The 115,343-nt window shown below is 41.5% G+C and carries 81 protein-coding genes (1 of these 81 running past the window's edge); 35 read left to right on the top strand and 46 right to left on the bottom strand.

Annotated features, from left to right (window positions below):
• On the bottom strand, nucleotides 1-552 hold the start of the coding sequence (locus H6G86_RS13920; RefSeq protein ID WP_190934823.1) for a S8 family serine peptidase. The gene continues 1,437 nt to the left of window position 1, outside the view; only the first 552 of its 1,989 coding nucleotides appear in the window; its start codon is at nucleotides 550-552; its stop codon lies off the left edge, out of view.
• Between the two features lie 467 nt (nucleotides 553-1,019).
• Between H6G86_RS13920 and H6G86_RS13915 the strand changes: the two genes are divergently transcribed.
• The 13 genes from H6G86_RS13915 (at nucleotide 1,020) to H6G86_RS13855 (ending at nucleotide 33,416) form a co-directional block, all read left to right on the top strand.
• Nucleotides 1,020-1,631: a hypothetical protein gene (locus H6G86_RS13915; RefSeq protein ID WP_190934822.1), complete on the top strand. Its 612-nt coding sequence runs from the start codon at nucleotides 1,020-1,022 to the stop codon at nucleotides 1,629-1,631.
• Nucleotides 1,632-2,197: 566 nt separating this feature from the next.
• Nucleotides 2,198-2,974, top strand: a complete 777-nt coding sequence (locus H6G86_RS13910; protein WP_190934821.1) for a thioesterase II family protein — start codon at nucleotides 2,198-2,200, stop codon at nucleotides 2,972-2,974.
• Between the two features lie 185 nt (nucleotides 2,975-3,159).
• Complete coding sequence (locus tag H6G86_RS13905; protein WP_242064812.1) at nucleotides 3,160-4,329, top strand: MFS transporter; 1,170 nt, start codon at nucleotides 3,160-3,162, stop codon at nucleotides 4,327-4,329.
• A gap of 736 nt (nucleotides 4,330-5,065) precedes the next feature.
• Nucleotides 5,066-6,757, top strand: coding sequence for an HAL/PAL/TAL family ammonia-lyase (locus H6G86_RS13900; RefSeq protein ID WP_190934819.1), 1,692 nt, complete (start codon nucleotides 5,066-5,068; stop codon nucleotides 6,755-6,757).
• Between the two features lie 143 nt (nucleotides 6,758-6,900).
• Nucleotides 6,901-8,892 (top strand): long-chain-fatty-acid--CoA ligase, encoded by a 1,992-nt coding sequence (locus tag H6G86_RS13895; protein ID WP_190934818.1) that lies wholly within the window; start codon nucleotides 6,901-6,903, stop codon nucleotides 8,890-8,892.
• Nucleotides 8,889-14,522, top strand: coding sequence for a type I polyketide synthase (locus H6G86_RS13890; RefSeq protein WP_190934817.1), 5,634 nt, complete (start codon nucleotides 8,889-8,891; stop codon nucleotides 14,520-14,522). Before H6G86_RS13895 ends, H6G86_RS13890 begins: the two co-directional genes overlap by 4 nt.
• 141 nt (nucleotides 14,523-14,663) lie before the next feature.
• Nucleotides 14,664-22,292, top strand: coding sequence for a type I polyketide synthase (locus H6G86_RS13885; protein ID WP_190934816.1), 7,629 nt, complete (start codon nucleotides 14,664-14,666; stop codon nucleotides 22,290-22,292).
• Between the two features lie 582 nt (nucleotides 22,293-22,874).
• Entirely contained in the window at nucleotides 22,875-27,818 is a 4,944-nt protein-coding gene (locus H6G86_RS13880) for a non-ribosomal peptide synthetase (RefSeq protein ID WP_190934815.1), read from the top strand.
• Between the two features lie 176 nt (nucleotides 27,819-27,994).
• Complete coding sequence (locus tag H6G86_RS13875; protein ID WP_190934814.1) at nucleotides 27,995-28,975, top strand: hypothetical protein; 981 nt, start codon at nucleotides 27,995-27,997, stop codon at nucleotides 28,973-28,975.
• A gap of 133 nt (nucleotides 28,976-29,108) precedes the next feature.
• Complete coding sequence (locus H6G86_RS13870; protein WP_190934813.1) at nucleotides 29,109-29,813, top strand: DUF4386 family protein; 705 nt, start codon at nucleotides 29,109-29,111, stop codon at nucleotides 29,811-29,813.
• A 56-nt stretch (nucleotides 29,814-29,869) separates the two neighbouring features.
• A complete protein-coding gene (locus tag H6G86_RS13865; RefSeq protein ID WP_190934812.1) occupies nucleotides 29,870-30,823 on the top strand; it encodes an SDR family oxidoreductase in 954 nt (317 codons plus the stop codon).
• Nucleotides 30,824-31,221: 398 nt separating this feature from the next.
• A complete protein-coding gene (gene aroF, locus H6G86_RS13860; RefSeq protein WP_190934811.1) occupies nucleotides 31,222-32,310 on the top strand; it encodes a 3-deoxy-7-phosphoheptulonate synthase in 1,089 nt (362 codons plus the stop codon).
• 725 nt (nucleotides 32,311-33,035) lie between these two features.
• The gene (locus tag H6G86_RS13855; RefSeq protein WP_190934810.1) at nucleotides 33,036-33,416 is read left to right on the top strand and encodes a hypothetical protein; all 381 of its coding nucleotides are present in this window, start codon (nucleotides 33,036-33,038) and stop codon (nucleotides 33,414-33,416) included.
• A 307-nt stretch (nucleotides 33,417-33,723) separates the two neighbouring features.
• Here the strand turns inward: H6G86_RS13855 and H6G86_RS13850 are convergent, their stop codons facing one another.
• The 5 genes from H6G86_RS13850 to H6G86_RS13830 form a co-directional block, all read right to left on the bottom strand.
• A complete protein-coding gene (locus tag H6G86_RS13850) occupies nucleotides 33,724-33,954 on the bottom strand; it encodes a hypothetical protein (protein ID WP_190934809.1) in 231 nt (76 codons plus the stop codon).
• A gap of 561 nt (nucleotides 33,955-34,515) precedes the next feature.
• Nucleotides 34,516-35,301, bottom strand: coding sequence for a WecB/TagA/CpsF family glycosyltransferase (locus tag H6G86_RS13845; RefSeq protein ID WP_190934808.1), 786 nt, complete (start codon nucleotides 35,299-35,301; stop codon nucleotides 34,516-34,518).
• A gap of 12 nt (nucleotides 35,302-35,313) precedes the next feature.
• Nucleotides 35,314-36,387, bottom strand: a complete 1,074-nt coding sequence (locus tag H6G86_RS13840; RefSeq protein ID WP_190934807.1) for a glycosyltransferase family 4 protein — start codon at nucleotides 36,385-36,387, stop codon at nucleotides 35,314-35,316.
• Nucleotides 36,388-37,150: 763 nt separating this feature from the next.
• Nucleotides 37,151-37,849 carry a class I SAM-dependent methyltransferase gene (locus H6G86_RS13835; protein ID WP_190934806.1) on the bottom strand — a complete coding sequence of 233 codons (699 nt, stop codon included), beginning with the start codon at nucleotides 37,847-37,849 and terminating at the stop codon, nucleotides 37,151-37,153.
• A gap of 556 nt (nucleotides 37,850-38,405) precedes the next feature.
• Nucleotides 38,406-39,020, bottom strand: coding sequence for a PEP-CTERM sorting domain-containing protein (locus H6G86_RS13830; RefSeq protein WP_190934805.1), 615 nt, complete (start codon nucleotides 39,018-39,020; stop codon nucleotides 38,406-38,408).
• Between the two features lie 811 nt (nucleotides 39,021-39,831).
• On the opposite strand from H6G86_RS13830, the gene H6G86_RS13825 reads away from it, so the two are divergent.
• The 3 genes from H6G86_RS13825 to H6G86_RS13815 are packed head-to-tail and all read left to right on the top strand — an operon-like array spanning nucleotide 39,832 to nucleotide 42,305.
• The gene (locus H6G86_RS13825; RefSeq protein ID WP_190934804.1) at nucleotides 39,832-41,250 is read left to right on the top strand and encodes an eCIS core domain-containing protein; all 1,419 of its coding nucleotides are present in this window, start codon (nucleotides 39,832-39,834) and stop codon (nucleotides 41,248-41,250) included.
• Nucleotides 41,251-41,274: 24 nt separating this feature from the next.
• Nucleotides 41,275-41,607: a DUF8820 family protein gene (locus H6G86_RS13820; protein ID WP_190934803.1), complete on the top strand. Its 333-nt coding sequence runs from the start codon at nucleotides 41,275-41,277 to the stop codon at nucleotides 41,605-41,607.
• On the top strand, nucleotides 41,607-42,305 hold the full coding sequence (locus H6G86_RS13815) for a DUF6745 domain-containing protein (protein ID WP_190934802.1): 699 nt from the start codon (nucleotides 41,607-41,609) through the stop codon (nucleotides 42,303-42,305). Before H6G86_RS13820 ends, H6G86_RS13815 begins: the two co-directional genes overlap by 1 nt.
• 76 nt (nucleotides 42,306-42,381) lie before the next feature.
• On the opposite strand, the gene H6G86_RS13810 is transcribed toward H6G86_RS13815, so the two are convergent.
• Nucleotides 42,382-44,229, bottom strand: coding sequence for a vWA domain-containing protein (locus tag H6G86_RS13810; RefSeq protein ID WP_190934801.1), 1,848 nt, complete (start codon nucleotides 44,227-44,229; stop codon nucleotides 42,382-42,384).
• A gap of 288 nt (nucleotides 44,230-44,517) precedes the next feature.
• On the opposite strand from H6G86_RS13810, the gene H6G86_RS13805 reads away from it, so the two are divergent.
• The 3 genes from H6G86_RS13805 to H6G86_RS13795 all read left to right on the top strand — a co-directional run bounded on the left by H6G86_RS13805 (nucleotide 44,518) and on the right by H6G86_RS13795 (nucleotide 52,628).
• Nucleotides 44,518-44,874 (top strand): Rieske (2Fe-2S) protein, encoded by a 357-nt coding sequence (locus tag H6G86_RS13805; protein WP_163928064.1) that lies wholly within the window; start codon nucleotides 44,518-44,520, stop codon nucleotides 44,872-44,874.
• Nucleotides 44,875-45,290: 416 nt separating this feature from the next.
• Nucleotides 45,291-46,154 carry a glycosyltransferase family 2 protein gene (locus tag H6G86_RS13800; protein ID WP_190934800.1) on the top strand — a complete coding sequence of 288 codons (864 nt, stop codon included), beginning with the start codon at nucleotides 45,291-45,293 and terminating at the stop codon, nucleotides 46,152-46,154.
• Nucleotides 46,155-46,964: 810 nt separating this feature from the next.
• Entirely contained in the window at nucleotides 46,965-52,628 is a 5,664-nt protein-coding gene (locus tag H6G86_RS13795) for a PAS domain S-box protein (protein WP_190934799.1), read from the top strand.
• A gap of 528 nt (nucleotides 52,629-53,156) precedes the next feature.
• Here the strand turns inward: H6G86_RS13795 and cupA are convergent.
• From cupA to H6G86_RS13765, 6 genes are all read right to left on the bottom strand, one after another.
• Nucleotides 53,157-54,464, bottom strand: coding sequence for a CO2 hydration protein CupA (gene cupA, locus H6G86_RS13790; protein WP_190934798.1), 1,308 nt, complete (start codon nucleotides 54,462-54,464; stop codon nucleotides 53,157-53,159).
• A 1-nt stretch (nucleotide 54,465) separates the two neighbouring features.
• Nucleotides 54,466-55,056 (bottom strand): CDP-alcohol phosphatidyltransferase family protein, encoded by a 591-nt coding sequence (locus tag H6G86_RS13785; protein ID WP_190934797.1) that lies wholly within the window; start codon nucleotides 55,054-55,056, stop codon nucleotides 54,466-54,468.
• 36 nt (nucleotides 55,057-55,092) lie between these two features.
• Nucleotides 55,093-56,589: an NADH-quinone oxidoreductase subunit M gene (locus H6G86_RS13780; RefSeq protein ID WP_190934853.1), complete on the bottom strand. Its 1,497-nt coding sequence runs from the start codon at nucleotides 56,587-56,589 to the stop codon at nucleotides 55,093-55,095.
• Nucleotides 56,590-56,704: 115 nt separating this feature from the next.
• The gene (locus H6G86_RS13775) at nucleotides 56,705-57,430 is read right to left on the bottom strand and encodes a carbonic anhydrase (protein WP_190934796.1); all 726 of its coding nucleotides are present in this window, start codon (nucleotides 57,428-57,430) and stop codon (nucleotides 56,705-56,707) included.
• Nucleotides 57,431-57,491: 61 nt separating this feature from the next.
• On the bottom strand, nucleotides 57,492-59,369 hold the full coding sequence (locus H6G86_RS13770; protein ID WP_190934795.1) for an NAD(P)H-quinone oxidoreductase subunit F: 1,878 nt from the start codon (nucleotides 59,367-59,369) through the stop codon (nucleotides 57,492-57,494).
• A 373-nt stretch (nucleotides 59,370-59,742) separates the two neighbouring features.
• Nucleotides 59,743-59,904: a hypothetical protein gene (locus H6G86_RS13765; RefSeq protein ID WP_190934794.1), complete on the bottom strand. Its 162-nt coding sequence runs from the start codon at nucleotides 59,902-59,904 to the stop codon at nucleotides 59,743-59,745.
• A 744-nt stretch (nucleotides 59,905-60,648) separates the two neighbouring features.
• Here H6G86_RS13765 and H6G86_RS13760 point away from each other — a divergent pair.
• Together H6G86_RS13760 and H6G86_RS13755 are read left to right on the top strand one after the other, a co-directional pair.
• Nucleotides 60,649-62,181, top strand: a complete 1,533-nt coding sequence (locus H6G86_RS13760; protein WP_190934793.1) for a hypothetical protein — start codon at nucleotides 60,649-60,651, stop codon at nucleotides 62,179-62,181.
• Between the two features lie 125 nt (nucleotides 62,182-62,306).
• Nucleotides 62,307-62,972 (top strand): class I SAM-dependent methyltransferase, encoded by a 666-nt coding sequence (locus H6G86_RS13755; protein WP_190934792.1) that lies wholly within the window; start codon nucleotides 62,307-62,309, stop codon nucleotides 62,970-62,972.
• On the opposite strand, the gene H6G86_RS13750 is transcribed toward H6G86_RS13755, so the two are convergent.
• The 3 genes from H6G86_RS13750 to H6G86_RS13740 form a co-directional block, all read right to left on the bottom strand.
• A complete protein-coding gene (locus H6G86_RS13750; protein WP_190934852.1) occupies nucleotides 62,952-63,905 on the bottom strand; it encodes an alpha/beta fold hydrolase in 954 nt (317 codons plus the stop codon). The genes H6G86_RS13755 and H6G86_RS13750 overlap by 21 nt on opposite strands.
• A 19-nt stretch (nucleotides 63,906-63,924) precedes the next feature.
• Nucleotides 63,925-64,431, bottom strand: coding sequence for a DUF4112 domain-containing protein (locus tag H6G86_RS13745; RefSeq protein ID WP_190934791.1), 507 nt, complete (start codon nucleotides 64,429-64,431; stop codon nucleotides 63,925-63,927).
• 87 nt (nucleotides 64,432-64,518) lie between these two features.
• Nucleotides 64,519-65,418 (bottom strand): YihY/virulence factor BrkB family protein, encoded by a 900-nt coding sequence (locus H6G86_RS13740; protein WP_190934790.1) that lies wholly within the window; start codon nucleotides 65,416-65,418, stop codon nucleotides 64,519-64,521.
• A gap of 176 nt (nucleotides 65,419-65,594) precedes the next feature.
• On the opposite strand from H6G86_RS13740, the gene H6G86_RS13735 reads away from it, so the two are divergent.
• Nucleotides 65,595-66,059, top strand: a complete 465-nt coding sequence (locus tag H6G86_RS13735) for a hypothetical protein (RefSeq protein WP_190934789.1) — start codon at nucleotides 65,595-65,597, stop codon at nucleotides 66,057-66,059.
• A 208-nt stretch (nucleotides 66,060-66,267) separates the two neighbouring features.
• Here the strand turns inward: H6G86_RS13735 and H6G86_RS13730 are convergent, their stop codons facing one another.
• The 4 genes from H6G86_RS13730 to H6G86_RS13715 form a co-directional block, all read right to left on the bottom strand.
• Nucleotides 66,268-68,736: a two-component system response regulator gene (locus tag H6G86_RS13730; RefSeq protein ID WP_190934788.1), complete on the bottom strand. Its 2,469-nt coding sequence runs from the start codon at nucleotides 68,734-68,736 to the stop codon at nucleotides 66,268-66,270.
• A 21-nt stretch (nucleotides 68,737-68,757) separates the two neighbouring features.
• Nucleotides 68,758-69,840 (bottom strand): sensor histidine kinase, encoded by a 1,083-nt coding sequence (locus H6G86_RS13725; RefSeq protein ID WP_199338267.1) that lies wholly within the window; start codon nucleotides 69,838-69,840, stop codon nucleotides 68,758-68,760.
• Between the two features lie 209 nt (nucleotides 69,841-70,049).
• Nucleotides 70,050-70,478, bottom strand: coding sequence for a response regulator (locus tag H6G86_RS13720; protein ID WP_012410037.1), 429 nt, complete (start codon nucleotides 70,476-70,478; stop codon nucleotides 70,050-70,052).
• A 20-nt stretch (nucleotides 70,479-70,498) separates the two neighbouring features.
• On the bottom strand, nucleotides 70,499-71,992 hold the full coding sequence (locus H6G86_RS13715; RefSeq protein WP_242064811.1) for a sensor histidine kinase: 1,494 nt from the start codon (nucleotides 71,990-71,992) through the stop codon (nucleotides 70,499-70,501).
• Between the two features lie 769 nt (nucleotides 71,993-72,761).
• Here H6G86_RS13715 and H6G86_RS13710 point away from each other — a divergent pair.
• Complete coding sequence (locus tag H6G86_RS13710; protein ID WP_190934787.1) at nucleotides 72,762-73,988, top strand: tetratricopeptide repeat protein; 1,227 nt, start codon at nucleotides 72,762-72,764, stop codon at nucleotides 73,986-73,988.
• 34 nt (nucleotides 73,989-74,022) lie between these two features.
• Here H6G86_RS13710 and H6G86_RS13705 read toward each other — a convergent pair whose 3' ends face one another.
• The 6 genes from H6G86_RS13705 to H6G86_RS13680 form a co-directional block, all read right to left on the bottom strand.
• The gene (locus H6G86_RS13705) at nucleotides 74,023-74,586 is read right to left on the bottom strand and encodes a Uma2 family endonuclease (protein ID WP_190934786.1); all 564 of its coding nucleotides are present in this window, start codon (nucleotides 74,584-74,586) and stop codon (nucleotides 74,023-74,025) included.
• Between the two features lie 48 nt (nucleotides 74,587-74,634).
• Nucleotides 74,635-76,215, bottom strand: a complete 1,581-nt coding sequence (locus tag H6G86_RS13700; RefSeq protein WP_190934785.1) for a DHA2 family efflux MFS transporter permease subunit — start codon at nucleotides 76,213-76,215, stop codon at nucleotides 74,635-74,637.
• A 260-nt stretch (nucleotides 76,216-76,475) separates the two neighbouring features.
• A complete protein-coding gene (locus H6G86_RS13695) occupies nucleotides 76,476-77,735 on the bottom strand; it encodes an MFS transporter (protein WP_190934784.1) in 1,260 nt (419 codons plus the stop codon).
• A 119-nt stretch (nucleotides 77,736-77,854) separates the two neighbouring features.
• Nucleotides 77,855-79,303, bottom strand: a complete 1,449-nt coding sequence (locus tag H6G86_RS13690; RefSeq protein ID WP_190934783.1) for an HlyD family secretion protein — start codon at nucleotides 79,301-79,303, stop codon at nucleotides 77,855-77,857.
• Nucleotides 79,304-79,460: 157 nt separating this feature from the next.
• The gene (locus tag H6G86_RS13685) at nucleotides 79,461-79,928 is read right to left on the bottom strand and encodes a MarR family winged helix-turn-helix transcriptional regulator (RefSeq protein WP_012410030.1); all 468 of its coding nucleotides are present in this window, start codon (nucleotides 79,926-79,928) and stop codon (nucleotides 79,461-79,463) included.
• Nucleotides 79,929-80,009: 81 nt separating this feature from the next.
• A complete protein-coding gene (locus H6G86_RS13680; RefSeq protein WP_190934782.1) occupies nucleotides 80,010-81,668 on the bottom strand; it encodes an ArnT family glycosyltransferase in 1,659 nt (552 codons plus the stop codon).
• A gap of 136 nt (nucleotides 81,669-81,804) precedes the next feature.
• On the opposite strand from H6G86_RS13680, the gene H6G86_RS13675 reads away from it, so the two are divergent.
• Nucleotides 81,805-82,449, top strand: a complete 645-nt coding sequence (locus H6G86_RS13675; RefSeq protein ID WP_190934781.1) for a class I SAM-dependent methyltransferase — start codon at nucleotides 81,805-81,807, stop codon at nucleotides 82,447-82,449.
• 151 nt (nucleotides 82,450-82,600) lie between these two features.
• Complete coding sequence (locus tag H6G86_RS13670; protein ID WP_190934780.1) at nucleotides 82,601-83,056, top strand: EVE domain-containing protein; 456 nt, start codon at nucleotides 82,601-82,603, stop codon at nucleotides 83,054-83,056.
• A gap of 163 nt (nucleotides 83,057-83,219) precedes the next feature.
• On the opposite strand, the gene H6G86_RS13665 is transcribed toward H6G86_RS13670, so the two are convergent.
• The 3 genes from H6G86_RS13665 to H6G86_RS13655 all read right to left on the bottom strand — a co-directional run bounded on the left by H6G86_RS13665 (nucleotide 83,220) and on the right by H6G86_RS13655 (nucleotide 87,119).
• The gene (locus tag H6G86_RS13665) at nucleotides 83,220-84,044 is read right to left on the bottom strand and encodes a M90 family metallopeptidase (protein WP_190934779.1); all 825 of its coding nucleotides are present in this window, start codon (nucleotides 84,042-84,044) and stop codon (nucleotides 83,220-83,222) included.
• Nucleotides 84,045-84,276: 232 nt separating this feature from the next.
• Entirely contained in the window at nucleotides 84,277-86,199 is a 1,923-nt protein-coding gene (locus H6G86_RS13660) for an Hsp70 family protein (protein WP_190934778.1), read from the bottom strand.
• Between the two features lie 14 nt (nucleotides 86,200-86,213).
• On the bottom strand, nucleotides 86,214-87,119 hold the full coding sequence (locus H6G86_RS13655) for a hypothetical protein (protein WP_190934777.1): 906 nt from the start codon (nucleotides 87,117-87,119) through the stop codon (nucleotides 86,214-86,216).
• A 155-nt stretch (nucleotides 87,120-87,274) separates the two neighbouring features.
• Here H6G86_RS13655 and H6G86_RS13650 point away from each other — a divergent pair, with 155 nt between their 5' ends.
• The 3 genes from H6G86_RS13650 to H6G86_RS13640 all read left to right on the top strand — a co-directional run bounded on the left by H6G86_RS13650 (nucleotide 87,275) and on the right by H6G86_RS13640 (nucleotide 90,096).
• Entirely contained in the window at nucleotides 87,275-88,066 is a 792-nt protein-coding gene (locus tag H6G86_RS13650; protein WP_190934776.1) for an SAM hydrolase/SAM-dependent halogenase family protein, read from the top strand.
• A gap of 263 nt (nucleotides 88,067-88,329) precedes the next feature.
• The gene (locus H6G86_RS13645) at nucleotides 88,330-89,829 is read left to right on the top strand and encodes a cryptochrome/photolyase family protein (RefSeq protein ID WP_190934775.1); all 1,500 of its coding nucleotides are present in this window, start codon (nucleotides 88,330-88,332) and stop codon (nucleotides 89,827-89,829) included.
• 54 nt (nucleotides 89,830-89,883) lie between these two features.
• Nucleotides 89,884-90,096, top strand: a complete 213-nt coding sequence (locus H6G86_RS13640) for a hypothetical protein (RefSeq protein WP_114081729.1) — start codon at nucleotides 89,884-89,886, stop codon at nucleotides 90,094-90,096.
• A 437-nt stretch (nucleotides 90,097-90,533) separates the two neighbouring features.
• Here the strand turns inward: H6G86_RS13640 and rpaA are convergent, their stop codons facing one another.
• Nucleotides 90,534-91,277: a two component system response regulator RpaA gene (gene rpaA / locus H6G86_RS13635; protein WP_094331110.1), complete on the bottom strand. Its 744-nt coding sequence runs from the start codon at nucleotides 91,275-91,277 to the stop codon at nucleotides 90,534-90,536.
• Between the two features lie 156 nt (nucleotides 91,278-91,433).
• On the opposite strand from rpaA, the gene H6G86_RS13630 reads away from it, so the two are divergent.
• Together H6G86_RS13630 and H6G86_RS13625 are read left to right on the top strand one after the other, a co-directional pair.
• Nucleotides 91,434-92,498 carry a YheT family hydrolase gene (locus H6G86_RS13630; RefSeq protein ID WP_190934774.1) on the top strand — a complete coding sequence of 355 codons (1,065 nt, stop codon included), beginning with the start codon at nucleotides 91,434-91,436 and terminating at the stop codon, nucleotides 92,496-92,498.
• Between the two features lie 541 nt (nucleotides 92,499-93,039).
• Nucleotides 93,040-93,411, top strand: a complete 372-nt coding sequence (locus tag H6G86_RS13625) for a four-helix bundle copper-binding protein (RefSeq protein WP_163928093.1) — start codon at nucleotides 93,040-93,042, stop codon at nucleotides 93,409-93,411.
• A 121-nt stretch (nucleotides 93,412-93,532) separates the two neighbouring features.
• Here the strand turns inward: H6G86_RS13625 and modB are convergent, their stop codons facing one another.
• Nucleotides 93,533-95,341, bottom strand: a complete 1,809-nt coding sequence (gene modB / locus H6G86_RS13620) for a molybdate ABC transporter permease subunit (protein ID WP_190934773.1) — start codon at nucleotides 95,339-95,341, stop codon at nucleotides 93,533-93,535.
• 275 nt (nucleotides 95,342-95,616) lie between these two features.
• On the opposite strand from modB, the gene H6G86_RS13615 reads away from it, so the two are divergent.
• The gene (locus H6G86_RS13615; protein WP_190934772.1) at nucleotides 95,617-96,720 is read left to right on the top strand and encodes a calcium-binding protein; all 1,104 of its coding nucleotides are present in this window, start codon (nucleotides 95,617-95,619) and stop codon (nucleotides 96,718-96,720) included.
• A 259-nt stretch (nucleotides 96,721-96,979) separates the two neighbouring features.
• Here the strand turns inward: H6G86_RS13615 and H6G86_RS13610 are convergent, their stop codons facing one another.
• Nucleotides 96,980-97,882 (bottom strand): class I SAM-dependent methyltransferase, encoded by a 903-nt coding sequence (locus H6G86_RS13610; RefSeq protein WP_163934810.1) that lies wholly within the window; start codon nucleotides 97,880-97,882, stop codon nucleotides 96,980-96,982.
• Nucleotides 97,883-98,063: 181 nt separating this feature from the next.
• Here H6G86_RS13610 and H6G86_RS13605 point away from each other — a divergent pair, with 181 nt between their 5' ends.
• Both H6G86_RS13605 and H6G86_RS13600 read left to right on the top strand, forming a co-directional pair.
• Nucleotides 98,064-99,572 carry a hydroxysqualene dehydroxylase gene (locus H6G86_RS13605; RefSeq protein WP_190934771.1) on the top strand — a complete coding sequence of 503 codons (1,509 nt, stop codon included), beginning with the start codon at nucleotides 98,064-98,066 and terminating at the stop codon, nucleotides 99,570-99,572.
• Between the two features lie 107 nt (nucleotides 99,573-99,679).
• Nucleotides 99,680-100,045 carry a DUF6464 family protein gene (locus H6G86_RS13600; RefSeq protein ID WP_114081723.1) on the top strand — a complete coding sequence of 122 codons (366 nt, stop codon included), beginning with the start codon at nucleotides 99,680-99,682 and terminating at the stop codon, nucleotides 100,043-100,045.
• Between the two features lie 49 nt (nucleotides 100,046-100,094).
• On the opposite strand, the gene fmt is transcribed toward H6G86_RS13600, so the two are convergent.
• Nucleotides 100,095-101,096, bottom strand: a complete 1,002-nt coding sequence (gene fmt, locus H6G86_RS13595) for a methionyl-tRNA formyltransferase (RefSeq protein WP_190934770.1) — start codon at nucleotides 101,094-101,096, stop codon at nucleotides 100,095-100,097.
• Between the two features lie 861 nt (nucleotides 101,097-101,957).
• Between fmt and H6G86_RS13590 the strand changes: the two genes are divergently transcribed.
• Nucleotides 101,958-103,280 carry a hypothetical protein gene (locus H6G86_RS13590; RefSeq protein ID WP_190934769.1) on the top strand — a complete coding sequence of 441 codons (1,323 nt, stop codon included), beginning with the start codon at nucleotides 101,958-101,960 and terminating at the stop codon, nucleotides 103,278-103,280.
• Nucleotides 103,281-103,474: 194 nt separating this feature from the next.
• On the opposite strand, the gene minE is transcribed toward H6G86_RS13590, so the two are convergent.
• The 9 genes from minE to H6G86_RS13545 form a co-directional block, all read right to left on the bottom strand.
• The gene (gene minE / locus H6G86_RS13585; protein ID WP_012410010.1) at nucleotides 103,475-103,765 is read right to left on the bottom strand and encodes a cell division topological specificity factor MinE; all 291 of its coding nucleotides are present in this window, start codon (nucleotides 103,763-103,765) and stop codon (nucleotides 103,475-103,477) included.
• A gap of 36 nt (nucleotides 103,766-103,801) precedes the next feature.
• Nucleotides 103,802-104,608 carry a septum site-determining protein MinD gene (minD, locus tag H6G86_RS13580; protein ID WP_012410009.1) on the bottom strand — a complete coding sequence of 269 codons (807 nt, stop codon included), beginning with the start codon at nucleotides 104,606-104,608 and terminating at the stop codon, nucleotides 103,802-103,804.
• A 285-nt stretch (nucleotides 104,609-104,893) separates the two neighbouring features.
• Nucleotides 104,894-105,982 carry a septum site-determining protein MinC gene (gene minC, locus H6G86_RS13575; RefSeq protein WP_190934768.1) on the bottom strand — a complete coding sequence of 363 codons (1,089 nt, stop codon included), beginning with the start codon at nucleotides 105,980-105,982 and terminating at the stop codon, nucleotides 104,894-104,896.
• A 245-nt stretch (nucleotides 105,983-106,227) separates the two neighbouring features.
• Entirely contained in the window at nucleotides 106,228-107,550 is a 1,323-nt protein-coding gene (locus H6G86_RS13570) for a four-carbon acid sugar kinase family protein (RefSeq protein ID WP_190934767.1), read from the bottom strand.
• A gap of 177 nt (nucleotides 107,551-107,727) precedes the next feature.
• Complete coding sequence (locus H6G86_RS13565) at nucleotides 107,728-108,390, bottom strand: hypothetical protein (RefSeq protein ID WP_190934766.1); 663 nt, start codon at nucleotides 108,388-108,390, stop codon at nucleotides 107,728-107,730.
• Nucleotides 108,391-108,430: 40 nt separating this feature from the next.
• Nucleotides 108,431-108,928, bottom strand: a complete 498-nt coding sequence (locus H6G86_RS13560; RefSeq protein ID WP_190934765.1) for a DUF29 domain-containing protein — start codon at nucleotides 108,926-108,928, stop codon at nucleotides 108,431-108,433.
• 45 nt (nucleotides 108,929-108,973) lie between these two features.
• Nucleotides 108,974-109,165: a hypothetical protein gene (locus H6G86_RS13555; RefSeq protein ID WP_190934764.1), complete on the bottom strand. Its 192-nt coding sequence runs from the start codon at nucleotides 109,163-109,165 to the stop codon at nucleotides 108,974-108,976.
• 27 nt (nucleotides 109,166-109,192) lie between these two features.
• Entirely contained in the window at nucleotides 109,193-109,546 is a 354-nt protein-coding gene (locus tag H6G86_RS13550; RefSeq protein ID WP_190934763.1) for a DUF5615 family PIN-like protein, read from the bottom strand.
• Entirely contained in the window at nucleotides 109,543-109,779 is a 237-nt protein-coding gene (locus tag H6G86_RS13545; protein WP_190934762.1) for a DUF433 domain-containing protein, read from the bottom strand. The genes H6G86_RS13550 and H6G86_RS13545 overlap by 4 nt, the downstream gene beginning before the upstream one ends.
• A gap of 150 nt (nucleotides 109,780-109,929) precedes the next feature.
• On the opposite strand from H6G86_RS13545, the gene H6G86_RS13540 reads away from it, so the two are divergent.
• Nucleotides 109,930-110,238 (top strand): hypothetical protein, encoded by a 309-nt coding sequence (locus H6G86_RS13540; RefSeq protein WP_190934761.1) that lies wholly within the window; start codon nucleotides 109,930-109,932, stop codon nucleotides 110,236-110,238.
• Between the two features lie 159 nt (nucleotides 110,239-110,397).
• Here H6G86_RS13540 and H6G86_RS13535 read toward each other — a convergent pair whose 3' ends face one another.
• The 4 genes from H6G86_RS13535 to H6G86_RS13520 form a co-directional block, all read right to left on the bottom strand.
• Nucleotides 110,398-111,687: a Glu/Leu/Phe/Val family dehydrogenase gene (locus H6G86_RS13535; protein ID WP_190934760.1), complete on the bottom strand. Its 1,290-nt coding sequence runs from the start codon at nucleotides 111,685-111,687 to the stop codon at nucleotides 110,398-110,400.
• A gap of 138 nt (nucleotides 111,688-111,825) precedes the next feature.
• Nucleotides 111,826-112,974, bottom strand: coding sequence for a beta-ketoacyl-ACP synthase (locus H6G86_RS13530; protein WP_190934759.1), 1,149 nt, complete (start codon nucleotides 112,972-112,974; stop codon nucleotides 111,826-111,828).
• Between the two features lie 82 nt (nucleotides 112,975-113,056).
• Complete coding sequence (locus H6G86_RS13525) at nucleotides 113,057-113,842, bottom strand: peptidylprolyl isomerase (RefSeq protein WP_190934758.1); 786 nt, start codon at nucleotides 113,840-113,842, stop codon at nucleotides 113,057-113,059.
• A gap of 149 nt (nucleotides 113,843-113,991) precedes the next feature.
• Nucleotides 113,992-114,561 carry a photosystem I assembly protein Ycf4 gene (locus H6G86_RS13520; protein ID WP_114081711.1) on the bottom strand — a complete coding sequence of 190 codons (570 nt, stop codon included), beginning with the start codon at nucleotides 114,559-114,561 and terminating at the stop codon, nucleotides 113,992-113,994.
• Nucleotides 114,562-115,343 lie beyond the last annotated feature (782 nt).

Here is a 115,343-nt window from a genome sequence, read left to right as displayed (position 1 = left end):
CACTAGTTCAGGATGGCACAGTTCGACTGATTCCTCATTCAGAAGTCTCTCGGCGATGTCAAAGATCGCTATACCAGTATTTGTAGGTGCATTGACAAAATAAGCATTTCGTGCATATTCAAGTTGGCGTTTAATTGTTAAGCCGTAACGTCCCAATATTTCTTGGCAGACCCTTGATTCTTCTTCATTATCGAATTTAACAAAGAGGTTTTCGGTGTAAATTATCGGTTGGCTGGAGGCTGGATCGATCAAGACACGTCCGGCAAATTGGACTTCAGACTCTTGGTTGAGAATTTCACGGGCGCGATCGCGCAAAGCGACACCCTGAGTTGGAACTTTCGCACGCAAAATTTCTACACCCGCTTGCCGAAACCGCATTGTTAACTCGAATTGATTGAGGATGCTACGAGCTGTGGGTGACACAGGTGCGACTTCAAACGGTCTTGCACCAATTAGAGTACTGCGGCTTTCGGTACGCACTACAACGTGTTCTTCACTGATAGCAAGTTCATACTGTTGACCGTTCTGTCCACCATAGCGAACCTGAACCATAGCTTAATCTCCTGGGATATTTGTCTTGAAAATTGGGCGTTGGGAAATCGTATTATGCACTACTTTTAAAGCTTGCTATACGCAGCGTGCGTTTATGTTTAGTTTATGGATGGTTTTTATTTCATGTGTTATATGTGTATTACGACATTAAAAAGATCCAGCTGCAAACAGAATTTAATCTCTCTAAAGTTCATACAAGCCTTCAATTCGTCTTTCCAGAAAAGAGGAATTCAAAGTCAGGCTGTTTTACGAATCTTCACTATCACTAGTAGTTCGCTTTCGTGACGAAAGCGGGGTAAGGGGGAAAGGGGAAAGGTTTTAAATCCCTTACCCTTTCCCCTTTCCCCAGACCTCACAAGCTCATTTTTGGGTTGGCAGACTACTAGGGATATATAGCTTTTATCCCGATAAAAGATTTGTATTCCATACCACTGAAAACGCTATAACATCATTAGAACTTGAGAAAGATGTTTTATTTTCCGGCTGAGTATTTTCTACAGGTGTACTCTTTACCCCTGATTCCTGAAGTGAAATTTCAAAACGACTATTTTTCTGAGTATCCTGAACAAATTCGGGTTGGCAGCGATCGCACTGCTATATCTTATACTCGTAAGCCTGGGTACTATGCAATACATTATAATAATCAACCCAAGACGGTAGTACCAGGAGCAATTTTACAACTTAACGATGGTGCGATGTCTACGACGGTCACTGAGCGCAGCCGAAGTGCGGGCTACGCCTACGCAGTTTTTCCAGGCGAACCCAATCAATCAGAGCAGGGTAAACTGAGTCCAGTTTACACAATAGAACCCAATGGTTCTTTAGCAGTACCAACTGGACTGGTTTTCATCCGCTTTGCTGAAGGCGTTGATGTAAAGTCTCAGCACGAGGCAATTAATCGAGCGGGTTACGAAGTAGTACAAATCCTTGACTATGCGCCTAATACCGCTTGGTTGCGTGCCCAATCAGGTAATATTGCAGATGCGATCGCAAAGATTCCTCAGCTAGAAGCGATACCAAAAGTTGAGAATATCGAACCTCAGATGCTTATGGAAAGAAGTTTGAGACTAGGGCGTTAATAATTCGAAATGGCTAACACTAAGGAATAGCGATGGCGTACCCGCACTTCTTTGCGGGGCGTAGCCCATTGCTTCTAATGCTATAGTTCATGTCATTTTTTCACCAATCAAATTTTATTTGCTGGGGATTTTGGTGTTTTGCATAAATAACCCAGAGAAGAGCGATAACTACTATGAGAGCAAACAAAAAATTAACTCTTAAGTTTTAATAACTTATCAAAGTGATGGGAGGAATCAAATATAATTGGCAATTTCTCAGGTATTAAAATTTTATGCTTTTACTATTTAGTTATCTCTATTTAATAGCAGTTACTAGTAGATAAAATTAACGTTTTTTATCAATGAATTTGATAGTATTGTTTGCTGCAAATATGTACCAAAATTTAAGTCTTGGCTGTAATTATTCTTGCTCATAGTCAGATTTAATTACTCATGTTAATTAACCGTGTATATGTACAGAAATAATATTTACCTTTAATCGCTGCTATGAACAGAGTTACCACAGTCTGATAAAGAAACATGGTTAGATTTTATAACAAAAATTTTCAGATTACAGACATAATTTTATGACAGCAAGACTAATAGTTGATCCTTGGATTAGCTGCCCTCAGCTTAATCCAAAGGCCCAACTTCGCTTATTCTGTTTTCCATGTGCGGGGGGTACAACTTCAACATATAGTACATGGACAAACAAATTACCAAAGGATGTAGAGGTTTACTTAGTTCAACTTCCTGGAAGAGGCAGTCGATTGCAAGAACCCTCATATACCAATTTTTTACCTCTTATTCAAACTTTGGCATCAAAAATTAGACCGTATCTGAATATGCCATTTGCTTTTTTTGGCCATAGTATGGGTGCAACACTTGCCTTTGAGATAACGCGTCTACTCCGTCAAGAATATAATCTTAGCCCTGTTCATTTTTTTGCTGCTTGTTGCCCTGCTCCCCAAAAACCAATTCTCAAACCGTTTATTCACAAAATGCCTGAGGCTAAATTCCTGGCGGAACTTTGCGATCGTTACAATGCAATTCCCAATGCGATTTTGCAGAATGAACAAATGTTGCAACTTTTCTTGCCTTGTCTACGAGCGGACTTTACGATACTAGAGACATACATTTACAAAAGTGAAATGCCACTCGAATGCCCAATCTCTGTATTTGGAGGTTTGCAGGATAAAGCAATTAAGGTTGATGCTTTAGAAGCTTGGCGTGAGCAGACTAGTAGCTACTTCAATCTGCAAATGTTTCCGGGAGATCATTTCTTTTTGCATAATTCTCAATCACTCTTTTTGCAGTCATTATCCCAACACTTAAATTACCTAGTAGCTATCAACAATAATTAATAATTTCATATACAAATCTATACTTTATTAAGTAGCTAAATCTATTTAAATAAACTGCTAAAAATAATTTTATTGCAAAAAAGCTATTTCTATTTTGCGTAGCTATTTTGCGATAACAAGATTGCTTGCATCGTATTTATACCATGCACTCAAACCACGTAATTTATCAATTATCCTCAAGTTTTATGACAGAATTGATCTCGACAAAATCAAATTCTCCGTTTTCTACTGGATTACCAGCTTTGTATAGCATAGCTTTTCTGTCTGGTATTTCTATAGGGCTATTTAATCCCTTTATCTCAACATTAATGGCGCAACATCAAGTTGATGATTTATGGATAGGAGCAAATTCTACGGTGTATTTTCTAGTCATAGCTTTGGGAACACCGTTCGTAGTAAAAGTATTACCCAAGTTGGGGCTTCGTAAAACTATGATGCTTGGCTTGACAATGATGGGTATTAGCGCTCCTTTGTTCACTATGACTACATCAATGCCTTTGTGGTTTATTATACGTGCTGTTATGGGCATTGCTTGTTGTTTATATCTAGTCAGTGGAAACACTGCATTGAATCACTTTTGTGATGAAGGTAATCGAGCGATCGTCAATGGTTTGAATGCTCTAGCTTTTACTTTTGGATTTGGTATTGGCCCAGTAATTGGTTCTGCTTTGTATAATGTTTCACCAAAACTGTCATTTTTGTTGGGTAGTGCTTTAATTTTTAGCGGCGTAATTGTGGTCTGGATAGCTTTACCAGATAAAAAAGTTGTTTTTCAACAATCTTCACGTTCCGGAATTTTCAACAAGCTGAAACTTCCCCTTCAGGGCGCATTTGCCTATGGTTTTGCCGAATCAACGCTAGTTTCTTTATATCCTGTTTATCTGCTACGACAAAATTACAATATAGAGCAGATCGGCTATACCTTTGCTGTATTTGTAGTTGGCGGCTTGCTCTCTACTGTTCCAGTTACTCACATAGCAGACAAATTCGGCAGACTCAAAGTTCTTTTTATGAGCGTGTCTATCGTAATATTGTCATTTTTATCTCTTTCATTGATTCAAGACTCCACTGCTACCCAGATATTTGCATTTATTGCTGGAGCTAGTATCAGTCCGATTTTTCCCTTAGCAATGGCATTAATTGGAGCAAAACTTTCTAGAAATGAACTATCTTCTGGAAGTGCTTTGTTCACAGCTATATATAGTTTCGGATGTACTGCTGGGCCTATTGCTTCATCCTTAGCCATCAAAGTTTTTGGTGATGGTTACATATTTAGCTTAGTTATAATCATCTTTGCTATATTTTTGTTTTATGTGGGCAGACAGAATAAAAAATTTCCGTTCCGAATTGCTTAACTCGTCAATATCACTGGTGAAGAGGAAAGATTCACTGGTGCTAATGGCATATTATCCCCTGCTGGAAGCGTCATAATTGATCTATAACCAAATGTTCCTGAGCCAACTCAGATTATAGTGAATGGCACTTTCGCTTTCGGATACGGCTTGATTTGATTGAGTTATGTTGTGAGGCATTTTCGATTAAGAAAATATCTAAATATTTAAAATCTGTGAAAAGCTCATATAGCAGTATTTTCACGGATTTTAAATTTTTGTGCTGTTTACACCGTGCTGTATTAGTGTTGTAGAGACCGAAATAGGCGAAACATATTCCACATAAGGCTTTTAATATATGCGATCGCAGGTAAGTAAAATAAATAAAGTCAAATTTGTGGAATAGTTGCATAAATCTTTTACTTACTCCAGTTAAATATATAACAGTTCAATTAAAGAATAAACGATTACAAGTTTTATTCTGTCATGTTGTAAAAAACACAACGAACTGAACTTCTCTCATCAATATATGAGCAAACCAATTTAAAGAAATGGCTAATTTTTTGGTTAATTCTTACGTGAACTTCGCCAAAAAATTATTCTCAAAAGTTTCAATCATGGAGAATAGCTGCTTCATTAGGATACTGATGCCAGCTAAATATCAATTTGTATTTGCTGAAATATTATGTCAAATACTATCAGCAAAAAACAAAAGTTAAGTTAATTGCAATACCTACTACAAGTTAAAAATAATCCCTGTATGAAGACACTATCTCAAGCACAAAGCAAAACCTTATCTCAACAATCTTCTTTCACTGAAAATTCATCTGCCAATGTAATTATTGGTAATCAGAAACTCACAATCAATGATGTTGCAAGGGTAGCGCGTAATGGCACCTTAGTGTCTTTAACCGATAACACTGATGTTTTGCAGGGTATTCAGGCATCTTGTGACTACATCAATAATGCTGTTGAATCTGGGGAACCAATTTATGGAGTGACATCTGGCTTTGGTGGTATGGCCAATGTTGCCATATCCCGTGAACAAGCATCTGAACTCCAAACTAACTTAGTTTGGTTCCTGAAAACAGGTGCAGGTAACAAATTGCCTTTGGCTGATGTGCGCGCAGCTATGCTCTTGCGTGCAAACTCTCACATGCACGGTGCATCTGGCATCAGATTAGAACTTATCAAGCGCATGGAGATTTTCCTCAACGCTGGTGTTACACCGTATGTGTATGAGTTTGGCTCAATTGGTGCCAGTGGTGATTTAGTGCCACTATCCTACATTACTGGTTCACTCATAGGCTTAGATCCCAGCTTTAAGGTTGACTTCAACGGTAAAGAAATGGATGCGCCAACAGCCTTACGCCAACTGAATTTGTCACCTTTGACATTGTTGCCGAAGGAAGGCTTGGCGATGATGAACGGCACTTCAGTAATGACAGGTATTGCGGCAAACTGCGTCTACGATACTCAAATTTTAACTGCGATCGCTATGGGCGTTCACGCTCTAGATATCCAAGCTTTAAACGGAACCAATCAATCATTCCATCCATTTATCCATAATTCCAAACCACATCCTGGTCAATTATGGGCAGCAGATCAGATGATTTCTTTGCTAGCAAATTCCCAGTTAGTCCGTGATGAGTTAGATGGTAAACACGATTATCGTGATCACGAATTAATTCAGGATCGTTACTCACTCCGATGCCTTCCCCAGTATTTGGGGCCAATCGTTGATGGAATTTCCCAGATTGCCAAACAAATCGAAATTGAAATCAACTCAGTGACTGATAACCCACTGATTGATGTGAATAACCAAGCTAGCTATCATGGAGGCAATTTCCTCGGACAGTACGTGGGTGTGGGAATGGATCACCTGCGTTACTATATTGGGTTATTGGCTAAACACCTGGATGTGCAGATTGCCCTCCTCGCCTCACCGGAGTTTAGTAATGGACTTCCACCGTCTTTACTTGGCAACCGAGAACGTAAAGTCAATATGGGACTCAAAGGTCTGCAAATATGCGGTAACTCAATTATGCCACTGTTGACCTTCTATGGAAATTCCATCGCCGATCGCTTTCCTACTCATGCGGAACAATTTAATCAGAACATCAACAGTCAAGGATACACTTCAGCGACTCTAGCCCGCCGTTCTGTCGATATATTCCAGAATTATATGGCGATCGCTCTCATGTTTGGAGTCCAAGCTGTTGATCTCCGCACATATAAAAAGACTGGTCATTACGATGCACGCGTCTGTCTATCACCTGCAACTGAGCGGTTGTATTCAGCAGTCCGCCACGTAGTTGGACAAAAACCAACTTCAGATCGCCCATATATTTGGAATGATAATGAGCAAGGTCTGGATGAGCATATTGCCCGGATTTCTGCTGATATCGCGGCTGGTGGTTTGATTGTGAAAGCAGTTCAAGATATCTGTTAACAGTTATTAGCCAATAATGAATAGTAAACAGTCAACAATTATCAGTTGACTGTTTACTCATTTCATCCACTTATTGCATAAATTCTCTACATCAAGGCGATAAGTACAACAAGAGCTACAACTTAAATCTTGCAACAACTTTTATGAATATTTCCCAAAATGTGGAGCGTGGTTGCTGCCTTTTTCCTAACAAACCAGCGCTCATTTTTGAAGGCTTATATTTTACTTATAAACAACTGAATGAAATGGCAAATCGCTTTGCCAATGCTTTACTGGGGTTAGGAATTGAGCGTGGCGATCGCATAGCATTATTATTACCAAACATTCCTGAATTTGTTATTTCCTATCTGGGGATTCTCAAGATTGGGGCGATCGCAGTTTCCATTAACCCAAGTCTGCAAAGCGATGAACTCAAGTTTATTCTCAATGACTGTGGAGCAGTTGTACTCGTAACCACAGAAACGCTGCGAGAAAAATTGCCCAAGCAGGATTTACCGCACCTCAAGCACATCTTAATTGCTGAGGGGAAAGCAACTGACGCGATCGCATTGAGTGAATTCATCGCAAATGCTTCGTCTAGCGCCCGTGCTGTGGAGATGGAACGTGATGATCCGGCGGCGATTCTTTATACTTCTGGTACAACAGGTTTCCCTAAAGGCGCTACTTTATCTCATGGCAATGTGATTTCCAATATGCACTCAATGAATCACTGTTGCGAAATGCGCCCTCATGATCAAATTTTACTATTTTTACCGATGTTCCACTGTTTCGGGCAGAATGCAGTTCTCAATAGTGGACTTAATACCTGTGCAACTATCGTTTTACAGCGATCGTTCGACCCAGAAACGGTACTGGCAACTATAAGCGAATATAATATTACAATCTTTTTTGGTGTTCCCACTACTTTTATTCTTTTATGCGATAAAGCATCTATCCGCGATTTGGATTCAGTGCGTTACTACTTCTCTGCGGCCGCAGGTTTGCCTGTAGAAATTGCCAAACGTTGGCAAGACAAGTTTGGTAAAGTCATCAACCAAGGGTATGGTCTGACAGAAACATCACCATTAGCTAGTTATAACCACGAATTGAGGTACAAACTGGGTTCTATTGGTTCACCAATTGAAAATGTCGAGATGAAGATTGTCAGCCTTGATGATGGTTGCGAAGTTGCCCCTGGTGAACTCGGCGAAATCGTTATTCGCGGTGTCAATGTCATGCTAGGTTACTGGAATCGCCCGGCTGAAACTGCCAAATCCATTAAGAACGGATGGTTTCATACCGGTGACATTGGTCAAATAGATGAATTGGGCTACTTTTACATCGTTGACCGCCTCAAAGATATGATCAACAACGGTGGATTAAAAGTATACCCCGCTGAAGTTGAAAATGTTATTTACCAGCATCCAGGTATTGCAGAGGTAGCTGTCTACGGTGTACCAGATTCAATACTAGGTGAACAGGTGAAAGCTAGTGTTGTTCTCAAAGCAGACCAAGCGGTTACAGAAGAAGAAATAATTGCCTTCTGTTACCAGAAACTGGCTAAATATAAAGTTCCTAGCGCCGTCGAATTTGTCTCCTCCATCCCCAAGAACCCGACTGGCAAAATACTCAAGCGGCTACTAAGGCAAGAAAATTCTGCTGCACCTTCCCATAGTACTGTAGTTAGCAAAACTCAGACATCTGCGTCGGTAAATGTCTCTTATCAAACTGCCGAATTGATCGAAAACTGGATTATGGATTGGGTCGTGAGAAAATTGGCAGTAGCAGCCCAGTCAATCGACCAAAGTAAGTCATTTGCTGATTATGGATTAGATTCCGTTAGGGCTGTCAAGTTAGCCCAAGAATTGAGTGAATGGTTGGGATATCCCTTAGAAGCAACTATAGTCTGGAACTTCTCCACCATCGAATCTTTAGCACGCCACCTAGCCAGTCAAAAAATTCCCCAACCGACAGAATTAGCCAAGACAAAGCCAGAGTCTAATTTGCACACAGAAAGTCTATTGGTGTCTGTAGAATTGCCTACAAACAAAGCAGAACTGGCCGAATCGGCAGACTTAAAAGCACTCTCAGACGCGGAAATAGCGGAATTACTAACCAGAGAAATTGCCACAGTTAAACAAAGGAGATTAGTATGATTCCTAATTCAGAGAACACAAATTACCGCTTGTTACTAGAAAATGCCATTTTAGAATTGCGGCGGATGCGGTCTGAAGTTGATACTGTTGAGCAATTACAGAAAGAACCCATCGCTATTATTGGGATGTCTTGCCGTTTACCTGGGGGTGTTAATAACCCAGAGAATTACTGGAATCTATTACATAATGGGGTAGATGCCATTAGCAAAATTCCTGCACAAAGATGGCCAGTAGATGAGTTTTATCATCCAGACCCCGATATGTTGGGGAAAATGTACACCCAGCACGGCGGTTTTTTAAATGAGGTAGACAAGTTCGATGCTCAGTTCTTTGGCATCTCTCCCCGCGAAGCCGTCAGCCTCGACCCTCAACAGAGGCTACTTTTGGAAGTAAGCTGGGAAGCGCTAGAAAATGCTGGACAAGCACCAGAAAAGTTAAATGGTAGTCCTACAGGGGTATTTGTCGGGCTATCTATGGATGACTACTCACAACTGAGCTTTTATGGCGATCGCACTCAAATTGATGCCTACAATACTTTAAGTATTCTCAGAAGTATGGCGGCTGGGCGTTTGGCTTACGTCTTGGGTCTGCAAGGAGCTACCATGCAGTTAGATACAGCTTGCTCATCTTCCCTGTTAGGTGTGCATCTAGCTTGCCAAAGCCTCCGTTCTCAAGAATGCAATATGGCTTTAGCTGGCGGTGTCAACCTGATTCTCTCACCAGATCCTTCCATTGGTCTGTGTAAATTAAAAGCCTTATCTACTGATGGTCGTTGTAAAACTTTTGATGCCAGCGCCGATGGTTACGGACGCGGAGAAGGATGTGGCATAGTAGTACTCAAACGTTTATCCGATGCTTTAGCTGATGGCGATCCTATCCTGGCATTGATTCGGGGTTCAGCATACAACCATGATGGCTCTAGTAATGGTCTGACAGCCCCCAATGGTTCGGCTCAAGAAAAATTACTTCGCAAAGCCTTAGAAAATGCCAACGTCCAAGCCCATCAGATTCAATATGTGGAAACTCACGGGACTGGTACACCTTTGGGAGATCCCATTGAGGTGTTAGCCTTGGGAGCAGTATTAGGTCAAGGTCGCTCCCAAGACAATCCCCTAACTATCGGTTCAGTAAAAACTCAGGTTGGTCATTTGGAATCAGCCGCCGGAGTTGCCGGGTTAATGAAAGTTGTATTAGCTCTCCAGCACGCAGAGATACCACCACATTTACATTTTCAACAACCTAATCCCTATATTCCTTGGGAAAAACTGTCGGTTGTGGTTCCGACTCAGCCCACACAATGGCCATTAGGGGCAGATGGACGACGACTAGCTGGGGTCAGTTCCTTTGGCATGAGTGGTACAAATGTCCATTTGATTTTGGAAGCAGCACCAGATAACAATTCAAAATTGAAAATTGAAAATTCAAAATTAATTGAGCGTCCGCTTCATCTTTTGAGTTTATCGGCGAAAACTGAATCAGCACTACAGTCACTTGTCAGCCGCTACGAATCCTTTTTGGCAGGTGATAGTAAAGCAAATCTAGCAGATATTTGTTTCACAGCAAACACAGGGCGATCGCATTTTGACCATCGGTTGGCTGTTGTCGCTGAATCTACTCAGGACTTACGCCAACAATTGGCAGCTTTTGCAGCAGGTAAAAATCCAGGCGTGAGTGGACAATTACACAACAAAAAGCGCCCGAAAATTGCCTTTCTATTTACCGGACAGGGTTCTCAGTATATAGGTATGGGGCGAGAACTCTACGAAACCCAACCGATATTCCGGCAAACTTTAGATCGTTGTAATGAAATTCTCCGTCCTTATTTAGAACAGCCTTTACTATCAATTCTCTATCCTGAATCTGGCACTAGCCCTCTGAATGAGACCGCCTACACCCAACCAGCTTTATTTGCCCTAGAGTATGCAGTCTCCCAGTTATGGAAGTCTTGGGGAATAGAACCTACAGTAGTTATGGGTCATAGCTTGGGTGAATATGTTGCCGCTTGTATAGCTGGAGTTTTTAGTCTGGAAGATGGACTCAAATTGGTTGCTGCCCGCGCTCGCCTCATGCAGTCGCTACCTCAAGATGGGGCAATGGTCAATATATTCGCCTCCCAAGCGCGAGTATTGTCAGCTATTCAACCTTATGCCAATCAAGTATCGATTGCTGCCATCAACGGTCCGGAAAGTGTCGTTATTTCAGGACAACATCAAGCAGTCGCAGCAGCGGTGTCTACTTTCCAAGGCGAAGGCGTTAATAGTGTCAAGTTAAACGTCTCCCATGCCTTCCACTCTCCTTTAATGGAACCAGTGTTGGCGGAATTTGCGCGCATTGCCTCAGAAGTCAGCTTTTCATCACCTAATATCAAACTGATTTCTAATGTTACTGGCACAGTAGTGACCACAGAAATCACCAATGCGGAATATTGGGTCAGACATTTGCGCCAGTCTGTGAGATTTGCTTCTGGGATGGAAACCCTTGAGCAGCAAGGTTGCGAAATTTTTCTAGAGGTCGGGCCAAAACCAATTTTACTGGGAATGGGCCGTAAGTGTCTCCCCGAAGGAGTAGGAGTGTGGCTTCCTAGTTTGCGCTCAGGACAGTCGGATTGGCAACAGCTACTTCAAAGCTTGCAGGAATTATACTTGCGTGGGGCATCAATCAACTGGTCTGGCTTTGATCAAGATTATCCCCGTCGTCGCCTAGTGCTGCCAAATTATCCCTTCCAGCGCCAGCGTTACTGGGTTGAGACATCTCATCGCCAACAGACTTTACCCGCCAAGGCTAGCAAAACCCTCCACCCTGTACTTGGTCAACGGCTAAAATTACCATTTTCTCCAGAAATTCGCTTTGAAACCCAATTTAGCCCCAATTCGCCTGCTCATCTAGAGGATCATCAATTAAACGAAGTCAGAATAGTTCCTGGTGCATCTTATATCTCGATGCTTCTATCCGCAGTTAAGGAGGCTTTCCCCAATGAATCTTGCATCATCGAAGATTTGTTGTTTCAAAATACGCTGGTTTGCCCAGATGAGGGCAGTACAACAGTTCAGTTAGTTTTGACACCCCAAACAACAGAAGAGACTTCCTTTCAAATTATTAGTTTTTTAGGTGGAGAAGCAGAAAACGAGGTCAACTCTTGGAAAACACATGGCACAGGAAAAGTCCGGCTGTTCTCGCCAGTACCCAATTTCGTAGATGTAGCAGAAGTCAAGGCTAGATGTTCTCAAGTTTTATCGGGAACGCAATTTTACGCTAGTTTTCAAGCAGTTGGTTACAGTTGGGGAACTTCATTTCAATGGCTAGAAAATATTTGGCATCAGGATGGAGAAGCTGTATGTCAAATGAAACTGCCCCAATTACCAGACGAACTCGATAACTATCAACTTTATCCGGGATTAATTGATTCATGCTTGCAACTACTCAACGTTTGCTGGGATGTTAATCCTGCCGAGCAAGTCGAGAATGACTATATGTACATTCCTTTTAGCATCGGTAGCTTTAGATTCTATGGTCGTTCCCATCCTGGTCATCAACTATGGTGTCATGGTCAGAAAACACCAACATCTAATCAGCAAAGCTTAATTGGTGACGTACATCTGTTCGACCAAAATGGGCAGTTAATCGCCGAAATCATCGGTTTTGAAGTGAGGAAAGTTCGTCGGGCAACTTTGCTGCAAAGTCTGCAAAAAGATTTAGGTGATTGGCTGTATGAAGTAGCTTGGCAACCAAAGGCTCGTGAGCAAAATCATCAGTTAGCACAGTCACAAGAGTTAGGGAGTTGGCTGATATTTGCTGATAAGCAAGGAACGGCGGTTAAGTTAGCAAAACTACTCCAAGAACGTGGCGATCGCACTATCTTAGTTTCTCCCGGTGCCGAATATCAAGCCGATGCAGAACATTACTACATCAACCCTTCAGAACCACAAGATTTTCAGAGGTTAATTCAAGCAAGCTTAGGTAATAACCAACCTCCTTGTCGTGGGGTAGTATACCTGTGGGGGCTAGAGCATGAAAGCATTGTTGATTTCCAAGATACCCAGGTTACTAGCTGTGGTAATGTGCTGCATTTGGTTCAAGCTTTGGCAAAATCAACTTGGTCTAAGTCTCCCCGTCTGTGGTTAGTCACCAGAGGAACTCAGCCAGTAGAGCCAATGTCCGATGCTTTAGCCATAACTCAAGCTGCTTTGTGGGGCTTGGGACGTGTTATTCCCTTGGAACATCCAGAATTATCATGTGTGCGGTTGGATTTAAACCCAGTTGGTAATGGGAACGAAGTTGAAGAGTTGTTGGCAGAGTTGTTGTTCCCGGACCAAGAAGACGAAGTGGCATTCCGTCAAGGAGTGCGGAAAGTCTCCCGGTTAGTACGTCGCCAAGCTCAAACCCCGGTGAATCAACTGCCAATTGGTGAAGATGGGACTTATTTGATTACGGGTGGCTTAGGGGCGCTAGGGCTGCAAGTTGCCCAGTGGATGGTAGCACAAGGAGCGAAAAACTTAGTTTTAACTGGCAGGCGTGGAGTGGTTGGTGATACTCAAGTAGCTATCAATCAACTACAACAAGCGGGCGCAAAAGTTCTAGTTGTTACAGCAGATGTGTCCAACACGGAAGATGTGGCTCAGGTGTTAGAGGGAATCAAAACTAACTATCCACCTCTACGGGGTATTTTTCACGCGGCTGGTGTTTTAGATGACGGGGTATTACTGCAACAAAATTGGAGCCGCTTTGCGAAAGTGCTTGCTCCCAAGGTGCAAGGGGCATGGAACTTGCACACATTGACCAAAGACCTACCTTTAGATTTCTTTGTCTGCTTCTCCTCGGTCGCCTCATTACTTGGTTCACCCAGCCAAGGAAACTATGCAGCCGCTAATGCCTTCATGGATGCCTTAGTTCATTATCGTCGAGGTTTGGGTTTGCCAGGTTTGAGCATTAACTGGGGGCCTTGGGCAGAAGTTGGGATGGCAGCAGATTTAGATAGTCGTAGCCAAAAGCGCATAGCTGAGAGTGGTTTTGCTACCATGTCCTCAGAATTGGGATTGCAACTACTGGGAGATTTATTGAGACAAGATGCCACCCAAGTTGGTGTGATGTCAGTTAATTGGGCGAAATTCCTCCAGCAATTCCCACCAGGAGGCGCAGCACCGTTAATTTCCGATTTAGCTCCCCAAACCCAGCCACAAGGCAATTCTGCACAATCAGCTAAACAACTTGAACTTCTGCGTCAATTAGAGGAAACTATTACTAGCGATCGCCAGAATGTTTTAATTGCTTATATTCAAACTGAGGTTGCCCAAGTTCTCAGGTTTGAAGCAGCTTATCAACCAAATCCGCAACAGGGCTTTTTCGATATGGGGATGGACTCTCTCATGTCCATCGAGTTGAAGAACCGACTAGAAACCAGCGTAGGAAGTTCTCTACCTTCGACTTTGACCTTTGAATATCCCACAATTGAATCCTTGGCTGAATATTTGCTCAACAATGTAATTTCCTTGAATGTAGCAGACCCAGTTGTGGTGGAGCCGCAAATAGAGACTGAAGTGCAAACTAATTTGTTAATAGATATTCAGCAATATTCTGAAGACGAATTAGCAGCATTAGTTGACCAAGAATTAGAAGCTTTGCTTGGTGTCTGAAGTAATTACTTGTGAACTTGCGTAAATCACCTGCTTAACTCCGATAAGTCTACAAAAGACATTTATTTATTTACTTACACAGCTAAATGAGTCTGGCTTCAGACTCAATTTCTTTGTCTATTAATTACGCAATTTCTTAAAATGAGTAACACTTCAGACATCCACCAATTATCTCCATTACAACGTTCAGTTTTAGCCTTAAAAGAAATGCGTGCCAAGTTGGACGCAGTGGAGAACGCCAAGACAGAACCAATCGCTATTATTGGCATGAACTGTCGTTTTCCTGGAGGAGCAGACTACCCTGAAAAATTCTGGGAATTACTCCACAATGGGGTAGATGCTATCACTGAAGTTCCGGCTGACAGATGGGACGTGGATGAGTATTACAATGCAAATCCCAACACTCTGGGGAAAATTTACACCCGCTATGGTGGGTTTATTAAACAGGTAGATCAATTTGATCCTCATTTCTTTGGACTTTCCCCTCTAGAAGCAGCCAGCATGGACCCCCAACATCGGCTACTTTTGGAGGTAGGTTGGGAAGCCATTGAAAACGCCGGACAATCCCCAGAGGAATTAAACGGCAGCCAGACGGGAGTCTTTATGGGACTCTTTATGGAAGATTATTCCCGATTTAACCTATATTCTGGCGATCATCACCGCATTGATGCTTACAGCAGTTTAGGAAATGCTCGGAGTATTGCCATCGGTCGCCTAGCTTATGTCCTCGGCTTGCAAGGGCCTGTGATGCAGTTAGATACGGCTTGTTCTTCTTCGTTGCTAGCGGTTCACCTGGCGTGTCAGAGCTTGCGTTCAGGTGAGTGCAATATGGCTTTAGCTGGTGGAGTCAATTTGATATTAGCACCGGAAGCCTCCATTGGTCTGAGTAGAATGAGGGCGCTGGCTCCAGATGGTCGTTGTAAGACCTTTGATGCCAAAGCCGATGGTTATGTACGTGGAGAAGGCTGTGGAATAGTTGTACTCAAGCGTTTATCAGATGCGATCGCTAACAATGATAATATTTTGGCTGTGGTGCGAGGCTCGGCAGTTAATCATGACGGTGCTAGCAGTGGTCTGACAGTACCCAATGGGCTAGCTCAGGAGAAATTGATTAATCAGGCACTCACCAACGCTAAGGTAGCACCAGAACAAATTAGTTATGTAGAAACCCACGGTACAGGCACATCTTTGGGAGATCCCATTGAAGTAAGAGCTTTAGGCTCAGTGTTGTGTCAAGGACGTTCTCCAGAACAACCTTTGCTGATTGGTTCCGTAAAAACTCAGTTGGGTCATTTAGAATCAGCTGCGGGAGTTGCCAGTTTAATGAAAGTGGTGCTGGCTCTACAAAACGCAGAGATACCGCCACATCTGCATTTACAACAGCCCAGTCCTCATATTCCTTGGGACAAACTTGCGGTTGCTGTGCCAACGAAGCCAACTCCATGGCCAGCAGTCAACGGCAAACGCTTGGCTGGGGTTAGTTCCTTTGGCATGAGTGGCACTAATGCCCATCTGATTATCGAAGAAGCACCGGAATTGAAATTAGAGCCGCCGAAAACTGAGCGTCCACTCCACCTGCTGAGTTTATCGGCCAAAACTGAGGCCGCACTACTAGCAATGGCTAGCCGCTATGAATCTTTTTTAACATCCCATCCAGAAACATCTTTAGCAGATATTTGTTTTACAGCTAACACCGGGCGATCGCATTTCGAACACCGCCTTGCTGTTGTCGCTGCATCTAACGCAGACTTGCGCGAACAACTAACAGCTTTTGCTAGCCAAAAGCTGACCAGTACATTAGTCAGTGGTCAAGCAGAGAAGAAGCGTTCCAAAGTTGTATTCCTGTTTACAGGGCAAGGCTCTCAATACGTAGAAATGGGACGACAACTTTACGAAACCCAGCCGACGTTCCGTAAAACTTTAGACCGATGCGACAAAATTCTGCGTCCCTATCTTCAGCAACCTTTGTTGTCAGTACTTTACCCCACATCTGATGTTACTTCCCCATTGAATGAAACAGCATATACTCAACCAGCACTGTTTGCTTTAGAGTACTCCCTCGCTGAAATGTGGAAATCTTGGGGAATTGTACCAGATGCAGTCATGGGTCACAGCGTGGGTGAATATGTAGCCGCTTGCGTTGCTGGAGTGTTCAGCTTGGAAGATGGGCTGAAATTAATCGCCGAGCGGGGGCGTTTAATTCAATCTCTACCCCAAAATGGCATGATGGCGGCAGTGTTCACCAATGAAGCACGGATGAACGGCATTTTAGCTGCTTATACAGGGCAAGTGGCAATTGCCGGGATTAATGGCCCAGAAAATATCGTTATTTCTGGAGCCAGAGAAGCTGTCCAAGCCGTGCTGAAAGAATTGGCAACTCAAGGAATTAACGCCCAACCATTGCAGGTTTCTCACGCTTTCCACTCCCCTTTAATGGCTAGTATCCTCGATCCCTTTGAGCAGATAGCTAGCTCGGTGCAGTTTCAAGCGCCGCGTATTCCCCTAATCTCGAATTTGACTGGACAAATATTTAAATACCAAGAAATTCCCAATGCAACTTACTGGCGACAGCATCTCAGAGAAGGAGTAAGATTTTATGCCGGCATCAAGACGCTACATGAACAAGGGTATGAAATCTTTGTAGAAATGGGGCCGAGTACCACATTAGTAGGCATGGGTAAAAGATGCTTGCCAGAAGGTACAGGCACTTGGCTAACTTCTCTGAAAAAAGGACAACCAGACTGGTCACAATTGCTTGCTAGTTTAAGTGAGTTGTACATCAGGGGTATAAAAATCAACTGGACTGCATTTGACCAAGGTTATCAGCGTCGCCGCCTGGCACTACCAACCTACCCATTTCAACGCCAACGCTACTGGGTGGAAAACCTAACCCCCCAACCCCCTTCCCTACAAGGGGAGAATTCAAAGCCTCTCTCCTTGCAGGAGAAAAGTCTGCCAGCTATTCCCCAAGTCAAAGCTTTGCCAAGAATTCCCTTGGCTGTACCATCGAATTGGTTTCATAGTTGGCAATGGACTCCAGAGGTGTCAAGCCAATCTCAAGATATTCCTTCAGGGGCAATTTTGATCTTTAGCGATCGCCACCAAGTAGGGGAAAATTTAGAAAAGCTGTTTGACCCTAAAAAGTACACGACATATTTTGTCACCCCAGGGGAGAGCTTCAACCAAACAGCACAACACTTCACTATTAATCCGGCATCCGTTGAAGACTACGAACAGCTAATTAAAAATATCAAAACAGACGGTGTTACAGTCACCGCAGCCGTGCATCTGTGGAACTACAGTTTGTGGGCAACATCCCCAGAACAATTACTAGAAAATGACCGCCTGCTCAATGAACGCGTTTACAGTCTTTTGTTTTTGACACAGGCGCTAGTCAAACATTACCCAGCCTCTCCCCTCAATTTCTTAGTGGTAACTCAAGGTGCTTATCCAATATCTCCAAATGATTCCCTACACGGTGTACATCAATCTATGGCAGGTGTACTGGCACAGGTGGTGGCACAAGAAAATCCTCAGATTAAAGCAAAAGTCGTAGATTTTAACCAAGATGTTTATCTGCCTGAAAAATTAGCCGATATTTTGTTCCAGGAAATGAAGGCAGCCCCTACTGGTGAAGGTATTGTTGCTATCCGTAATGGTCAACGGTTGAGCCGTACCCTGGAAAGAATTAATGTACCTACAGATAACAATTCTCTACCTTTGTCGGCAGGAGAAACCTGGTTGATTACTGGTGGTACCAGTGCTGTCGGGACAGAAATAGCCTTAGCTATGGTTCGACAAGTACCCATCAATTTGGTGCTAACAGGTCGTCATCCCCTCCCCCCCAAACAAGAATGGCAATCTGCTAGTCATGATGCGTCTACCCAGCAACGTATCCAGGTAATTCAGCAACTAGAGCAACTCGGAGCCACAGTCATGTATCAGGCTGTGGATGTAACGGATGCCTTGGGGATGAAGCAATTAATTGAGAGCATCAAGTCCCGCTTTGGTAATCTGGATGGAGTCATCCATGCGGCGGGTGCAGTTGACCACAGCACATTTAAACTACTACAAAAACAACCTGCCTCAATCACCAAAGTTTTAGCCCCGAAAGTCCAGGGAACCATCATCCTCGATGCTGTTACCCGTAACGAACCTCTAAAATACTTTGTGTTGTTGTCCTCTGTTTCCGCTTCTAAAGCCGAATGGGGAACCGGCATGGGCGATTATGCCGCAGCCAATACTTTTCTCGATAGTTATGCCATCTACCGGACACAGCATGGCGGTCAAGGACGCTCCTTAGCTTTAAATTATTCCCTGTGGAGCGATCGCGGTATGGGCGCTCTTTTAGGAGCATCAACTTTATTAATGGTAAAATCCAAAGGTTTAAATCCTCTGGAACCAGAGCCAGCTGCTAATGCCTTTATTCAGGCTCTATCTTTGGATGCTTCTAGTGTAATTCACATCATTGACTTAATTGCTCAAGCCACCCCAGAAATAGCACCAAAATCCTCCGCCAGCCAACTACAAACTAAATCTCGCAATCTGCGGCAGCTTGTCCGAGAAGTTTTGCTGCAACATTTACGTATTCCGGAAGCACAGGTGGAAGGACACAAAACTTTCCAAGAAATGGGGTTAGATTCTGTTGGGACTGTAGAAGTTGTGCAACATTTAGGGACAACTCTGGGTGAGGAATTATTTCCGACTTTACTGTTTGAATATCAAACACCAGATGACCTGGTAGATTATTTACAAAGCAAGTACGGTTATTCTGTGAAGACTAGCACAAGCGCGATCGCCCCAGAAGAAACATCTAGCCCGGAAGCCGAAAAATCAGCGCCCCCAAATGTCGCTACCCAGGAAAAATACCAAGATGTTCCTGAACAAGACATTGCTATCATCGGCATGGCTTGTAAAATACCAGGAGCTGATAACTTAGAGCAGTACTGGGATTTACTCAATGCAGGCCGCTCTGTCATTCAAGATGTGCCTCCAGACCGTTGGTTCAACCAACACTACTTTGAAGCCAAAGGAAACTCTCCACAAGCAAAAATATCCAAACGTGGATGCTTTGTAGACAGTCCCTTCAACTTTGACCCGATGTTCTTTGGCATCTCTCCCAAGGAAGCTACGGCAATGGACCCACAACAAAGGTTGTTCCTAGAGCTTTCTATGCAGGCCTTACAACAGGCAGGCTACGGCGGCAAATATCGCCCAGATAATATCGGTGTGTTTGTTGGTTGTGGACAAAATACTTACATCGAACACTTCACCAATTATCAGTATTACGAGGAATTACGTCAGCGTTTGCAAGAGAGTTCTTGGTTTGATCACCTTCCTGCTGAAGATCGTCAGCATTTGCTCAAGACCCTCTCACAAGTACTGCAACCAAGTGAAATTCTCCCTGAGTCAGCAGCAGGTAACGAGGTCAACGAATTAGCGGCACGAGTTAGCCATTGCCTGAACCTCAAGGGGCCAAGTATGGCAGTTAGTACTGCTTGTTCTTCTTCTCTGGTGGCATTACATATTGCTTGCGAAAGTCTACGTTCCGGTCAAACTGGCATGGCAATCGTCGGCGGGGTTAATTTAAATCTCAGTCCTAGTCCCTTCACTTTTTTACGTAAGGCACAGGCTCTTTCTCTGAGTGGAACCTGCTATCCCTTTGACCGCCGTGCTAATGGCATCGTTTTAGGAGAAGGTGCAGGCGTATTAATTATCAAACCACTCAAGCAGGCTTTGGCAGATGGTGACTTGATTCATGCTGTGATTAAAGGTTCCGCCGTAAATAATGACGGTCACTCCCAGGGAATAACCGCTCCCAATCCCAAAGGTCAAGCAGAAGCCATCCGCCAAGCTTACAACAGTTGTGGCGTAGACCCTCGGACTATTTCCTACATTGAAACCCACGGTACAGGCACTCTCTTGGGCGATCCAGTCGAAGTAGAAGGGATGACACAAGCTTTCCGCAGCTTTACTGATGAAAAGGGATTCTGTACTATTGGTTCGGTTAAATCCTCCATTGGTCATTTGCTGTCTGCTTCCGGTATTGTCAGCCTGATCAAAGTGGTACTGGCCATGCAGAACGGCAAAATTCCCCAAACTGTAGGTTTTGAGGAGCCTAATCCCCATATTAATTTTGCGGACACACCTTTTGCTGTGGCTGGTAAGAGTATACCCTGGTCGCCTAATGGCAACCCATTACGTGCAGGTGTGAATGGATTTGGATTTGGTGGCACGAATTGTCACGTTATTCTTGAGGAATCCCCAATAGTAGCTAATTTACAGTCCCAGGTCACAAGTTCATCTCCTGATTTGTTATGTCTGACTGCACGGAATCAACAAGCACTTCAAGAAGTAGCTAGACAACTACGCGAACACATCATTCATCATCCTGAACAAGAATCTTCCCAAATCTGCTTTACTCAAAATAATGCCCAGAAGGAATTACCTTACAAGGCGGCTTTAGTAGTCAATGACCGTCAACATCTGCTCAATTACTTAGACACTATCTGTTCGGCACAAACACCAGCAGATATATATACAGGTCGAGCTAACCCCCAGCGCACAACACCGTTTCACTTAATATTAGATGGAACTAGTGCGATCGCTCCCGCAGAAGTAGAAACTTTAGGCAAACGTTTCCCCCAATTCCAAGTAGCTTACAATAGCGTGCGTGCCGGATTAAATGAGATGAGCGAACAGGCACATATATTTGCGGTGCAGTACGCTTGGGGACGCTTGTTGATGTCTTTGGAATTACAACCCACTAGTTTATTAGTAGAAAAAACCGGTATTCTAGTAGGAGCTACACTGCGGGGAATGTTGACATTAGAGCAGGCGATCGCTTTGCTCCTACAAATAGAAGGACAAAAAGGTCTGATTGCTCATGATGTGTCCGCAAAAGAACGGTTAGCATCAACCTGGACTTGTCCATTAGTAACTTCACAAGGAATTTTCAGCCATTCTGACACAATTTCCCCGGCTCAACTGGTAGCCCTGGTGCAAGTATCTGAACAGTTAAATGTAGACGTGTGTCAAGATGTCATCTCCAAAGAAAGTGTTTATTTACACTTAGGAGATTCATTAGCTCTCAAAGAACAATTAGCAAGTTTGGATGAACTGGGAGTCTGGATATATCTAGACAAAGGACAACCAGTGGTGGAACGTGTGTTGACCAGTCTGGCCAGGTCTTATGTAGCTGGGGTAAGGTTTAATAGCATACCCTTATTTTCTCAGGGTCTACGCCGGGTGCTGCTGCCTACTTATCCTTTCGAGCGTAAAACCTACAGAGTATCATTAGTTGATAGCTCTCAGGAAAATCAAGCAGCCTCCATACCTGCGGATGAATTATTACCACCACGCCCAGACAGCCAAGGTCAGTCAAATGCCAAAGTTTTGGAAATCCATCCAGTAACAGTAGCCCAAACTCGACTGTTGCCTATAGAACAATTATCTCCACTCACAGACAGTCAACGCCAGTCAAGTTACGCTAAGTTGACTGAGGACTTGAAGATTGTGGACAATAGCCAACAGCCACGACTAGTGCCCATAGAACAACCATCCCCACTCACAGACAGTCAACGCCAGTCAAGTTACGCTAAGTTGACTGAGGACTTGAAGATTGTGGACAATAGCCAACAGCCAAAGCATCCGGTAGCAGTAGCCCAAACTCGACTGTTGCTAATGGAACAATTATCTCCACTCACAGACAGGCAACGCCAGTCGAGTTACATCAAGCTGGCTCAAGATTTGCAGAGATTTGGTAAATAACCTGAGTTCGGGTTAAGGTAGAAGCTAAAAAGCTTATTCTGTCAGGATTGAATAAAACTGGAATTGATCAAAGCAGGGATAAAAGTGGAATCATTTTGTCAATAAGGTTCACAAATGAAACTAATCTCAGCAATATGTCTTATTGACAATAGATGAAAACAAAGCTTTAGACCGAACAACGATAATTCAAGGCTTTTGAGGATTTATTATCCCGAACTCAGGTTAAATAGGCTGAAACTCTACCCCCTTGTGGGTAAAGTTTCGTCACAGGTCTGTAGTCAGTGGCAGAACAGCTAATAACTGACCACTAACACCGACAGCGCAATAAAACTTCCAAAATTAGTTAGGAAACAATAAACAAAGAAAGCTAACCCTTTATTTTATTGCTCCTAACTTTTTGCATAAATAGCCCAGATCAAGGCGATAAGTAACATAACAAGAGCAAAGATTAATTTTTCTCATAATTCTTATCCATTCAAATTTAGTTTTGTATGAATAACTAGACTTCAAAACAATACTTACTTAATTAGGTAAGACGTTGAACATTTTTATTGCGAATATTAATTTTTTTTAGAGGATGCAATGAGTACTAAAAGCTTAGAATTGCCTATTTTCTCCCTAGTTGCTAAAATTACTGGACATGATGCAGAAGAATTAGAACGAGATATGTTTTTGGAGGGTAACTTAGGATTAGATTCCATCAAAATGATGGAACTATTAAATGGATTAGTAGCACTAATTCCCCAAGAAATGCAACCCAAATTTATGGAAACATTGCCTTTGCAAAACTTGATGCAATTGCAAACTTTGGGCGATGTCGTGCAAATAGCTGATAAGTGCTTAGTTTCCCAAATAGATAATTCTGATTCTTCGCCATCTGCAAGTATTATCAATCAAAAGGAGCAGAAAACAGAGCAGGTTGAGATTCTTTCTGGGCAATATTTTCATTTACTCGGTCATTGGGTAGTAAATTCAATTAGTTTATTTTCTACTCTACGTTTACGAGGTGATTTTAATTCAAACGTTGCTTGGCAGTCGTGGAAAGATTTACTGGCTCGTCATCCTATGCTGCGATCGCGCTTTATCATTCCTCCCGATACTACCAGATTCAAGGATTACGAAATGGTAGTTATGGAAAACCCCACTCCTCCTGATATACCCGTTACTGATATCAGGCATCTTCACAGTGAGGCTCAAGAACAACTAATTAATGATGAATTGCATCGCTGCCTCAATTATGAATGGCAAATGACAGAGTGGCCACTACATCGATTTTTTGTTTTTCGGCTGGAAGATTCAGTCTATCAACTGGTGTTAGCCAACGAGCATCTCATTTCTGATGCCCTGGGATGTCATGTCATCTTACGCGAATTTATGGAAATCTACCGCGCTCATGTCTGCGGTGAACAACCTAATTTGCAGCCACCTACAACCGTCCAAGATTACAGCGAATTGGTGCAATCAATTAATGCTTGGCAAGACCCAGAAGAAGACAAAGCACTGGTCGAGTATGTAAATCGGCGGGGCAAAGATTCTTACTTGTGGAATCCCACAGGAAATGCCATCACATCCCTGTGTCCAAAATTCCATAACCGCAGATTTTCTTTAGGAAAGGCCATTACTAATCAACTCATTGCCCAAACTCGTGAATGGCGATTACCACTGAACTCTTTACTAGTGGGTGCGTTTGTGCGGGCTGTTGCCAAGTTTGAGAAGTCTAAAAACGAACCGATTATGGTTCAAGTTCCCACCAGTGGGCGGGTTTATCCAGGCATAGATGCTTCTGATGTGGTGGGTAGTTTTGCTCAGAATTTGTCCATTAGCCTAGACTTACCAGCACCGAATGAAGATTGGCAACGCTTGTTAAACCGCGTTCATCAGGAAATCCAACAAGGGTTAGTTAACGGTTATGACCGCGCCCAAACTCGTCAAATGGCGATCGCTTTCCGAGATAATATTGTTTTAGAAGATGGCAAAATCCCTGAGCGGATGTTACCTATGTATCGTCGTATACTGAAATCAAATTTATACTGTCCATTTACAGGACAGACTAATATTAAAAACAAATATGGCCCCATAGATGTAATCGATTATCGCGCAGGTGGTATTAATGCTGCGGGAACAATTGATATATTGCAAGAAATATTTGACGACAGTTTACATTTGTTTGCTAGCTACGACAGTAACTTTTTCCCTGAGTCTGTTATCGATGAATTGATGCAGGAATACATTACCCAAATCAAAGAATTAGCCTCACTAAAAATCCCATCTCAGCAACTAACGCAGCCACTCTCCAAGACACAAACAGATGTAAATATAGTGCAGCTTCTGCAAGAAATTGCCACAGAAATCTGCCATTCCCAGATTACTGACAATGATATGGCTAAGGATTTGGAAGCAGAATTAGGAATGGATTCTTTGGAACTCATCCGCATTGTTACGAGGTTAGAAAAACGGTTAGGCAAAGTAAATCGTCAAGCCTTGCTTTCTTGTCGCAGTCTCCAAGAAATGGCTGTGCTACTTGGGAAGAAACAATCATCTTCTTTACAAAACCAATCAGTTCTCAACAATCAACAACCCCAAGAAATTCCTTACTGGGAAATTATCGAGCAAGCCAAGCGTACTCCCAATGCCATAGCGGTGACGGATGGGGAAACTCAAATTACCTACGCAGAGTTGAACCGTCTTTCCAATCAGGTGGCTAATTATTTGCAGGCTCAGGGAGTTCAACCAGGTGTGTTTGTGGGGATCATGACACGACGCGGGCCTTTGATGTTTGTGGGGATTCTCGGTATTCTCAAAGCAGGCGGAACTTACGTTCCTTTAGATCCTATATATCCTCATGAACGGATTAAGTACATACTAGAACACGCTGAAATCGGAATTTTGCTAACAGAAAATCGCTTGACAAACAAGTTAGCAGAATGCCTGACTGAGCAGTTACCTTTAAATACTTTGATGTTCTTAGATGAGGGTATTTTTGAGCAGGGTAAAGCTTGGACACAGTTAAATAAAAAGACTTGGGCGCGTTGTTCAGACATAGCTCCTGCCAATGTTAATACTCCTGATGACTTGATGACAGTACTGTACACTTCTGGTTCTACAGGTAAACCTAAAGGAGTGATGCTCAACCATCGGGGTTATATGAATCGCCTGGTTTGGATGCAGAATGCTTTTCAATTGCGTTATGGCGATCGCGTTGCTCAAAAAACATCTTGCTGTTTTGATATATCAGTATGGGAAATATTCTGGCCTTTGATGGTAGGAGCTACTGTTTATTCTGTGGAAACAGAAACAGTCAAAAATCCTTGGCTCTTAGCACAGTGGATTAAAGATAACCAAATCAATGTCATGCACTTTGTTCCTTCCTTGTTTGGAGAATTTTGTAATGCTTTAGAATCAGAATCATGGACTTTTCCCAATTTGCGTTGGTTAGTCTTTAGTGGCGAAGCTTTACCTGTACCTTTTGTACAACGTTGGATTGATAAGTATGGCATGAGTGTTGGTTTAGCCAATCTTTATGGCCCCACTGAAGCTTCCATCGATGTCACAGCACACATTATTCGTCAACGTCCAGGCGAACAAGAAATCTGCATTCCTATAGGTAAAGCTATAGATAATGTGTATATCTTAATCTTGGATGAACAGATGCAGCCATTAGCCCCAGGAAAAATGGGAGAACTCTGGATTGGCGGTGTGCAATTGGCTAAAGGTTATCTCAAAGATCCACAACGCACAGCAGACGCATTCCGGCTTAATCCCTTTTCTCACGTTCCAGGGGAATATTTATACAAAACTGGCGATTTAGCTATGGAATTGCCCGATGGCAGTTTCGAGTATCATGGACGCATTGACCACCAAATTAAAATACGTGGTTTCCGTGTAGAACTGGGTGAAATCGAAAGTGTTCTTAATAGCCATCCCGCGATTAATGAAGCTGCCGTTTTAGCTGTAGATTACGAAAATGGTCAAAAACGGTTAATAGCTTGCTTGGCCGGTTCTCAAGTAGACAATCAACAAATTAAGGAATTCCTGGCTCAACGCTTGCCTGATTATATGATTCCTCACCGATGGGAATGGCTAGCCAGTCTACCTAAAACCCACAATGGTAAGCTAGACCGCAAGGCTATTTTGGCAGCTATCACCCAAGAAAAGCCAACAGTATCTCAACAATACTTACCTCTAGGCCCTGCTCAACGTTGGTTAGTGAAATACTTTGAGGCTCCATATCAATGGAATGGCTACACGCGTTTTCTTTTCCATCAACCATTAGACGCAGAGATATTTAACCAAGCTCTCAATGTTGTACTGGAAACTCATCCTGCTCTACGGACTGTGTTTGTGCAAAGAGATCAACAATGGTGGCAACAGTTAATTTCCCCAGAGCAAAAGTTGAGTGCTGAATTCTACGATGGTAGTCATCTTACATCTGCACAGCGAGACAGTGAAATCCACAACCGGATACAAGAAATAGCTCAACAGTTTCAAATCAACCAATGGCCGCTGATGAAAGTAATCGCGATCAAGGTGAATGAATCCTGCTACGATATCTCGCTGATTGGACATCATATCATCGGTGATTTGCTGAGTACTGGGGTGATTTTTAATCTCTTATGGTTGACTTACAGCGAGTTGCTGGGGAACAGAACTCAGAGTTCTCAGCCTCTCCCTGCGACACCTTCTTATATAGACTATGTGCGTGTGCTGATGCAGGCGGAACAACAAGGAGCTTTGACAAGTCATGTAGATTATTGGAAATCTCAATTTCCTTCTCAGGAATATACCTTCCAAGTTCCCTTTGACCATCAAAAAGGTGCTAATTTAGAGGCTTCCGCCGCCAGCGAAAAATTTACCCTGTCCAAAAACAGTAGTAACATTCTCCTACGTGAAGCCAAGCAGTATTACAAATGTAATGTCTACACGTTGCTACTTTCTACCTTGTATCGGTTGATGGCTGAGTGGAGTGGACAACCTTGGGTAGTAGTTAGCCATCGCAGCCACGGCAGAACTCTAGATAGCACGCACACGTTTTTAAATAGTGTTGGTAACTTTGCGATGAATTTCCCTGTCGGGGTTAATGTAGGACGTTCCATCAAGTGGGAGCAAACCACCAAGGAAATCCAAGCCAAATTTAACGAGTTACCGATGAATGGTGTAACTTTTGATTGGATTTCTGAGCAACTTCCTCATCATGTTTATCCCGATAACAATCTCACTCCAGTCAGAGCTAACTACTTAGGAAATCGTACTGCTCCCGCCTTAGAACTGTTTGAGTTTATTGAGGAAGATAGAGATAGTCGGTTGTCCTCCCCTGACCAGAAACGTACAGCGTTACTAGAGTTTTTCTTCTCCATCACCGATGGCACTGTTCACTTAGAAATCGAATACTCTCGCAATTTCCATCTACCTGCAACTATTCGTAGACTTGGCGATCGCTATTTGGAACTTATGGCAGAGATGCTAGCCGTTGTACCTTTAGTAGGCAATGGTGTAGAAATGACAAATCACTTTCACAAACCCTACTAGGGTGGCAAACTTCCCATCAGTCTTTCCCCTATTCTCCAGTACAGACGCAATTAATCGCGTCTGTACGCCCTCCGCACTCTCTATTTTCAAGCTAGATTGCGGTATCTCTACAAAATATCACACCAGTGATAATATGATGCTGAAAATGTCAAAAAAGCTTCGTTAAAACCTCAAATATGCGTACTTATCAACTGTCTAAACTTATTGGACTCGCCACCTTTGTAGCCTTATCTGCAACTGCACCAGCTCAAGCCGCAAACTTAAGCTTTGACTACAACCAACTACAATTTATTAAATCACGACCAATAGCATCTAGTAATTTTCTGGGGTTAAATGGATCGCCGATTGAAAATCAAGGTTTTGTGCCTTTCTATAATCCAGATCCTTCGGCTCCAAATCACGGTCATAAGGAAATCGGTCTAAATTCGCGCCGAGATTTCCCAGGTTTCAACAATGCCCCATATTACGGGACTGGTCGCCAAGGAAGCCCGGAAGAACCTGCTAGCGGTGCTACCAGAATGACAAGTTTGATTAGCATTAATAGCTTCCCTACCTTTGGTCAATACCTGACAAATTATGGCATCCCACTCAATGATATTGGCTTTGTGTTTGGTCAAAAGAGCGATCGCGATTTTAACCAAACTTGGAATTTAGGTGCAGATATATTCGGTCAAGATTGGTACGCTGATCCTAATACACCGCTTGAGGAAAGAATTTATAAAGCTAATCCAAATGATGTTGAAATAGCACTCTACAGTGGTAATACTAAAATAGTCGACTTTGGATATTCTGATTTTTATTCAATTGTCGATTACGGTTCTACACCATCATTTGATGATGATTTTGAAAGTAGTTTTACCGACCCAATTGCAGCAAAGAAAGCATCTGACTTAGATCCATTGCTGGCAGGTTTAGCCACAGCTTTTTTAAATGATGTTAATGCTGCTGGTGGTGGAGTGCAGATAGTTAACGAGAACTTTGGAGAACTGGATATTAATTTTGCAAGCGGTAATGGATACGATATGATACTTCTGCCATACCCGATGCAAATTCGTGCAGTTGCGCTGAAAGCAGTTCCCGAAGCTTCTTTTTCTTGGGGAATATTTATGTTTGGAGTTTTGGTTGCTGTGTCCCAGCGCAAGAAACTACAGAACTGACAATTACCCATAAATAGTTTTAGTTATCAAAATTATCCCAATTTTTTCAAGTAGAGACATTGTATTGCAACGTCTCTACTACCTAATCAGGTGTTCCTTATCTCATGTAATTATGTCAAAAATAAATTCCTTTATGTCTATCAAAGCACTTTACCGAACTGCTGGTCTGGTATTAATTGTTGAAAGTCTACTACTGTTTGTGCCGGTTTTTATTCTTGGTGCAGCAATCAACTGGCCAGCTAGCCTTGGTGAACCTGCTAACATCATGTTGCCACTATTAATTAAAAAAGCTGAACCAGTCAGAATTGGTTATCTGATCTATCTTCTTTATTCACTACTTTTTTGGGTAGTAGCTTTATTAACTGCTCGTGTCGTTAGCAATGGAGAAACTAACCCTGTATGGCTCCAAGTGGCAACAGGTTTTGGAATCGCATCTACTGTCACTCGTTGCCTGGGCATTATTCGCTGGTTAGTACCAATGCCAGCTTTAGCGCAAGTTTATGCTGACCCTGCAATCTCTGCACAAACTCGTGAAGCGATCGCTGTTGTCTATAAAACCCTCAATGACTACGCTGGCTCGGTCGGTGAAGTATTAGGTGTTAGCCTGTTTACCGTATTGTGGTTAACAATTATCTCAATTTACTTATTACGTTCAAGAACACTACCACGTTGGTTAGGAATCTTTGGGATCGTCGCTGCTCTGTTTCTGGCAACTCAATTAATAGAACTATTTGGGGTGGATTTGGGAGCATTTATTAGCGTGTCAGTGACCATGCTCCAACTCTGGTTTTTAGCCGCAGGTGTGACCTTATTAAGACACAAAAACGTCCAAGCTTAAATGAAATCCGACATTATTATCTAAAAAAATAATTCTCCTAATATCAAAACCAAGCCATGAACACAACAGAAGAACTCCATGTAATTTTTGGTACTGGCCCCCTAGCACAAGCCGTCATGCGCGAACTACTGACTCGAAACAAACGGGTGCGTATGATTAACCGCAGTGGCAAAGCAGACGTACCCTCTAATGTGGAAATCATCGCCAGCGATGCTTATAATTCCGAAAATACACAAGCGGTTACTACTGGGGCGACAGTCGTTTACCAATGCGCACAACCAGCCTACACCCAATGGCCAGAGTTTTTTCCCTCATTGCAAGCTAGCATTGTCGAAGGGGTAGCCGCCAGTGGCGCAAAGCTCGTTGTGGGAGATAATCTCTATATGTATGGCCCTGTCAATGGTGCGTTGCGGGAAGATATGCCGAATGCTGCAACCACCCGCAAAGGGCGCGTCCGTGGGCAGATAGCAGAGGCGCTTTTGGATGCACACCGTAGAGGTATTGTACGAGTTGCTATTGGTCGAGCATCGGACTTCTATGGGCCACTAGTACTTGATTCTGTAATGGGCGATCGCATTTTTCCCTCTGTATTGACTGGGAAACCTGCATCAGCGATCGGTGAAATTGACCTCCCTCATACTTATACTTTTATCGATGACTTTGGCAAGGCATTGGTGGTGTTAGGGGAACAGGATAAAGCATTGGGTCAAATTTGGCACGTACCTAACGCTGAGACTATCACTACTCGACAATTTATCAACATAGCTTTTGAGGAAGCTGGACATCCACCAAAAATCAGTAAAATGGGTAAGTTCATGATGCGACTAGGCGGGATTTTTATCCCAGAAGCTCGTGAAACCGTCGAGATGATGTATGAGTTTGATGAGCCATTTGTTGTAAATCATGATAAATACGTTCAAGCATTTGGCAACCATGCTACCCCTTTACGTGAAGCTATCCGGCACACTTTGACATGGTATAGCGAACATCTCAAAACCTTAAAAACGTAAAAGTTAAGGTTAGCTCTGTCAAGGTTAGACTATCTCATTCTTTTTCCCTTATGGCAATGTTTATGACTATAAGGGAAGGGAACTGTTCTACTTCTCAGCTTAACGCTAAAGAGTGCAAGCTTTACACCCTCAATGACATTAATTTGGCACAGCAACAAAATAAAAAGTCACTGTACAGTAGTGGGTTAAGGGATGTTTGCATCAAGGATAGGAATCCTTCCCTTCTTTGGAGCTTTTGGGTACACTAGACCTAGAACCTGACCTAAAAATAATTCTTCTCTAGTTGCATAAACCTACAATATTTAACTGATTAGTATTTAACAATAAATCAGCGAACCTAGATTAATTTTTTCGCTAAAAACTATCAATTTTACACTATTTAAGGAGTAGATAAACTTGTGATTATTGTAATGAAACCCTTCACCCCATCTGCGGAAATAGAACAAGTAAATGAAGAAATTCGTCGCCATGAACTTACACCAGAAATCTGTGTAGGGCATCATAAAGTAGTAATCGGTTTGGTGGGAGATACCTCAGAACTTGATCCACGCCAGATTCAAAATTTGAACCCTTTTATAGAGCAAGTGATTAGGGTTAAAAAGCCTTTCAAACGAGCTTCTTTAGAATTTCGTTATGGAGAACATAGTGAGGTTGTAGTACCAACACCTAATGGCCCTATAACTTTTGGGCAAAACCATCCTGTAGTTGTAGTTGCAGGCCCTTGCTCGGTAGAAAACGAAGAAATGATCGTCGAGACAGCCCAAGCGGTGAAAGAATGCGGTGTACAATTTTTACGTGGTGGAGCATATAAACCCCGTACATCACCTTATGCTTTCCAAGGTCACGGTGAGAGCGCTCTAGCTTTGTTAGCAAAAGCTAAAGAAGCTACAGGTTTAGGAATCATTACAGAAATCATGGACACCGATGACTTAGACAAGCTCATCGAAGTAGCAGATGTGTTGCAAATTGGGGCCCGAAATATGCAGAATTTTTCACTTCTCAAAAAACTAGGAGCTACCACTAAGCCAGTGCTACTGAAGCGGGGACTGTCAGCCACTATCGAAGATTGGTTGATGTCAGCAGAATATATTTTAGCCGGAGGTAATCCAAACGTTATACTATGTGAGCGAGGAATTCGCACCTTTGACCGACAGTTTACAAGAAATACGCTTGATATATCTGCAATTCCAGTTTTGCGAACCCTGACCCACTTACCTATCATGATTGATCCTAGTCATGCCACGGGTAAGTCCGAATTTGTGCCAACTATGACAATGGCATCAATAGCTGCTGGTGCAGACTCCTTGATGATTGAAGTTCACCCCAATCCAGCTAAAGCACTTTCAGATGGGCCTCAATCACTGACATTGGAAGGATTTAAGGAATTAATGCACGAAATAACTGCCCTAAGTAAATTCTTTGGTCGTTCGTCTCACAACAATAGTACAAATCTAAAGGCAAAAGCTATCTCATTGGTGAGCTATTAAACATATTCATCTCCATCTAAAGTTAGTAGTGGTTTAGGACTTCCTTAAATCTTTAGCTGTCCTGTTGCTAATAAAAAATTTGAACGCTCAAGCCCTAGTAGAATCCTTAGTAGCTTTCAGTGATGTCAACTTAGCAAAAAGAAAGCACTAGACATAAACTTGGGGAGCAAAGATAGCAAGACAATAAGTTGTCAAAATGGCTACTTTTCGCACCAAAAATAGGGAATTCAGACCGAAGAAAACAAATACAGGTGTCAGCTTCAGCAATAGAAAAAATAGAAATATAAATCTAAGTACTTGCACTACTAAGAGGTTGTTTGAAAAGTGTTTTGTTGTGCTTTTAGGCACTTTTAGATCCCCCCTTAAAAAAGGAGGAACCGGAATCTAAATCTCCCTTAAAAAAGGAGATTTAGAGGGATATTAAACTTTAGGTTCTTGCGGTGCAAAGGTTATAGAAAATCTGCATTACAATCTTGTATTGAAGTTATATTTTAGCCTTTGTTACCAGTTCCACGAACACAGGGAATCAGGTTTAAAACTATTTTGCCTAGTCTTTCGGCAAGGCTTGTACGAACTGCTTCCTGCGTTAAGCTGCGTAATTTTTCATAATTACTAAGAGTTACTAAGAGCCAAAATTATTTGCACAATGACAGATGTAAACCAATGCTTTTCAAAAGCATACAAACCTATAAACCTAACTTTTTATTATTACAGCTTTAAGAACTATGTCTACTTTATCTAAGTTAACACAATGCACAAAAGGTCTAGAAACAAGCGAAGTTCAGAAAGGGATGAGACTTATAGGATTACAGATTACAGAATTGGAACTAGATCAACTTGCATTTGGCAATACTATTTCGCTAGAAAACAGAAGATTAGGTGAAATCGGTTCAATATTTATACTAGCAGAAGCTCTTTCGGCAGTGAATTCAGTTCAAACAAATATTACTTTTCAAGACTTACCACAAACGCTTAAAGAGTTTTCTTGCTGTTACGGAGGAGTTCCAATCTACTGTTGGAATTCTGACTTAATCGGAAAGTGTTGTTTAACCCTAACTTTGCTAGATGGCAAGCCGGCAATTAGAGTTTCATCTCAAAACTTATAGCTTACCATTTCGTAAGTTGAAATTAAAAAAATGGGGGGGGGTCAATGGATATGGGTTGGGCATATTAAAAAACCCTATAAACACCTCACACGTGGTTGCAGGGCTTAGGTGTAGTGAGATGTGCTGTTTTTCGGACTTTTAGATTGTAGAAAAGGATTTGAAACGGATTAAACAACTACAGGGGGATATCTGGATAATCCTAGGGGATAGTTCGAGACGGCACTAAAATGTGTTTATACTTACATAAATACTTAACAGTCATATCTACCTAAAGGCACTATGAGAACTTTTAAAAATACGAGATATTCTAGTTCGAGAACAAAACAAATTTTAGTTCCCCTGCAATTAGTGCAGTATGCAGGGGAACTTTATTTTTAACAAGCAGAAACAATAGGGTTAAAATGCCAATGTCCAGCAGAGAATTAAAATTCTTGATGGCATAGTCAGGAAGTTTGGAACAACAAAAAATTAAGGCATGGAGATGCAATTGGGGGAAAGTGCGATCTTGGGGGAAAGTGCGATCGCGTTTAGAAGACATGAGTTTCTCGTAACAATTTCAGTATTTTTACTATATTACAAAAAAATATTTTGAATTTTTCCTTTGAAAGCGTGTTTTTATTTTTTCACTAACTTCAGGTTATCAGGTGTCAAATCATTGTAGGCTGTGGATCACAGGGTCAACAGTCTGTCAATGAAAATCAATTGGCACTTAGCGCCAAAGTTCTAACACAGTCAGAGATACAGCTAATTTTCAGTCATGGCTTGGGCAATGACCGCGATCGCAACGAGAACACCGCAGGCATCGCATACTAACTATTTAGCATTGAGCCAAGATGGAAGTATTTCTTAATTAATAGTTATTCACAATAACTTCTGAGTGGCACGACTATCAACGAGAGAATGGGGATCATAGCGCGGTAAATTGTCTATACAATACAATACCGCACAAACGGGACACTAGCCCAGAGCAATCATGAAGACCACGCCGCCAATTCGGAAGTCGAACAAGCTTTTGATATGTTTTATAACCTACAGAAAAACGAAAACTTATCAAAGTTCTCAGGTTTTGATGTTAAGAAAAATACTTAACAAACATCCTCTAAAAACGATCCGATCTTTTTGTATTTGGAAGTCTCTTAAACAATCCCAGACGCTGTTTGATTAGCAACCAAATAAAAGTATAATTACCAAATACATAACGCTTCCATAAGCGGGAAGGTTCAACTAGAAGCCGAAATAACCATTCAAAACCTGCTTTTTGCATCCAAACTGGTGCTCTTGTCACCATATTGCTAACCAACTCAAAGCTGACCCCAATACCTACAGAAATCGGCACACCTAAATACAAATAATTAGCAGCTATCCATTTTTCTTGTTTAGGTGCTCCCAAACCTACAAATAGAATATGGGGAGCCGCCTCTATAATTATTGAGTTGATTGAATTTAATTCTGTTAGCTGAGACTCAAACCCGTAGGGAGGACAGTAAGTCCCAACAATCTGCAAACTTGGATGTCTAGCAACAAGAGTTTTTTTCGCTTTTTCGGCAGAACCAGGGCGACCTCCTAATAAAAATACCTTTAATCCTTTTTCAGAAGCAATTGCGCAGAGTCTCTCGAACAAATCTGTACCATTCACTCTACCGGAAAGGGGGCTTTGTAAAAACTTAGCCGCCCACAGCAGTGACACCCCGTCTGGCACTACTAAAAAAGCCTTGCGATAAATCTCTTGAAAATCGACATCCTTCTGTAAGGTAACAATATGCATGGCATTAGGAGTAACGACATATTCTGGTTTACTCTGGGAGAGCGCATGGTTAATGATTAGTTCCACAACTTCATCAAAACTATATTTGTCAATTTCGACTCCACAAATATTAATTCTCATCAATACCTAAAGTTAATTAAATTGTGATAACGAATTATAGATATCGGCTAAACGAATGGAGCAATTTTTAATATCTAAAGGTTCGACATTTTTCCTAGCATTACTGCCCAAAGTAAGTCGTAAATTCTCATTCTCAATCAATAATTCCATCGCTGAGGATAACTGTTTGATGTTTCCTGGGGTAACTAACAGACCATTTTGATTTGAAATCACTAGTTCAGAAATCCCTCCAACAGGGGTTGCAATCACAGGTAAACTCCAACCCATAGCTTCTAAAATCGCCAGAGGCAGACCCTCGTTGTAAGAAGGCAAAATAAACACATCTGCTTGTGACAACACTTCATCCCGTTTTTCGGAATTAATCCAACCCAGAAAAGTTACCTGGTCTGAAAGGTTGAGACTAGCAGCCAACTGCTGCGCTTTTTCAATTTCACCATCTCCTGCCAGAATTAGCTGAGTATATTTTTTTTGATGATTTGGCAGGTTAGCAAATGCCTTAATTAAATCAAATGTCCCTTTGCGTTGACCAACTCGCCCACAACAGACCAAACTTATTTGAGTCCGATTTTTTCGTTCAGGAACCTCTGTAGGTAATTCGCATGGGTTAGGCAAGACAATAACTTGCTTGGGATTTAAACCTAGATTTAACACATAGTAATCTTGCCAACTTTCTGAAAGAACAACAAACCCTTGGCAGTGCTGAAATATTTTACTTAAAACTTGCTGTACTATTTGAGGAAGTTTAGCGTAAGTTAGATGAAATTCGGCACCATGAGTGTGCATCAAGACGGGCTTATCAAAGAGAAAGGCAATAACACAGCAAATCGCTTTTCGGAAAATGCTACCACCATCAGAAATCTGAATGTGTACAACATCTATTTCTTGACTTGATAATTTCCATAAAAATGTAGCTAGAGCTTTGGCGAAAACAATTACTCTGTAGGTAATTGAGCCTTCATCATGGGTGCTTATATGTTGTATTTTGAACTGAGGAAGATTATGCTTAATTATCAGTTTTTCAACCGTTGCTATTCCTCCATTTTGCTCTAAACTAGGCCCTAGCATTAATACCTGTAGTTGCTTCATGGACGTTAACCTCTGGTTCTTTTTAAAGAATAATTAAAGTCTCAAGCTAACGCCCTGGCTTGTGGGTTTAGTATAGTAGAGAGTAAGCCTATTTTGTAAACTCAAGTTTTAGGATAAGATATCATATTGACAGAGATATTACAAAGCTGTGACAAAAATCTGACTATAGATATTTTAAAGGATCTAAATTTGTGAGGATAAATCATCCTCCTTAGGGCGTAACCCCTAAATATTTCCGTTTCGATTTCCCTGCGATATTAAAGTTGAGAAAACATGCTGTTTTTGTATATTTAATACCTGACAAAAAGAAGGAGACTCCGGGAGCTAAACCTGAATCTCTTAATTGGAGCCAAATTTCGGCTTCTATTTCTATAAATGCATCCTTTTTTATACGTAAACAAAAGCTTAAATGAAACTGATTGGGTAAATCTAGCGAGCATATCATCAGGGGCAAAATAGACTGAAAGTATTGCTGTTTATGCTTTTAAGTTATCAGTGTCTATTGAATTGTCTAGACATAGTTCGCGCTCATCTGCCCAAAGTTACCACAAGGGGAAACGAAAGGATAAGGGTTTTAGCCATATCCTTTCATATTACAAACTCAGATTTTGTACTACTTGCCCCTCATGACACGCTTGCTAGATTTACCTCATGTGAGTACTGTTTGTAATACTCAAGCTTCATATATTAGATATTTAATCACATTTCGCCTAGATTAATGTCGGGTTATGTGGATTCTCCGACAAGCTGCGAGGCGATTCGATTACTTTGCTAAAACCAATAGCGAGAATCTTCCAAGAATCCTTACAGCTAAATCCTGATTAATGGAGAACAGCAATTTTCTTGGTACGTTTAGTAAACTGCTTTTCCATCCACCACGATTCTGAAGTTCCAAGCAAGGACACGTATAGAAATAATCCAATACTTCGTACCCTGTATCTTTTAGGGTTGCTAGTGCAGTTTCCTTAGTAAAATAATGGATATGCCCATACAAAAGCCTATCTTTCAATATAGGAGAACTGCGTAAAACAGTTTGCACTGACAAATCTAGAGGAATATGGAATAGTTTGTATTTTCCCTTCTCTTTTAGTTTCCGTAAGAAACCAAAATATTCCTCTACGTGTTCAAATACATCAATTGCCATCACCAAATCAAATATTGCTTCTTTTTCATTCAGCAAATCCTTCAAAAAAAAGTGAAGTTTTTTATTGCTTTTACTATTACATATTTCAAATGCATTAGTGGATATTTCATATCCATAAAAGCTTGTTTTATCACTAAATTCAGTTTGCAGAGAATTCAATATTTCACCAGCTCCACATCCAATTTCACATATTGTTAATGGATTCAGATTATTTCTCTTGATTATCTTGGCTATTTGCTTGGCTTTCCACGGCGAATCTTCTTCATGCCAGGTTGGGTGATTTTGAAGGTATGTACCATCTTCATAAATAGTATTCATAGCTTTGTATTGCTATAGGCAACATTTATTACAACAAACTCTATATTACATAAAAAACTATCAAATCGCAGTTAGTAATAAAAATTTAAATACCATGATGTTAGGAACATACAGAACAGGGCCGAACCCCCTATACAAGAGGGTTTACATAGTCTTTGCTTAACCATCCCTTCCCGGTTAGCTCCAATGTCAGTAAGCGATTTGGTCGAAATTTTCCGCGATCGCCTGCTCTAAAAAGTTAATGTTGCGCCCAAGTGGGGGGCGGCATTGCCTGAACCTTTTGCAAGTAACAAGAACACCGCAGCGAAAAGTATATGGGTCGTTTCCGCCTTTCCTGAACTTTCCAAGACGATTATCTGCAACTATAATTGGCATGGAGCTGAGATGGCTGTACGTCCGGGAATTATAGGTTGGAAACTATTATCCTACTTAAGTTCGATAATTTGTTACTTTTTTGTATATGACATTGTTATACGCAACAAAAAATTAAGAAACCCGGTTTTTTTAAAAACCGGGTTTCTTATACTCTGCGCCAATTAAAATTACTGACTGCTTATTATAGTGATTTCCGACGACGAGAAATTACCATACCACTAGCAGCTAGACCTAAACCAAGTAAAGTAGCTGGTTCTGGAACTGCTTGAGGAGCTGGATTACTACTGATATTAGAAACGAATAATGAAGCATGAGATAAAGCTTTTCCTGCATTTCCACTACCATTTAAATCAACACCAATGGTATTGAAAATTCCTGTCAAACCATCAGACCAATCATAATTTTTGAATAAATAGGCACTGTAATTAGTGCTGCTCTTCAGACTTACTACAAAGGTGTTACTAGTTAATGGCTGAGAAAGACTCCAACTGCCAATATTAGTACCGTTAGCTGCTGTAAACAGAGAGTTTGTTTGATCAGATTTAGCAAGTAGTGTCCAATCAGCATTACCCACAGAACTGGCAAATAGTCCACCATCCAAGAGAGTTTCTAAAGGATTACCTGCACCTGTATCATTACCAGAAAACGCGCCTGCACAAGCTGTGGCATTTACTCCTCCAAGAGAGATATTGCTGGTACTGCATACAACTGCCTGTGCTGGTGCAGCCACGAATGCACCACTGATTCCGGTAGCTAGTAAAACTGAAGCTGATAAATGGAGAAATTTGCTTTTCACTTTTGATGCTGCCTGAGATTTCAAGAATTAAATTGTATTTTAGAGAAATGTTTATATCAATCCATAAGTGTATTCACGACAGGAATTACATGCCTACTATGTATATGACATTAATAGTCATTCATGATACAAAGTAGGCATATAAAATATCTTATGAAATTTGCATAAACTTTTGCTCACTAGTATGAGCTTATGTCTATCGATATACAATTGTCTCTATTTTTGTTTCAGTTTCATCAAACTTTTAATAATTAATTACTCATATATTTTTATAAATAAGTTGGCTAAATCTACGTAAAAGCTACCTATCTTTTAAAAGACTATGACAATATGTCATCTGTATAATATTGGTTATTTGTAAGTATTTTCTCTCATGAAATTATATTTTATAGTAACTAAAAAGTCCGTGAATATACCAATATTGCTCGGTTAAGTAAAATGGGGAGAAAAGAAAATGGAGCAACCTAATTTGGAAGTGCTTTCGATTTAGCACAGTCACGACAGTAGCGATGGACAGTTACTGCAATTTTTACGAGAGCGTGAGCGTACTATGTCGGGCAGAGGTCTGACTAAAATTATTTTGAGTACAAAATGTGCTGGGGGCCTTTTGTTCTGAAGCGTCGGGTTAATAAATAGGGACAAGGGTAATTGTTGGATATCGCTATAAAGCAACTTGGGTGGCTAAATGTTGGATTTCAAAATTAGACTTTAGTCTATATCAATGTTATGTAGATATAATTATAAAATTTGGATGAAAGATGCCTAAATACCAGAGATAAGGGGTTTGCTAAATTAATGTAGGAAGTGAGAGATGAGCGATCGCACTTTTCGGCAACACAACGCAGGTACGTCAAATTTTACAAATCCATCGCTTGTCTCATCAACTATTCCCACATTGGCAAATGCGACACGCGGTTTTGGTTTACCAACAAATAATACTCCACTCGAAACAGTCACTGAGGTAGCAAGCGACCTTCAAGAAGCCCAGTCTGCTGATGAGCAATCATTAGAACCAGAAGCTATCAAAGAAAAGCCTCTTGTTCACGACATTAGTCGCATATCTTTGCGTCGTCCACAGCCGCAACTTACAGTTAGCCAGCCAGGAGACCAGTATGAGCAGGAAGCCGACTCGGTTGCCAACAAAATCATGTGGATGACTAAGCCTGAGCCAAAGATAAATTTGGGTGAGATGGGTTCACAAGATATCATGCAACGAAAATGTGCAGCTTGTGAGCAAGAAGAGGAAGTACAAACTAAGCTGTCACTACAACGGGCGACTGATGGCAGCGTCCAGAGTGAGAATAACATTGAGAGTCAGTTAAATAGTAGTAAGGGTGGGGGAAGCCCGTTATCTGCCGAAGTGCGAGAGTTTATGGAACCACGCTTTGGTAGTAACTTTAACAATGTGCGAGTACATACTGACTCTAATGCTGTGCAGATGAGTCAGTCGTTGGGAGCGCAGGCATTTACTCATGGTAGTGATGTTTATTTTGGTGCAGGGAAATCACCTGGTAATAACGAGTTGACAGCCCATGAGTTAACCCATGTAGTACAGCAAACAGGCAAGGTACAAAAACAAAGCGATACATCCACAGCACCAGTCCCTCTTGACCAGGCATCTAATGGTATGCCGCCCAAAACAGGTACAACCAAAATTGACCACAAGAATACTACAATTACCGCTTCTGGGAAAAACATTACCGAAGCAATTACAAACTTAACATCACAAGGAAAGGGCGAAGCGGGTAGTGTTACTTGTGCCCCAGAGAAAAGTGTCAAAACTTACCAAGCTGACGATCGGTCTGCTGAAATTATCTATGAAGCAGACGTTCTAGTCACAGAAACTAAGGCAATGCCCGTCTGGACTGAACTTGACAAACAATGCGAACCCGTTAAAACAGAATGGGCAAGGTTTTATAGCGCTCTGGATCAGCACGAAAATGGGCACATTAGTATTGACGAGAAGGCTTTTAAAGATTTACACAAAAAGCTGCTTGGCAAAACAACCTCAGCAGCTGACACGATTTTTAATGATACTTATACTAAAGCTAATACTGATAACAATACCTACGACACCACAACTAAGCACGGGCTGACTCAAGGTACAGGAGTAACCCCGGTACAATGCGGCACAGAAAAAGTTTCTCAAAATGGAGATGAATCAAATGCACAGATAGAAGTTCAAACTAAACAGATAGAGCCGAAAACGCTACAACAGGATCTAATCTGACTATAGGATTTAGTAATAATAAAGATGTTTAACAACAGCAATAACTCCCAGGCTAGTATTCTCTACAGACATGGCGACGTTTTAATTAGACATATTGCTAGCTTACCTGTCGGCGCTCAGAAGCGTGTAGGTGCTACTCTAGCTTATGGTGAAATTACAGGACATAGCCATCGCATTCAGCAATTTCATGCTGTTCAGTTGTGGGTACATGGTAGTGACCTTTTTCTAGAGGTTAAAGAACCAAGTGCCACTTTAGTTCATGAAGAACATCGGGCGATTGAATTACCAAAAGGGCTTTATCGCGTTTGGAGACAACGCGAATATCGCCCTGATGCCTATGTGGAGGTAGTAGACTAATGCTCAAGATCATGTCTAATGGACGTGTGCCAAATAAACCAATTAAGCAGCGCCCAAACCAAAGCCACGAGCCTGTATCGGCTGAATATGCTCGAAAACTTATCCTTGAGCATCGTGCCTGGGATGGGATGCGCGTTTTAGGCCATCTGGATTTAAGCGGTGCGTTGGATATTTACAATCTACCTGAAAATCTCACCTGTGAAAGTCTTGATATCAGCGATTGTGTAAACCTCACAACCCTTCCCACAGGACTCCACGTTACTTATTGGATCGAGTTAGCCGGAAGTGGGATTACTAGTGTATCTGCGGGACATGGTTTTGTCTGGCGCTGGCGAGGCGTGGAAGTGACAGATAAAATTGCCTTTGAATCCCAGTCTCTAACGGGGCAAGATATCCTCAATATAGAGAACGTTGAGTTGCGCCGCGTGCTGATTGAGCGTCTGGGATACGAGACATTTTTGCAGCAAGTGGGAGGATTGATCCGCGATCGCGATCGTGATGCTGGGGGAGAACGTCAACTAGTCTACATCCCTTTTGAGGATGACGAGCCGCTTATGGTATTGAAAGTCACCTGTCCATCTACAGGACATATTCATATCTTGCGGGTTCCCCCTTATATGCGGAGTTGCCATCAAGCAGCCGCTTGGATTGCGGGCTTTAATAACCCAGATGATTATCACCCTGCGATCGAGGCGTAGTTAGCTCTAAATACTCTGCGGTTTAAAAGCGATTTATTTAACCGCAGAGGCACAGAGAACGCAGAGATTTTATGAGTTAATTGGTAGTAGTGGGTTGGACAAATCGCTTAATTTCACCACATGCAATATAAGACTTTCCATCAGGTGCTGTTTTGACTTCATCAACGACATAAAGCATCCCTTCCTCACGAACCGATCGCGGAAAACGCATATTCCAATCTGGTTCATAGCCGTCGGAAACCACTCTAGCGCGTAGCTTGCTGCCATCTTTGACACACTGAATAAGAATGCCGTCTTTTACAACATCAGTTGTGGGAAGATCGGCAGCACTGGCAGGGCCTTTAGAGGCTTTGCCTGTATAAGCTATATTCGATTGTCTAGGGGCAACGAAGATATCTGCTTCACCGGGTTGAGCAAAACGAGTGATATTGCCACGTACACGATAGAAAGTGCGATCGCTTGAGAGTTCCAGCCCTTCAACAACGTACCTTGCTCCCTCTGCCCGAATACTCCGGGGAAACTGGACATTTTTGGCTGAATCGTAGCCTTCAGATATGACTTTGACCCTTAGTTTACCCCCTTCACGAACGCAATACAATTCAACACCTGAGCCAACTTCATTAACAACCGGCATTGCGTAGACTTCATCACCAGCAGTAACACCGCGCCCCACCAGATCGTTGCGATTGCGGTTCATTGTCTGGTAAGACTGATCTCGCAATTCTTTACGTCCGGCATTACCTAGAGCTTTTTGGGCGATTCGACTTGCGAAATACTCAAGCTGATCGATCTCTTCAGCAATTTCAAAATTCTCGTTTAACCCTTTATCCCGCAAATCTTTCACCAGGCTACGCAGGGTTTCTTCCGCTTCCTGGTGTCTGCCATGTTCAGCTAAATCGAGGGCAGTCTCTTTAGCCTTAGCAATGGTGAGGCGGCTCAGTTCAAGAATGATATGGCTTGTAGAGGCAAAGGCTGCTTCCTCAACAGTGCCAACTTTGGCGATGATATCTGCTGTGCCTGAAACGTTTTGAATGAGGTCATTTTGGATAACGTCAGCGCTGTAATGCAGTTTCATCACAGGTAACTCACCAACTTGAGCGCTTGATATCAGCAAACTTAAACCGAGAAGTTTGTCTTCACCCTCATAAAGCTCTCCCAAGCTGATAACAGCCTGACCAGAATCATTCTGGCTAACTTTTGCAAGACTTAAAGTATCAACAAGACTGACACCTTCAGCTAACTCAAGTTTCACTGTGAGGTTTTGTCCTACTACTGCTCTGAGACTGTCTAGCTCAATACTAAACACTTCAGTTGCTTCATCGATGCTTTGAATGAAGTAGAAGTTTCCCCTGGCAGCCCTTGCCATACCAATCAGCAGGTCTTCATTAAAACCCTGAGCAAAACCTAATGTTGTTGTGGTGATACCTTCCTCAGCTTTTTGTCCTGATGTTGCCGTTAGTACCTTGGGGTCTTGAATGCCCATATTGGCGTGACCATCGGTAAGCAAAAGAACACGGTTGATTTTTTGCGGATCGAGTCGCGTTTTGACGTGTTCACAGCCTTTGAGCCATCCCCCCGATAAGTTGGTAATACCGCCTGCTCTTACTTTGCGGATAGAATCTTTCAGTGTGGCTTTGTTAGTTACAGCTTGGGGTGGTACAACGCTATATACTTCATCGTCGTAAACAACTACTGAGAGAATGTCATCTGGCTCAAGTTGATCTACCACAGACTCAGCAGCTTTGAGTGCATGATGTAAAGCAGCACCTGCCATAGAGCCTGAACGGTCAATTACAAGAGAAAGGTTAAGGTTCCGTCGGGGAGATTCAGCTATGTCAGGGCGAAAACGTAGCAGAATATTAGTCTTTAATGAAGATCCGGCGGGGAGAATAGATTGGTCAAATTCGTAACTTGTCTTAATCATTTTTTATATCCCTCAAAATTGTCTGTTATGAGCTACAAGCTTTATGATGCAAGGATAGAAAGTGCTTTTTTTAGTTTACCCAGAAACCAGTTTATTCAGTGTGTAAATGAACTTTACTGTAAGATTTTATAGCGGTTCTGTCTTGCCAAGGTTAGCAAAGCTCATCGTAGACATGGCTTGTTCGGGAGAAGTTTGCAATCTACTGACTCCTTCCTACTACTGAAAGGCGATCGCACTGGTCACAATTGCGAGAAACTGAAAGCAGATATATTAGGAGAGGAGAACCTAATGAGCTGGACTAAAGTTCTTGCAGTCGAAGCACTTTCCCCAGGTACGCGAGAAGTGGTGAAAGTTGGCAACCGTAAAATTCTGCTTTTGAATCACGAAAATCAGCTTTATGCTGTAGATAACACCTGCCCTCACTTAAAATTACCTCTGAAAAGTGGCAAAATAAAAGATGGAGCAATTGTTTGTTCTTTTCATCACAGTGCTTTTGACCTGCGGACTGGTGAAGTACAAGACTGGTGTTCTTGGCCACCTGGTGTAGGCAAGGTACTCTCATTGGTTTCACAACCAAAGGCGTTGCCGGTGTTTCCTCTTCGTGTGGAAGAAGGTAGTATCTGGGTTGATGTACAAGAGGAATAGCACTCTCTCTCGATTTAATACCATTGGACAAACATCAGAAGTTGCCAGTAGGCTACAAAATGTTACCTAAACTTTTTGCAGCGCTTTGCCTATTCATTTTTGAGTGACAATAGAAATATCAGAAACGGAGGATTGGCAAAAAACAACCTCCGTTTTTATGGCCTTCTCAATGCCTCAATTAAATATCAAGAATTCTATTGATCGCTACAGTTCATCAAATAGTTGTATATTGTCATTGATCAGGAATACCCTTAGACAAATTTCCATTTATCACTTACATACACGAACGCAATTTACGTATTTACACCGATTTTGATTACGTTATAGACTTGAGCCAATTGGGAACTATATGATCGGAGATCAATTCAATTATTTGAATTATTTTTGTTTGCAATACGCATAAAAGGCTCTTGCTAATGATTAGTATAATTACACCAGTTTATAACGGTGGGAAATTTATAGAATCTTGCCTTCAAGTTGTCATTGACCAAAATTGTTTAGAAGTAGAGCATATCATTGTTGATGGAGGTTCAAGTGACAAGACAGTAGACATTATTCAAGATAAAGCCAATCAATATCCCCACATACGTTGGATTAGTGAAAAGGACAAAGGACAATCTGACGCTATGAACAAAGGAATTGCTATGGCACGAGGAGAGATTGTTGGTGTTTTAAATGTTGATGATTTTTATGAGATAAATCTTCTTAACCGCATCTGTGAGATTTTCCAAACTTTACCAGAACCTAGCTTGATTGTTGGTAACTGTAACATCATTAATCAGAAAGAGCGGCTAATCTTTATCAATAAACCTAGCCAATTACGAACAATAGATTTACTGTTAGGAAGACGACTTAATGATGATGGAATTATCGATGCTTCTTTTCCAGTAAATCCATCTGCTTACTTCTATCATAAATCATTACATCAAAAAATTGGACTCTATAAAGTAGAATATCATTATTCAATGGATATAGATTTCCTTTTGAAAGCTGTTTGTTCATCTCATGTTAAGTATTTCAATGAAACTTGGGGTAATTTTAGATATTATCCAGGAACTAAAACATTTGATGATTCTGCAACAGGAAGCAGTTTAGCGCGAATTGAAAAATTATTTAATGATTATATTAAAACCCTATCTTTGATGGAACAATGGCAGATTTGGTTAGCTAGGAATATAAATTTTACCTTCTTAAAAATCTTTTATTTTTCCAAGCATCCAGAACGATTGCTTGAATCTATTAAGCAGAGGTTAGCTCAACAGGACTTATGCAAAAAATAACCCAAAGCTTGATTTTTTTCTTAGAGGTTGTTTGAAAAGTGTTTTGCTGTGACTTTAGGCACTTTGAGATCCCCCCAACCCCCCCCTTAAAAAAAGGGGGAACCGGAATCAAAGTTCCCCTTTCTAAAAGGGATTTAGGAGAATCTAGAACTTTTGATACTGACAAGAAGACTTTTCAAACATCCTCTTAGGGCAATTCATGTAGACGCAAAGCAGTGATATCTATTCCGGTGGATGGGTTTGGCCTTAGTGTAAACCTGTGGGAAAGCAAGCTACGCGTAGTGTCTCATAGATAGGTTCGAGCATCAGCCGTAGGGTATTTGTCCCTATCGTATGTAGTTTTACTAAGCCTTGCAAGTATAGTAGAACCTGATAAAATTACTTTTTACTTACAGCAGATTTTAAGTTTGTGAGTAAAAAAATACTCTAGCCAAGTTGTAGCGTACCCTCGCCTTAACAAGAGGAGGGTTTAGTCGTGCGGTTTTGTTGGCTATCACCTAAAATGCGCTCATTCATGGATTTTAGAATCCTGATGCAGAATTGAGGTTAAGCCATAGTATAATCGCTTCCAAATGGTTTTTGTATAAAAGTTACTTTCTGTATTACAGTGTAATTGTTGTTCTTACAGAGTTTGATCCACAGTTACAGAGAGTTTGCCTTAACTTTGACACACCTAGATTCTAAGGTGAAGTATGGTGGTAAGCAACGATCATTATATTTACAATCTTTTAATAAGGTTTTGCTTTCTGATTTCATGTTCAGTTTGATTCAACAATTTATTCCTGATTGAAAATTAGTTTAGTAACTGATATGGATGCTAAAAAAATCAAAATTTTATTAGTTGATGATAAGCTAGAAAATTTACATTTTTTATCAGACATCCTTCACAACCAAGGTTATCAGGTACAAAGTTCCCTTTCTGCAGAATTGGCAATCAATAGGGCGCTGGCTTTTCCTCCTGATTTGATTTTACTAAACTTTCTCATTTCAAAAATGAATGGTTATGAGGTTTATCAAAATTTAAAATCTCATCAGAAAACTCAAGAGATTCCAATAATTTTTTTTGGTGTTTTAGATGAATTATCGGAAGAAGTAAATATTTGTGATTTAGGCGATGTTGACTATATTACTCAACCATTCCAAGCTAAAGAAGTTTTATTACGCATACAAAATCAACTAACTCTCCAAAGGCTGAAAAAACAGTTAAAAGAACAAAATACCCAACTGCAAGAGGAGATTAAAGAACGTCAACGGGTTGCTGTTGAGTTAAATCTTCGGAACCAACAGATAGAAGAAATTTTCACAGAAATTCCTGTTAGCCTTAGCAAAGCTTTTTGTAGAGAAGTTTACCAAAGCGAACGCCTTTTAGTCGAAGCTGCTCTTAAGAAAAGTGAAAGTCAATATCGCCACCTAGTGGAGACATCCCAGGATATGATCTGGTCGGTAGATATTGATGGACTAATTACTTTTGTTAATCCGGCAGTCAAGCAGATTTATGGCTATGAACCCCAGGAGATGATCGGGCGTACCTTGACTGATTTTATCTCGCCTCAGCAAGTTGCTAAAGATAAAGTAGCCTTTGAGCGTGTTTTCCGGGGAAAGCCGATATTTCAGCATGAAACTACCTGTGTAGCGAAAGATGGTACTTTACTCTATTTAATGTTTAATGCGATCGCATTACGCAACGAAGAGGGTTTAGTCAGAGGTATGACAGGTACTGCTAGTAATATTACACAGCGCCGAGGTATAGAAAGATTGCTGGAAGAAAGCGCGATTAAGCTCCGCAATCATAACCTAGTGCTAACCCAACTGGCACAAAATCAAATCCTTTATCAGGGTGACTTGAAAGCAGCTTTGGGTAAAATTACAGAAACAGCTGTTAAAAATATAGGAATGGAACGAGCCAGTGTTTGGTTGTATGACGAAACAGGCTTGAAAATCGAATGTTTTGACTTGTTTGAGGGCAGTCGCAATCAACATAGCGAAGGATTTTCTTTATCAGAGGCAGACTATCCAGCTTATTTTGCAGCTTTGCAACAAGATCAACCAATCGCCGCAGATGATGTCCATACCGATCCCAGAATTAGAGAATTTTCTCCATCTTACTCAAGATTAAATATTACCTCTATACTCGATACACCAATTAGGCAGGAGGGAAAAACCGTAGGGGTTTTATGTTTGGAGGCAGTGGGAGTTGCTCATCATTGGACGCTAGAAGACCAAAATTTCGCTCGCTCTCTGGGCAATTTAGTATCCTTGGTGCTAGAAGCAAAAGAACGTCAACGCGCCGAAGCCGCACGGAGGGCTTCTGAAGAAAAGTTAGCATCAGCTTTTCGGTCATCTCCCGATCCCATTGCCTTAATTACTGTTCCTGACAAACGCTTCGTTGAAGTTAACGATAGTTTTTGTCGGTTTTTTGGTTATTCTCATTCTCAGGTTATCGATCGCACCGATCAAGAATTGAATATTTGGGTGAATCCAGAAGAATATAATTTTCTCACCCAGATGCTGCAAAAAACTAAAGCTATTCGTAACTATGAGGTTGATGTCTGCACGTCCACAGGGGAAATTAGGACAACCTTGTTGAGTGCAGAAATGATCGAGATTGATGGGAAATGGTACGTACTAGGCACAGCGAAAGATATTACTGAACGCAAGCAGGCAGAAAATGAAAGCCGTTTGTTACTGTTGACAACCCAAGCTATCACTCGCGCCAATGATGTCAATAGCTCTTTAGCACTGGTCTTGCGCTTAATTTGTCATACTATTGGCTGGGATTTTGGTGAAGCATGGATACCTAATGAAGATAGAGCTGTTTTAGAACACACCCTGGGCTGGTATGGTGAACAAAGCAATTTAGAAGAATTTTGCCGCCACAGTCAAATTGTGAAATTTCCTCTGGGAGTGGGACTACCAGGAAGAGTTTGGCAGAATCAGGAACCAGAATGGATAGAAGATGTTTCAGAAGTTACAGAACCAATTTTTTTGCGATCGCAACAAGCAGCAAAGGTAGGATTAAAAGCTGGTTTTGGTGTTCCCATACTGGCTGGAAACGAAGTATTAGCTGTTTTAGTGTTTTTTAAACGTAGTTCAGTATTGGTAGATAGACGTTTGCTTTTGCTAGTAAATGCTGTTGCTGCTCAGTTAGGTGGGTTGATTGAGCGTAAAACCCTAGAACAAGAATTAGCACTCAGAGAAGCTCGTCTCAATGCCTTTTTTACGGGGGCTCCCGTCGGTATGAATATTGTAGATAACCAACTGCGGTTTGTGCAAATCAACCAAGTGCTAGCGGAAATTAATGGAATAGCCCAGGAAGCTCATATTGGTAAGACCATCCATGAAGCCTTACCCAAAATGGCCAGTGTCGTAGAACCATTTTATCAACAGGTTCTGTTGACAGGTAAACCCATCCTCAATCAAGAATTAAGCGCCGCATCAATTAAACAACCAGATATTATCCGCCACTTCTTAGTTTCTTATTTTCCGATTCCTGGTGAGGACGATCGCCTCTCTGGTGTGGGCGCGGTTTTAGTAGAAATTAGCGAACTGCAAGCAGCACTACGCGAACGGCAAGCCGCGCTACGCGAACGCAAACATGTCGAACAAGAACTACGTTTAGCTAACGAGCGTCTTCAATATCTACTTACTTCTAGCCCTGTGGTGATTTATAGCAGCAAAAAAACATTAGGCAATTTTAGCACTACCTTTATTAGTAAGAACGTTAAGGCAATGGTTGGTTACGAAGCGCAGGAATTTGTCGAAAATCCTAATTTCTGGCTGCATCATGTCCACCCAGAAGATATTGAATTGATTTCAGAAAAATTTTCCCAGTTGGTTGAGCAAGAGTATACTTCCTACGAATATCGATGGTTACACGCTGACGGAACTTACCACTGGTTTTACGAAAAGATGAGGTTAATTCGTGACGAAGCTGGTAAACCTATAGAATGTGTCGGTTATTGGACAGACATCAACGATGCTAAACTGGCAGAATTAGCTTTACAAACAGGTCGGCAGCGATATCAACTGCTAGCAGAAACCTCACCAGCTTGTATATTCCACACTGATGTGGATGGTAATGTCTTATATTTTAATCAACGCTGGAGTGAAATTAGTGGATGCAATTTAGAAGAGTCTCTGGGAACCGGTTGGACAAAAGCCGTACATCCAGACGATCGCGAGCAGCTATTGTTGACATGGAATCAAGCAAGAGCTGCTAAAGTTATGTATAAGTACGAACATCGCTTTTTGCGTGATGATAGTACAGTTGTCTGGGTAATTTGTCAGGCTTTGCCAGAATTTCGAGATGATGGAGAAATAAAAGGTTATATCGGTACGATTACAGATATTACTGAGAGAAAATTGGCAGAAGAAGCCCTGCGTGAGAGTGCAGAACGGGAAAGAGCGATCGCCCAAGTGATTCAAAGGATGCGCCAAACATTAGATTTAGAGACTATATTTGCAGCTACAACCCAAGAATTACGGCAAGTACTCAATTGCGATCGGGTTGTTGTTTATCGTTTCAATCCTCAATGGAATGGCGAATTTGTCTCTGAGTCTGTAGGTAATGGTTGGATTTCTCTGATAGAAGAACATAACAACGATCCTAATCTCACAGAAGGTGTCTTACAAGAAGGACGTTGCCTAGCAAAAATTTTGGATAGTGGGGATAATCAAGCGGAAGATGCTGATATGCAAGCAATTCAAGATGGCATTTACACACAAGGCGCAACTTTTCGCTGCGTCCCAGACATTTACAATGCTGAGTTTCATCCCTCTTACATCAGCCTTTTAGAACGCTTTCAGGCAAAAGCTTACATCATTGTCCCTATTTTATATGGTAGTCAGATTTGGGGACTACTAGCGAGTTATCAAAATTCCGATTCCCGCCAATGGAAATCAGGAGAAATCAACATCGTAGTTCAAATTGGCAATCAGTTGGGTGTGGCTTTACAGCAGGCACAATTACTGGCGCAGACTCAAAGGCAGTCACAAGCATTGCAAGAAGCTGTGATCACAGCTGATGCTGCCAACCGCGCCAAAAGCGAATTCCTCGCCAACATGAGCCACGAACTGCGTACCCCACTCAACGCCATCCTCGGTTTTACCCAAATCATGAGCCACGATCATGCTTTATCTACAGAACATCAGCAAAATCTAGCAATTATCAATCGTGCTGGCGAACATCTTCTCAACTTAATTAACGACATTCTGGAAATGTCTAAAATTGAAGCTGGCAGAATAACATTAAATCTCAACAGTTTTGACTTAATTCGCCTCTTAGAAAACCTGGAAGAGATGTTGCGTTTCCGCGCCACTTCCAAAGGCTTAGAATTAAATTTTGAATATACATCTTACCTTCCGCAGTATATCCAAGCTGATGAAAGTAAACTGCGTCAAGTATTGCTTAACCTCTTGGGAAATGCAATCAAATTTACCGATACTGGAAGAGTAATGTTACGCGTAGCGATGGAGGATATGGGGGATAAAATTTTACCTCATCCTCCTCATCTCTTCTTCGAGGTTACAGATACTGGTCGCGGTATTGCGCCACAGGAAATTAACTTGCTGTTTGAAGCATTTGGGCAAACTGAAACTGGAAGAAAATCGCAACAGGGAACTGGACTAGGTTTAGCAATTAGCCGCAAATATGTGGAACTAATGGGAGGAAACATTAGCGTTACCAGCATTATTGGTGAGGGAAGTACATTTGCCTTTGATATTCAAATTGATCTAGCCACAGCCAGCGAAATCCAGATCCAACAAATTAGACGACAAGTTCTGAGTTTAGCACCCGCTCAAAATGAATACCGCATCTTGGTGGTTGATGACTCCACAGACAGCCGTTTAGTTCTAGTAAAAATTCTGACATCTATCGGTTTTGCAGTCCAAGAAGCGGCAAATGGCACGGAAGCGATCGCACTTTGGCAACAATGGCAACCACACCTAATTTTTATGGATATGCGGATGCCAATTATGGACGGCTACGAAGCCACCAAAATTATTAAAGCTAGAGAAGAAACTTCAGTCCCAAATCGCAAGACGATTATTATTGCCTTAACCGCTAATGCCTTTGAAGAACAACGAGAGGCAACAATCAAAGCTGGTTGTGATGATTATATTAACAAGCCTTTCCGTGAAGAAGAATTATTAGAAAAATTGAGTGAATATTTAGAAGTTCAATATATTTATCAAGAAGATAACTATCAGATAAAGAATGCAAACCAACAAATAACAGAATCAATCTTGAAGCTTACAGATTTAGTTCCTCTATTGTCTGAGATGTCGCCTGAATGGGTGAAACAGGTGTATACTGCCGCAGCCCAATGTAGTGATGACTTAATTTTAGAATTGATTGAACAAATTCCTTCAGAAAATGCTATGTTGAGCAATTTTATCCAGAATTTGGCTCATAATTTCCAGTTTGAGAAAATTATGGAATTGACGAGTATTGCAGGAGTATTATCTGGTTAATAACAATTATTAACTGAGTAATAATAAGATCCAACTTAACTTCCCGACACGTTTCTCTACAAAACTAAAATGTAGTAGATCCTCCTAAATCCTCCTTAAAAAGGAGGACTTTGAGGGGTTTTTGCACCCAAATATGCACCCAAATATATCGAGAAGTTGGGAAGCTCTTTCTTCCGGGGCAAAATATCACTTATACCAAGCATATTACTTTTTAAAGGTTACTTGGGAGTGATCTCAATACTTCTCGGTTAAGGGGAAAGAAAAAACCTTTAACCCTTACCCTTTTCCCTTTACCCAAAATCTGATTCCGAATTAAAAATGCTTAACCGACAAGTATTGGCTTGGGAGTGATCCAATACGGTTCAGTTAAGAGCTACTGGCAAAAATTTTGGGTTTTCAAGACGCGATAAATCGCCGTCTCTACAAGTGTTTTGGTCTTATCTGAACTGTATTGGGGAGTGATCTCAACTAACTTTCAAAAAAATAATAAAAAAAGCCCCCCTTTTTAAGGGGGGTTGGGGGGATCTCTTATCTATAATCTTGCTTTTGAATACTTCCTAAACGAGCAGCATCACGAATATTATAGTCGGATCGAGTAAAGCGATTTAGCTGCATTTCAAAAAAATCTCGATTGGCTTGTAAATGTTTGGGATTTTGGTCATCTAAAGGATATAAAAGTGCAGTTCTCAAAGCTTGAATTACCGCAGAAGTAACACAGTACATTGACCGTTGAAAACTAACTCCCAACTGAATCAACATATCTTCTTCACCCCGGCAATGTTGGCTGTAATAATCAACAAGATATGGTGGCAAAAAATGCAGCATATCTTGCATTAATAATGTCGGGGGAATGCCAGCAGTACCCACTGGAAACACATCAGCATAAAGAATACCATAGTGAAAGTCTTTTTGGTCTTCTGGTACTTGACGCGCTTGAGCATTATAAGATTTTGTCCCTCGGAATGGTGCAGTGCGATAGAAAACAGCTTCTACGTAAGGTAATGCGGCTTCGTATAGCCACATGAAACCCTTGGATTTAGGGATAATTTCGTAACATTTGCCGCGAATATAAACGTGATGGTAAATGGGACGACCTGCGATCGCAAATATACCATTAACTATGAAGCTCATTGCCTCTGGGACGCTGGTAATAGTACCTTCGTCATAGCGATCGGACATTTCAAAGAACACTGGGGCCATGATTTCCCAGAATAAGCCCAGATTAGCGTAGTATGACATCTGGCGGCACTGTTCCAAGAACATATCGGGGAACAGCTTGTAAAGCCCCAGCATTACTGGGTTCCCTTGGAAATAAGCTTTTATTGCTCGGTCAGCGTTGGCTTTGTATTCGTCTGAATCGAGGTAAGGGTCAAATTGTCCACCCATCCCTCTGTGCCATAACATCGCCCGCATACAAGCTTCAGCAAACTCCATGTTAATGCGATCGTGGAACAAGTGATGGAACAGTTTCGGCATTTTGAAGGTTTCACCCTTCTCCATAAATGCCAAAAGTTCTGGATGTGCAGTAGCTTCGCCACGCCAAATTCGCAAATCGGCATCATCGCCAGCGTAATGATTATGCAATTCTAAATACTCTTTGGGTAAAAAGTATTTAAAGAAGGGAAGCGGGTTTAAAAATTCACGTTCGGCAATATAAAGTAGGTCGCGCCAGTAAAAATCCATCGGCACAGCATAAGCTTTATATAAACCGATGATTTGCATCAAATTTTCTGGAGTATCGGGTAACATTGCACCGCCTGCTTCTAAGCGGTGAATTACTTCGGCAAATTCGTGCGTTGAAGGAGGTAATTTAATTGCTGTTTTAATTGCTGTCATATTATTTAGTAATTGGTGTTAGTGGTTCTTGACGAATATTTAAGGCATGAAAAATGCTTAAAACATCATGTGTCCAAACTGGTAATATTAGCGTCATAGCAATTTCTTCAACGCTATGAATTGTGCCAGCAATACAAGTTAGCCATAAGGCAACTCCGGCGTAATCAAAGCCAAACAGGGCAATAATGGCAATAAAAAGGGTGATTCCCCAAAATTTTGCTGAATAAGTGTGATAGCTAGCGGGTTTACCATATTTCACTAAATTCACTACCCACCACAGCAATTGAGCAAAAACAATCATTAGCAAAGGGACGCTATAAGTAACGAGAATATCTTGATGAACTATCCACGCACTGATGAAGATACAGCTAAAAAGGCAGACATCAGCCCAACTATCGGCTTGACGCAATTGGGCAGTGCTAACACCTAATCGTCGCGCAATAATGCCATCAAAAATATCTGAGAGAAAGGCTGCGACAAAACCGACGATGAACCAAATACTGGTTTTGCCATCCAGGGCATCTAATAGGAGAAATGGAGATATCAAAAAGCGAAATAGAACAAGACCAGTGGGAATTAATGTGAGATTCATCCTTCCTCCTTTATCGATGCGTAACTCTCTGATTGATTACTTCAGCGCGACTTCAGAGATTACGGTTTTTTCCAAAGAGGGAATTGCAGCCACCATTGTTGTAGTTGTAGATTCACTCCAACGCACTAACCAAGTGGGCTGTACTCCCAAAAAGATGATAAAAGCTGCCAAAATTAAAGCTGGGATCTTCTCAGACCAAAGAACTTTGGGATAGTAGGCGACGTTATCGAGTCTGCCGAAACAGGTGCGGTTGAGGAGGATGACAAAATAAACTGCGGTTAATCCACTAGCTACTACACACAAAATTGTCGGAATGGGAAAGGCAGAGAAACTACCTTGAAAGACGATAAATTCGGCGATGAATCCTGTTAAACCGGGAATACCTGCGCTAGCCATTCCACTTAAAACTAGTAAGGCACTAATTAGGGGTAAACCACGTATGGGACTCATTAAACCATTGAGTTTATCTAACTCGCGGGTGCCGACTTTGGCCTCTACAACTCCCACCAAGTGGAAGAGAATCGCCAGGATGATACCGTGGCTGAACATTTGGGCGACTGCACCAACGAGTGCTAAGGGAGTACTAGCAGCACCAGCTAGCAAAATATAGCCCATGTGACCGACGGAACTGTATGCTACCATGCGCTTGATATCTTTTTGGGCGATCGCAATTACTGCCCCATAGATAGCGCTGATTGCTCCCCAAATAGCCAGAGTCGGTGCAATAATACTCCAAGCATGGGGGAACATACCCAACCCAAATCGCAGCAGTCCATAAGTTCCCAACTTTGCCAACACACCACCGAGAAGAATGGCAATTGGTGCTGAAGCCTCAACGTAAGCATCGGGTAGCCAAGTATGGAAGGGAACTAAAGGAATTTTAATACCAAAACCTAAGACTATTCCGGCTAGTAAAAGGATTTGTTTTGCTGTTGACAGATTTTCTGTAGAGACTGCATCAAAAGCAAAATTGGTAGAACCACTCAGCCATACCATACCCAAGAACGTTGCCAGAATTAATGCTCCTGAAACCGCAGTATAAATCAGGAATTTCATCCCAGCATAACCCCGTTTTGCTCCTCCCCAAATGGAAATTAGTAAGTAGAAAGGGATTAATTCTAGTTCGTAGAATAGGAAGAATAGTAGCAAATTCTCCGCGAGAAAAGCACCTGCAACTCCTCCACTCACTAATAAAATCATGGAGTAGAACAGCCGGGGACGTTCAGTTTCTTTACTACTGGTGTAAATAGAAATCCAGGTGAGTAGACTATTTAACACCAACATTAATATAGAAAGCCCATCAACACCTATTTGATAACTCAAACCCAGAGTTTCATTCCAGGGCAAATACTCTTTAAATTGCATTCCTGGATTGATAATATCAAATTTTAGCAGGATAAATAGGTTCCAAGAAAGAACTATACCTGATAAAATTAATGCTGTTAAACGAATACGATGCTTAGGGAAACTTGCAGGTAATATTGCTATGAGAGCGGCGGCTAAAATAGGGAGCCAAATCAAAACACTTAACATGGTATCTTTGTCCTTTTTCCTTTGTCCTTTGTGCTTTGCCCTTCGTCGTTTGTCCTTTGTCATTGATGACTACTCTTAGCCAATGACCAATCACTAATGACAAAGGATAAAAAAACTAATCTACTATACTGATTCTCCCAGTATCTAAATCGTAATATCCACCGACTATTTTCAGCTTTTCTGCCTTGATTAGTTCAGATAAAACTTTGGATGATTTCAATTTTTCAATTTGTGCCAAAACATTTGCTTTACAAGCGTTTTCTATCTTATCTCCTGATTGGTCTTTTGAGCTTTCTACACTCGGTTTAATTGCCTCAATTAAACTCCCAATTTGTCCTGGCACTTCACCACCTTTAATTGCAGCACTTACAGCACCACATCTTTCATGTCCCACTACCATGATGACTTTAGCGCCTAATATTAAGCTACCAAATTCCAGGCTACCGATTTCTTCTGGCGTAGCAATATTACCAGCTACACGGCAGACAAATAAATCTCCAAGTCCTTGGTCAAAGACAATCTCTGAAGGCACTCGTGAATCTGCACAACCTAAAATAGAAGCAAATGGCTTTTGACCTTTGGCAACTTCGACTAAACGTGAACGTGTTTGGTGAGGATTGCGCCGTTTTGCTTTGACAAATCTATCATTCCCATCTAGTAATTCTTGCAATGCCTTATCGGGATTAATATCATCTTCTGCTGGCGCTGCTGGGGCTTTTTTTTCGGCTGCAAGTAAGTTTGAGCTAAGTCCAACTGTCAATACCCCTGTACCGATCGCACCTGCACCAAACCTTAATAAACCCCTTCTAGAAAGATTGATTTGGGGATGTCGTATGCTCATGAAATTCTCCTGCAAATTTTATACTAAACTATCTGCTTGTTTGTAATCAAAGGGTGTTTAACTACCCAACTGTCGAAATTTGAGAAATCACATTTAAAAACTGCACTCCCCAAAATGGCCAAGCTACCCATATTCCTAAAATGCTCACTCCTAGTAGGACGGTTAAGGCGTAAAATTGGGTTTGCCCAGAGGTGCTGTATTTTAAACTTTCGCCACCTAATAGCGAAAATAAACCAACCAAATTAACGATGCCATCGACAACAAAGCGGTCAATCATATCGGCCAGTTGGGAAATTTTGGCAACGCCAAAAATAATGGTTATCCGATAGAGTTTGGGGGTATAAAAGTCGTATGCGAACAAGTCTTGGAGACCTTTCCAAGGGAGGCGAATTGGTTTAGGAATATTGCCTAAATAAACCACACCAGTGATGCTGCAACCGGAAATACTCGACCAAATTAAAAGTAGTACGACATCTTTGTTTAGAGTTGCCCAATCGGGTAAAAGTGATAAGCTTTGCAACACTAAAGGAAGATGTAGACTAAAGGCAAGTAAAATTACCATTGGCAAAATCATTGGCCAGTGTGCTTCAGGCGATCGCTGACTCATTTGGCTAGCTTTACCACCAAAAATTAAACCGAATTCTCTGGTTAAACTCACGGCTGTCAAAGCGTTTACCGTTATCACTACTCCCACTAACAAAGGTTGCGTTTCCCACAACCCATCTGCTAGTGTCACTAACGCCCAAAAACTACCCAATGGTGGAAAACCAATTAACCCCAAAGTGCCGACGATAAAGGCTATTGCTGAAATCGGGCGACGTGTCCACAATCCGCCTAATTGGGTGACATCTTGGGTGATGCTATTCCAAATAATTCCCCCGGTACTCATCACCAATAGGGCTGCGGATATAGCATGGGTAAGTACTAACAACAGCGCTGCTTCATCTTGTTGCGTTCCCACAGCGATGAATACTAAACCCATGTATGCACTGACAGAATAGGATTGGCAGCGTTTAATATCAACTTGAGCGATCGCAATTAAAGAAGCACCTACTGCCGTCACTACCCCAATGGCCACCATAGCAGAAGACACTATGGGCGACAGGCTTAACACAGGTTGCAGTTTAATCAGCACCCATGCACCACTAGCAACTACTACCGAATTCCGCAAAATTGTACTGGGAACTGGGCCTTCCATTGCTTCATCCAACCACAAATGCAGTGGGAACTGGGCACATTTACCCATTGGCCCGGCAATTAAGGCTAAACCTACCAGTGCCATTGTTGTCGGGTTGACGTTAGCAGTCGCCGCCCACTGAGCTAGTTCTGGATAACTCCAAGTTCCAGCTAGGGGCCATAATGCCAACACGCCCATTAGCAAGAATAAGTCTCCTACCCGCTTGGTTAAGAAAGCATCTCTGGCACCTGAGACTACCAACGGCTGGCTAAACCATAAGCCAACTAGTAGATAGGTTCCCAGTGTGAGGACTTCCAAAATTACATAGCTGAAGAACAAGTTATTACACAGAACCAGGGCACATAGTCCAGCTTCAAATAATCCTAATAAAGAATAGAAGCGTCCCCAACCCCAATCCATCTCCATGTAACCGATGGCATAAATCTGCGCCAGCAAATTCAAACCAGTAATCACAACTAAAGCGCCGACACTCACTGAGGATATTTCTAAAGCAATGGTGAGGTCTAAACCAGCTGTAGATAACCAAGGAATAAATACTTCTTGGGCTGGTTGATTCCAAGTTGCTTGTAAGGCGATCGCACTATGCACAAACGCCAAAAATGTCATCACCAAGTTTATGTAACCCGCCGGTCTTGGCCCCGTTTTCCGAATAATTCCCGGCGACCAAGGTACGGCTAACAAGCCACCTATTAAGGCATAGCAAGGAACTAGCCAAACAGTCTCAAGTAGAAACTGAGCCATCAACTTACCTCTAGATTTGCATCAAAAGTTTGGGGTTTTGAATCAACTTACATTGATCCCTATTAACCCAGCGATGTCTACTACGGGCTACGCCTACGCAGGTAAGACAATTTTATCTTTATTTAATCTTGTTAAAATAGCTTACCGTTATATCCGTCAAAATGGAATTACTTTATATAAACAAATGTAAGATAAATACTCTAAGGAAATCTTATATAATCAACCATTTGAGTAATGAATAATAGCTATTGCTTTTTATCTATGAACATGAGTTTTTACTTATTGACGTAAATGACAAAAGACGCGATTAATTGCGTCTCTAATAAGTAATAAGTCAATTAAATTTGATTCATATTATTGTAATTTTGTCAACCTACCAAAAAACAGAAATAATTGCAGGCGCTTGGTCAATTTGGCTAATGGGGGCGGGTTTCATGTCTCGGTAGTCCAGCAGTTGGACTAAGATCAGGTAAGCGATCGCTAAAATAACCGAAATCGCACCTGTAAGAATAGCAATTAATTTTGAACGTTCCATCAGTATTTCCTATATTTAAAGTTATTGTGCTGTGTCTATATCCCAATAAGTTCTAGTTAAGGCTTGATCGTCCTAACCCTACTTAAAAAGAGGAGACGCTGAAAGCGTTAGTGAGTCTGCCAAGTCAGAGGTTCCTCCAATTCAAACAAGTGAGTGGTCTGGGCTGCACAAAATATCACAAACCCAAGCGTATTAGCCTATATCTACATTAATACTTCACATACACACCACATAGTTACCGATATACTCATAGTTGTTCAAAGCAATAGTTTAGTACGTTGCATCTACCTATTTACAGCAGTTTTCTTTTGTATGAAGTACAAAGAGCTACAGGTTTTGAGGCAGGATAGTGCAGCGTTGCAGCAGCAGACAGATCGCTTTTAGCGTCTCCCCTTGGGAGAAGGCAAGAGATAGAAACTCTATCTGATGCGTGAGTTCTGCATTTGTACCTAAATTATTTGCAAAATACTGTATCTTTACATAGTTCAATTGTTTCATACCCACCTACTTATTGCAATCATATATGAAGATAGAGTTTTGCTTGCACTGCAAACATTTGCAAACTCTAAAAGGTGTGGCAAAACATAGCAAAGTTAAGCATAAAGTTAAGTACTAATAGACTCATAATTTTTCTTGATTACAGTTTTTAGGCATGATGAGTAATGAAAAGATAACAGAGTTTCTGTTATCTTACTAGGATATTAACTACTGCAAATAGTCACTTAAATATAAATTTAAATTTCCATGATTAGTATTGCTAAATTAAATAAAATTGACTTTATAGTTTTGATTACTATTATCATTATTGGTCTGATACATTTACCTTTTCCATTTGACGGAGATCAAGCATTCTTTAGGCTAGGTGCTTTGGAAATGCAACAAGGAAAGGTACTTTATCGGGATTTTTGGGATATTAAACAACCGGGAATTTTCTCATTTTATTTTTTAGCAGGAACTTTATTTGGTTTTAATGAGATTGGCATCCATGTATTTGAACTTATTTACATGGTATTTTTTTCGATAATATTGCTACTGACCCTAAAAAGCTATTTTCGACATCAGATAATTGCAAGTCTAGTACCTTTGTTAACAGTTGGCGTTTACTATATTGTTTCCGGTGCTTGGCATCTGACTCAAGTAGAAGCACTGGTCGGGTTTCCTTTATTCCTTTGTCTTTGGGTTACTTTTAAATCTTTTACAAAAGAAGGAAAGCAAAGATTTTATCTGCTTTTACTGTCAGGCTTTTTAGGCGGAATTGTTCTTTTATTTAAATTTTTATTTCTGCTGATCTTGATTTCATTTTGGCTAAGTATATTGATGTATTCTATACTAATAAAACGCCACAGTATTCAAAAAAACTTCATTGAGATTTTTATCCCAATTTTTATAGGAGTTACATTTCCTCTTTTGGTTGTTGCGAGCTACTTTATCTCAGTTAATAGTTTTGCGATAGTGTTTAAGACATTTTTTATATATCCACCGATGATTGTAGCTAATGCTGCATTTAATAAAACTAATTTTGTTTTGGGAATAAAATGGTTATTACAGAATTTTTATTCTTTAATTTTAATGACTGCTGTTGCAGTATATGTATCATTGTATAAGTCTAAGAATATATTGACTTTGTTACTTGTTGTTTGGTGTATTTTTGCTTTGTCTGTTATTCTTTTACAGGGAACAGCATTGTGGGAATACCATTATTTACTATTGTTTGTACCTATAGGTATTTTAGCAACTAAGGGATTAGATATATTGTGGGATTCGTTAAAAGGATTAAAGTCTCGAATCCCAACTATTTTGCTGGTATTTTTATTGTTCTTACCTTTCTCTTTCACTCTCGTAAAAAAGAGTATTACTCTGGTTAATAATAATTTTGCTTTAACTGAAGATACACGATTGCAATATCAGGTTGTCTTTAGACCAAAATATTCATCTCTTCGTTCAGAAGCTAATTTTATCTCTCAACCAGGAAATCTTGTTGGTGATATTTATGTAGCTGGCGATCCATCTATTTACTATTTTTCTGGTAGGAATCAAGCTACAATACTACGTGGTTGGGCTCTTGAATATTTTTTATCTGAGCAATGGTCAGCACTTATAAAGCAGTTGAATTCATCAAAGCCTCCCTATATTTTTATTGATTACGAACCGCAGGCTATAATCAAAGAAAAATTTCCAAATCTACTGGAATTTATTGAGCAAAAGTATCAGATTTTACGTCAAGATAATAATGGTATTTGGTATATCTTGAAGGAAGACTGCGAAGTGAGAATTTAGCCTGGATTTCTCACTTGTGAGAAATCCGGGTTAGAGGATATTTTAAAAGTCCTCTTGTCTGATGTTTGATAAACCACTTTTAGGCGATAGTATAACTGTAGATTATTGCTATTTTCTCATCTACCATGCCAAAACAGTCTATAGGTCTTGATGATCAACTCTATAATTACCTTTTATCCGTTTCACTGCGGGAACCAGAGATTCTTTTGAAGTTGCGCCAAGAAACTGCCAGTCATCCCAGAAGCACAATGCAGATTTCACCAGAACAAGGGCAGTTTATGAGACTGCTAGTACAGCTGATTGGAGCCAAGAAAACCTTAGAAGTTGGTGTATTTACAGGTTATAGCTCGCTCTCAGTGGCTTTAGCACTTCCTGATGATGGTAAAATTATCGCTGCTGATGTGAGTGAAGAATTTACTGCGATCGCCCGCCGATATTGGCAAGAAGCCGGAGTTGCCCATAAAATCGATCTACGATTGGCTCCAGGTTTAGAAACTTTAGATCAGCTGTTGGCAACTGGACAAGCTGAGACATTTGATTTTGCTTTTATTGATGCTGATAAAGAAAATTATGATGGATATTATGAGCGATCGCTGCAATTATTGCGTCCAGGTGGCTTAATTGCGATTGATAATGTTTTATGGTCAGGACAAGTTGCTGACCCGGAAAATCAAGATGAAAGCACCCAATCGATTCGCGCACTCAATGAGAAGTTACATCATGATGAACGGGTAACACTCTCCCTTGTCCCCATTGCCGATGGACTTACCTTAGCCATCAAGCGGTCTTAGTACAGTTTCACCATCCCGTAAAAATTCTAGAATCGCTGCATTCAACTCCTTAGAAGAACCACTTGAAGCGTCATGATAGCAGTTAGACAAAATTTTTAATTTGGAATTTGGGATATGCTGATGTAATTTTTCACCATGAGTAGCAGGAAACCAACTATCTTGATCGCCCCACAAAACTAGTGTAGGACACTTAATTGCACTTAGTTTATTTTGAATTTTGGTAAGCATATTTGGCTTATTTGCTTGCCAATTCTCAATTTCTCGCGCTGCTATTTGTAACTCTTCGGCAACTTTGACAATCGTACCAGGAAATTGAATAAAGGGGTAAGTTATCCAATAGACATCTTCTGTTGTCAAAATTGACGGATCAAATAATACCCCACGTCTTTCTATTGCCATAATTTCTCTTAATAGAGGTGCAAACAAATATGCCAGACGTAAGGAGTCAATTGTTTGGATGATTTCTAGAGGAGTTTGGGCAAGTAATCCCATAGCCCAATGGGGCAGACGTTGGGCAAAAACAGGTACATTTACTACTACAAGCTGCCCGATTAACTGCGGATTTTCTTGAGCAAGAGCAAGGGCAACTAATCCCCCCAGAGATTCCGCTACAATCACTGCTGGTTCATCACATAATGCCTGAATAATTCTTTGAAACTCAATAACTTGATGACCGTTGTGTTCTCGACGAGACAATGGTTTTTCAGAAAATCCAAAACCTTTGGCATCAAAACAAATTACCCGAAAATATTTAGATAATTCTGTTACACTGTGTCGCCAATTATAGCTCCAACTACCCATGCCATGTAATAAAATTAGCGGTTTCCCTCTACCTTTTTCGCCATAAGAAATTTGTACAGGATAGCCTTTAGCATCAGTAATAATTAAAGTTTGCCGTCCTTTGGGAAAAGTCGCTTGCCACCAATCTTTCATTCCATTATCTATCAATAATTTAACCACCAGTTAAAGCGTTCCAGAATATTCTAATTAGTATCACGGGTAATGCTACTAAAACAATGGATATCAGCAACAATCCAACCAAAAGAGCAATGATAAATAACCTGTCTGCACTCTTTTGCTCGCTAGGAAACTTTAAGTATTCTTCCAATAGCTTGATATTATTAGTGTTAGCTCTCCAGGCAAAATCAAAAAAGTCTCCCAAAACGGGGACAGTGCCTACCAAGCCATCAACGATCACATTTACAACCATTTTACCTAAAGTGGCTCTAGAGACACCCAGCCGCGCTGCTTCTAGGATGATGTAGCTAGAAAACATGACTCCCAAAAAATCACCACCAATAGGTATAAGTCCTAAAATTGGATCTATACCAAAACCAATCTTCGTACCAGGAATAGTAATAACATTATCTAGCAGCCGACTTAACTGACGCAGGCGCTTCAAGGTGGGTGCTTTAGCATCAGGTTCAATCATAGAAAACCGGGTAGGAGAATCTGGCATGAAAGCAATCGCTAATTTTGCATTGAATCGTTAGATATTTTACTCCCCTACTGAGCTTTTGCAAAAGTTTTCTCAAGGATTTACAAATTAATATTTTTCGTTAGATTGTGATTGCGCTTTTAGGCGCATATCTTCACCGACTGTCACGTTCAACTGATCGCCGATTAACAGTACAGCAGCGCTCATAGACAGCCAGAGCATTAAAACTATCACAGCCCCTACAGCACCATATACTTTATTATAATTGCCAAAATTCGCCACATAAAGCCGAAATAGGGCAGATAATATTGCCCAGAAAACAGCTGCCAAAATTGCTCCAGGCATCATTGGCGTGCCTGAGTTCCATACACTTGGCCCATAGCGATAGACAAAGCCAAAAGCAACAGCAACAATACTTAAAGCTAAAGGCCAGCGTAATAGCTGCCAAAGATGTAATAAGACGATCAAGGAACGATTTTCGCGTACTACCATTCCCAAAAGCCAATCGCTGGTAAACACTAAGAAAGAAGCCAGCACTAAAAGCAACATAGTACCAACTGTTAATCCCAGAGAGACGAGCTTGGCTTTCCAAAAGGGACGCATATTTTCTGAAGGAATCTGATGAATTTGGTCGAGGGCTGTCATAGCGGTACTCACCGCCCCAGAAGCAGTCCAAATTGCTAATACAAAGCTCAGAGAAAATAAGCCACTGTTTCTAGAATTGGTAATTTCTGTGGTAGCAAAATCACGAATTAGAACCAGAGCTTGTTCGGGTAGGATTTGACTAAGTTGGGCCGCTAGTTGTTTAAAGGTAGCTTGTAAAGATTCTGCCAATAAACCAATGGCTGTGAGGACAGCAAGAATCGCTGGAAACAGCGATAACATGGCATTGAAGGCGATTTCTGAGGCTAGTCCCAAAAGTCGTCTTTCCATTGTCCTAGCAAAAGTTTTTTTGAGCGTGCGCCAATTGAGGTAGTAAAAAAAGCGAAAAAAACGAGGCTTTGGCATAATTTAGAGTTAAAACTGGTTAGGTTTCTTAACTACTGTGCCAAATTTTGCGTAGCGATCGCATTTATCTTTTTACCGCAATAATACCGAGTAGGGAGAGCGGGGAGGCAGGGGAAGCAGGGGAGAGTGACAAATGACTAATGACAAATGACCAGTGACAAATGACTATTTAATTTATGAATCAAGATTTTACACAACAGTGGTTGACAGAAATCCAGGAACTCAGAGAACAGATGGCGGTACTTCAGAGCGATCGCGATACGGCTTGGGAAAGTGCCCAAAAATGGCGACAGCTTTACAACACAGAAGCAGAACAACGCCGCACAGATGCCCAACTATCCCAACAGGCGATCGCATCACTCAAGGCAGACTTGCATAAACTCCGGGGTCTTGAGGTCGAGACACTGGCTGCTGGGACATCACTAACAGCGATTCAACAAGAGATAGAACAACTAAAATCTGTGGAGGAGTTACAAACTAAACTCATCGCCGTAATCAAAGAACGCGATCGCCTCTTGCAAGCTTTGAAAACTGAGCAAGATAATCATGGCCAAACCCGCAATAGCCTTACTACTGCTTTGGGTGATGCAATTGATAGCTTGACACAGGAACGAGCCAAAGGAGAAAAAGAAAGTCAATGACCAGTGTGAACTTCGGTGATTTTGAATTTTTACAGCAGTTTTCAGGTATTTAGACCACGACTGAGACGGGGAAAGGGAAGAGACGCGATAAATCGCCGTCTTTACAATAATCAGTCCTTTGTAGAGATGGTGATTTATCGCGTCTTTGTGATTTTCATAAAAAAACCTTAACCGAACCGTATTCAGAGTGGTGTAGGTAACGCTATCCTTATCCCGGCTGAATGCCAGATACAATTAATGTTTCTATAGACTTGCTATCCAGGGGTTGGGAGAAAAAATATCCCTGTGCGTATTTGCATTTCATGGCTCTAAGTTGTGACAGTTGCTCTACCGTTTCTATGCCCTCTGCTATCACATCTATATTTAGACTCTCGGCTAGAGTGATGATCGCCTGAACAATCTCCAAGTTTTCTCCATTAGCACCAATCTTAGTAATAAAAGAACGATCAATCTTCAAAGCATTACTTGGAAAGCGGTGCAGGTAACTCAACGATGAATAGCCTATGCCAAAATCATCTAAGTGTAATTGGATATTCATCTGTTGTAGTTGCAAGAGCATAAAAGTTGCTGACTGAATATTTTCCATCAGTACGCTTTCAGTAATCTCCAACTTTAAATTACTGGCTTCCAGGGCAGTCTCTTGCATAATTTGGTTAATTTGCTCAATCAGATCGGGTTGTAAAAACTGTTTAGTGGAAAGATTTACACTGATTGTCAAGGGTGGATCGGTTGGAAATTGGATTTGCCAAGCACGCATCTGCCGACAAGCCTCGCCCAATACCCAGTAACCAATAGGGATAATCAACCCAGTTTCTTCTGCTAGTGGAATAAAGCTGTCTGGAGGAACTAATCCGTGTTGCGGGTGTTGCCAGCGAACGAGAGCCTCGAAGCCAACAATTTTGTAAGTTTCTAACAAAACAATTGGCTGGTAGTAAACTTGAAACTCCTGACGTTCAACTGCCCGTCGTAGATCCATCTCTAACTCTAATAGCTTCGTGACTTGGGTGTACATGGTTGAGTCAAATATCTCATGGCGTGCCTTACCCAATGCTTTAGCGCGATACATTGCAATGTCAGCGTCGCGCAGGAGTTGCTCTGGTAGGTTGTAACTACCCTTGCTCACGACGATGCCAATGCTGACGGTGGTAAAAACCTCATATCCTCTGAGTGTGAACGCAGATGTCAGAGCTTCGTGTATCCGCTCCACTACGCCTATTGCGTCATTGATGTTGTTGATATCATCAAGCAGAATTGTAAACTCATCTCCCCCAAGACGGGCAACTGTGTCTCCAGCACGCACACAGTTTTCCAGTCTGCGAGCAAGGGCAGTTAGTAGTTGATCGCCAATCATGTGACCGAGACTGTCGTTGACAACTTTGAAGCGATCTAAATCTAAAAAGAGAACAGCGAATTTATAGTCCGCACGTCGTTTTGTCAACATCAGCGCCCGTTCTAGCCGTTCCATAAACAAGGCGCGGTTTGGCAGACTGGTTAGTATATCGTGAAAAGCATCATGAATTAATTGTGCCTCCGCAAGTTTTAGAGCAGTAATATTGCGAGAAATACTCAAGACAAAGTATACTGAGCCGTCGCTAGCCAATTCAGGCACAAGACGGGTATGGTAATGTCTTGTTTGGGCAGCGATCGCTAAAGTACATTCAAACTCTGTTTCTTGCTTAGTTTGGAAAACTTGCTGAAGCTTGCGATCGCATATCCGGCAAAATTCTTCTGGTAGATTTAACTCTGCGTTTGTTTTGCCAATAAATGTTTCGGCTGATATCCCTGTAACCTTTTCAATAGCTGGATTAACGTAAATGTAGCGCAATTGAGTGTTAAATCTGGAAATAATATCAGGTGCATTTTCAACTAGTGCTTTGAATTCTTGCTGGCGACGCGCTAGTGCCTCCAATATCTGCTTGCGCTCGGTGATATCCTGAAAGACAAGAACTGCACCCGTGATGTTACCGTTGTCATCTTTAATCGCTGCAATACTATCATCAATTGGGATTTCTTCACCGTTTCTAGCAATAAGTATAGTCTGTTCTGGTAGACCGACAGTAACGCCAGATCGAAGGACTTGCGTTATCGGACTTTCAATTATTATCCGAGTTTCTTCATGAGCAATATTGAATACTTCTGTTGCTTCTTTACCAAACGCATCTGAATAATTCCAGCCCGTCAGTTCCTCCGCAATAGAATTCATAAAAGTCACAGTTCCAGATGCGTCGCTAGTAATCACAGCATCTCCAATACTTTTAAGTACAGTAGTCAGCCATTGTTCATTCTGTTTTAATTTTTTTTCCGTCCGATGTTTGGAAAGGGTAATTTCAATAGTGAACTTTAATTCTTTTTCTTTAAAAGGCTTAAGAATGTAGCCAAACGGCTCTGTTACCTTTGCCCGATCCAATGTTGATTCATCTGCATTAGCAGTAAGATATATTATTGGAACATTAAAAATATTATGAATTATCTGAGCAGCCTCCACACCGTCCATCTTTCCTTTGAGATGAATATCCATTAGAACTAAATCTAGAGAATCATCTGCTGCTTTCTTAATTGCTTCTTCTCCAGAATCGGCAAGCCCCAGAACAGTGTATCCAAATTTCCTTAGCCGACTTTGTATATCCATTGCCACGATGATTTCATCTTCAACAACTAATATATTTACTGGGTTCATGATTTTATTTATCTTATGAAATTAGATATTTTTAGCCGGAAATATAATTTTATACTTCACTCCGTTATAACTGATAAAATCAATATTGCCTTGTAGCTGATGTGTTAGGCCTTTTACTAATCGCAGTCCTAACGATTCTGTAGCTTGAAAGTCAAAATCTTGGGCAAAACCAACACCATTATCACTGATAGTAAGTGTAAATAAATTTGCTTCTATGGAGCAAAAGGCAATACAAATTTCTCCCGTTTCTCTTTGGGGAAAAGCATATTTTAAGGAATTTGAAATAAGTTCATTGATAATCAACCCGCAAGGAATAGCTGCATCAATGGCGAGAAAAACCTCCTCAACGTTCATTTTCAAGTTAATAGCGCTGGAATTAACGTTGTATGAATAAAATAAATTAGTTACTAAATCTTGGATATAGTCAGCAAAATTAATCTTTGCCAAGTCTTGAGATTGATATAGTTTCTCGTGGATCAAAGCCATTGATTCAATCCGGTTCTGGCTATCTTTGAATACCTCAAGAGCTTGATTGTCCTTGAGATATTCTGCTTGCAGGTTGAGCAGACTAGAAATAATCTGTAAATTATTTTTTACCCGGTGATGAATTTCTTTCAATAGCACCTCTTTTTCTTGAAGCGATGCTTTAATCTGCTCCTCTGCTTGTTTACGCTCTCGTCTCACCTGTGCCTCACGCAATTCGCGGGCAACAGCAGGGATAAGTCGCGCTAAATTGCCTTTGATAATGTAGTCATGGGCACCAGCTTTCATGGCGGCTACTGCGGTATCTTCACCAATCGTGCCTGAGACGATAATGAATGGCAGGTCAAGTCCACTTTCCTTAACCTGCTTTAATGCAGCAGGGGCGCTAAAGGTGGGCATGGAATAATCACAGATGACAATATCCCATGTTTGCTCTGCGATCGCCAAAGGCGGGGCTTCTCTCCGAGAGGCTTCGCCAACGCCCATCGCAGCTTTCATGGCTGTGGGTGTATCAACCCTTTCAAAGGCTACTTCATAGCCACCACGTTGCAGTTCACGTAGCAACAAAAAAGCGTCGTCTTCTGAATCCTCAACAAGTAATACGCGCAGTGGTATACCCATGTAATTCGTAATTCGTAATTCGTAATTCAGAAAGTCAGCTTTGTATATTTTGGAGGCAGGAGGCTCAGTTGGAAACCAATACTTCCCGCTTTGTGCATTTTTAACTCGGAATTGGGTTTGGGGAAAAGGTTAAAGGTTAAAGGTTTTTTCTTTCCCTTTCCCCTTTCCCCTTTAACCGAGAAGTATTGCCCCCTGCCTTCTTTAGTAAGCTATACCCTTGGCGGTGATTCGTTTAAGACAAACCAGTACAACCCTAGTTGTCGCACTGCTTCACTGAATTGGGAAAAGTCTACTGGTTTCCGAACATAGCTGTTGGCACCCAAGCTGTAACCATTGATTAAGTCTTGCTCCTCCTTGGACGAAGTGAGAATCACGACGGGAAGGATTTTTGTCCTTTCGTCAGCCCGCAGGTGTCGCAAAACTTCCAGACCATCCATTTTAGGCAACTTCAAATCCAACAGGATGAGATTCGGCATAACGCTCATATCGCGGTCAGCGTAAACACCTTTACCAAAGAGATAATCTAGGGCTTGTACCCCATCGCGTGCCACTACCACCTCGTTCATAATGTTGTTTTTCTTCAGTGCCCGTAAGGTTAACGCTTCATCGTCAGGATTGTCTTCTACTAATAGAATCATGTTGTATATTTTCCTTATAGTTAAAGGGTGAAGTAAAATGTTGCGCCTTGCTCCACTGCGCTTTCTGCCCAGACACGACCACCGTGACGGTGAACAATCCTTTGCACAGTAGCTAATCCGATACCAGTGCCTTCAAACTCAGTCATGGCGTGCAGGCGCTGAAAAGCACCGAAGAGTTTCTCAACATAGGCCATGTCGAAGCCTGTGCCATCATCACGGACAAAATACACATGGGTGTCATCTTGCTGCAAAAGCCCAAATTCTATGCGTGCTTTTTGATGTTTTCCTGTAAATTTCCACGCATTACCCAGCAGGTTTTCTAGGACTATCCGTAACAGATGAGCATCACCATTAGTAACCAATCCTGGTGCGATCGCAAACTCTACTTGGCGTTCTGGTTGGGTTTTGTGCAACTCTGTAGTGATCGCCTCCACCAGTGCGCTTAGATCAACCTTTTCGGAACGCATTTCACTGCGCGTCAATCGTGACAGATTTAGTAAATCGTCGATCAGTTGTGCCATTCGCTGGGTGGCTGCACGCACTCGCTGGAGGTAGTTTTGGCCTAGTGTGTCTAGCTTGTCAGCATAATCTTCTAGTAGTGCTTGGCTAAAACCGTCGATACTACGCAAGGGGGCCCGCAGGTCGTGAGACACTGAATAACTAAATGCTTCCATCTCTTTGTTAGTCGCTTCGAGTTGTGCTGTGCGTTCTGCAACTCGCTGCTCAAGCTGGACATTCAGGCGCAGAATTTCTGACTCTGCCTTTTTGCGCTCATTAATTTCAGTTTGCAATTCCTCGTTAGTGTTTCTCAGTTCGGCAGTCCGTTTGTTAACCTCAATTTCTAATTCATCGTGAGCTTTTTGCAGAGAATTTTCCATCCGCCTGCGTTTGACGAGTTCCTGATTGGTGATTGTGGCTGCTAAACCGACGATAACAGAAGCTATAATGCTGCCAAAAATAGTCAGCACAGTTGTTTGATGAGCGCTGGCGTTCGCCTCCATTGAGCGCTGTTTCAACAACTCATTCTCTTCATTCTCCATAGCTGTAGTGAGCATTCGGATGTCCTCCATGATCTGCTGACCCCGATCTGTCTGAACTATTTGCAGTGCGGACTCTAAATCTTTGCTCCTTGCGTTAATCGCCTGTTCAATGAAAACCAGTTTTTTGGTAATCAAGGGTTCAAGGCTATCGAGCCGCCGTTGTTGATTGGGGTTATCCGCAGTCAATTGGCGCAGAGCCTTAAGTTTTTGAACAATCTCGCCAGTTGCTGTGCGATAGGGTTCGAGATACCGCTTTTTGCCCGTGAGAAGATAGCCCCGTTGTCCAGTTTCTGCATCCTTGATCTGTGACATTACTTCTTTTGTCTTTTCAAGTACCTCGCGTGTATGTGTTACCCATTGAGCGTTTTCTCTATACTGAAGCAAACTCAGATACGAAACTACGCCAATACCAGTCATAATTGCTACTGCTATTACAAAACTGCCCGTATTCTTTTTGTAAATAGCCCATTTCATTTTTTACCTTCCTAATTGAAAAAGTAGCTGTTGACTAAACGGTGAGCCAGCCCTTTAGACGGTTAACAGTCGCTCTATACTGGCATTAGAGCATTACCCTTCGCGTGGCTAGCAGCCCCAGTTCAAGTGGCATATCTTCGTTCCAGCAAACAATATCCATGAAAAAATTGGCTTGCTGAATAAGAAGTATGAAAATGATTTTGTTTAATATCAAAACCCATATAGAGAAGCGATATATCGCTTCTCTACCTTTCGATTCATACTATAAATCAACAATGCCAAAAGTTTTTCACGGTACTACCCATCATGGTGGTGCTAAATAATACCAAATTTTTAACTATTAGAGCAAACTAGCTCTAATAAAGGATATCTATATTAGTGAATTATTGTGAGCGTATATTTTCTGACTCATAAGAAGTCAAATAAGAAATTTTGTTCAATTATTCAGTATATTTCCCCAGCTATATTCAAGAGATTTTCGCTTGCATAAATCATGTCAATGTGATATGCAACTTCAGCAATTACACTTAAAAATCTTTGATACTATTAGCTTGATATTGAATTGACTAGTGAAATACGTAGATTAGATAGAGACATAAAGCAATGTAGGCAAGCAGGGGCTTGTCATGCCCATACGACAAATCTCTATGTATGTATCAGAGTTTTCGTGAATTAGTATTACGCTTCGGAATTGCTGAAATAAGGTAAAAATAATAGGGCATGGGGATAATTACCTCATGTAACTAACTCAAGGCAAGGTAAAGTACCCATGCTCAGGCGCTTAATTGTGATTGTTACTGCCGCTATACTCTTTAGCAGTTCCTTGACGCTGGCACAGACTAAAAAGCCCAAACCACCGGATAAATTTCCTCCTAGTCCCTTAGAAATCACCACACCCGATCCACTACTGCCACGTTTACCCAAGGATAAACAGCCGTTAACTCTCCAAGAACAGCAAAACTTAGAACTAGCGCTGGATGCCTTAAATCAACAAGCAGCAGCGAAACTGCAAGCAGGGGATCAGGTAGCGGCGTTTGAAATTTGGAACCGGGAACTTCGCTTGCGGCGCTTTTTAGGTTCGTTAGCAGAGGTGCAAGCACTATCACGAGTCGGGGCGATCGCTTGGAAGCAAAATGATGGGGAAGAAGTACAATATATTACGCAGCGATTGCAAGCAATTCAAAAGCAGGCGCAATCTCAGAAAACAACTGCTCAAGTTGATCTAGAATTATGGCGATCGCTAGCCCAAGCTTACCAAAATGTGCGATCAATTAAACTAGCTGTAGAAGCTTACGACCAAGTTTTGTTAGTGTTGCGGCAGCAAAAAGATACAGCAGCAGTAGTAGAAATGCTCAAGACAATTGGGGAACTACATTTAACTTGGTTTGATTATACCAAAGCCGCCCCAGTCTACGAGGAATTATTGAGTTTAGCTACATCTCTTGGCAAACGTGTAAATGAGGTAACATATCTGCAACGGCTGGCTTACATTTACGAGCAGACACAACAACCGCAGCAGTCATTGAATGTACTTAACAAGCTAGTTGAAATTTACACTAGTGAAAATAATCTTACTGTAATCCCAGAATTAAAGCTAGCGATCGCTGCAAATTACGAATCTCTAGCCAAGAAAGATCCTAACTTACTGCTAGAAGCTTTTCAAAATTATCAAGAAGCTTATACCACTGCTTGGCAATTACGCGAGTATGTTCGTGCTGGCGACGCTTTGCAAAAGTTAATTGCACTGTACCGTTCTCAAGGACAAATAGACGAGGCTTTGCAGGCTAGCCAAATCCTTGTACAGACACAGACGCAATCTGCCAATTTTTACGGGATAATGCAAGCTTATGACCAAATTGGGCAATTGTATCTAGAACAGAAAGATTTTCCTCAAGCATTAACAGCTTTTAAAAAAGGGTTGGAAATAGCACAACAACTAAAACATGAAGAAGCATACTTTACTAAGCAAATTGAAAAAATATCATCTAATCGATAATACCTATTAATTGATTATTCAACTGAGATGCTTTTCAGCTTAATACATCTTCATATATTTCGGCGATCGCACACCGAAAATCAACGCTAGCTAAATGCACTTCTTGTTCTTGTTCATAAGGATAAAGTACCCAGTGTCCTTGTTCATTGCGGCGGAAGCATTCGACACTCATTTGGTCTGGTGAAATTAGCACATATTCTTGTAGTGATTCTAAGTGTCGATAACTAGCGAATTTCTTGCCTCTATCAAAGCTTTCTGTTGAATCAGAAAGCACTTCGATAATTAGGCAAGGATAAGATTTAAAATATTCATATTCTCTATCTCGTGTATCACAAGTCACCATGACATCAGGATAGAAATAGCGATTTATCAGATCAATCTGTGCTTTCATATCTGCCATGTAGACACGGCATCCACTACCCCGCAGATGGTTTCGCAGCAGTATAAACACATTTCCTACTACGGTGACATGAGCATCACTTGCCCCTGCCATCGCGTAGACTTGTCCATCAATATACTCATGTTTAATTTCACTTACTTTCTCGCCTTCTAGATATTCTTCTGGAGAGATATAGTACTCACTTTGGCTAATGACCATTTTAGTACCTTAGTAGTTTTATCAAATATTTTAACCCATACAACAAATTTAATGAGCGACAGCATTACCACTTGGCTTCACTTTTTTGAAGAATAAAACGGCGAGTCCACTGAGTAATAATGCAATGCCAATAAAGTAGAAACAATCATTAAAAGCCATTACATAAGCTTCCCGGCGGACTATATTAGATATGGATGCGATCGCTTGATTTTGCGCGGTACTCAAATCTGCTCCTTTGCTGACAAAATACTGTGTCATTTGGTCAATTCGCTGTTGAGTTTCTGGGTTATATAAAGATATCCCATCACCCAATCTATTTGAGTGAAATTGCTCTCTATTAGTTAATAAAGTAGCTAAAGATGCAATTCCTATAGAACCGCCCATATTCCGCATCATATTAAATAAACCACTTGCTGAACCTGCTTCTTTTGGACTCAATCCAGCAGTAGCGATAGAAGTTAGTGGCACCATAATTAGGGGTTGTCCCATTGCACGCACAAATTGCGACCAGCGTAACTGATCTAATCCAGTTTGATTAGTCATTCCAGAGTTCATAAATGCACTGATGGAAAACAATGTTACGCCAACAGCTACCATTAACCGTACATCAATACGTTGCATCAATTTGGGGATGAGGGGAATAATAAAAAGTTGAGGAATACCAGCCCAAATTAATACTTCACCAATTTGCAGCGCATTATATTTTTGGATTTGGGCAAGATACAACGGTAAAATATAAATTGAACCATACAATCCAACCCCCAGCGACACATTAACAATACTGGCTAAACCAAAGTTCCGCCTAAACAAAAGTCGTAAATTAATAAATGGTTGCTTACGAGTTAATTCTATAAAGAAAAATATCGCCAGAAAAATTACTGCGATCGCACTTAAGCGCAGAATCAGCGCTGAACTAAACCAATCTTTGCGGCTACCCTCTTCTAAAACAACTTGCAGGGAACCTAACCCAATAGCCATTGCAATAATTCCCCACCAATCACCTTGTTTCAGTAAATTAATTTGGGGACGTTCTTGCTTAATTCCGTACCAAACCCCAGCTAGCATTAATGCGCCTGGAATTACATTTATATAAAAGTTGTATTCCCAACCAAAATTTTCTGTTAACCAACCTCCCAATGTTGGGCCAATTGAAGGTGCAAAAACTGCACTAAACCCGAAAGCAGCCAGCCCAATTGATTGCTTAGATTGAGGTAAAGTCGTTAATACGACTGTCATAGCGGTGGGAATTAAAACTCCTCCACTAAAACCTTGCAAGGCGCGAAATAAAATCATGGAATTGAGATTCCACGACCAAGCGCAGCATATAGAAAAGAAAATAAATAGTGCAGTATTCACTAACAGATAACGTCGCAGAGAAAACACCCGCGATAACCATCCTGTTAAAGGAATTACCACAATCTCTGCTACTAAATAAGCGGTAGAAATCCAAGAGCCTTCTTCTAAAGTTGCTCCTAAACTTGCTTGAATATCTTGCAGTGAAGCATTAGTTATTTGAATATCTAATACCGCCATAAATGCACCAAGCATACTGGCTAATACACCAATCCAGGTTCTTAGCGGTACGCGTTCTGGTAGTGCTTGCTGATGAATTACACCTGTATTAGCCATAGTGTTGTTCCAGTTTAAAAGTTAAATAACAAAATTATTATCAAACAGAATTCAGGAGTCTGGTGGTCGCCGAGCGCAGTCGAGGTGAGCCAGAATACCCTTTCAGGTAAGCAAGCTACAGAATTAATTTTGTGCAACTGGCAGATAAACAAACAGTGTCTTGATTCTGATAGCGCAACGGTAGCGAATCTGCGAACGTCTTCCTGGGTTAGGAATTATTCTCCAATAAATTTTATACCATCTCTTTGCGTTTTTTTATCCTAAGCTTTATGAGTTATTACAATGCCCTTTTGCTCATAAATTGGACGCATTATCTGCCTTAAAGCAGGCAACTGTCTGCTAAAAACTATAGAACCTAAAATACAAGCTATCCCATCAATAATTAAAGTATTGGGTGCGCCAATACGACTGGCTAATACACCTCCTAACAAGTTGCCCACAGGAATCATCCCCAAAAATGACATTGTGTATAAGCTCATCAATCGCCCACGTTTGTCATCTTCAACAATTGTTTGTAAAAATGTGTTGCTAGCAGCAATCTGGAGAATTGTACCTAAGCCAACAAATAACATTGTAAATAAAGAAAGAGGTAAATATCGAGATAAAGAAAAGGCAATTAAACCAACTCCTAAAATTGCTGGAGCTAAAGCAATCAATTTACCAATTCCTAAGATTGTTTGGCGCGTAGCTAGATAAATTCCACCAGTTAAAGCTCCAACTCCAGATGCCGCCATCAAAAAACCCAAACTCTCTGCGCCACCTTTGAGTACTTGTTCTGCAATAACTGGTACGAGAATAGTGTTTTGCAGTCCCATGAGACTGACTAAAGTTGATAGCAACAAAATCGAGCGAATGGGTGGAAAGCTAAAGGCATATACAAATCCCTCTTGAACTTTTTGTAAGGGATTCCCGTCTGTCACGACATTTTTCCAAGGCTTAACTTTCATTGCCAATAAAGCAGCGAGTACAGCAATGTAGCTTAAACCATCTATTAAAAAACAATAGCCAGTTCCAACTTTAGCAATTAGTAAACCTCCGATCGCAGGGCCAATCAATCTAGCACCGTTGATCATGGTAGAGTTGATAGCGATCGCATTGGCTAAATCTTCTCTACGTTCAACCAGTTCTGGGACAAATGCTTGGCGGGCTGGTGCATCTAAGGCGTTAATAAATCCTTGACACAAGCTCAAGGCGATGATGTGCCATACCTCAATCACACCAGTCAGCGCCAGTACTGCTAATGTTAACGATTGAATCATCGCCAAGATTTGTGTACCAATTAAGGTACGATATCGAGAAAATCGATCTACAAATACTCCGCCAAAGGGAGCTAGAAAAAAGCTAGGAATTTGACTCGAAAATCCCACAACTCCTAGCATTAATGCGGAGTTTGTCAAGTTATAAACTAGCCAAATCGTCGCAAGTTGTGTCATCCATGTCCCAATTAGGGAAATACCTTGTCCGGCAAAAAACAACTGGTAGTTTTTTGACCTTAAAGCAGGTAATAATGGTTTTTTCATGTCAGGTTTATTTTATACCAATCTGCTCTCACAAATATCATTTCACCTCATCTTTATCCGCCTCTCTATAGATGTAGGAGAATGTCATAACAAGAGAGAGGTTTGCAGGCAACTTGGTATTACTTGACTTCCACAGCTACTTCCGCAGACATCCCCGGAGTAATCCGCGATTCGTATCCTTGAATGCTCTTTTGGTCAAAAACTACTTTGACTGGGATGCGTTGGACAACTTTGGTAAAGTTACCTGTAGCGTTATCCGGTGGCAATAAGGCAAACTGAGCGCCGGAAGCTGGCGAAAGACTTTCAACACGACCAACAAAGGTATGATGAGGGAAAGCATCTAGCTTGATTTCTGCCATCTCTCCTGGGCGCATCTTTTCTAATTGGGTTTCTTTGAAGTTTGCAATTACCCAATACTCGTTATCCACGATCGCCATTAATGGTGTTCCTGCTGCAACTCGGTTGCCAACTTCCACGTTTTTTCTACCGACTCGTCCGGCACTGGGGGCGGTAACGTTGGCGTAGGATAGTTGTAATTGCGCGTCTTTGAGCGATGCTTCCGATTGCGCGATCGCAGCTTTTGCCGCTTCATATTGGCTACGTTTGACTGTTGTATCTTGTCCGCCTGCGGTAGCTTGTTGCAATCCACCTTTGGATGCTGCCAATTTCGCTTGGGCGTTGGTGACATTTTCTTGCGCTTGCGCTAGTTGAGATTGGGCTTGGGTTACACCAACTTTGGCTGAGGCTAACTTAGCTTGGGCTTGTTCTACTCCTTGAATAGCAGCGTTTTTTTGTGCCGTCGCTACATCATAAGTTGCCTTAGCGGTGTCTAATTGCTGACGAGCGATCGCACCATTTTTATACAATTCATTGTAACGATTGTAATCTGCTTGGGCTTTTTCCAAATTCGCATTGGCTTGCGCTACCTGCGCTTGGGCGGCGGGAATCCCTGCTTCGGCTAATCTGACTTGGGCTTGCGCGGCTGGTATCCCAGCTTGGGCTTCTTGTACTGCTGCTTGGGCTGTGGAAATTGCTGCTACCGCACCGCTAACATCTCCCTGCGCTTGAGTTGTCTTACCAGTGGTGGTTTGTGAACTTAAAGCAATATTTGCTTGGGCAGCTTGGGCTTGTCCACGTGCATTTTCTAAGGCTGCTTGTGCTTGCTGTACCTTACTTTCATAGTCTCGTGGATCTAACTTCACTAACAACTGTCCTGGTTGCACCAGTTGGTTGTCATTCACAAGCACCTGACTTACAGTTCCAGGAATTCGGCTACTAACTTGGTGAATGTTTCCCGCAACGGTGGCGTTGTCTGTTTCCTGGTGGGTGGAGGCGTATTGCCAATAGTTATAACCAAAAGTGCCTGCGACGATCGCACCCACACCTAATCCTGCCAAAATCAAACCAGTCGGTTTTTTCCGCTTTGGTGGAACTTCTTTCTCGATCTCAGGAGTTACAACAGGTGCTTCTGCGGTTACAGCTTCTAAAGTCTCGGAATTAGGAATCAATTCTTTTTCTATAACTATGGTTTTGTTTTGGTTGCGTCCGTTAAATGTATTGGTTTTCATGATTCTTAACTCGCTTGTTCGATGATTTGATTGATAGTCGTTTATTTAGAATGCGTAGTATTTTCTGAAAAAAATTTTATTTCCTTAGTATGCGTAATATTATCTCAAAACAAATCTTTACAGCACCTCCCCCAGTCGGGTGATTGTGAGGTTATCTTTAGGAGAGGTTAGCGATCGCCCGATTTAAGATTTGGGAAAACAGTTCTCGGTCAGCAAAAGAAATGCCGTCCATTGCTTCGTCCCTGACTGCGGCGGCGATTGGGGGTAAAATAGTTTCTAGTTCTTTACCTGCATCCGTTAGCCAGATCCGCCAGATGCGGCGATCGTGAGTGTCGCGTTCTCGACGCACCAAACCGCGTTCTTCCATCCGATCGAGTACGCCTGTTAAAGTTCCTCCTACTTGTTTGAGTTTGTCTCCAATACTAGAAGTAGGTAAACCATCTTCTTGCCACAAACAGCACAACACCAACCAGTGAAATGGTGTAAGTCCAAAGGGTTCTAGCTTATCTGTAAACTTGCGACTGAGCAATTGTGAGACTAATTTGATTCTGTAGCCCAAATTGTATGGTGCCAGATTTTGCTGCCACGACTCTAAAGCTGGAGAATGATTAGATGTAGAAACCATTTAGCAAAATACTTAGTATGCGTACTATTGTCTATAGTATATAAATCAACATTTTTTAGCAATAGGTGCTTTGCATCTATCTTAGGGAAGAAATTGGATCAACTGGTACTCTTTGACAGTGCCGAGAATACGGTGAGGTCTAGATAATTTAGGGGATTGGTCACTATATATCCAAGCATAGCTCAAAGCTGGGATTTGCGAAATAGAGGCTACTTGCTGGGCATGAATAGGAAGATAGAACTCAAATAGGACTTCGGTTTTCTGGTCTATTTCCACATAGTAGGTAGGATGAGATTGGAGAATTGAGGCGATCGCACTTTGTTGTAAAAAAGTTTTCAAAACATGGTTATAGTCACTTAACAGACCTATACTACCAATCGTCGCCAAAGCTAGCCAACAGGGAATTAACCAACCTGCAATCCAATAACGCGCTGTGAGAAACTTCTTGCCAAAATGGTAACGACTAATCCACACCACAGGTAAAATTAACCAACCCAAGCCCATAGCCAAGCCAATAGTTGCATACTTGCGAAAATCAAAACTACCCCAACTAAAAATGCCAATACTCGCTATAACAAGCAAAAAACCTAACCCACCAAAGCCATAACTGAGATTTCGAGGAAGATTCTTTTTGGCAAAAAGGCTTAATATATTTATTTTATCTTTTTCGAGAGGTAATGGGGGGGTAATTCCTGTCTGGTAAATACTACCTAACCAGTTTAAACCCACAGATGCAAACAAAGCTATAAACGGATAAAGGCAAAGACTATAATGAGGGAGACGAGTGCTAAAAAGACTAAGCTCACAAAATAGAATAAGTGGAAAGCCAACTAATATTAACTGATAACGAGGAATTGGACGACGTATAGTCAAAAATAAACCTAAAAGTCCGAAAAAAGCCCAAGGAAATGCTTTTAAAAGAATATTCCATAAATAAAACAGCCGATCATTTCTATAATTATTTTCAGAACCTAGCTGCATAACAAACTTAAGCAACTCTTCAAAACTCTGATTTCCGTAGTGCAGCCAGCTTAAACACAGCCAAACACAGGTAGGGATTAAACCTACAAAAAAACCTAAATACAAAAATGGGTTAGTAAGATGATGATGACGGCGATGTTCCCAAATTAAATAAGGGAATAAAGCGATGATTGGCAAAAAAATCATAAAGCTTCTGACTAAGAAGCCTAAACCTAAACTTAAACCAGCTATAAAACTCCAAAAATAGCGATATTTAGGATATGATTCTGTTTTTATTAAAGATAAAATAGCTAAAAGTACCAATAGAACCATCGGTATATCAGGTGTACTTAAGCGAGAGTATTGCAGCCAGAGAAATTCCACACTTAAAATAGCAGCAGCAAGCCTTGCTAATTTTTTGCCTAGCATACTTTTGCCGATTTCATACACAAGCCATAAGCTAAAAATGCTAGCAATCATACTAGGAAGACGCGCACTAGTATCACTCATACCAAACACCTTGTAGAAACTGGCAATTAACCAATAAGGGCCAGGGGTTTTATGATGTGCCGTTGTCCAAGGAGTTATCCAATTACCAGAATCAAACATCAGACGCGCACGCGAAGCGTAAAGCGCTTCATCATGTGCCATCAGGCTATTGTGCCCAGAAGTAAATAATAATAAGGGAAGTATCCAAAGTAACAAGCTCAAATATGGTAATAATCCCACTAGGCGCGTTTGTCGCCAAATATGCCGCAAGATATGTAATTTATAAAACATTGAATTGATAAAATTGATGCTGCTATTTAGACTCGTTTATGTGTCTTGCTGTTATTAAAATATGTTACATAGTGTTTTTTGAACAATACCTGAAATTGCCGCATTTTTTGAAAAAAGTACTCCAAAACAGAGATTTATGCAATTAAGACCGAATCAACGCCAGAAATTAGACGACAAAGACGATAAGCTGTTCTATGCCTATCCCCGCTTTGTTACCCATGTGGATGAAGGATTTATTCAACAGCTAACGGATTTATACCGCGATCGCCTGAAACCCAACACCCGCATTCTTGATATGATGAGCAGTTGGGTGTCCCATCTACCAGAAGAGATGCAGTTTGACCATGTGGAAGGACATGGACTCAACGCTGAGGAACTAGCACGAAATCATCGCTTAAATCATTACTTTGTGCAAAATCTTAACGAAAATCCGCAGCTACCTTTAATAGACGCAGATTTTGATGCTGTTCTCAATTGCGTATCTGTGCAATATATGCAATATCCAGAAGCAATATTTTCCGAAATTTACCGCATCCTGAAACCTGGTGGTGTCGCAATTATCAGCTTTTCTAACCGGATGTTTTTTGAAAAGGCGATTCAGGCTTGGCGGGAGGCTTCAGAAACACAGCGAGTAGAATTAGTCAAAGCCTACTTCGCCTCAGTCCCAGGATTTACAACCGCAGAAGTTATAGTTCATAAGTCAACATTACCGAATTTATTTCAGTGGTTGGGCGCAGCTGGAGGAGATCCGTTTTATGCTGTTATAGCTTACCGCAGTTAAGTCAAAAATTCACTAGTACAATGTCTAAGCTAGTGCAAGAGAGCTTGTAGTAAGCACTTTAGTGCTTAAAAAATAAGGACTAAAGTCCTTACTACGAACTTATTTACCTGCTCAAAATTAAAATGCTTTTGTATCTAGATAATTTTTGTAGATGAATTATTGGCTAATGAAATCAGAGCCAGAAGCCTATAGCATTGCTGACCTTCAACAGCAAAGCCAGACTATCTGGGACGGTGTTCGCAACTATCAAGCTCGTAACTTTTTGCGCCAAATGGAGGAAGGAGACTTAGCTTTTTTTTATCACTCCAGTACTAATCCTCCCGGTATTGTTGGGTTAATGCGTATAGTGAAAAAAGATATTGCTGACCCGACCCAGTTTGAGCCAGAAAGTAAATACTACGACCCGAAATCAACTTTCGAATCCCCTCGGTGGCAAACAGTTTTAGTGGAATTTGTTGAGGCTTTTTCTAACCCTATCTTGCTATCAATACTCAAAGAAAAGTTTAGCGATGAAGACTTAATGTTGATGAGACAAGGAAATCGATTATCGGTGATGCCTGTCCCTGAAGCAGTGGCTTTGAAGATTCTGGCAATGAAAAGCTCATAGTTGAAAATTACTAACTTGCAATTCACTGTAAAATTCAAGGTTTGTAGTGAGGACTTTAGTCCTTTCTACACGAACGAAATCAGGACTAAAGTCCCAACTACTAACATTTTTGAAGGAAGGTTGATTAACTGAATATAATGTGATTTCTTCTTACCTACTTACTTTACGCCCATTGCCCAGGATCTAATTGATAGTAACGTTGCAATTGCTCATAAAGTGCCGGATGCTTAGATAGCAATTGGTGTGGTTTCTCAAAGAATGTCTCAGTTGCTACGGCAAAAAATTCTGCGGGATTCGTTGCGCCATAGCTATCCATTACCGTCCTTGCACCTTGTAGAACATCATTACAAAGTTGCTGATATGCTTCTGTCATCACCTTCGCCCAAATAGGATAGTCTGAGTTGTGTTGCAGTATCGGAACTCCTTCAGCTTTACCATCTTCTTGATCTAACTGATGGGCGAATTCATGAAGCACAACGTTACGTCCATCTCTCCAGTTATGAGTGTCTTGTTTCACCTGTTCCCAAGACAGTACTACTTGGTCATTTGTCCACGATTCTCCTAGTCTGGCCACACGCCTTTCTTCAACAACATATTTTCCGATAGAAGTCGTTTCTTGAACAAAATAAGCATTGGGATAAACCAGAATTGAACGAAGTCTAGGGAAGTATTGCCCACGTTCATTTAATAAAAGTAAACAGGCGATCGCAGCAAGAGTAACTTTCATTTCCTCCGTCACCTGTAATCCTCTACAACCAATAAATTGCTTTTCTGCTAAAAATACTTGAATATGTCCCTGAAGTCGTCTGATTTCATCGGGAGAGAGACACAGATAAATAGGAAGATTATTTTCAATAATTGCATTCCATAGCGGGGGGAAAGGACGGTGTTTAATACGGACTCTTCGCCTTTTCACTAGGATAGGATTGGCTACAATCCCAGCTATAACTAGTCCAATGATGAGAAAAACAACTATTGTTTGAATCATTGAATTTTGAGTAATTTATATATTTAATTAACTGACTTTTGTCTCTAAGCTCACCTCTTTTTTTACTGTTATAAAGCTAGCCCTTTAAAGGTGGGTAAAAATTTTATATAAATTATTCTTTAACCTCTTCTCTCTGTGTTCTCTGCGCCTCTGCGGTTAAATAAATTCTAAACCGCAGAGGCACAGAGAGCGCTGAGATTATAAAAACTATATTTACTGCTATATATCACCACTATTGGATCAGAATTATGCAAGATTGGACTTTGGTAGATAGGGTTTTTTGCAGCCCTTGCTCAACTTTGCTAATCAGTTTATCAAAAGCCTCTTGATCTGCTGTCAATTGTTCTTGAAGAACTTTCTCTAACTCAGGCTTTATTTGCTCACACATCTCCTCGATTTTTTTGTCACTCAAAAAACTAGAACGAACCCAACTAGGTACATCCACATTTGTCTTGATTACTTCTTGAACACTCTTACGATTTAGCTCCATTCCTGCCGCCATCACCGAAGCCCCATATACTAGTGCAATAGGCCAGGTTAAATGTCCCGTTAATATAAGAGTGATGATGCTAGCTACAGTGCCTCCACCAATTACTACATTGACAATAAAGCCCACTGTCTCAGCAAGGATAGCATCTCCAATCCGTAACTCTGGGTTAACAAAATTTGGGTCAATACTATCCTGGAACCTTAAGCTGCTTCTAGGTATGTGAAACTTTCGACATATTGGATCGGTTTGTGCGGCTAAATCTGGTTGGATTTTATTGCTAAACCAAGAAGCGCATTGATGATTAATTATCTGCACAGCGCGTTCGCTTTTGAGCCACTGTTCTGCTCGACCGATTAAAGATGTTTCCAAATCGGCTAAAGTCCGTATTTTGTTTTTTTGCCAATCTTTTAAAGCTGGTTTAACTGCGTTGGCAAGCAAGCCATCTGTCAAAGGCTTAGTTAATGATTCGATTAACTCCGGGATATGCCTTTGAATCAAATCTTTAAGCTGGTTCGAGGTAAATAGTTTGTTGACTTCTTCCTTAAAAGCAGCAGCACGCAGATCCCATCGTCCTACTCGTGCTAAACCCAGTGCAATACACCGTTCCGGTTCTGGATCGGGGCGAAGCAGGGTTTCTGGTTCGGGAAACATTTCTTGACAAAGCAAGTGCGTAAACTTCATCCGAGATGCACCGCCAGTCATCAGCAGAAGTTTTGGCACAATTCCAAGTTTTTCTAGCTTTTCTTTCGCCTCGGTTAAAGAGTCGCTAAACGATCGCACCCAACTCTGATGTCCCAGTTCCGGTAAGGGCTGGTTTAAAATTTCCTCCATCATCAATTTATTGACTTGGGGAATAAAATAAATCTGTTCGTTAATCGACTCGAAGCCACGCGCAAAGGATTCAGGATCGCTGTATAGCTGTTCATTAGAAAAGTAATCTTCTTTAGCTTTGCGACAAGCAAGTTCACAACGAGCTTGGTGATGCGGATATTCCTGAAATACTTTTTCGAGTAATGCTTTTTGTTCGTGGTTGGCCAGAGTCCGAGCAAAAATAGCTTTGTCAATTAGAGATGCACCTAAAGTATTACTCCCGAAATCTATCGGGATCTCTTCTAAGCTCTTAACCAAAGTAAAATCTGTGGTTGAAGAACCAATATCGACAATTAGCACCGATGCAACAAGTTTGTCATACTCCAATTTCCCGGCTTCCTTGGCTTGCATGAAAGCGGCCCGCGATTCGGGTACAACATTTAGTTGGGGAATACCAGCTTCTTGAAGTAGCTTTTGGTATTCGGTGCGATCGCTAACTGACCATCCTGAAGGGCAACCTATGTAAAAATAGCTACCTTCTCCACCTTCCAGTTGTTTGCTTTCTTTCAAAAGGCGGTAGTAGGTTGCTACAAAAGTGCTAATTGTTTCCCGATATTTAGGATCGTTATTGGGTTTTTGCTTAAAAGAAATTGTCAGTTGGGTAACGCCAGCTTGAATTAATGCTTGTTCGCCGACAAGATAACCGAGTTTAGGATGCCAACCCAGGGCTGTAATTTGGTTCTTCTTGTTATTAATCTCCAGCATCTGCGGGGGATCAATGCTTTCCACTATCGCTTTAGCTACAGCCGTTTCACCGTGCCCCAAATCAAAACCGATTGTTTCTAAAATTTCCATACCCTTATTGTCTATTATTCTCTAGCAGAGGAATATGCTGGCTCAATTACCCTACCGCGCCTAATCAAGCGATCGCCTTTTAATAAAGCCGGAGTTAGAGTCACATGTTCTTTGGTATCGGGGTCGATACTTGGCTCAAAGTCAAAATAATTGCGATCGCTATGAGGGTCATTTGGTCGGTAAATTTGAGTGTTAATTCCTTGAGACATTAAAATCTGTGGCAGAAGTTTTGCAAGTTCATAAGCCATTTGGGGTTTATCAAGTTTAGATGCACCCATTAGCCTTTGCAGAAAATTTAATAACTCTGGCAGTTCTTCTATTGCTAGATCGCCTTCATGTTTATTCCATTCTTCTACTCTAGCTACTGCTAGGTCGATAGTGTTGAGAGCATCGCCAAGATGATCTAAAAATACTTTGCTATCAACCCGGAGCAGAGGTTTAGGTAATTCCAATAGTTCTGAAGATATAGAATTTTGCTGATTCTTTAAGTCGAGTTGAAGCACAACTTCTACCCCTAGAAGTAGAGAGGTTAGTAAGATAGCCATCCATGCACCTGGGCTAGTTTTAGTTAAAGAGAATAACGAACCTAAGATGCCTATATAAATTAGCCCCTTTAGCAGTTTTAGAATTAATCTACTGGAAAAAAGGTTTGTACTTGGGTTAGTAAATTGCTTTTGTTCTGTTGGAGCAACTTGAGAATAGTTAGCCGCAGCGAGAGTGGCAATGGACTGCCGCAGGGTATCTAGGAAAAATGAAGCTAGACGAACTTGAGCTAAATTAAGCTTTTCAATGTAAATTCTTTCAAGATTATCAAGTCGGTTTTGTACCAGTTTAACTATCTGTTCAATACTGGTTGTATTATCAATATCTGTCTGAAGTTGGTTGCGTTCTTCGCTAAAAAGTGAAGTGATTGTTTTCATTGCGTTAACTAATACTTTAACGTTATTAATTAGGAGTGAAATTAACAAACAAGTGTTTATTTCACTCTGTAATCACATAATGACGGAATAATTCATAATTATGAATTACGAATTACGTTGATTGCAAATTACTACCCATCAGAAGGAGGAGCAGAATGTTTATCTGCGTCATTGCAGACTACGGTACAGGAGATCCGGCATTTATAGAAGTCACACAACGTCTGCTGATGGCTTTTCCCCATGCCCAAATTCATTTGCTTTCGGTGCCAGCATTCAGTACATTGGCAACAGGATTTTGGATTGCCCAACTAGGACTTAACCCAGGCCCTAGCGATCGCCTAATTTATCACAACTGTGCTCCTCGTCAAGATGATCCCGAAGCCCGTCGGGATAATGAAGGTGAAGGACTAACTTATGCCCTTTTATCCAATGGTGTAAAAGTAGTAGGTGTAAATGCGAACTACACTCTCTCCTTTATCAAAGACTATACAAAGGAGTTGCGAGTAGTGAACGTTTCTCGTGGTGGATCGCAGTTTCGCTCACGGGATGTGTTTCCTCCGGCTGCGGCTGCCATTATGAATGAAGATTTTAGCCTTCTGGGAGATAGCCTTAAGAACGAGCAAATCCCAGATGTTCCACCAGATCGAATTGCCTGGGTTGATGGCTACGGCAACATCAAAACAACTATTGGGGCGCATACACTAAACTTGGAGCCTCAAAGCAAGATTGTGATTCGAATTGGAGATGTGGTTAGTGATGCAGTATATTCTGATGGCAGCTTCAAGGTATCTGAAGGAACTTTAGCCTTTGCTCCAGGTAGTTCCGGTTGGCCAACAGGCGATTCAGAAGAACCATTGCGCTTTTTAGAGCTATTTCTGCGAGGAGGGAGTGCTTGGGAGCGCTTTGGCCGTCCCCGTGTGAATCAGCAAGTAACTCGAATTGCGTGAAATCCTGTAGTTGGCTTGTGTTTATGCATTTCATCAGTTATTCCAAAGCGATCGCACCCAAAAATTCTAGAGGAAAACTCATAAACTCCTAAATCAAATCCACTCCCCACGCCCTACAGATAAGCACTATCTATGTTTATCTGTAGGTATGGGCATTAGTGGTACTAACAATAACTAAAACAGAAAAGGATACAGAGCAACTAAATTTATTGATGGCGATTATTAATTTTGAATTTTGAATTTTGAATTCGGAGTGAAGCGACGTGACAATTGGGGTTTGGATATTAGGCGACCAACTTTGGGTAAAACAAGCAGCTTTAGAAAGTTGTTTTCATCAGGAAAATGTGCCTGTAATTTTGATCGAGTCATTGCATCATATTCAAGTAAGACCTTACCATCGGCAAAAGTTAGTCTTACTTTGGTCGGCAATGAGGCATTTTGCTCAAGAGTTGCGACAACTAAAATATTCAGTCACATACAAAATAGCTGAAGATTTTGAAGCACCACTCCAAGAATGGATTAGGGAAAATCAAATTACTCAGTTGCGGGTGATGACACCGAATGATCTACCATTCACCCAAATGATTCAAAGTTTAGAACTTTTCTGTACAATCACTTTGATTCCTAATAATCATTTTTTGTGGAGTACAGAAGAATTCAATCATTGGGCATCAGATCGTAAGCGCCTGTTAATGGAAGACTTTTATCGGGAAGGAAGGCGACGTTTCCAAATTTTAATGGAGAAAGATAAACCAGTTGGTGGACAGTGGAATTTAGATAAAGAAAATCGTCAACCACCCAAAGGTAAATTAAATACACCACCTGCACAATGGTTTGAACCAGACGAAATTACTCTCGATGTCATTGCTCAAGTTAATTCTCTCACTTGCCGAACTTATGGGGACATAAAACCTTTTCGCTGGGGGATAAATCGCCAACAGGCACTTCAAGTATTAGACTGGTTTATTCAAAATCGTCTACCACATTTTGGCCCCTACCAAGATGCAATGGTAACAGGGGAAGAAACAATGTGGCACGCGCTACTTTCTCCTTATTTGAATATCGGTTTACTCCAACCAATGGAGGTAATTCAAGCCGTACAACAAGCATACTTCCAACACCAATTACCTTTAAATAGTGTGGAAGGTTTCATTCGTCAGATATTGGGTTGGCGAGAATATATGCACGGCATCTATCACTATGTAGATGCAGATTACTCAGATAAAAATTGGTTTAGCCACACACAACCGCTACCGGAATTTTTCTGGACAAGTAGAACCGAAATGAATTGTCTACACCAGATTCTCACACAAGTGGAACGCACTGGCTATGCTCATCATATTCAACGGCTAATGGTGTTGAGTAATTTTGCTTTGATTGCCGGACTTTCACCACAATCTGTAGAAAACTGGTTCCATGCAGTGTTTATTGATGCTTATGACTGGGTAATGCAGACAAATGTTATTGGTATGGGTTTATTTGCTGATGGAGGTGTGTTGGCATCAAAACCTTATGCTGCTTCTGCTAACTATATAAATAAAATGAGTGACTATTGCAAAAGTTGTGTTTATAACCATAAGGAACGTGTCGGTAAAAATGCTTGTCCGTTCAACTTCTTCTATTGGGATTTTCTTGACAGACACCGCCAACAACTACAGTCTCAAGGAAGGATGAGTTTTATTTTAAAGAATTTAGATAAAATGTCTTCTGAAGAATTAAAGTCTATCCGCCAACAAGCCCAAGATTGGCACGCCCAGTCGTAGTGTATCGCAAGGTATTCAAAGCCAGTCACTTATCAGTACGGTAGAGGTACTTAAATGACAAAAACAACCGAGAACACATTTGGTTTAGGGATGACTAATGAAGATTGGTTTAACTTAGGAAAATCTGATGCTTGGGCTGGAAAAGCTAAATTGGCACCAGAAGAAGATTCTCAAGCTGCTAGTATGTACGACCTGGGTTACTGCGAGGGAAAAATTAAACGGCCGCCAACTAAAATTAGTCAGTACCCTACAGCCTACTTAAACTAGCAGTATAAACCGTATAAGTGCTGAAGGGCGCTAAGAAAAGCCCAAAAGCTTGTGTCGTCTCGTTCCCAGCCTCCAGACTGGGAATGTATTTAAAAGAGGCTCTGCCTCAATTCAAGCTACCGGAGGCAGCAGCCCTTCCAGAATGGATTTCCAGCCTCCAGGCTGGGAACCAGTCAGAACAAGGGCTGTATCTTTTCTTAGTGCCATTCGTATCAGTGCTTTTGTTCAGTATCCTACAGCAATACTCTTGAGATGATTTTAGACTAATACCCTTGGGATAAAATAATTTCCCTGTCGGTAACGCTTGTAGAGACGTTGCATTGCAACGTCTCTACACACCGGAAAATCTCACCAATAACCTTAACTAAACGGTAAGGAATAAGAGTTTCTGAGAGTTCTTGCCTAAGTGATGGCTTAGTTAAGGCAATTTAGCGATTTCATTCAACGACTGTTACTGAAGCCCCTTCATTTGATGGAGGTATACCGGGTAACTCAAGACAGTATCCAGCACCATACACTGTTTTGATATAGCGGGGATGGCGGGGATCTGGTTCTAGCTTGGTTCTCAAGTGGCGAATATGGACTCGAATCGTTTCAATATCGTCATCGGGATCGTAGCCCCAAACTTCTCTGAGGATTTCGCTAGGAGAAACTGTTTGACCGTGGCGTTGTAGTAAGCAGTGAAGTAGCTCAAATTCCAAATGAGTCAATTTCACCGTGTCATTGAACCATATTGCCTCAAATCTTTCGGGAACAAGGGTCAATGATCCATAGTTCAGAATCTCACTATGCTTTGCGGCTTGGGGAATGCGGTCAGTACGTCGCAAAAGTGCCCGCACTCGCGCCAGCAGTTCTTCAACTTCAAAAGGCTTGGTGAGGTAGTCATCTGCGCCAGCATTAAAGCCTTCCACCTTGTCCTGAGTTTGGCTCAAAGCCGTCAACATTAACACGGGAATCTCAGAGGTGCGATCGTCTCGGCGCAGGCGTTGGCAAACTGTAAACCCATCTACTCTGGGCAACATTAAATCGAGCATGATCAAGTCTGGTTGAAGCTGGAGAGCCAGCGCTTGACCTTTGATGCCGTCTTCAGCTTGACTAACATCGTAGCCAGCCATTTCCAAGTTGACGGCAACTAGTTCTGAAATCGCTGGGTCATCGTCTATGACAAGAATCCTCGGCATTCTTAAAAATTATTACTACTTATTAAGGATAATTAACAACCTTTGATAGATACAAAGATTTTTGAAACGATTCTAAAAAAGTTTTTAAATCTTACATAAATATTAAGATTAAATGACTGTGAAATCAAGACTCAACTACATGAAATCTTATAGTCTATGATGTGTTATACTCCCCCCTACAATCCGTCTTGGTTTTTACAAAACGGTGTGATGATGACTGTATACACTGCTTTGTGGGGAAAACGTCACTGGCAAAGTACTACTAAAGACCCAGAACCGTCTTATCACGAGAAAATCTTTGTTGGTGGCCAAGGTGTGCCAATTTTTGGCTTGGTTGCCATCCCGGAAAATGCCCATAGCACGATTATCGGCACTTACGGCATTACTGGAGAGTTAAAAACAGAATGGTTTTTGAGGGTGCTAGGGCGTAAAGCCTACGCTCAAGGATACGCTGTAGTGTTGTTTGATTGGCGGGCCCACGGGAAAACTGCCGAATTGTCGCCAACTCTGACTTCTGATGGTTTGTATGAGGGGGAAGATTTTGTTCGCATCGCCGCCGCAGCTAAGGCAATGGGATGTCCTGGGAAATTTTGGTTTACAGGGTTTTCTTTGGGAGGGCAATTGGCACTATGGGCAGTGAAGGTGGCTGGTGAGGTGATTAGGGAATACGAAGATTTAGGACTAGAAGACAGCGATATTGGCGGTGGTATGGTGATTTGTCCGAGTTTGGATTCGGAGCGATCGCTATCTTATCTAGTTACAAAACCCTTTGGCAGATATTTGGAAGCGGGGATTGCCCAGAATTTAAAAAAACTAGCATGGCGAATTCATGATGCTCATCCTGGAAGCATTGACCCAGAAGCGATTGAACGGGCAAATAGTATTTGGGGTTTTGATAACGAACTAGTAATTAACCGATTAGGTTTTTCTTCTGTGGAAGCATATTACCAAGCTAGTAGTGCTTTACAAATATTGCCGCAAATCTCAAAACCGACTTTGATTTTATATGCTGCTGATGACCCACTTTTTGACCCAGCCATCATACCGGAATTACAAGAAGCTTGCGATCGCAATTCCGCAATAGATTTATTGCTCACTCAGTACGGCGGTCATGTTGGCTATTTGAGTAGCAAAGAGTGCCAGCGTCAAGTACAAGACTCCGATCCTTGGTGGGCATGGAATCGAATTTTACAATGGTTGGAGCAACAGCGCAAAGTATAAGTAGCTCGGCGTAAATAATTATCAGTGGGATAAGACAGGGGCAAGGGAAAAAGAGTTTTAGCTTTCTTTACCTTTCTTCACACATTTTGCTTTTATTAGACCAGCTTACTTAATACTAAGATTTTGTTATTGAAATGAAGTCGATGAGAATGTAAAAAATATTCATTAGAGCTAATAAATACTGGCTTAATATAATTTAATAAATGTTTCTAAAAAAGCATTTGTCAAGAAATCATGACATTAGTTTTAATCTAGGTTATAGCTGTAAATTTTGCCTGCTGATAGAAAAATTGACTTGCTCCATAAAACCCCACTCCATAACGAGAGTTTCTAAGCCTTAATGTGTAAGAATAACCAAAAAAACAGCACCAAACTTCTGTAGGATTTGCCCAAATTTCCGGTAATTATATCGGGATAGTAGTCTTCTGAATTCTGGACAAAAAACTCCCGTTGACTCTTTCAAAGGATAGGATTAATGTTGTGAGTAGTCCTTACAAGGACACTATTTATTTATGCATCAAAAAATCAAGAGGTATTTCCTATGATGATGATGATGACTGAAACCATGACTGCCGAAATGCAAGCTTGTATGGAAGTTTGTATGGACTGTCATAAAATGTGCATGGAAACCATGACTTACTGCATGGCCAAAGGTGGTATGCAGATGGACAAGGGCATGATGAGCATGATGAGCATGATGCGCGATTGCTCTGAAATGTGCATGATGTGCATGAATATGATGATGAGTGGTTCTGAGTTCATGGAACGCACTTGTATGCTCTGCGCGGAAATGTGCGATCGCACTGCAATGGCGTGTGAGATGATGAGCGATGACATGAAAATGATGGAATGTGCTGCTGCTTGCCGCAAATGTGCAGAGTCTTGCAGAAGTATGCAAATGATGACTGCTTAATTTCCCTAACTAGCAGAAGTTTCTCTGCAACCTAATATTCAAGCGCTCAGACTCTTTGGGGTCTGGGCGCTTGAAGTAAGATGATTTTGAATAATTTCCCACGTCCCATATATTTCTGCGTTCATTCCATCAAAATCAAGCGCAGAGGATCTAAACGCACATACCAAGGAAACGGTTGATCTTTCATAGTCACCCATTTTTCTTTGAAGACTTCAGCTTGCAGATGGTAATCTTGAGAATTCTTACCAGCAGAATGTAGTTTAAGAAATAATGTCATTCGGTGGGGCGTTTCACTTGTTCGTACTATCCAGCAAGGAAAAGTATTCTCCTGTAATGAGTCGTTGGTAAAAATGAACTGATGGGCACGAATGCCGACGTGGGATAATTCGCTCGTGACTGGTTCAATGACTTGAAGAGTACAACCCCAATCAATTGCTTCTACCTGTTGTGATGACTGGAAAATAGCACGGGAGAAGTTTTTACATCCAGTAAGTTGAGCGACACTTACGGTAGCAGGATGCTGGAAAATATCGTATTTGCTGCCATGATGAACGGCTCTACCATGCTCCAATACTAATAGATTCGGACAAATCCGATAAGCTTCTTCCATATTATGGGTGACAAATAGAGTCACACCTTGGTAGTCAGCTAGAGTTTCAGTCATTTGCTGCTCTAATTGACTACGCAAATGGGTGTCAAGTGCCGAGAACGGCTCATCTAAAAGCAATGCTTCCGGTTGACTTGCCAATGCTCTTGCTAAGGCTACCCGTTGTTGTTGACCTCCAGAAAGTTGGTGCGGATAGCGATCACCTAATCCTTGTAACTGCATCGCTATTAGTTGCTCCTCTACCTGTACCCGAATACTCCCAGCAGATAGTTTTTTGGGCAAGCCGAAAGCAATATTTTGCGCCACACTCATGTGCGGAAATAGCGCGTAATTCTGCACTAAAAAACCGATGCGGCGATCGCGGCTGGGTAGATTAATTCCTTGTTCTGAGTCAAACAAGACTCTGCCATTTAAAACTATGCGTCCACTAGAGGGCGTTTCTATCCCCGCAAGGCAGCGCAAAATCATGCTCTTACCTGCTCCAGAACCTCCTAACAATCCCAAAGGTTGCTCATCAGAAGTAAAAGCAACTTTTAAATCAAAGCTAGTCAGGATTTTTTCAATGTTGACTAACAACCCACCAGATTCAAAGTTAGAGTCTGAGGTGTAGAGAATTTCTCCCCCTGCTCCCTGCCCCCTGCCCCCTGCTCCCTGCTCCCTGCTCTTTTCCCTCAATTCTTGCCAGAAGTTAACTGCAATTATTCCAGATAGAGAAATCACCATAATTGCGATCGCCCAAAACCACGCCTCATTAATTGCTCCCGCTTCCACAGCAAAATAAATTGCCATTGGGATTGTCTGCGTTTGTCCTGGAATATTACCAGCTAGCATTAAGGTTGCACCGAATTCTCCCAAAGCACGGGCAAAAGCAAGCATGGTGGCGGCGACAATACCGGGTAGTGCTAGGGGTAAACTGATGCGCCAAAAGATTGTAGTTTCTTTTGCACCAAGGGTTCTAGCTACTCGCAGCAAGTTACCATCTATTTGTTCAAAGGCTCCCAGTGCAGTTTTATACATTAAAGGGAAAGAAACTACTGTGGCTGCGATCGCAGCACCATACCAAGTAAAGACGATGGTGAAGTCAAAAGACTCCATAAGTTTCCCTACAGGGCCATTTTTGCCAAAAAATAGCAGCAACAAGAAGCCGACAACTGTAGGCGGTAAAATCAGTGGCGCAATAAAGATACCTTCAATCAATGATTTACCTTTGCCACGATATCCCAGCATCCAGTAGGCAGCAGCAATACCCAAGAAAAAAGTGATAAATGTAGCCAGTAATGAAGTTTTGAGTGATATCCAAAGAGGCGATAAATCCAATGGCATAGTTGCGTAGGGAAGAATTAGCTCAACTAATTCCTAATTTACCAACTTTAATCTTAAAAAGTTGGTAAAACTTAGTAAATTAGATTACGAACAATGAAGAAAATCTGAAAAACAGAATACTCATATTGGAAAAAGAATATGTTAAGACTCACGCAACTGGCAGATGTATTTTTTGTTATGGGATAGCAAAGGCAAAGACTCCGCCCTGAAAAACCTCTACGAAAAAGATATGACATTTGCGCAAGTCTTAAGAAAAATAGCAAAAGAGATTATTTATGGCTGCTATCTACGGTACTTCTGGCAATGACAATCTAAACGGTACTGAATCCGCTGATATTTCGATTTTTGGCTATGGAGGCAACGATCAGATTAATGGCAAAGGCGGAGATGACATAATCGATGCTGGAGAGGGAGATGACTTGGTTCTTGGCGGTAATGGTAACGACACCATTCTGGGCCGTTTTGGTAAAGATACTCTTTACGGAGAGAACGGCAATGATGTTATTTTTGGTGAAGCAGGCGATGACTTTATATGGGGTGGAGCAGGCACTGATCTTTTACTTGGCGGAACAGGTAATGATACTTACCTGATTTCTGCACAAACAGGCGATACGGCTGACACGATTACTGAATATATTAACGAAGGTACTGATACCGTTCTATCCTATTCTAGCTACACTCTAGGGGCAAACCTGGAGAATTTAACATTGTTGTATGCAAATACTGCTTACTATGGCATTGGCAACAACCTCAACAATGAGATTACAGGAAACGAATACTCAAATTTCCTGAGTGGTTTGGGAGGAAACGATTACCTTCAAGGTAAAGGTGGGAACGATTATATTTACGGTGGTGATGGCATCGATAACCTGATCGGTGGAACTGGTAATGACTCACTTTATGGTGGAACAGGTGGTGATGTACTCTTCGGCGACGAAATCACCAATGGTAGCGGTACTCCCGCAGGTAATGACTACTTGAGTGGTGAAGATGGTAACGATCTGCTCTACGGAGGAGGTGGCAATGACACACTCATTGGTGGTGCAGGCAATGATTTCTTCAGTGGCTATGGCGGTAGTAGCGGCGAAATAGATAGGTATACTGGCGGTACTGGGGCGGATACATTCAGCCTTGGTTTTAATGGATCTTTTAGCACCAACATTGATTATTTGGGCAGTGGATATGCCTTAATCACAGACTTCCAGCGATCGGAAGGTGACAAGATCAGGATTGGTAGTAGTATCAATAGCTACAGTCTTACAACAACCAACTTCAGCGGTGCGGCAGCTTTAGATACCCTCATTTACAGAAATGGCGATTTAATTGCTGTTGTGCAAGATACTACAAACGTATCTACCGCTTTAGACTTTATTGCCTAAGTGAATCTGACTTTTCACGTCATGTACGCCAAATCTAACCCCCTAGCGCCCTTCCCTCGTAGGGAAAGGAGAAAATTCAAAGCTTCTCCACTACAAGAAGAGAGGTTTGGAGGAGGCTTTCTAGATGGTGTGAAAAGTCAGATCCCCAACTTCTGGTAATAAGTCGGGGATCTTAGCGATCGCTAATTTTCACAAAGTCAGATAAGATTCCATTAGGGCTACTGACTACAAACTTTCACCCAATAGAAGAGTTTCTGAATTAGTCCAGTTTCGTACTGTAAGCACTAAAACCATAAGCCAAAGTTTCTTTTAAAGCATCTGATGGTTTAAGACTTCTGTTAATAGCATTAGCAAAAGGTACTGGAATTCCCTTAATAGTTTCCGGTAATATTGCATATTCTGCCGTTGGTTCCACAATGTATTCTGGGCACTTAGTTTGTATGCCAGCAGTCATTAACATTTCATTTATTTCAGCACCAGAATATTGCTTGAGATAAACGGGATTTCTCACAAATGGGTTTAGCCTTCTGATAAAATTGTGGATAATATGAGAAGGACAAGACTTATTGTGAAAAGAATGATTAAAAACAAAAATTCCACCAGGTTTTAGTACACGAGATATATCAGCTAACAAGCTTCTTAATTGTGCATCTGGTATGTGCATAAAAACGCAGTTAGAAATTACCAAATCTATAGAATTATCTTCTAAAGGCAATATTTCAGCAGAAGTACAAATCAAGTTAAATTCAGCTTCTGGGAAAAAATTATATTCTTGTTTAACCTTAATTAACCGCCGCAACAAAGGTTCAGAAATATCAATACCATAATATTTTTCGCATTTTAGATTTTTCGCTTTCGAGAGATGTAAAGGTGCGCGGCCATAACCAGAGCCAATCTCTAGAATAGAGCCAACAGATTTATTCAATGGAAATTTGTTCCAAGTACCTCCAGGTGTACCAGTTAGTAAAGTGTAATCTTGTTTGATGGGAGACGTATCTGCAAGTTTTTCAATTTTTTGGGAACCATAATATGTTTTACCAATTGCGTCCCATGTTTTTTTATGTTGAGTATTATTCAATTGTTCATAGTCACTAGGAAAATAAATACCATCTCGTAATTCAAAGTCATTTAAACTGAATTTTGTATTTGCTAATTGAGTCATTAGGATTATTCCTCATAAATAGTCAAGTCTGTTTTCTGTTATACTCTTAACTCAGCATTAACCGCAAGGCGTTTTTACTGAACTGCATCCCAAAGAAAACCCCTATAGTAACAACCTGTCATCCGATCAGAACACAAGTTCGTATACATTAGTTGATGGACAGCAACAATCGGAGGCTGGGATGGTAGAAGGATCACAAAAAAAACGGGTGGTAGTTGTAGGTGCTGGTTGGGCTGGTTTAGGAGCAACCTACCATTTGGCAAAACAAGGCTATGATGTGACCCTTCTAGAAGCAGGTCCCTATCCAGGTGGATTGGTGGCAGGTTGGCAAACAGCCGCCGGAAAATCTGTTGAAGCTGGTATTCATGGCTTTTGGTATCCTTACAAAAATATTTTTTCTTTAATTAATCAATTAGAAATTAATCCTTTTACTACTTGGACTCGTTCTTCGCAATATTCACCAGCAGGCTTGGAAGTTGAATCACCGATTTTTCAGGACTTACCGCGACTCCCATCCCCACTAGGAACTTTTCTATATACTCAGTTTAAACGATTGCCACTAATTGACCGTCTGAGCGCCCTGCCTTTACTTTATGCTGTTGTTGATTTTGACAATTCTGATGATGCTTGGCGGCGCTATGACTTTGTAACTGCTAGGGAATTGTTCAAAAACTTTAATGTTTCTGCACGACTTTACCGCGAGGCTTTTGAACCAATGTTATTAGTGGGCTTGTTTGCCCCTGGTGAACAATGTTCGGCCGCAGCAACTTTAGGGATGCTTTACTTTTTTATTCTGGCTCATCAACCTGATTTTGATGTAGTTTGGTGTCGGGGAACTGTTGGAGAAAAGATATTTCGTCCTTGGGTGGAACAGATTGAAAAAGCTGGTGCGCGAGTGCTACCCAAGCGCCGAGTTACAGACTTAATTGTTGATAGTAATTATCGGGCGAAAGGTGTGGTTTGCGGTGATGAAGTAATTGAGGCAGATGCCGTGATTTTTGCAGTTGGGATCACAGGGATGAAGAAAATTGTCTCAACTAGCCCTAGTTTACAAAGTCATGAAGAGTTCCGTAATTTGAGCAATTTAGGAGGGATTGATGTTTTAGCAACGCGGCTATGGTTTGACCGCAAAATTGATATTCCCCGTCCTTCTAATGCTTGTTTTGGATTCGACGCAAGTACAGGTTGGACGTTTTTTGATTTGAATGCCTTACATGATGAATATCGAGATGAGCCAACGGTGATTGAAGCTGATTTTTATCACGCGAATCAGTTTCTCAGTTTGAGTGATGCGGAGATTTTAGCAATAGTTCAGGGTTATTTAGCAACTTGTGTACCTGCCTTTCGGGAGGCAAAGATCGTTGATAGCAGTGTAATTCGGCTATCTCAGGCGGTGACTCACTTTGCACCTGGTAGCTATCGTTATATGTTGTCCGCGAAGACAAGTTTTGAGAATGTGTTTATGAGTGGGGATTGGATTGTGAACCGTCATGGTTCCTGGTCACAAGAAAAGGCTTATGTTACTGGTTTGGAGGCGGCGAATTTGGTGGTCTCTTATTTAGGAGAAGGTCAGCCAGCCGAGATTTTAGCTGTAGAAGAGGATGAAGCACATATCCAAGTGGCGCGATCGCTCAACCAAACTCTACGTGACTTGGGCAAATCTATCCTACCTGACTTTTGGTTGCCTTAATCCGTAGGGGCACGAAAAGGTAATCATTAATTGTAATCGTAAATTCGGTAAGCTAAAGAAAGCTATGCTATACCATTCTTCTAATGTAAATCAAATCACATAAGCTTATGGAGCCAGACTCTTTACAAACCGAGGTGATTCTGACGCATCCGCGTGAGTCACTCGGTAAAGTGCAACTTGATTGGACACCCCAACCCGGAAATTATCTTGATTTTGAAGGTAAAACTTATGCGGTTTTAGAACGCCGCCATAAATACCAACTCAAAGCTGGGCGCTACCGTTTACATAATATTGCTATTTACGTGCAGTCGGCTAAACGACCATCTGAAAAAAGTTTGGTAGGTGGACGTTGGGTAGTTGGCGATGCCACCTGCTCCTACAATGCTCATTCAGAACTCATTCGCTGTGCAGTCAACCCAGATGGCCCTTGCGAATCTTGCCGCTTTTATGAAAAGTTAGAAGTTAAGAGCTAGGAGAGACACGATTAATCGCGTCTGTACAGGAGTTAAGAGTTATTGTCCCTCAACGACCCGCACCAAAAACTTCTCCCACAGTTAAGCGGGTACCATTAACAAAATCCCATCCCGACTGGGGACGTTTCCCAGCTAGCTGAACCTCTCGCAACAGCAATAAACCTTCCCCAGTTTGGACGATCGCTCCAATGCCTTTGGTAATGTTCACTACAACTCCCGGTTTGTCTGATACATTTGACAAATCAGGCAATTTAGGAATTAATTCTTGTAGTTCTGGTGGGATGCGATCGCCTACAGAACCAAGGGGAGCCGAAGCGGTGATTTTCAACAAGTTGTTACGAAAAGTAGCCGTGCAGTTGGGATAAAAGCCTCTAATTTGATTGTGTAATTGGATCGCGCTTTTTGACCAATCCAAACCATAATCTTCTTTTTGAATCAGAGGTGCATAAGTAGCTGACAAATTATCTTGGGGTATTGGTTGAATTTCCTGGCGTTCCAACTTCAACAGAGTTTCCACTAACAAATCCCCACCGATCGCAGCTAGTCTTTCGGCTAAATCTTGAGTATTATCCAGTAATCCAATGGGTGTAGTGGCTATTTCTAGCATTGGCCCGGTATCCATCCCCACATCCATTAACATGGTTGTGATCCCCGTTTCCTTCTCACCGTTATACAAACACCACTGGATCGGCGCTGCACCCCGATATTTAGGTAAAATCGAGCCATGCACATTAATACAGCCTAACTTTGGCATCCTTAAGATTTTTGACGATAAAATCTGCCCATAAGCGACAACAACAAACACATCTGCGTCTAATTCTTTGAGCTTGGTTAAAGTGTTAGTATCTTTTTTTACTTTCTCTGGTTGCCATACTGGTAAGCTGTGGGCAGTGGCGATCGCCTTGACGGGTGTTGGAGTAAGTTTATTTCCCCGTTCACGGCGTTTATCTGGTTGAGTGACAACTGCCAACACGTCAAATTTTGAATGATTCAATAACTTTTCCAACGTGGGTACAGCAAACTGTGGTGTACCAAAAAATACAATTTTCATTAATAATTATTTGTTAATCGTAAGTCATTAGTTAATGGTAAATAATATCGGCTGTTTGGTGGTACAATATTTTCGTATCGAGTGAAACCAAAAGGCTGTTTGATTAACTTACATAGTTAACTTGACAAGTGTAACAGCTAGTATAAGCTGCATTGCCTTTAGGAAACCCTCATCGTTTAGTGGTGTCTCGTCACGAGCCGCTAGAGCATCTACCAAGTTAGTTTTGTTGTGTTCCCGGACGTTTACCCCGAATTGGCATTAAATACAGTTGGGTTTGTAAAAAACTATTGTGTCTTCTAGCTATTTTGTAGTTGAGATTGCAATTTATAAATTTGGGTTGCTGACAGCAGTATTTTCTGAGTATGATTTATTATGCGTCTGCTTCCACCGCTTTTCACGTAACACCTCACGTTTACCATTATGAGGGTTTGCGCTGTTATATCTAGTGTGTAACCTGACTTGTTGATTGTGTACTAGCTACAACTAGTACGATCCCCAATAGCTTAAGTTATCTCATTTTTTTTTGCCAGCGTTATCGCCTCAACTATAACTTGAATACGCCTTGACTAATATCTCTTTTGGTATTGTCGGGTATATCAACAGCAGGATTATAGATCGTGTAGTAATTACTGAGTTCTCAGCGTATTTACTATACTCGCATACTTTTGCCAAAAAACATTCAGTACCTGAGTAATAAAAGGTGTAGACAATGATACTTAATTTTTGTAAAACTCAGCAAACTTTGAAGGAAATATCTCGTCAAAGTTTTTAGTTTCTTGTTATACATATAATTACTGCCTGCCCCATTGCTGCATAGGTATTGCTTCTCACATAGCAACCGCCCCTCTAGAGAGTCTACAAATGCTTAAACCCCTTTTGCTGTCAGGATGGTTCCGCGCGCAACCATTTCTCAATTACGTTGTCGTTGTGATACTGATCGCACCCTTGCTAGGGGCATCGGCTCACTCGTTCCCTGTAAAATCCGAAGTAGCTAAACTAACTTCGAAGACTGGAGATTCTGACTCTGTATCAAAGGAAATAGCTGTAGTTGGGGAACCTGAGATAGCTGAAATATCAAAAACAGATCAAATCTATTCTTTAACAGAAAAATTTGACTCTGTACCCACACAAAATCCTGCTGTCCAGGAACCGCAAGTATTACCATCAGATAAAATTGAGTCTTTTGCTCAAGCAGATAGTTATGGGTTAAACAACGATTTAACTGTTCCTGATACTTTGGCAGCAGTTGAACTTGCACCATTAACAGATGTTCCTATTAGTCAACTTAATCTAGTACAAAAACTCAAAGCTGCTAATATCAAGTCTTTGAAAGGACAAGAAAAATCTCTCTCTAGAGAAAAGTCTTTTACTAAATCATTGACAGCAACTCAAGTAGCGCCAATTCTTAGAGAGTCACAACCAACTACAGCAACAGAAATACCTGTTTCTGAACCACGTAATGAGTCTCAAGCTGAACAAATAGATCCCATAGGTAGTCCTCATCCTATTCCTTGGAAGTGGATTACAGCGACTCAAGAAGCAATTGGCTCCAACGGTGGTTCTGGAATTCGTCACTACCGTAGCGTACCCGTGGTTTCTCCAGATGGTAAATATGCTGTTTATAGTCGCGTGCAACTAGAAGTAAAACCCGAAATGTACAACAGCCGTGTTACTAGCGTTCTGTTTGTCCAAGATATGCACACGAAGAAGTTGTGGGTAATGGCTTCAACTACTCCAGTTAGCGATCCTTTATTAAAAGTAAAAGCTCTAAAGGGTTCTTCGTCAGAAGAGGTTAATCCAAACGGTCAAATTGGGGTATTAGTTCCGGTTAGCTGGTCGGAAAAAGGCGATCGCTTTTTAGCACGCAAGTTTGAAGGGATATTTAACACAGGCGATTCTACTGATAGTGCAGTGATTTGGGATCGGCAAAAAAATCACGCTAATATAGTTGCTCCTGCTAATGAGCAAGATGAGCATGAGAAAATCGCCGTCTTGTTAGGTTGGAGTAAAAAGCAACCAGATCATGTACTATTCCGTGCAGGTGAATTGGGTGATGAAAACTGGCCACTAATGCAAGTTGCTAATGATGGCAAGACTGTACCCACAACAGATGAAGATCAGCCGATTACTTTTGGTAAAAAGGTTACAGAGATTTGGGCAGGGCCACAAGTGGCTTACCGATAGTTTATAGAATAATTTATCTACTCCCGTTATCGTCACCGATGGACAACGGGAGATTTTTTTTGGGTACTTTCTATACTCAAAACTCCTATATTGACACCCACAAAATATGTCAATATAGGAGTTTATTTAATCTAAAACTTGGGACAACTCATTACTATTGCAATAAAAATATTTAAGACTAAAACTATTAAAACTTATTTATCACCCCTTTCCCATTCAGGTATGGCCCCTTTTACCCGGCGGATGGGCAAATTAGCAATTAAAGCTGTTGTTCGTTGGTTGCTTTCTAAGGAGAACTCCAAGCCCTCTGTCTCAATTTCGACATAGCGACAGACTACATCTAGGATTTCTTTCCGCATTTTTTCCAACGTTTGAGGATCTAAATCAGCGCGATCGTGAGCAATCACCAATTGCAGGCGACGTTTAACTTGAGTTCGACTGCTATCAGGGCCGCGAGAAAAAAGTTTTTCTAGAAGTTCAATCATTACGAATAGGTCTGGCGCGGAGACTAGAAAAGTAAGTTAAACAATCTTTGTCCACAACAACCTTCGTAGACGGGCGAAGATGCTGTCTTGGGATGAGTCGATCTCCAGAAATTCGACACTTTCTCCTTCTAATCTACGAGCAATGTTCTCAAAGGCTGTGGCGGCTAAAGAGGGATTTTCCGCTAACACTAAGGGTTCGCCGCGATTGGTAGATACAATAACACGCTCGTCGTCAGGGATTACCCCGATCAGGGGAATGGCGAGAAGTTCCTGAACATCTTGCACTGACATCATATCATTTGCCTGCACCATTGCGGGTCTGATGCGGTTAATTATTAAATGAACACGCTTGATACCTTGTGCTTCAAGTAACCCCACTACCCGGTCGGCATCACGAACTGAGGAAATTTCTGGCGTGCTGACAACTAGCGCTTCTTTGGCCGGGCCGATCGCATTTTTAAACCCATTTTCAATGCCGGCGGGGCTATCAATGATCACGTACTGATATTTTTGCGCTAGGGCATTGACCAGTAACTTCATCTGTTCCGGTGTGACTGCATCTTTGGAGCGATTTTGGGCTGCCGGTAGGAGTACAAGATTGGGTTGGCGTTTATCTTTCACCAAGGCTTGTTCTAAGCGACACTCTCTGGCCAAGACTTCCACCGCAGTATAGACAATGCGGTTCTCCAGCCCTAGCAGCAAATCCAAATTTCTCAGACCAAAATCCGCATCAACCAAGGCAACTTGACGACCCATTTTGGCTAAAGCCATGCCCAGATTTGCTGAAACTGTGGTTTTACCCACTCCTCCTTTACCGGAGGTAATCACTATAATGCGAGTCATGATAGAAATGCGGTCAATGAGGGTTCAGGAAATATAAAACCGTAAATTGCAGTATAAAGTATGAAGTATCGTATCAAGTATGAAGAAATATCTGGTCTCCCTGATTAGGGCGAGGATGAATATTTTTTTATTGCGATGTCTTATGACAAGCCGATCCGCGTCTTTGCTCAGTCGTGTTAAATACACTTTGCTAGGGGAAAGGCATTAGAGTAGTGTATTCCATCTACATGAAAACCGCTATGTTTCATCCTTCATATTCTTCATCTTTTCAGTAAATATTCAGGGCTACTGATTGCTTTTAGTAAATTGGTTTCTAGAAAAATCACTAGCCCTAGCGATGCGAATCCCTTGGGGCATAATATGTGCCACTTCTGGAGAAAATTGCGTCGGTAATTTTTCTGGTGCCCTAGCTACAGCATCTGCGATCCGCAATTGGGTAGGTTCCATTTGCAAAGCCATTATCAGACACTCACGATTGCCTCCGGCCCCAGCATGAGCAATTCCACGTAGACGACCCCAGATGATAATATCTCCATCTGCAATTACAATACCACCTGGGTTTACATCTCCCAAGATAATTACTGTACCAGGATGACGAATTTCTACTCCAGAGCGGACTGTTGTTTCTAGATAGAGGGCATCTGCCTGGGGTGTAGCTGTAGATTCTGACCCTGTATTCAGGGAAGTTACAGGCTGCAATTGTTCTACAGAATACCCAGATGTGACGGCTGCGATCGCAGTTTGTCGGCGACTCGTTGAGACAGACATTAGTCGCAGTTGGACTTCACTTAAAGCCTCGGCGAGTTCTTGGAGTTGCCTGGCATCTACTAAGCGGTCTTGTGCCATTAGATGTACAGGTGTATTAGATACACGGAAGCGATCGCCTGCATTCAAACGTTGCCTGATTTGTTGCCAAATATCAGACCAACTGAGTTCTGAGGCAGATACTTGAGATTCCGGGGGCAAAATTAATAACAGTCGTCCCTCCTTACTTCTTAACTGGACTTGAGTATTATCATTTACGCGATACCCTGATATTGCTGACTCATTGGGATTTGAATCAGTCAAGATAAAATCTGATGCGACATCAGTCTTAGATTCTACATCTGGGTTAGCAGGATTTGGCTCTACATCTGAGTTAGGAGAATTAGACTCTAAGTCTGGGTTAGCAGGATTAGACTCTAGATCCCCAACGATAGTATTTGATTTTAAATAAAGGAGGACGGATCTTAACTCCGCATCAGGGGGGATAGGATCTGACTCTACATCAGAAACAGTAGGATTTACCTCTACCTCCGAAAGGATAGAGTTTAATTCTGCATTAGGAAGTGCAGAATTTGACTTTAGATTGGGAATTGCAGAATCAGAAGTCATGCAGTACTAGCCAAAAGACAAGGGACACTCCGAATCATTACCAATATTAGATCAGTTGGAAAATCTAACAACATGATCAGACCAGAAAGTGCGGAGCATAGATTACTCCCTTTCCGCCATAAGATTACTTGTATCTTCACTTTGCGTTCATTGCGATACCCTGTGGGTACTCCCTTAGCCGCATCTACGTCAAAAATTATCTTTTAGCAGAAAGGGAGTAGTTTGGAATCATCTTCACGCAACACTCAAGATTGTTTAGTCAACCTCTGATAAACTGTCCCCAAGGCATCAGCATCACCAACGTTACCTGGAAACAGCACCACAGGCAAATTAGGAAACTGGGGATGATCGGATGGGGTTAACACCATTGAACAACCAGCTAAAATTTGACCGAGTAAGCGGGCTGAAGTTAAGGTTAGCCCAGTACTCAAGACATCGTTTGAGGTAATTCCACCCTTGCTGATTAAGAATCCTATATCGGATGGTAAACCCCGCACAATATCCATCAATAAACTTGAAACTTTTGTCCCAAACTCCAATCGGGTGTTGACATCTTTAAAACTCAGTTCCTGACGGCTAGTATAAACTACTGGTGTTTTACCCACTTCGTGTGCCGCCTGTGTACTTTCTTTGATTTCAGTTAGCAGAACCGCAGATTGATTTGCATCATCAAGTAATCGCGCCACATTTACTTCAATTCCCACTGTTCCCTCTATTTGCAATAGCGCCTCTAACTGCTGAGTGGTCTTTTTCACATGAGAACCAACAATTACTGCACCTGGTTTGCCTTGGCGCACGTATTGCGCCATGTTTTCGGCAGCAATGGGTTGGGGTGGTAAAGCGGCTAAAGCCGTTAAAATACTTGCACCACTACGAAACAGAAAGCGTTTCCCTTGACTTGCTGCTGCTAATATATCTACTGCAAAGCGGTTGAGATCATCTTGAGTTTCACCATCGACGACAGCGCACTGATTACCACTAAGTTGTAACAAGCGTTCCAAACTACCAGCGCGAATATCAGCTAAGAGAAACCTTTCTACAGCTTCAGCACTAATTCGTCCTTGAGTCTTTTCTTCAACATACTTGGGTAAGTAACTGTGATGGTAGCTAAAGACTGAATCACGGGCAAATTCGGTTTCATGCACTGGAGTGGGGACACCAGCAATCATCAAGTAATGCACGCTGTCGCGGGTGATACGCCCACCTTCAAAAAAAGCTGGGACAAGAAAATGAGCGTCAAAAGGGCCGAGTTCTTGTGCGATCGCATCAGTTTCGATGGGATAATGCCCCCGCAAAGTAGAATCAGAACGGCTGACAATCAAAAAATCGTCAATTCCTTCAGCATTCAAAGCGATTTTCAGATTTTGGCAAACTTCTTTGGTGACAGATGTAGCTGACTCTGGCGTTAGCGATCTAGTGTTAGTCAGTACAAAGAAAATCGGCGAATCGTCCTGTAACCCACTGCGTAAAGTGTCCACATCCCAGTGCATTAGCAGCAAGCAGCTGTGGACTGTTTGAGAACCCGTAGGGTCATCATCCAGGACAATTATTTTGGGTTTGTTGCTCATTTAAGTAATCTTTACTGAGAGGATGTTTTAAAAGTATTAGGCGACTAGAAGTCGCTACTACACAAGCATTGTCCACCTCCGTAGACTAATGCAAAATCAATAGTTTTATAACCTGCGGAGGCAGGTTTTGTCTGTGTAGCCGCGACTTCTAGTCGCCCAAGGTTGACAAACATCCACTTAGCCTTTGTGCAATTTTCTGATTTCTGCTTGCACATCGATCGCAATTTGCAATGATTGATTTAGCAGTTGAGCATATTCGCCTGCTTGACTACTAACTTGTAAAGCTTGCAAACTGGATAAATTATTTACAAATAACTCTTGGTTATTAGCAAGCAATTTTTTATTATCCCGCAAAATTCGTTCTGTTTTCAGAGCGCGGACTAAATCTTCTCTAATCAGTTGCAGGGCGGCGGTGACTTTATCTCGGTCATGGATACTGCTTTCTACGTTTCCTGATGCTGCCAATTGGTCATTAATATCTATAGCGTGAATCAGGTCATGATATTTATCAACTTCATCTAAAAGTATTGTCAGTCCTTCGGGACAGGTTAATTGTCGCCACAGCCATCGCCCTACTAATATCGGCATTGGCACTAAAATGAGTAAAAGAATTCCGAGTCTAATTGAAGAACCAATTGTTGGCAGAATAATAAACGCATAAACAAAGCCCACAATTATTGGGGTTAGCGCCAGCGTTACCAGCATTTCATTGATAAAAAATCCTAATCGCTTTTTGCCATCTCGCAGAACAGAAGGTCTAAAAACGTCTTCTGGATCGAATCCAGTCAAACGTCTCAGTTCTCCTTTGCTAATTTCCAAGCCTATTAAATCCGGCTGCACGGCTGCATACTCCTATGGAAACCCAAGTTGCGTATTCATTTTAATCGGGTTTACCGTGATGATTGTGGTTATATTCGGGAAACCAGTTTTCATCTAAGATTTGTTCTAAAGAGCCAATGGGTATAGAAGGAAATATGTCAATGGCAAGTTGAGAGCGATCGCTTGCTTCTGTTCTTGCGTCTTGATAACATTCATCAAATATTTCTAAAATATAAGGTTTTAAGCTAGGACTATCTTTAAGAGATTTTTTAATTTCTCTGCGAAAAGTCCTGATTTCCCCTTTCCAATGTCCTTGATTGCGTTCTCTTTCTTCATCCCAACACTTGAGTTTTAGTAGATGTTCAAGAAGCTTAATTAATAAACTTTCAATTGTTCGCTTCTCCCTTCTACCCATAGTTTCTAATTCTTCTAACAAATTATCTAAATCAACAGCAGAAAACTGTCCAGCGCGAAGTTGGTTTATAGTTGTCCTCAGCCAGAGGTAATAATCTTCGTCATATAAAGTTTGAGTTGGTGATTGGATTATTGGTTTTACCATAAACTAGCCGAACTCCTACTATTTTTTTAATTTAGCTAAATCGACTTAGGGTAAACGCCAACTCAGTGTGACTTGCACTTGTCCATCAGGCAAAGCTGACATTTCCCATGCACCATCTGGAAGTTCAGAGGCGATCGCACTCATCATCTTACTGCCATAGCCACCTTTGGGACGTTCACAAGCGGCATGGTTGAGGGTTGAGGCATTGTTGGCGATCTCTCTTTTTGAATAAACCAAAGACTCAGAGCGATCGCTCTATTTTATTTACAAGTGAGCAATAATTGAATCACGAGTCATTTCAATATAGGAATGACTATCAAATAATTCCACCAAGGATTGCAAGTTAGCTGTGAATAATGCTTCTAACTCTAAGTTATTAATATTACCTGCAGTGACAAGTAGTAATTTGTAAGGCTCTTGAATTGTCAAAAAAGAATTTAAAAAATCACAATCCTTAGTAATTACTATACGATTATCCCGTATTGAAACGGCATTTATTTCTGTATCTGAGGTAGCATTTTTGTTAGGTAAATCTTTTGTATGGATTGTATCATAACCCGCAGATTCTAAGAATCGAGCCAGTCGAACAGGCAATTGAGCATCGACCAGAAATTTCATGAAGCAACTTTGTATATACTTTTAACTTGGCTCAAGCGAACAGCAAATTGGAGAGATGCGAGAATATCTTCCCGTTCTAAATCGTCATAATCTGCTAAAATTTCATCAATTGTCATGCCAGAGCTAAGTAATTCGAGTATCAATTCAACAGGATAACGAAGTCCCCTAATACAAGGCTTGCCGTGGCAAATGTCAGGATTATAGGTAATGCGTTGTAAAAGGTTGCTGCTCATATTGATTATTTTTTGTTAAGCATACATTTATATACTCTAGTTTATATCTCCAACTTCATAAAAGTTCTCCGGGATATAGGGAAAGTGATATCTATGGGGGTAAACTAGGCACTTTTCTATATATGGGTTTTCGTTTAAATCGTTAAAAATATGAAAGCCAAGCCACAGATATTTCTCGTTGTAGAAGATCACCCGGAGGTAGCCCAAAATAACTGTGATTTTCTCATAAAATTTCGACCCCTCTGCTATTTGTGCGATCGCCAACACTCCCCAAGAAGTACTACAACATCTCCAAATAGAGACACCAGATTTAATTGTTCTCGATTTACAAGAGCTGTTCAAAATTATATCCAACACCTCAAAGTAAAATTGGGTATCGGTGAAGTTGAGCGAAAAGATATCAATTCTCGCATCGCCCTTTGTATGAAAGCAATTCAGAGAAAATTATTATCATTTTGATTTAGGTTGTGGTGCTTTCTTCATTCATCAGATTGAAGGTTACTAAATCTCCTTTTTTGTGAAATTCATTTTAGTTGATGTAATTGTAGGGGCACAATATAATGTTGCACCCCTACAAATCTGGTCTATTCAATTTAAAATGTTGTATCTTCCTAAATATTAAGGATAAAGACCTCTGTCAGTCAGGGCCTGGGAAACTCTACCCACCCCTAAAGTGTAAGCTGCTAATCTTAAAGAAATTTGCCGCTTATTAGACTGCTGAATCACCTTGCGGTAGGCTTGCACCATCAAATGCTCCATTTCGCGGTTAACTCGCTCCTCATCCCAAAATACGTAAGAAAGACCCTGTACCCACTCCAAATAACTCACTACCACACCGCCGGCATTCGCTAAGATGTCTGGTAGTACTATCACACCCCGTTCCTCTAGAGACAAGCTAGCCTCAAGAGTAAGTGGCCCATTAGCTGCTTCTGCAACAATTTGCGCTTGCACCTGATTCACATTTTCTTCAGTGATCTGGTTTTCTAAGGCTGCTGGTATTAAGACATCGCAAGGTAAAGCTAATAAATCTGCATTACTAATTGCTACAGATTGCGGGAAACCTACAATACTCTTGCGATTTTCAGCAGCGTAGATTTTCAACGCGGGAATATCAAGACCAACTTCGGAAAATATTCCCCCAGCACCTGTTGAAACAGCGATAATTTTCGCGCCTGCTTCATATAGTAATTCAGCAGCAGCACCACCTACATTACCAAAACCCTGAATAGCTACTCGCACTCCTACTAAGGATTTACCTTGATCTGCCAGCGCCTCACGCACAGTAATCATCACGCCACGTCCGGTTGCCATTTCGCGTCCCAATGAACCACCAATGGAAAGCGGTTTCCCAGTCACAACCCCTGGTACAGCATTACCGACATTCACAGAGTAAGTGTCCATCATCCAAGCCATCTCACGGGCTGAAGTCCCCATATCTGGCGCAGGAATATCTACAGAAGGCCCAATATCTTTAATTAACTCGCTGATATAACGGCGGCTGATTCGCTCTAATTCGCCAACACTGTAGCGTTTTGGATCTATGGCAATGCCACCCTTACCACCACCATAAGGAATACCTAACAATGCACATTTCCAGGTCATCAGCATTGCCAAAGCCGATACTTCGCGCAATGTCACAGCCGGATGATAACGAATTCCGCCTTTGTAAGGGCCTAAGACATCGCAGTGCTGTACCCGGTGTCCAGCGAGAACCTGTATTTCCCCGTCATCTAGTTTGACGGGAATGGAAACTGTGACAACCTTACGTGGGTGGCTGAGGATTTCCAGCAAACCTTGATTTAAATTTAATTCTTTAGCTGCCGCTTCTAAGTAACTACAGGCTTGGTCAAATGGGCATATATGCGCTGGAGAAGCAGGTTCTAGCGGTAGTAGTGATTTTGAAATCATAAAATTTTCTCCTAATCACGGTATCTTTACGAACCGGATATCATTCTGTAACTAGCTTATCCTTTTTTTGAGAAAAATAGGAATTTTGTAGTTTTTGTTACAGTTTTATATTTTATATTGTGCTGTAGGTACAAAGTACTATGGGGACTTAGCTAACGCGATCGCTACATTCTGTCCGCCAAAGCCAAAACTTAAACATAAAACCTGCCTAATTTTACTTAGACGTGCTGCTGTAACGATTTCTAAATCAAATTCTGGCTGCTGCAATCCTACACAAGGCGGTAATATTTGATGCTTTAATGCCATGAGAGAAAAAGCTACGCCTAATGCTCCTGATGCTCCTAATGTATGACCTGTGCTTCCTTTGGTCGAACTAACTGCCACTCCTTGGGGAAACAAACGCTGGATTACCATACTCTCCATCTGGTCATTTAGCTGGGTTGCTGTACCATGAGCATGAATGTAATCAATATCGCTTGGTGATAGACAACTACGTTCTAAACATTGTTTGATAGCTGCGATCGCACTTTTCCCTTCAGGTTCCGGTGAATTACTATGATATGCGTCGTTAGTTAAGCCGAAACCGAGAATTTCACCATAGACTTTTGCTTGACGCTGTTTTGCCAACTCTGCGGATTCTAAAACAAACACAGCTGCGCCTTCGCCCAAAACTAACCCTTCCCGCTGCAAATCGAAGGGATAAGCCCCAGTTTTTGCCAAAGCACCCATCTGCTGAAACCCAGCTAAAGTTAGGGGTGTAATTGGTGCTTCCACTGCACCTGCGATCGCCTGTTGGCATTGCCCAGTTTGTATAAGTAAAGTTGCTTGGGCGATAGACCAAATTCCAGTTGCACAAGCTGCCATCGGTGCCAAAACCATACCCGTTGCACCGATTTGTCTTGCAGCTGCGATCGCATTGATATGAGGTAATATCTCTAACCAATTTCCAAAATCAGAAACGGGCAAATTTTCCGCATCTTTATACATTTGCCGCGCCAACATCTCCCAAGATGCTTGATAAGAGCGACTCGATCCAATGACGACAGCACAATCAGGTAAAGGTGCAACTAACCCAGCATTTTGCAAAGCAGAAGTAACAACCATTTGAGTTAACATTGCCAACTCAGATGGTTGTTGAGCAATTAAACCTAGGGGAAGTGGTTTTATTTCTGGAAATGGCTGATGTAACCTAATTCCAGATTTACCTGCTATCAGATTTTTCCAACTATCCTCTAAACTTCCACCCAAGGCGGAAACAAGACCAATACCAGTGACAAGAACTTTCACTAAATTTAGGAGTTAGGAGTTAAAAGTTAGGAGTTATTCTCCCCCTGCTTCCTCTGCCTCCCCTGCTCCCCCTGCTCTCTTCCTACTGCCCTGCTGTTTTCAGATTTTCAGCCCCTTGGGTGACTTTAGCAGAGTCAATGCGATCGCCTTGCTGAATTTTGTTTACTACATCCAAGCCTTGAGTGACATTGCCAAACACGGCGTAGTTACCATCCAAGAAAGCTAGATCGGCCAAAGCAAAGTAAAACTGAGCAGAAGCCGAATCTGGTGCTTGCGATCGCGCCATCGCTACTGCACCTTGTTTATGGGGCAATACGACGGGTTGAGCAGTAGCATCAAATGGTTTGTTGTAAAGCGGAGTATCCGAACCTTTTGGCTTAACTTCTAAAGGTATATAGCGAGCATTTCCCGTTTTTGGGTCAATATAGCTACCGGTTCCCAGCTGATCTGCTGGAACTTTCGGGTCTTTGCTTTGGGGATCGCCCCCTTGAACTACAAACGGTTGGGGTTCGCGTACAACTCGATGGAAAGCTAAACCATCGTAAACACCCTTTTGAACTAAATCTACGAAGTTACCAGCTGTAATGGGGGCATCAGTGCCGTCTACTTCGATAGTAATGGGCGAACCTTTAACTGTTATTACCACAGTAGCCTTGCCTTCAAGACGTGGTAAACCAGTGGTTCCAGGAATACTCTCACTACTAGTTTGAGATACAGATGTTGCTTCAGTAGTCGTCTGGGTAGTCGAGGTAGCTGTCGAGGTTGGAGAAGAGGTATTAGAAGCTACCTGCTGTGTTGAACATCCTCCAAGCATCACAGCACTGATAAGCACAAAAGAAAGCAAAAATTGTGAAATTTTTAACCGCATTGCCAGTTACTGATTTAACCAGAGTATCTTATCGTTTCAAGAGGGAATGGGGAATGGGGAATGGGGAATGGGGAAAAGTTACAGTAAGTCTTTCCCCTCTGCCCCTCCGCACCTCTGCCCCCTGTGCCTCATTCCCTATGCCCGATTAATTAAAGCCCTTCTAACGATACTCCCAAAAAGCGGGCTAACTTCGCACCTTCTGTTTCTAACTCTGTTAAAGATAAGGGTTGTCCAACCCGTGTTAAGGGAATATCTCGCCGCCCCTTAATGCGTAGATAAAGGGCGCGAAGGGGATTAAGACCTTCTTTGACAGCTATTCGCACAGATTGCACATCTTCTATGCGGCTATCAATCTCAATTCGGCGGTTTTTGCCAGGAAAACCCCAACGGAAGATTTTGATTGTGCCAGTTTCCTGATTAAATTCGTTGTAGCCGCCACCCACATCCAATAAAATCACTAGCCATAGGTATGTGGCTAATAGCAAGCCAGCAGCACCATATAACCCCATCACCAATCCTTGGGGGACAAATACTAGTTGAGTTGGATCGGAAACTATGAGTAAATTAACTTTTAAGTAGCTGGATATCCCAGCCAGTAAAAAGCCGCTTGCTCCCAAGGTAACAATAGTTGCCCACCAGTAGTTACTGAACCGACGAGAACCGAGAACATTTTGATGCAGGAGGCGATCGCCTTTGTTAATCGTTGTTGATGTCGTCATTGAACTACAATTGCCTGTGAGATACTCGCTGTGAAATACTCGTACACTGAATGCTACTAGACAGAACTTGACTAAATTGAAGGCTAGTCATTCAACTAAAGAACACTTTAGAGGGTCTGCTGCTTGATTATTTTACCAAACATTGTTGACAAAAACTCAGCTGCGCTCTTGCCTCCTGCCACCCATATAATTTATTTGTGAGGGGGACATTATATGATTTCTTTACTCACTGGCGGATAAAAATTCTTTCTTCCCTTCCCCCTACCTCTTTTTGACCTCTTGGGAATGAGTTACCTACCTACGTCCATCTAGACTAAATTTTCTTACATTTCTGAGAAAAGTTGTGTCAAATTGTAAAATTTCTGATATTCATATTATTTATAAGGTTCGTGTTTCATGCCTGATTTGCTTCTGTGTATCAGGCAAAAACCCTGAGTAGTGTGATAAGTTAAGAATCATTAAGTTACCACAAGCTAGATTACTAGCCGATGGTACGTGTAATGGCATAAAGAAAGAGAAATACTGATTTCACAGGTCAGCAACTTCTCAGAATCTCAGTCGCTTTTAAGCTATTGAGATTGTCAAAAAAAACGTTAATTCCTCATGGCAGCCGGTTACATTGGCTCTCCGTATTGCCTTAGAAACGTTGCAATTTTAGTAAAAAAAGAGGATTTTAGTCCGATGACCATCGCAGTTGGACGTGCGCCCAGTAGAGGGTGGTTTGACGTTCTAGACGACTGGCTCAAGCGCGATCGCTTCGTATTCGTAGGTTGGTCAGGGAT

Origin of the sequence: Nostoc sp. FACHB-133 (genome assembly GCF_014698055.1) — a bacterium.
In the GTDB taxonomy this organism is placed as follows: Bacteria; Cyanobacteriota; Cyanobacteriia; order Cyanobacteriales; family Nostocaceae; genus Nostoc.
The sequence above is the reverse complement of the archived record's forward strand: the minus strand, read 5'-3'. Positions and strand labels throughout refer to the sequence as shown.

Excerpts from the sequence above, each read along its gene's own strand:
- H6G86_RS13615 (WP_190934772.1), top strand. The coding sequence starts at position 95,617 with ATGGCTGCTATCTACGGTACTTCTGGCAATGACAATCTAAACGGTACT.
- H6G86_RS13890 (WP_190934817.1), top strand. The coding sequence starts at position 8,889 with ATGATTCCTAATTCAGAGAACACAAATTACCGCTTGTTACTAGAAAAT.
- H6G86_RS13710 (WP_190934787.1), top strand. The coding sequence starts at position 72,762 with ATGCTCAGGCGCTTAATTGTGATTGTTACTGCCGCTATACTCTTTAGC.
- H6G86_RS13655 (WP_190934777.1), bottom strand. The coding sequence starts at position 87,119 with ATGAAAACAATCACTTCACTTTTTAGCGAAGAACGCAACCAACTTCAG.
- H6G86_RS13905 (WP_242064812.1), top strand. The coding sequence starts at position 3,160 with ATGACAGAATTGATCTCGACAAAATCAAATTCTCCGTTTTCTACTGGA.
- H6G86_RS13880 (WP_190934815.1), top strand. The coding sequence starts at position 22,875 with ATGAGTACTAAAAGCTTAGAATTGCCTATTTTCTCCCTAGTTGCTAAA.
- H6G86_RS13870 (WP_190934813.1), top strand. The coding sequence starts at position 29,109 with ATGTCTATCAAAGCACTTTACCGAACTGCTGGTCTGGTATTAATTGTT.
- H6G86_RS13780 (WP_190934853.1), bottom strand. The coding sequence starts at position 56,589 with ATGTTAAGTGTTTTGATTTGGCTCCCTATTTTAGCCGCCGCTCTCATA.
- H6G86_RS13800 (WP_190934800.1), top strand. The coding sequence starts at position 45,291 with ATGATTAGTATAATTACACCAGTTTATAACGGTGGGAAATTTATAGAA.
- modB (WP_190934773.1), bottom strand. The coding sequence starts at position 95,341 with ATGCCATTGGATTTATCGCCTCTTTGGATATCACTCAAAACTTCATTA.
- H6G86_RS13650 (WP_190934776.1), top strand. The coding sequence starts at position 87,275 with ATGTTTATCTGCGTCATTGCAGACTACGGTACAGGAGATCCGGCATTT.
- H6G86_RS13610 (WP_163934810.1), bottom strand. The coding sequence starts at position 97,882 with ATGACTCAATTAGCAAATACAAAATTCAGTTTAAATGACTTTGAATTA.
- H6G86_RS13625 (WP_163928093.1), top strand. The coding sequence starts at position 93,040 with ATGATGATGATGATGACTGAAACCATGACTGCCGAAATGCAAGCTTGT.
- H6G86_RS13705 (WP_190934786.1), bottom strand. The coding sequence starts at position 74,586 with ATGGTCATTAGCCAAAGTGAGTACTATATCTCTCCAGAAGAATATCTA.
- H6G86_RS13720 (WP_012410037.1), bottom strand. The coding sequence starts at position 70,478 with ATGATTCTATTAGTAGAAGACAATCCTGACGATGAAGCGTTAACCTTA.
- H6G86_RS13525 (WP_190934758.1), bottom strand. The coding sequence starts at position 113,842 with ATGCGGTTAAAAATTTCACAATTTTTGCTTTCTTTTGTGCTTATCAGT.
- H6G86_RS13735 (WP_190934789.1), top strand. The coding sequence starts at position 65,595 with ATGAATCAAGATTTTACACAACAGTGGTTGACAGAAATCCAGGAACTC.
- H6G86_RS13520 (WP_114081711.1), bottom strand. The coding sequence starts at position 114,561 with ATGACGACATCAACAACGATTAACAAAGGCGATCGCCTCCTGCATCAA.
- H6G86_RS13545 (WP_190934762.1), bottom strand. The coding sequence starts at position 109,779 with ATGAGCAGCAACCTTTTACAACGCATTACCTATAATCCTGACATTTGC.
- cupA (WP_190934798.1), bottom strand. The coding sequence starts at position 54,464 with ATGACAGCAATTAAAACAGCAATTAAATTACCTCCTTCAACGCACGAA.
- H6G86_RS13760 (WP_190934793.1), top strand. The coding sequence starts at position 60,649 with ATGATTAGTATTGCTAAATTAAATAAAATTGACTTTATAGTTTTGATT.
- H6G86_RS13795 (WP_190934799.1), top strand. The coding sequence starts at position 46,965 with ATGGATGCTAAAAAAATCAAAATTTTATTAGTTGATGATAAGCTAGAA.
- H6G86_RS13835 (WP_190934806.1), bottom strand. The coding sequence starts at position 37,849 with ATGAATACTATTTATGAAGATGGTACATACCTTCAAAATCACCCAACC.
- H6G86_RS13665 (WP_190934779.1), bottom strand. The coding sequence starts at position 84,044 with ATGATTCAAACAATAGTTGTTTTTCTCATCATTGGACTAGTTATAGCT.
- H6G86_RS13820 (WP_190934803.1), top strand. The coding sequence starts at position 41,275 with ATGTTTAACAACAGCAATAACTCCCAGGCTAGTATTCTCTACAGACAT.
- H6G86_RS13895 (WP_190934818.1), top strand. The coding sequence starts at position 6,901 with ATGAATATTTCCCAAAATGTGGAGCGTGGTTGCTGCCTTTTTCCTAAC.
- H6G86_RS13605 (WP_190934771.1), top strand. The coding sequence starts at position 98,064 with ATGGTAGAAGGATCACAAAAAAAACGGGTGGTAGTTGTAGGTGCTGGT.
- H6G86_RS13690 (WP_190934783.1), bottom strand. The coding sequence starts at position 79,303 with ATGAAAACCAATACATTTAACGGACGCAACCAAAACAAAACCATAGTT.
- minC (WP_190934768.1), bottom strand. The coding sequence starts at position 105,982 with ATGACTTCTGATTCTGCAATTCCCAATCTAAAGTCAAATTCTGCACTT.
- H6G86_RS13865 (WP_190934812.1), top strand. The coding sequence starts at position 29,870 with ATGAACACAACAGAAGAACTCCATGTAATTTTTGGTACTGGCCCCCTA.
- H6G86_RS13540 (WP_190934761.1), top strand. The coding sequence starts at position 109,930 with ATGAAAGCCAAGCCACAGATATTTCTCGTTGTAGAAGATCACCCGGAG.
- H6G86_RS13535 (WP_190934760.1), bottom strand. The coding sequence starts at position 111,687 with ATGATTTCAAAATCACTACTACCGCTAGAACCTGCTTCTCCAGCGCAT.
- fmt (WP_190934770.1), bottom strand. The coding sequence starts at position 101,096 with ATGAAAATTGTATTTTTTGGTACACCACAGTTTGCTGTACCCACGTTG.
- H6G86_RS13770 (WP_190934795.1), bottom strand. The coding sequence starts at position 59,369 with ATGGCTCAGTTTCTACTTGAGACTGTTTGGCTAGTTCCTTGCTATGCC.
- H6G86_RS13590 (WP_190934769.1), top strand. The coding sequence starts at position 101,958 with ATGCTTAAACCCCTTTTGCTGTCAGGATGGTTCCGCGCGCAACCATTT.
- H6G86_RS13825 (WP_190934804.1), top strand. The coding sequence starts at position 39,832 with ATGAGCGATCGCACTTTTCGGCAACACAACGCAGGTACGTCAAATTTT.
- H6G86_RS13700 (WP_190934785.1), bottom strand. The coding sequence starts at position 76,215 with ATGGCTAATACAGGTGTAATTCATCAGCAAGCACTACCAGAACGCGTA.
- H6G86_RS13600 (WP_114081723.1), top strand. The coding sequence starts at position 99,680 with ATGGAGCCAGACTCTTTACAAACCGAGGTGATTCTGACGCATCCGCGT.
- H6G86_RS13910 (WP_190934821.1), top strand. The coding sequence starts at position 2,198 with ATGACAGCAAGACTAATAGTTGATCCTTGGATTAGCTGCCCTCAGCTT.
- H6G86_RS13775 (WP_190934796.1), bottom strand. The coding sequence starts at position 57,430 with ATGAGCATACGACATCCCCAAATCAATCTTTCTAGAAGGGGTTTATTA.
- minE (WP_012410010.1), bottom strand. The coding sequence starts at position 103,765 with ATGATTGAACTTCTAGAAAAACTTTTTTCTCGCGGCCCTGATAGCAGT.
- H6G86_RS13660 (WP_190934778.1), bottom strand. The coding sequence starts at position 86,199 with ATGGAAATTTTAGAAACAATCGGTTTTGATTTGGGGCACGGTGAAACG.
- H6G86_RS13745 (WP_190934791.1), bottom strand. The coding sequence starts at position 64,431 with ATGCCAGATTCTCCTACCCGGTTTTCTATGATTGAACCTGATGCTAAA.
- H6G86_RS13570 (WP_190934767.1), bottom strand. The coding sequence starts at position 107,550 with ATGAGCAACAAACCCAAAATAATTGTCCTGGATGATGACCCTACGGGT.
- H6G86_RS13695 (WP_190934784.1), bottom strand. The coding sequence starts at position 77,735 with ATGAAAAAACCATTATTACCTGCTTTAAGGTCAAAAAACTACCAGTTG.
- H6G86_RS13815 (WP_190934802.1), top strand. The coding sequence starts at position 41,607 with ATGCTCAAGATCATGTCTAATGGACGTGTGCCAAATAAACCAATTAAG.
- H6G86_RS13855 (WP_190934810.1), top strand. The coding sequence starts at position 33,036 with ATGTCTACTTTATCTAAGTTAACACAATGCACAAAAGGTCTAGAAACA.
- H6G86_RS13900 (WP_190934819.1), top strand. The coding sequence starts at position 5,066 with ATGAAGACACTATCTCAAGCACAAAGCAAAACCTTATCTCAACAATCT.
- H6G86_RS13670 (WP_190934780.1), top strand. The coding sequence starts at position 82,601 with ATGAATTATTGGCTAATGAAATCAGAGCCAGAAGCCTATAGCATTGCT.
- H6G86_RS13675 (WP_190934781.1), top strand. The coding sequence starts at position 81,805 with ATGCAATTAAGACCGAATCAACGCCAGAAATTAGACGACAAAGACGAT.
- H6G86_RS13715 (WP_242064811.1), bottom strand. The coding sequence starts at position 71,992 with ATGAAATGGGCTATTTACAAAAAGAATACGGGCAGTTTTGTAATAGCA.
- H6G86_RS13875 (WP_190934814.1), top strand. The coding sequence starts at position 27,995 with ATGCGTACTTATCAACTGTCTAAACTTATTGGACTCGCCACCTTTGTA.
- H6G86_RS13740 (WP_190934790.1), bottom strand. The coding sequence starts at position 65,418 with ATGCCAAAGCCTCGTTTTTTTCGCTTTTTTTACTACCTCAATTGGCGC.
- H6G86_RS13640 (WP_114081729.1), top strand. The coding sequence starts at position 89,884 with ATGACAAAAACAACCGAGAACACATTTGGTTTAGGGATGACTAATGAA.
- H6G86_RS13685 (WP_012410030.1), bottom strand. The coding sequence starts at position 79,928 with ATGGTTTCTACATCTAATCATTCTCCAGCTTTAGAGTCGTGGCAGCAA.
- H6G86_RS13850 (WP_190934809.1), bottom strand. The coding sequence starts at position 33,954 with ATGTCTTCTAAACGCGATCGCACTTTCCCCCAAGATCGCACTTTCCCC.
- H6G86_RS13765 (WP_190934794.1), bottom strand. The coding sequence starts at position 59,904 with ATGGAACGTTCAAAATTAATTGCTATTCTTACAGGTGCGATTTCGGTT.
- minD (WP_012410009.1), bottom strand. The coding sequence starts at position 104,608 with ATGACTCGCATTATAGTGATTACCTCCGGTAAAGGAGGAGTGGGTAAA.
- H6G86_RS13725 (WP_199338267.1), bottom strand. The coding sequence starts at position 69,840 with ATGGGTATACCACTGCGCGTATTACTTGTTGAGGATTCAGAAGACGAC.
- H6G86_RS13885 (WP_190934816.1), top strand. The coding sequence starts at position 14,664 with ATGAGTAACACTTCAGACATCCACCAATTATCTCCATTACAACGTTCA.
- H6G86_RS13840 (WP_190934807.1), bottom strand. The coding sequence starts at position 36,387 with ATGAAGCAACTACAGGTATTAATGCTAGGGCCTAGTTTAGAGCAAAAT.
- H6G86_RS13630 (WP_190934774.1), top strand. The coding sequence starts at position 91,434 with ATGATGTGTTATACTCCCCCCTACAATCCGTCTTGGTTTTTACAAAAC.
- H6G86_RS13810 (WP_190934801.1), bottom strand. The coding sequence starts at position 44,229 with ATGATTAAGACAAGTTACGAATTTGACCAATCTATTCTCCCCGCCGGA.
- H6G86_RS13755 (WP_190934792.1), top strand. The coding sequence starts at position 62,307 with ATGCCAAAACAGTCTATAGGTCTTGATGATCAACTCTATAATTACCTT.
- H6G86_RS13550 (WP_190934763.1), bottom strand. The coding sequence starts at position 109,546 with ATGAAATTTCTGGTCGATGCTCAATTGCCTGTTCGACTGGCTCGATTC.
- H6G86_RS13680 (WP_190934782.1), bottom strand. The coding sequence starts at position 81,668 with ATGTTTTATAAATTACATATCTTGCGGCATATTTGGCGACAAACGCGC.
- H6G86_RS13805 (WP_163928064.1), top strand. The coding sequence starts at position 44,518 with ATGAGCTGGACTAAAGTTCTTGCAGTCGAAGCACTTTCCCCAGGTACG.
- H6G86_RS13785 (WP_190934797.1), bottom strand. The coding sequence starts at position 55,056 with ATGAATCTCACATTAATTCCCACTGGTCTTGTTCTATTTCGCTTTTTG.
- H6G86_RS13915 (WP_190934822.1), top strand. The coding sequence starts at position 1,020 with ATGTTTTATTTTCCGGCTGAGTATTTTCTACAGGTGTACTCTTTACCC.
- rpaA (WP_094331110.1), bottom strand. The coding sequence starts at position 91,277 with ATGCCGAGGATTCTTGTCATAGACGATGACCCAGCGATTTCAGAACTA.
- H6G86_RS13750 (WP_190934852.1), bottom strand. The coding sequence starts at position 63,905 with ATGAAAGATTGGTGGCAAGCGACTTTTCCCAAAGGACGGCAAACTTTA.
- H6G86_RS13560 (WP_190934765.1), bottom strand. The coding sequence starts at position 108,928 with ATGGTAAAACCAATAATCCAATCACCAACTCAAACTTTATATGACGAA.
- H6G86_RS13845 (WP_190934808.1), bottom strand. The coding sequence starts at position 35,301 with ATGAGAATTAATATTTGTGGAGTCGAAATTGACAAATATAGTTTTGAT.
- H6G86_RS13730 (WP_190934788.1), bottom strand. The coding sequence starts at position 68,736 with ATGAACCCAGTAAATATATTAGTTGTTGAAGATGAAATCATCGTGGCA.